Here is a 107,350-nt window from a genome sequence, read left to right on the forward strand (position 1 = left end):
TGAGCGCAGGTGTCTGCATCGTCGTCCGCAAAGGCCCGGGCCGACACCTCGGCGTTGGCGCTGGCATGAGCCTGGGCAAACGCGGCGGCAGCAGCCTCGGTATTGAGTTGTGCGTAATACTCGGCGAACGCCTCGGCATCGCCGAAGTGCTCGGAAATCGTGGCGCTGTTCGCCGGTGCGAGGCCGTAGGCCATCGCACTGGCGTGGGCCTTGGCGTACGCCGCGTCGTAGGGGTAGGCCTTGCGGTACAGCGCCAGCAACACCGGTTTGAGCGTGGCCCGCCACTCGCCCTGACGCCCGATCACGCCGAGCGCCGCCCGCTGATGCAGGCTTTGCAACGCGAGCAGCGCCTGCTGATGTTCCGGCAAGGCTTCGCAGAGCATCGGCATGACCACGTCGGCCTGCCAGAGATGAAACAGCTGAAACGGCACCTGACCGCGCAATTGCCTCAAGCGAAAGGCCGCGTTCGAATCGGCTTCGCACAACACCTTGGTCAAGGCCAGCCACCATCGCGGCATCGAGATCGGATCATTCATGGCGCAGGCTCATCCGTACCGATCACCTCGGCCAGCAACCGCGCCCAGCGGCCCGCCACGATGCCGTAGTGATCGGTGTCGAGGGTTTGCCAGCTGCGCAACTGCGGCAGCAAGGCCTGCCAATTGCGTTGCAGGTCGTCCGGGTTCCAGGCATTGCCCAGCCCGTAAGGATTGGCGTGCCCGGCGATGAACAGCCGCACCGCTGTGGTCGCCAGCGCCGGCGGCTGGAAGTCGAGCATGCTGCTCATGTTGTTGCGACAGCACACCGTCAGCCGTTGCAGATACGCCTGACGTTCCTCGGCCATGCCCTGCCCTTCAACCTCCGGCCAGCGCTGGGCGAACTCGCGTTGGAACACCTGCTCGATCGTCTGTTCGTCGATGCCGGCCAGTTCCGCACCGGCATCCGGCGCGGGCGGGTCGATCAGGTATAACAACGGTTGCCTGAATCCGTCAGCCCGGGCCTGATGACACAGAGCCTGCGCCACCCATGCACCAAATGACCAGCCAGCCAGGCGCCAGGTGCTGCCGTGCGGAAGGTGGGCCTTGATCGCCGCCTGATACCGGCGTGCACGTTCGTCCACGCTGATGTTCGGCAACTGCGGGAGACGCAGCGCCGGGTCGGCGATCACGCACACACCCAACTCCGCCGGCAATGCCGAGACCAGTTCCCGATAGGCCTGAACATCGCCACCCACCGGGTGGATCAGGTACAGCCAATCGTGGCCGGCACCGGCATGCCATTGATCAATCCGCACCGCGTCGTGCCAGTCGTGCGGTGCAGCCAGGGGCGCCTCTGCAACCGTGGCGGTCGACACCAGCCCAAGCACTTCGCTCAGGCTGACCTTGTGGCTGAATTGCGACAGCTGGAATACCTCACCAGTGGCCGCTTGCAGTTCGTCGATCAGGTCGAGCAGCGTCAGCGAATCCGCGCCCAGGTCGTACAGTGAATCGTCGTCCTCCAGCTCGGCCACACCGAGCCACTTGCACAAACACTCACGCAGGCGCGTCGACAGATCCACGCCCTTCGGTGCCTCGAGCACTGCGGCCACGGCACCATGGCGAACCGGATAGAACCGCCGCGCCGTGTCGATGCCGGTGGTGGAGATCAGTAGCTGCGGCAACTGCGTCGCCATCGCCAGATCGAACACCCGACAGCCCTCTTCGGCGGACAGGCCAACCTTCAGATGCTCCAGGTGCGCGGTGTCTGCGCTGTTGCTGGTGGTGGCCATGCCGATGTCGCGCCAGATGTCCCAGTTGATCTCCAGGCGCAGGCAAGCGTCGGTCGCGTTCGGGCGATAGTGGGTGAAGCCGTCGAGCACCCCGCTGGCCGCTGCGTAGTCCAGATGCCCCGCGCCGCCAAACAGTGCTGACATCGACGAGCAGTACAGGACAAAATCCGGCGTCAGGTGCTCGATCAAGGCCTCGACCGCCAGCATGCCGCGGGTCTTGGCGGCCATGGCCTGGGCCATTTGCCGAGCATCGCGATGACGAATCAGGCTGCCTGCACCGACGCCCGCCGCATGAATCACCCCGCTCACACGACCGTAACGAACGGCCAGTTGATCGAGTACCTGCGGCCAGCGCGGCAGGTCGGCGATGTCCGCTTTGATGCAGTCGATCCGCAAAGCGTAAGCCGCCAGAGACGCCGGCAATTGCCCCTGACGCGAGAGCAGCACCACCCGGCGTGCAGGTGCCTGCAGCAGGTGTTCGCACAAGGTCCGGCCGATGCCGCCGCTGCCGCCCAGTACCAGGAACGTACCGTCTTCCGGCAGAAGCCCTGATGTCGTTGCCGGGCCGGTCAATGGCTGAGGCATTAAACGTGGCTGCCAGAGATAACCATCGCGCACCGCCATTCGCCGAGGCAATGAGACCGGATCGACCAACAACGCTGCCAACTCGCCCGCGTACGTTCCGAGGCGTGACGACGGCCAGTCCAGCCAGTGGCAACGCACCGGGTATTCCTGCGGCACCACTTCAGTGACGCCGGCCAGCGCTGCCAGTTCGGGCCGCTGAACCTCGCCGTCCACCGGGCATGCCTGCCACGACATCAACCACAACCGCAGCCGGGTCGTGCGCGGGGTTTGCCCCCAGGCCTGCATCAGCGCACTGATCGTGTCCAGACAGGCCCACTGCGCCAGATCCAGCGATTGCTCGTTGACTGCACCAGACACCGCCAGTGGCAAGGCATGCAGCCAGTCGAGCTCGCCGAGTGCAGGTTCTGCGACCTCAGCGAGCAAACGGCTCAGGGCCTCAGCGTCCAGCGGATCAAGCTCGAAACGGTCCGTGCTCAGGCGTTTGAAACCGTTGCCGGTGCGCACTTGAATCACGCGTCGATACACGGCGTTCAGGCTCGCCAGCAATGTCGATTCGGGCGCGTCATGGCTGCACAGAATTAGCACCTCGCGGGATCCGGCCGTCGCTGCCGCGCTCAGGCGCCGGGTGCGCACCCACTGTCGCTGGTGGAACCAGTCCGCCAGCGGTTGTCGCTCAAGGGGTGGCGCATCAGGTTGAACAGCTACAGGTGGCTGGAAACGATACGGCTGAAGATCGAACGATGACGGCGGCAAATCCCAGGGCGGCGGTGCCGAGCACTGCGACCATTGGATATTCGCGCCTTCGTACCAGGCGTCCAGCAGCTCCTGCGGCGATTGATCAACGACTTTAAGTTGCGCGCCCGAAGCGGTGATTTCCTTGATCGCTGTCGGCTGCAATGGAATGTCGTCACCCGGCCGGCAGACCATCGCGAAGCGCCAGCGCAGTTGCCGACGACCTGACTGCAAGTGCCGCAACAACGCGGTCTGCTGCTCAGGATTCGTTTGCAGGTATTCGCGAATCGCCGCGATATCGCGCAGCAACTCCGCCCGGCTATGCGCTGAAATCATCAGCAGCGGCAACGTTTCCTCAACAGTTTGCTGCGCCGTAGGTGCAGCACCAACGATGACATGCGCGTTGGTCCCGCCGATCCCGAAACTGCTGACACCGGCCAGTCGCCGCCGCCCTTGCGGCCATGGCCGGGCCGTGGTCGGCACATAGAACGGCGAATGCTCCAGGTCGATCTGCGGGTTGATCCGGCCAAAACCCAGGTTAGGCGGCAGTACGCCATGGAACACCGCGAGGCTGGCGCGAATCAACCCGACCACGCCCGCCGCCGCACCCAGATGACCGATCTGGCTTTTCACCGAGGCCAGCGCGCATCGGCCGGCCGGCGCATCGCCGAACGCCTTGGTCAACGCCGCGACCTCGATCGGATCGCCGAGCAAGGTGCCGGTGCCGTGGGCCTCTACGTAGCCGATGTCAGCGCCGGTTAACCCGGCACGGCTCAAGGCATCGCGGATGACCGCGCTCTGCCCCGCCACCGACGGCGCGGTGTAACTCATCTTGGCCCGGCCATCGTTGTTCAACGCCGATCCCTCGACCAGCGCGTAAATCCGGTCGCCATCGGCCCGCGCCTTGGCCAGCGGTTTGAGCACCACTACGCCGTAGCCGCTGGCGCCAAGGGTGCCGCTGGCGTCGTCGCTGAACGGACGACACAAACCGTCGGCGGAGAAAATGTGCTGCGAGCGGTGCCGGTAGCCCTCGGTCAGCGTCGGGTCGATCAGCACCCCGCCCGCGAGCATCACGTCGCTGTCGCCCTGACGCAGCATCGAACTGGCCAGGTGCACGGCGATCAGCGAGCTGCCGCAAGCAGCCTGCACGCTCAGGGCCGGGCCGTTCAGGTCCAGGTGATACGCGGCTTTGGTTGCCAGAAAATCCTTGTCGTGATGCAGCGCCAGCTGGAAGCCGTCGGGCAAATCGTCGTCTGCGGTTTCACGCAGCATTTGCTGGAAGTAAGTGGTTTCGCCGCAACTGGCGATCAGGCCGATGCGCGGGCCATTCACCGACGGGACGATGGCCGCGTGTTGCAGGGCCTGAACGCACGCCATCAGCAGATGCCGCTGTTGCGGGTCCATCAGGCGCGCTTCCTGGCGGCTGATGCCGAAGTACTCAGCATCGAAATCGAGCATGCCCGCCAGTTGACTGCGGGCGCCGACCAGCCCCTCGTCAGCGGCAAAGTGCTCAATGCCCAGCCGATTGCCTTGCACCATTGCCCAGAACTCGGACAGGTTCTGCGCCCCGGCGACATTGACCGACATGCCGATGATCGCCATCGGCTGATGGCCTGCATCGGTCTGCCTTCCACGCTCGGCCACGTCCACCGGCGCGGTCGACAGATGCGCCGCCAGTTGTCGCACCGTGACGTATTCAAACAGGTCGGCCATTGTCACCTTGTGCGGCAGCTCTTCGGCGTAACGGCCATGCAAACGCATCAAGCCGAGGCTGGTGGCGCCGGCCTCGAAGAAGGTCTGCTGCGGTTCGATGTCCCGTCCGATCACGGCCTGGAACAACTCGCTGAGTTGCCGTTCCAGCGCGGTCAATTGAACAACCGGTGTTGGCGTACTGCGCCGCTCCAGGGCCTCGCCAACATTCGGCAAGGCGTTGCGGTCGATCTTGCCGCTGGGCGTGCGTGGCCAGAGGTCGATCCGCCGGTATTCATCGATTCGCACATGGGCCGGCAGCAGTTGCGCGACCTGACGATCCAGCTCACCGGATGTCGCAGGTTCGCCCTCGAGCTGCAGCCAGGCGATCAGCCGTGGCGGATCGGCCTGCACCGCCACCACCGCGTTGACCACTTCCGGCACCTGCATCAGCGCCGACTCGATCTGACCCAGTTCCAAACGATGGCCGCTGAGTTTGATCTGCTGATCGTCACGTCCCAGATAATGCAGGCAGCCCTGGGCATCGGCCCACGCCAGATCGCCGGTGCGGTAGTACAAACGGCCGTCTGCCAGCTCGACAAACCGCGCAGCGTTCAACTTTGGATCAGCCAGGTAGCACCGGGCAACCATTGGCCCGGCCACCAGCAGGTAGCCACGGCAGCCGTTGGGCACCGGGCGGTCATGCTCATCGACCAGCAACAGCCGCGCATTGCCAACCGCATGGCCGATCGGCGCGCGCAACGACCAGTTCCGCGCCACGGACGGCAGGCGCAAGGCGCTGACCACGTGGGTTTCGGTCGGGCCGTAATGGTTGAACAGCGAGGCGTGCGGCATGCCGCCGAACCAGTTGCGCAGCGCATCGGTGCAAAGCAGTTGCTCGCCGGCCGTGATCACCTCGCGCAACGCCGAAGGGTAAATGCCCCGGGCCACGGCGGTTTGCGCCAGGTGCTGCAAGGCCACGTACGGTAGAAACAGGCGCTCGATCCGCGCCTCGACCATGTACTCCAGCAACGCCTCGGCGTCCTGACGCCAGCGCGGCGTGATCAGGTGATAGCACCCGCCGCCGCACAGGGTGCTGAAAATCTCCTGAAACGACACATCGAACGACAGCATCGAGAACTGCAGGGTTACCGCTTTGGCCGGCAACTGCCCTTCGGTGCGCTGCCATTGCAGCAGGTTGCACAGGGTGCGCTCCGACACTTGCACACCTTTGGGCGTGCCGGTCGATCCGGAGGTGAACAGCGTGTACAGCGGCCGTTCGCCGGCGTGGCGTCGACGTTCGAACGTTGTGGCATTGGCGCTCAGATCGACCCGATGGGTGGCGAATCGTCCGGCGTTCAGGTCATCCAGCGCTGACTTCGTCATATCGCTGAACAGCACGCAATGCGGTTGCGCCTGTTCCAGCACCTGGCGCTGGATCGCAACCGGATAGGCAGGATCCAGCGGCACGGCCGTCAGATTGAGTTTGGCCAGGGCCAGCAAGGCGACGATGTGTTCCACCGAGGCATCGAGGAACAGCACGACATGCAATGGCGCGTTCCCGACGGGCAACGGATGGCACTCGATCAGGTTTGCCGTCAGAGCATCGGCCAGCGCATTCAGTTCGCTGTAGGTAAGGCGCCGCTGGCCTTGAACCAGCGCAACCGCATCCGGCGTGCAATGCACTTGATGCTCGAACCCGTCCGCCAGTGTGTTGAACGGCAGCGCAGTCCGAGGGCCCTCACTGGCCGGGGGCAAACCACGTCGATACGGACCGAGCAAATCGTTGAGGTTGGCCGCCGGGGTTTCCAGCAACAGGTCCAGGCCTCGGCGAAACAGCGCATTCACTGCGCGCATCTGTTCGCCATCGAAGTAGCTGCACTGATATTCCCACCAGCATTCCAGTTGCGACCCGCTGCCCACCATCAACAGCGTCAGCGGGCACTTGGCGTGCAAGTGCTCGTTGAATTGCAGCGTCGCGTGCAGGTTCGAATCGGCCAGCGCTGCGTAATCGGTGTTCTCCAGCACGAACATGAAATCGAACAGTAACGGGCTCGACGACAGCCGCAGGTCTTCCACCAGATCCGCCAGCGCCACGTCCTGCAACGCCAGTACCTCGCGCACCGTGGCGGTCTGCTTGCGCAACTGTTCGTCCAGGGTCGATGCCTGCTCGACGGCGGTCGGGATCAGCACGGTGTTGGCAAACATGCCGACCGTGTCTTCGAACTCCGCCAGTGGCCGGTTGGACACCGGACTGGCGATCCGTGGCCGTTCGCACCCGGTCAGGGCGTACAGGCTCCAGGCGAAGACGCTGAACAGCACTTCGAAACGGGTCAGCCGTTGTTGGGTGCAAAAGCGTTCGAGGGCCGCGCTGCGCAGGGTGCCCAAAGGTTCCCGGTGCAACCGGGCGTCCGGGCTGATTTCGCGCATTGGCATCAATGCAGGCGACGGTTCTTCCTGACGGCGATGCAACTCGGCGAGGGCGCGGCGCTGGTCACGATAATGCGGATCGACGCTCCACTGGCGCTGCCACTGGCCAAACTCCAGCGTCGTCAAGCGGGCCGCGGGTTGCAGGCTGTCGCGGCCTTGCAGGACATCGCTGTAAAGCTGCGCCAGGTCGTCGAACAGCAGATTCACAGACCAACCATCGACGATGATGTGATGCAGGTTCAGCAACAGCCGGCAGCCGCCATCGGCGAACGGCAACAGCCAAGCCTGAAACAGCTTCGGGGTGGTCAGGTCGAACGGCGCGGCGAACACTAGGTCGGCGAAGGCCTGCCAGTTGTCCTCGGTGAAATGCCCGACCGCAAAGATGCGACAGGTCGAGCCCTGCTCGGCGATTACCTGATCCAGTCCATCGGCACCCGCCACGAATGCCGTGCGCAATCCCGGATGACGCTGCACCAGACGCCCCAACGCCTCGGCCAGTGCCGCGACTTCGACCCCTGCCGCCAGATTCAGAATCAGCGGCACGCTGTAGGCGGTCGAGGTCGGCGAGCGTTGTTGCAACAGCCACAGGCGGCGCTGTTCGGCGGTGGCCGTTAGGCGTTTTGCGCGACTGATCGCAGGCGCGGGTGGGTAGATCGACGCGCCGTTCGTTTCACCGCTCAGTTGTACGGCCAATGACGAGAAAGGCTCGTTGAGCAACGTATCGATCGCGATCTCGCGCTGCCAGCGGACACGGATCGCCGAACGCAGGCGCATCGCCTTGAGCGAGTCGCCGCCACAGCCCAGCCAATCGTCCTGCGCACTCAGATAGGGTTGGCTGAGCAGCGAACGGGCCTGACTCAGCAACCAGTCCAGCGCCGGTGATGCGTTTTCGTTATCCGTAGCCGGCAAGACTGGGTGCCACGGACTCAAACCTTGGGCCAGCAAGCTATCACGATCGATCTTGCCATTCGCCGTCAGCGGCAGGCGCTCCAGCAGGAACAGCTGATTAGGCCGCATGTAAGGCGGCAGTTGTGCCCGCAGATGGTTTTCGAAAGCGTGATAGTCCAGAGCCCGGCGAGGCACGATGAACGCCAGCAACTGATGATCTTCCGCCGCCTGCCGCCGGGTGCAGACATACACCTGCGCCACACCCGGATGCTCCAGGATCCGTTGTTCCACCTCCCCCGGCTCGATCCGGAAACCCCGGATCTTCACCTGCCGGTCGACCCGCCCCAGGTACTCGATCAAGCCTTCGGCATTGCACCGCACCAGATCGCCGGTGCGGTAATGCACCTGCGCGCCACCGTCGAGGTCGGGCAAACGGACGAACTGGCGGGCGGGTTCTTCGGGCCGGTTGCGGGAGCCACGGGCGACACCACTGCCACTCAAATACAGCTCGCCGACCTCGCCTGCCGACACCGGACGTTGCTGCTCATCCAACACCTGCACACCGGTATCCGGCAACGGCCGGCCAATGGGCGCCGAGTCGCCGGCAAAATCGCGGCTGATCGGCCAGCACAGGGCAAACGTGGTGCATTCGGTGGGGCCGTAGACGTTGAAGATCCGGCAGCGGCTCTCAGGATTGGCCCGATACCACCCGCGAACGGCGGCAGCGCTGATCTGCTCACCGCCGATCAGCACCTGACGCATGCTGGAAAAGCACGACGGCCACTCGGCAATCATCGTGTTGAACAGCGACACCGTCATGAACAGGTTGTCGACCTGCGTGCGCTCCAGCACCTCGGCCAGTCGACGCGCATCCAGCACGTCCTCGTCAGCGATCAGGACGCAGCAACCGCCGTTGAGCAGCGGCGCCCACAGTTCGAAACTGCACGCATCGAATGCCGGGTTGGACAGGCAGGCAAACCGGTCCGTCGGGCGAATCTCGATATAGCCGTCGGTGGACGCCAGCCGCAGCAAGCCGCGCTCGCCAACCTCAACCGCTTTCGGCGTGCCGGTGGTGCCCGAGGTGTAGAACAGGAACATCACCTCGGCGAAGTCTTCGGCCAGTGCTTGCGGCGGGGCGTCCGACTGATCGAGCAAGGCCTCGACGTTGGTTTGCCACAGTGAAGGCGACCACAACGATTCGTCATTCAGGGTAATCAGGCCGACACACGCCGCATCCGCCAGCATCAGTTCCCGACGTTGGCGCGGGCTGGCCCGGTCCAGCGGCACCACTACCGCGCCAACTTTCAACGCGCCGATAATCGCCGCCAACCACTGCCAGCATCGCGGCATGCACAGCGCCAGCGACTGGCCGGGCTCGACGCCGCGCGCCAGCAACCCTCGGGCGATGCGTTCGCTGGCGCTGGCCAGTTGGGCGTAAGTCAGCCTGACCGACTGATCGATCACCGCCGGGGCTTGCGGATTGCGCGCCACTTGCTCGGCAAAACGCGCGAGCAACGGCCTGTCATTGGACGCACTCATTATTTCGCCTCCTGCGCGTCGAAGCGTTGCAGCTCCCGACGGATGATTTGCGAGACCCGGTGGATTTCCGCGCTTTCGAGCATGTCCCAGTGCCCGCCGCTGACCAGTTTCGCCAGATAGCCGCTGCCCGCGCGGCGACGCCAGAAGCCGCGCAGTTCATGCAACTGATGGCGGCTGAAATCTTCCCGCGCCTGGATCAGCACCACACGACCGGCGCGCGGCGAGCACTCATAAGCGGCCATGGCCAGCCGATTGTGGTTGTAGATGTTGAAATAGCGCTCGACCTGGGCGTCTTCGATGCCGGGGTACATGCCGTTGAAGCGCACCAGTTTGTCGCGAAACTCGGCCATGTCCACGGTGCCGATCTGCTCGCGGAAACCGGGGTCGTCGCTACCCTGGGTGTCAAGCAGCACCACCGTCACCTGACGATGCCCCGCCGCCGTCAACCGTCGCGCCATTTCATAGGCTACGAGGCCGCCGAACGACAACCCCGTGAGGATCAGCGGTTGCTGTGTCAGCGGCTCAATCTGGTGCAAGTAGGCCTCGGCCATCGCTTCGACCGTCGGCTCGGTGCTTTCCCCCGGATTCAGCCCCGGCGATTGCACGCCGTAGACGCCGGTTGTATCCGGCAGCACCTTGGCCAGCGATAGGTAGCAGAACGCCGTGCCGCCCGCCGGGTGAATGCACACCACGTTGTGCTGGCCGCTGCCGCGTCGGAATTCGATCAGGTTGCTCTGGGCCAGCGCCGGGTTGGCCCCGACCCGCAGCCAGCCGCCCAGCGCTTCGATGGTCGGGTAGCTGAGCACTACGCGCACCGGCACTTCGACCGCGAACTGCTGGCTGATTTCATGAGCCATTTTGATTGCGGCGATGGAGGTGCCGCCGACATTGAAAAAGTTGTCGCGAATGCCGATCTGCGGCGCCAGCAACAGGCTTTTCCAGATCTGGTACAACGCCAGTTCGATGTGATCGCGCGGGCTGCTCAGGTTGACCTGGCGGTTGGTCATCTCTTCATCCGCCAGCGCTGTCAGCGCGGTTCGGTCGACCTTGCCGTTGGCGGTCAGTGGCAGCGCGTCGAGCCACAGGTAGCTGCCGGGGATCACCGCTCTGGGCAGTGTCGTCGCCAGATGGGCGTGCACCGCTGCTTCGTCCACAGTCTCGGCCACCACGCAACAGGCCACCAGCCGCTGATCCTGCGCTGCTTCGCCGACCATCAGCACCACGGCGCTGCGAATGCCGGGAAACGCTTCGAGCCGGGCCTCGATCTCGCCCAGTTCCAGACGCACGCCGCGCAACTTGACCTGAAAGTCGTTGCGACCGAGAAATTCCAGTTGACCGTCCGGGCGATAACGCGCCAGATCGCCGCTGCGATAGAGCCGGTCGCCTGTCACAAACGGATTGTCGATAAAGCGCTCGGCACTGAGCTGCTCCAGTCCCAGATAGCCACGGGCCACGCCCACGCCGCCGATGTGCAGATGTCCGGTCACGCCCACCGGCACCGGCTGGTCGCGGTCATCAAGCACGTAAAAACGGTTATTGGAAATCGGCCGGCCGATCGGCAGTTGCCGGGCCGGCACCTCGGCGCCAGGCTCCAGGGTCCAGATGCTGTTGATCACCGTGGTTTCGGTCGGGCCGTAGACGTTGTGCAGCCGCGCATGGGGCAGGCGCTCCTGAAAGCGCCGGGCCAGAGCCGGTGGCAGTTCACCGCCGCCGCTGAACACGTCAGTCAGCGACGCACACTGGCTGACCTCGTCGACCTCCAGAAACAGCTGTAGCATCGCCGGCACGAACACCAGCGCCGTGACCTTCCGTTCGTGCACCTCGCGCGCCAGATACGCTGGTTCGTAATGCCCGCCGGGCCGCGCGATCACCAGCCGCCCGCCAGTTGCCAGCGGCCAGAACGTCTCCCACGCCGAGGCATCGAAACCGAACGGAATCTTGTGCAGCATCGCCCCCGCTTCGCCGCAGACCTGCAAACACCACAGCAGCAGGTTGCTCAGGCCACGGTGGGCGACCATCGCCCCCTTGGGCAAACCGGTGGTGCCCGAGGTGTAGATCACGTAGGCGAGGTGGTCAGGGGTGACGCCGACATGGCGCGGATCAAGATTGTCCGCCGGCAATGACGCCCAGCTCGCGGCATCTTTTTCGAGGTCGAGAATCGGCGCTTCCCAGGTCGAGCCTTGCACGGCTTGCCGCAGGATAGCGTGCGCCGAGCCGAGGGTCAGCAGCACCGCCGGCGTGCTGTCACCGAGCATATGGCTCAGGCGCCCCAGCGGATAATCCGGATCCAGCGGCACGTAGGCGCCGCCGGCCTTGAGCACTGCCAGCAACGCGACCGGCAACTCCAGCGAGCGCTCGATGCACACCGCCACGCGCACATCCGGGCCGACGCCCAAGTTGCGCAAGTGCCGCGCCAGGCGGTTGGCCTGGGCATTGAGTTCGGCGTAGTCAAGCGACTCACCCTCGAACACAACTGCGCAGGCCTGAGGGTTGCTCGCCGCCTGCGATTCGACCAGTTGATGCACGCAGGGCGCCGCTTGCGTCAGTGGCGCGGCGCGGTTGAACTCCACCAGCATCTGCTGACGCTCCGCCTCGTTCATCAACGGCAAGGCATTGATCGGTTGCTTGGCGTCGGCGGCGATCTGCTCGAGCAGGTGGCGGTAGTGCCCGCTCAGGCGTTCGATGGTCGCAAGGTCGTAGAGGTCGGTGTTGTATTCCACCAGCAAGTCCAGTCGCCCTGCCCGCTCGACCCATTCGAATGCCAGATCGAACTTGGCCGTGGCACTGCTGGTGCCGTACGGCGCCAGTTCCAGAGCGGGCATCTGCACCGCGTTGCCCGGGGTGTTCTGCAGCACCAGCATCACCTGGAACAACGGTGAGTGACCGGGATCGCGCGGCGGGTTGACGGCCTCGACCACGCGATCGAACGGCACGTCCTGATGGGCGTGGACGTCGAACATCTGCCCCCGCACCTCACGCAGCAGTTCAGCGAAGGTCTGCTGCGGATTCAGGCGCTGACGCAGCACCAGCGTATTGACGAAATGACCGATCAGCGGCTCGATTTCCGGACGATTGCGATTGGCGAACGGCGTGCCGATGCACAGATCCTGCTGACCGCTGTGGCGCCACAGCAGCACCGCCAATGCGCCCAGCAACACGTTGAACAGCGTGCCCTGGGTCTGCCGGGCCAGCGCGGTGAGTTCACGCAAGGTGCCGCCATCGACGGACGAACTGAACGTGGCCCCGACAAAGCGCTGCACCAGCGGTCGCGGCCGGTCGGCGGGCAAGGTCGATAACAGCGGCGCGTCGTCCAGGGTGCGGCGCCAGTAATCGAGTTGCGCGTCCAGCGCCGCACCACCCACCCGCTGTTGCTGCCAGCACGCGTAGTCGGCGTATTGCACCGACAACGGCGCAAGAGTCGAGGTTTCGCCACGCAGATAATCGCCGTACAGCGTGGCGATTTCATGCAGGATCACACCCATCGACCAGCCGTCGGCGATGATGTGATGCACGCTGTACAGCCACAGGTATTCATCGTCGGCCACGTGCAGTAACGACGCCCGCAGCAGTGGACCGGCGGCCAGATCGAACGGCGCCCGGGCATCCTGTTCGACGGCGATTCGCACTTGCTGCTCACGCTCGTCGGCAGGCAATTGGCGCAGATCCGTCACCGACAACGACAGCGGCATCGACGAATGCACCACCTGACGCGGTTCACCGTCCACGCTGCAAAACGTCGTGCGCAGGACTTCGTGGCGGGCCACCAGTTGGTTGAGCGCCCGCTCCAGCTGCGCGACGTCCAACTGCCCTTTCAGCGTTACCGCCGTCGGCACATTGTAGAACGGGTTGCCGGGTTCCAGTTGATCAAGAAACCACAGTTGCCGTTGTGAAAACGACAATGGCCAAGCCGCGTGCGCACCTGCACGACGGGGAATTACCGCGTCATCTTGCCCGCCGAGCAAGGCGATCAGTTCCTGTTTGTGACGCTTGAGCGCCTGGGTCAGTTCTTCGCTGAGAAACCCGCGCGGCGCCTTGCAGCGCAGCCTGTCACCGTCAACCTCGAGCACCACGCCATGGCGAGCGAACAACGCCAGCAATTGATCGGCAGTCATACTTCGAATTCCTCCATGTCTTCATCGTCCAGGCTGGCGGTCACAGGCTCGATGGCAAACGCCTCGACTGGCGCGCGGTGTCGTTCATCGGCCGTGCGCAGGCCGCCGATCATCGAGTAGATCAATTCATGGCTCGGCCCCAGGTCAAACAGCGTGGTCAGTTGCTGTTCTTCGACCGAGCCGATACCGCACAGGCCCAGGCCCTGCTCGACGGCGGTCATGCTCAGCAACTGGGCCCTGGCGCCGCTTTCGATGTGGCAGAAGGCGCGGCTGCGCCCGCCGTACAACGGACGAATCGCCGCCATGTCGGCGATGAAGAACAGCGAGAACGCGGCGTTCTCGTACACCGGACGGTTGACGAAATAGTCATAGGTGTCCGGGTCGAGCGCTCCGCTCTGGAGCGCCAGCAGACGATGCTGGCGGGGATCGTAGTAATACGCGCCGCCGGGCACGCCGAGCACGCGATCCGGCTTGACGTAGAGGTACGCCTGAACCGGGTACAGCCCGCCCGCCGACGGGAACTGGTATTTCACCTCGCCATCGAGTTGCCCTTGGGCCAACGCCGCCAGTACGTGCGCGAAGGCCCGGGTGGCGATCGGTTGCCGATCGTATTGACGCACCGAGCGGTAATTGCTCAAACGTCGGGCGAAGGCCGGGTCTTGCGGCAGGTCCAGCGCCAGCGCCGGCAGGGTCTGAGCGAAGTCGCGGCGTCCGCGCTGTTCGGCCTTGAACTGCGCCCGCTGCTGGGGATCTTCGATGATGTCCTGTACGGGATCCGAGGCCTGCTGCACGTTGCCGAGCACATCCTGCCGCGCCCGGTTCTGGCGGTACATGCCAAGCAGATGCAGCAACGTCGGTTGGGCCAGCAGTTGCGCCACATGCGGGCGGAACTGCAAGGCGCCGGACAAGGCGTTGCTGATCCTGACGATATCGATCGACGTTGCGCCGAGGTTCAGCAGATTGGCGTTGGCGGCAATGGAATCGCGCTTGAGCACGTCCTGCACGATTGCCACCAGCCGTTGCTCCTGCGGGCCATCGACTTCGATCGCCAGCCCTTGTTCCTCGATCTGCTCCGGTTCCGGCAGGCGTTTCTTGTCGACTTTGCCGTTGGACGACAACGGCCACGCTTCAACAAAGGTGAATGACGGCGGAATCATGTAGGCCGGCAGTTTGTCGCTCAGGTACGCGCTGAAATCGTTGGCCTGCAACGCCGGATCGGCCTTGAGCACATAACCCGCCAGACGCTTCTCGCCCAGCGCGCTGCCCAAAATCCGCACCACCGCGCTCTGCACGCCGGGATGGCGATTGAGCGCGGCTTCGATTTCGCCCAGCTCGATGCGATAACCCTGAACCTTGACCTGATTGTCTTCGCGGCCGAGGAATTCGATGTTGCCGTCCGGCAGCAAGCGCCCCAGGTCGCCGGTGCGATACAGGCGCTCACCGGTCAGTGGATGATCAAAGAAACTGCCGGCGCTGAGCTTGTCATCGCGCCAGTAACCTTTCGCCAGACCGATACCGCCGATGTACAACTGCCCCGCGACCCAGGTCGGGCGCACCTGCAGCGTTTCATCCAGCACGTAGAAGCGCTGATGATCGAGTGCCTTGCCGTAGGGAATGCTGCGCCACGCCGGGTCGACATGCTGCACCGGGTAGCAGATCGACCAGATCGACGCTTCGGTGGCACCGCCCAGGCTGATCAACTGCAAATCCCGCTGCAAAGCCCAGGCCCGCTCGGGCAGAGTCAATGGAATCCAGTCACCGGACAGCATCGCCACCCGCAGGCTGGCGGGCAACGCGCCGCCCTCGCCCTCTACGTACTCGACCAGCATGCCGAGCAGCGCCGGGACCGAGTTCCACACGCTGACCTGGTGACGTTCGATCAACGCCAGCCAGTGCGCCGGATCAAGTGACAGTTGCGGTTCGAGGATGACCACCGCCGCGCCCACGGCGAGGGTGCCGAAGAAGTCATAGACCGACAGGTCGAAGCTCAGCGACGAGATCGCCAATACGCGGTCGTTCGGGCCGACGGCAAAGCGTCGGTTGATGTCGAGCAAGGTATTGACCGCACCGCGATGATCGATCACCACGCCTTTGGGCTGGCCGGTGGAACCCGAGGTATAGATCACGTAAGCCAGGTCGCTTTCGTTCACCTGCACCGGTTGCAGTGGCAGTACATCGTTTGAGACTTCATCGCTCACCGCGATGGCCGTGACTTGCGTCGGCCATTCGATTTTGTCGAGCAGCGCTGGTTGGGTCAGGGCCAGACTCGCCTCGGCCCGCTCCAGAATATGCCGCAGCCGTTCCGCCGGCTGAGTCGGCTCGATGGGCAGATAAGCGCCGCCGGCATACAGAATCGCCAGGGTCGCGACCACTTGCTCCGAACCGCGCTCCATCACCACCGCGACCAAGCGGTTCGGCAGCACGCCTTGCGCTTGCAGACGGGCGCCGAGTTGCCGCGCCTCGTTGCGTAGCTGAGCGTACGTCAGCTGTCGCGCACCGATTACCGCCAGTGCATCCGGTGTCGCGAGGGCCTGACGTTCGAACAAGTCGTGCATCAACGGCAGCGTGTGCTGGTTGTCGACCGGTGCCGGCAAGCGTGCTTGCGGCAACAATTGCGGCGTATTTGCGCCCCAGGCTGCCGGCTCGCACAGGCTGTCGAGCAGCGTGTTATAGGCGACGAACATCTGCTCGATCATCCCTTGCGGGAACAGTTCGTCGATGCTGTCCCAGTTAAACAGCAGGCGTCCTTCCAGCTCCAGCAACGTGTGGTCGAGCCACACCTGCGGGGTCTGGGTGATGCTGTGCATGTGCCTGGCATTCAATGCGTCGGCGAGATTGAACTCGGCCAGTTCCGGCGCCGCTTCCGACAGTGTGCTGTTGAACACGATCGGCATCGCCGTCTGCTGCACGCCCCGGGCCTGGGACAATTCGCGCAGTACTCGCACACCGCTGACCACCGAATGGTCGATATCGCGCCACAGTTGCGCCTGCACCGCGCGCGCCTTGTCGGTGAAACTCTGCGAACCGTCGATGCCGACTTCCAGCAGCACCAGCGAGGTGAAGTCGCCGATGATTTCGTCTACATCGGGATGCAGCGGCATGCGGTTGAACAGCGGCAGGCTCAGGGTGAAACGCGGCGTGCGGCTCCACAGTGCCAGCACTTCGCTGAACGCGGTCAGCAGCATGACCGACGGCGTCACGGCAAACTGTTTAGCCACGGCTTTGAGCTGCGTCCACTGCGCCGCCGACATGTCGCGGTCGCGGCGGGTGAAGTGCGGATTGGCGATGCCTTCCGGCTGGCGCACCAACGGCAGGTCCGGCGCCGGGGCCAGAGTGGTCACCCGCTCACGCCAGTAGCCCAGCGCCTGCTCGTAGCGGCGGCCATCGCGCAGCTGTTGTTCGGCCAGCACATAGTCGCGGAAAGTCAGCCCCGGTTCCGCCAGTTCCAGCGTCGGATCGACGTAGAACGCCATCAGTTCGCGGGCGAGAATCTGCGTGCTCGCCGCGTCGACGATCAGCGCGTCGAGGCTGATGTGCAAATGGGTGATGCCGTCGTCGAGCAACGACAGGCTGAACTCGAACAGCGGCCAGCGACTGGCGTCCAGCACCTGGTGGGACTGGCGTTCGCGGGTCGCCTCAAGGGTGCGTTGCGCTACATCAGCGGGCAACCCGCGCAGGTCGCTGCGCGGCATATGGTAGGTCGGCACCTGCCCCAGTACCTGTTGCGTGCCGTTGCTGAGGAACACCACGCGCAGCATGTCGTGGCGCTGGATCATGCGGTTCAGCGCACGCTCGAAACGCTCGGCGTCGAATTCGCGAATGCGCAGTTCTTCGTAGCCGTGGGCACTGACGCCGCCCAGACTGACCGTGGCCTCGCGACCGAACCAGTAGGCTTGCTGAATATCGGTAAGAGGGAACGGTTCATGTCGATTGCCGCGATCCGGCTCGAGCTGGATGAATGCCGGTTCAACGCTTTGCTCTTCACGCGACACCTGCGCCGCCAGATCCAGCAACACCGGGGTCTGGAACAGGCTGCTCAGGGACAGTTGCGCGCCCATGCGCTGGTTGATCGCGTAGATCATCCGCGTCGCCAGCAGCGAGTGGCCGCCGAGGTCGAAGAAGTTGTCGTGGATGCCGACCCTTTCGCACTTGAGCACTTCGGCCCAGATTCCGGCCATCTGACGCTCAAAGTCATTGCGCGGCGCCTCGTAAGTCGCCCCGGCACTGCGTTCCGGCGCTGGCAGCGCCTGGCGGTCAAGCTTGCCGTTGCGGGTCAGCGGCAATTGCGACAGGCGAACCCAGGCACTCGGGATCATGTGTTCGGGCAACTGGCGTTGCAGTTCGGCGCGCAGGCATTCAGGGGGCGCGGTGCCGACCACATAGGCCACCAGACGTTTGTCCCCGGCCACGTCCTCACGCAGCAATACGGCGGCTTCCTGTACGCCGGGTTGTTGATGCAACAGGCTGTCGATCTCGCCGAGCTCGATGCGGAAACCGCGCAATTTCACCTGTTGGTCGATGCGTCCCAGGTATTGCACGTTGCCGTCGGCCTGGAACTTCGCGAGGTCGCCGCTGCGGTACATCCGCCCGCCCGGCTCGGCACTGAACGGGTCCGGCAGGAAGCGTTCGGCGGTCAGGTCCGGGCGGTTCAGATAGCCACGGGCCAGGCAAGCGCCGGCGATGTACAACTCGCCTGCCACGCCGATCGGCACGGGATTCAGATATTCGTCCAGCACGTACAGCCGCGCATTGGCGATGGGGCGGCCAATGGGCGGCGCGTCCGGCCAGGATTCGGCCGCGTTGCAATCGAGGCTGAATTGGCTGACCACATGGGTTTCGGTCGGCCCGTACTGGTTGTGCAACTGCGCGCCGCCAAGCCCGCGGACAAAGCCACGCAGCTCGTCATTGATTTGCAGGGCTTCACCGGCGGTGATGATCTCGCAGCCGCCGGCCGGCATCGGTGCATCGGCCTCGGTCAGGCCGGCGAGTTGCTGCAACACGGCGAACGGCAGGAACGCCCGCTGTACACCTTCGGCCACCAGGGTCGGGCGCAGCGCGGCGAGGTCCTTGCGACTGTCTTCGGTCATCAGCAACAGGCTGCCGCCCTGGCACAGCGTGCTGCAGATTTCCTGGAACGAGACGTCGAAATTCAGCGAGGCGAATTGCAGCACCCGCTGCGGTGCCCTGGCCTGATCGAGTTGCCAGGTGATCAGGTTGTCCAGCGCACGACGGCTGTGGGCCACGCCTTTGGGTCGTCCGGTGGAGCCGGAGGTGTAAAGCACGTAGCCGAGGTGTTCCGGGGTCACCGTGACCTGCGGGTCATCCGTCGGGTGTTGCGCCCATTGCGATGCGTCAGTGTCCAGGCAGCAGATTTTCGCCTCGTTAGCCGGTAGCCTGGCCATCAGGCTCGATTGCGTCAGCAGCAAGGTAGGCGCCGCATCACTGAACATGAACGCCAGGCGTTCGCTCGGGTAAGCCGGATCGAATGGCACATACGCCGCACCGGCCTTGAGGATCGCCAGCAGGCCGATGACCATTTGCGGCGAACGCTCCAGGCACAGGCCGACGCGATGCTCGGGGCCTACGCCTTGTTCGATCAGGTAACGCGCGAGGCGGTTGGCGGCGCGATTCAGTTCGCCGTAGCTCAGTTGCTCACGGTCGGCGAGCAACGCCACGGCGTCGGGTGTTTGCCGGGCGAGGCTTTCGAAACGCGCCACGCAACCGGGTAGCGACGCAGTTTCCCGGGCGGTGCGGTTCCAGTCATGAACGATGTGCTGGTGTTGCTCGGCGCTCAGCAGCTTGATCCCCGCCAGCGACTGCTCGCTATTCTCGAACATCTGCGTCAGTACCCGACGCAGGTACTCGCCGAACTGCTCGACGGTGCCGCGCTCGAACAGGCCCGAAGCGTATTCCAGACCGCCGACGATCCGCCCGTCACGCTCACTGAGGGCCAGTTGCAGGTCGAACTTGGCCACGTGATGGCTGCTCTCGACCGGGGTCACCTCAAGCCCGGTCAGCAGCAGATCGGAATCCTGATCCTGTTCCCAGGCAAACAGCACCTGGAACAGCGGACTGTGGGCCAGACTGCGCGGCGGGTTGAGCAATTCCACCACTTGCTCGAACGGCAGGTCCTGATGCTCCTGAGCCTCCAGCGCCACTCGCCGCGCCTGTTGCAGCCATTGCGCCACCGACGGCGTACCCGATTGAGTCATCCGCAGAGCCAACGTATTGACGAAGAAACCGATCAGCCCTTCCAGTTCCTGTTGCGGGCGGTTGGCCGACGGCACGCCGATCACCACGTCGCTTTGCCCCGACAGGCGCGACAACAACAGCGAAAAACCGGCCAGCAGAGTCATGAACAGCGTCGTGCCTTGCTGCATGCCCAGGGCTTTCAATCGCGCGGTCAAAGCTTCGTCGAAGACCAATGGAACAAAGCCGCCGAGGTAATCCTGCACGGGCGGGCGCTTGTGATCGGTCGGCAGCTCCAGCAGCACCGGTGCGCCGCTGAGGGTTTCACGCCAGTAACGGCTTTGCTGCTCCAGAACGTCACCGGACAGCCACTGTTTTTGCCACACGGCGTAATCCACGTACTGCACCGGCAATGGCGGCAGCGGATCGTCGCGATCCTGCAACGCCGCTGCGTACAGTTGGCCGAGCTCGCGGGTGAGCACGCCCATCGACCAGCCGTCTGAGATGATGTGGTGCTGGGTCAGCAACAGCACATGGTCATCCGCCGCCAGCCGCACCAGGCTGACCCTCATCAGCGGGCCGCGGCTCAGATCGAACGGTTCGGCGCCCTCCTCGTCGATCAAGCGGCTCAGGCGTTTTTGCGCATCGTTCCCCTGTACGTCAATCACCGTCAGCCGGATACCGTGCGCAGGCGGCGAAACCAATTGCCGCCCTTCCCCTTCAACGGCAATGAACGTCGTGCGTAGCGCCGCATGGCGCGCCACCAGTAGATTGAAGCTGCGTTCCAGTGCTGCCACGTCCAGCGAACCGCGCAAACGCAGGTTCAACGGCATGTGATAGGCGGCGTTGCCACCCTCCATTTGCGCCAAAAACCACAGGCGCTGCTGAGCAGACGACAACGTTTGCGCGCCCGAGCGTTCAAGGGTTGTGATGGCTGGACGAGCTGCCGCCTGACTGGCATGCAGCCGTTCGGCGAACTCAGCCAGGACCGGCGCGGCAAACAGCGTCGAGGGTGCCACTTCCAGCCCCAGCGCATGGCGAACCTGCGCCAGCACGCGCATCACCAGCAGCGAGTGACCGCCGAGGGCGAAGAACTGATCCTGACGCCCGACCTGCTCGACGCCGAGCACGTCGGCCCAGATTGCGGCGAGCGCTGTTTCCAGCGGGCCTTGTGGTGCCTGATACTCCTGCTGCTCGAACGCCTCGATGTTCGGCGCCGGCAGGTTTGGTCGATCGACCTTGCCGTTGGCGGTCAGCGGCAACGCATCGAGACGCACGAAGGCGGTTGGCACCATGTAGTCCGGCAGACTGGTTTGCAGCTGTTCACGCAGCGCGCGCGGGCTCAGTGTTGAGTCTGGTTTTTCGCAGAAGTAGGCCACCAGACGCGGTTCACCGGGACTGTCCTGACGCAGCAACACCACGCTTTCCCGCACGCCCGGAATGTCCGCGAGCCGGGTTTCGATTCCCCCCCGCCCCAGACGCAGCCCGCGCAATTTGGCCTGGGAATCGTTGCGGCCGAGGAATTCCAATTGGCCGTCGGCCCGGTACCGCGCCAGATCACCGGTGCGATACAGCCGCTCGCCCGCCACGAACGGGCTGTCGATGAAACGCTCAGCGGTCAGTTGCGGCAGGTTCAGATAACCGCGCGCCGCGCCGACGCCACCGATGTACAGTTCACCGGCTCCTCCCTCGGCAACCGCTTTACCGTCAGCGTCGAGCAGGTAAATCCGGGTATTGGGCAGTGCCCGGCCGACGGGCAACACCGCGTCGATCTGGCTGCCTTCGGTGAATTCAAAACAGGTGCTGTCGATGCTCGCCTCGGTGACGCCATAGGCCTGGACGATCTGCACCTGCTCACCGCACAGCCTGCGTAATTGCCGGGCGCTGTGGGCGGTCCAGATGTCGGAGCCGCAGACCACGGTGCGCAGGAACGACAGGTCGTGGCCGGTCTCTTCGACCCACGCCAACAGTGGATTGAGCAGCGCCGGCACGAAGTCGGCAAAGCCGATGCGCGCGTCACGTATCAAGCGATACAGGGCCGGCGGGTCCATCAGGGTGTCCCGTGGACACAGCACCAGCGTGCCGCCAAAACCCAGCGCACGGATCAGGTCCGCGCTGAACACGTCGAAGGAAAAGCCGGCCATTTGCAGGTGGTTGATCGGCTCGCCCAACTCATAGAGTTGCGCCCAGTCAGCACTCACCGCAACCAGCCCGCGATGCTCGACCATCACGCCTTTCGGGGTGCCGGTGGAGCCGGAGGTGTAGATCACGTAAGCCAGGTGACGGGGTGTCAGGCCGATCGCGTGAGGATCAAGGTTGTCAGCCGCAAGCGCAGCCCAATCGCGGGCGTCGGCCAGATCCAGCAGAGTGGGGGTGGTCGCCGACTGTTCGAGCGCCGCCCGCAAAACAACGCGCGCCTGTCCATGGGTCAGCACCACCGGCGGTGCGCTGTCGGCCAGCATGTGCGCCAGCCGCGCCTGCGGATAAGACGGGTCCAGCGGCACATAGGCGCCGCCGGCCTTGAGCACCGCGAGTACGCCGACCAGCATTTCCAACGAACGCTCCAGGCACAGTCCGACTCGCACGTCCGGCCCGACCCCGAGCTTGCGAAGGTGATGGGCCAACCGGTTGGCGCGGGTGTTCAGTTCACGATAACTGAGCGCCTCCTGCTGCCAGCGTGCGGCGATGGCATCAGGGTTGCGCAGCACCTGCGCCTCAAACAGACCGTGCACGCACAGGTCTGCATCGAACGGTTTCAAGGAGCAAACGTCGGGCTGCGTTGGATTCGTCCCACGCAAGGAAGTGTTATCGAGCATCGGAGACTACCGTCCATGACTACTTTATTGTTGTGATCAGGCCGGGACAGAACATGCCCCGCCAGTCAGGCCCCGGCATCGGATGCCGGCAAGGTCATTCGAATTCAGGAGGATGGCACGGCACGCGCGTGCAGACTCGCGTTGAACGCGGGCACACGCAGAAATTCGGGGGGAGACAGGCTGGAGAAGAACGCCGCCGCGCGGTCGGCGCAGGCAACTGGAAGGTGGGTCGAATCATTGGCGACAGACGTCGCCCCATTCACTACATCGACGATTGCAAACCGCGTGACCAATTGAAACCTCGCCTTCCATTTTGAGGGTCAACGACGAGGAACAACCTGCGCGGGGATGACAGCGCCAGGGTGGTCCCGATCGGCTGCGACTGCCGGGTCTGTGGACACACGGCAATCTTCTGGCGCCGGGTTTGTGACCCGAAGCGCCGGCAGATAATAACCACGTTTTTTGCTGGTGAGGCAAACAAAATGTAGGAATTCTGCGAAATAAATATCAGCCGTTTCCCACATGATCGTGACGATGGCAAAGAGACAGGGATGTCAAAAATGTTCGTACATCGTACTGCCGTTTCCTGCAGGCCACGGGCATCGAAAACCGCTGCAGAGTCTTGAGTGGTCAGCGAAAAAGTCACCACGCGACATACTTCGGTAGCCGGGCGCTAACAAGCACTACCAACGCATAACTGACAGTCACTCGGCTGTGAAGGCAGGCTTGGATCTCATCGCTGAACGCCAGGCCACCTGCAAATCTTTTCGGTCGCCGCGCTCAGTCGAACGATGGTTTTGCGAGGATTTTCCCACGCTGAACTAACCCCGGAACAGAGCGCGGATTGGTCCACGAGCACTGAGCGATCGTGAAGATCAAAAACATTGCCGCTTGTGAATCGTCACGATAGCGACAGAAAAAAGACCACCACTCGCAATCCTAACGAGCGCCATTATCATGGATCGGCTCTACATCAATTTCACTCGACTCACCCAGCGCACGATACCGATCACGCAATCTTCTCAGCTCGCGCGCCTCCATCTTCTCCAGGCCCAGCGTGGCGTTCTGCGCTTCATTGGTAGCTCGTATCAGCTCATCAATCTTCAAATGCAAAATGTCATTGTCGCGGTTCTGGGTGTTTTGAATGAGGAACACCATCAGGAACGTAATGATCGTGGTCGACGTGTTGATGATGAGTTGCCAGGTGTCGTTGTAGTGGAAATATGGCCCTGTTCCCGCCCAGGCGACAATCAGGAGGATCGCTGTCAAAAAGGTCTTCGGGCTACCCGCCCAGTTGGAAAGTGCCTGGCAAAAACGTGCAAATCTCATCTTGAAACCTCTGAATAAACCTGACTACTTGACCTCGCTGAGCGGTGAAATACTTTGTAATATTTGCACCGCTCGTCGGCGGCGCAGATTCGCGCGCGTGCTCAGGCATCAGACCAAGGAAATATTCCGGCGGCTCATCACCTGATTGATCTCCACGACCACCCGCCTCGTCGCCTCCTCGATCGTTCCCTCATTCCGGCACAAAAACCAACCCTGATCGGCAGCGGCTTGTTCGAACGCCTGAGTGCAAGCGGCATGCTCCTCAAGCCCCCGAAGCACAGTGCTGCTCAGGCCGCGCCGTCGTGCACCTGCCCTCGCCCACGAAATCTCCGGCGCTGTGACCACCCCGACATGCAGGTCGGGCACTTGGACATTGCGATCAATATTGAGCTGCAGGATTTCTGCAAACGGGACTGTCCGGCGAAAGGCGGCCTCGGACGGGTACCAGCGATCGATCAGGATGATGCTGTCGGTGGGTTGTCTGGGCAGCACGTGCCGGGAGATCCAGCGGCGGCTATCAGCCAGGCGTTGGCAGACTTCGAGTTCCAGATCCCGGTCAGGATGTCGGGCGAGCCGGTTCACCAGATGCATTGTCTCGCCCCTGAACGGGTCGCTTTTTTTCTCGCACAGTCGGATGACTTTCTGGTTGCCTGCCCTCAGGGCTTCAGTGATCGCCTCCAACAGCGAGGTTTTGCCGACGCCTTTGGGGCCATCCAGAGAAACAAACAGCGGACGAGTCATTGTTCACAGACTTCAACAGGGAGTAGCGAACACTCTAACGGATTTTCCGGTTGAACCTCTGCTGCCCACACGGACTCCCAAACTCAAATCCAGGAGAAACCTATGACCCAGACAGCTTTAGTCGTGGGCGCCAGCGGCATTGTCGGCAGCGCCATCACTCAGTTGCTCATTGACAACAAGTGGCAGGTCGCCGCGTTGTCGAGGCACCCTACGCAAGCGCAAGGCGTGATCCCTATCGCCGCGGACCTTCAGGACCCGGCGTCGCTGGAACAGGCGCTGAGGGATTTGAAACCCACTCACGTGTTCATTACCACATGGTCACGGCAAGCCACAGAAGCCGAGAACATTCGGGTTAACGCCGCCATGGTACGCAACGTGCTCGCCGCGGTTCGCCCAGCCAAGAGCGTCGAGCACGTAGCACTGGTCACTGGCCTGAAGCACTACCTCGGCCCGTTCGAAGCCTATGGTAAAGGCAGCCTTCCGCAGACACCGTTTCGCGAGGAACAAGGTCGTCTGGATGTCGAGAATTTCTATTACGCCCAGGAAGACGAACTCTTCGCCGCTGCTGAACAGGACGGCTTCACCTGGAGCGTCCATCGCCCGCACACCGTTACCGGGGTCGCCGTGGGCAATGCGATGAACATGGCAACCACCCTCGCCGTCTATGCCTCGGTGTGCAAACACACCAATCGCCCCTTTGTGTTTCCCGGATCGAGGGTGCAGTGGGACAGCCTCACCGATATGACGGACGCGCGGCAGTTGGCGAAACAACAATTGTGGGCGGCCACCACCCCGGCTGCGGCCAACCAGGCGTTCAATATCACCAATGGCGACGTATTTCGCTGGAAATGGATGTGGGGCCGAATTGCCGAATACTTCGACTTGCCTGCTGCTGAATATCCTGCATCACCCTCTCCTCTGGAGAAGCAGATGGCTGACGATCAAGCCGTATGGACGAAGATAGTTGCCGAACACGATTTGCAAGAATCCGATATCAGTCGCCTGATTTCCCCATGGCATACCGATGCAGATCTTGGTCGCCCCATCGAAGTGGTCACGGACATGTCGAAAAGCCGCATGATGGGTTTCACTGCCTACCAGGCGAGCGATCAGGCGTTTTTTGACGTGTTCGACAAACTGCGGGAGATGCGTTTGATCCCCTAGGCTGTTTCAGAACAGATAGGAAACGGTATGGCGCGTGATTTCAGGCGCAACCCCGCTACAGCTTTGAAGCGTCTTCGACTGCTTCAACCTGCGTAAGCGGGATGGTCTCAATCGCCCAGGCACGCGCCTGCCGACGTCCGGGGCTCGGCACCGTGCACGCCTTTCGCCCCGTAAATTCTCGTCCAAGTCGGTCTTCATCGATACGCCAGCCGTTCTGCTCCAACTCCTTCACACGACGCCTGAAGAAAATCTGCAGTGCATCCGACTTCAACGACACTTCCTGCTGCCAGGAATCCGGTACACGTTCTGGCCGGACGTTCTTCAGCACTTCATGATCCTGCTCGAAAATCCGAATATTGCTGGCAACAAAACGTCGGTCAAACAGTCGGGATCGGAGGAATGTCCGGCCCATCATCCACCAGGTTCGCGTGCGGTTGGCATCAATGGGGACATGCGCCGAGACAATGTGGATTCGCCACCCATTCGGCAATTCAAGTTCCAGCGTCGTGCACGGACCAGACAGATGAAAGCCTGGAATCGTCTCCACGCTCACCCGCTCAGTCGCAGATTTACGTCGAAATAACCCGCTGCGTTTTGGGCGCCGCATGATCATCTTCGCGCGCCCACTCCATGCATCGCCATCCACTTCAAATGCATCGATCTCAGGATGATCAGGGTCGCCGAACGTGCTGCCGTGAACGAATGGCGCGTGCGCAAAGTCGAGCCCGTTCTCAATGACACGATCCCAACTTGCCTCCCAGTCGAAATACCCGGAAACCACACGAATGTTCGCGTCATCTATCCAGTCGAGCACAGGCAGCGGCGGCCTTTCATGCTCGGGCAGATCGCCGAGAAATGCCCAGACCCAGCCGTAGCGTTCAAGTGTGGGATAGGCATCGACTCGAGCCTTGGCGGGGATGCGCACATGCGGCTGTGCCGGGATATGGGTGCAGATGCCGTCCGCTCCGAACCGCCACCCGTGGTAGGGACACTGCACGCTCTCCCCGACTTTGGCGCCGGCCGAAAGCGAGCCACCACGATGGACACAGACATCGGATAGAAGATGCGCCGTCCCTTTGTCATCACGAAAGGCAACGAATGGCTGACCAAGCAAGCGTACTGCCGCAAGTTCGTCGGTCAATTGCGTGGATGGCAGGACGACATACCAAAGGTTTGTGAGCATCAGGAAGTTGAACTCATTGGCTGGGAACGAGAGTGGCTTAGCCTTCTTCGACGCATTTGGAACAACGGTGTTCAGTTGGACGTGACATCTCGAATGAATCAAACCTTGCCACAACCATTGTCGGGTATTGGTCTGTATCCAAGTGTGTATAGAGGCGGACGCGTTACACAACATTGAGCTTCCAGCAGCGCAAGACACAAGCGAGATACACCAACCCGATGAACTACGGTCACGGCCAGCGCAGTGGGTACCGTGCCTGGCACCTCTCATTGGGAGCACCTGAAATGCTTCCACTTTCTTGACGACAAGTCGGAGGTTTAAATCAATGCAAACAAACACGTCATCGGTCTTGAATCGGCTGCACCTTAACCTCGATCGCGTCGGAGACTGGATCGCGCCTTTAAGCCTGCGCGTTTTTCTGGCGTGGGAGTTTTTTGAGGCCGGGTGGGAAAAGTGGAACGGTGAGAACTGGTTCCCAAGCATTCAAGGTGCCTTTCCTTTTCCCTTCAATCAGCTGCCCGCTACGTTCAATTGGCAGTTATCAATGTGGGCAGAACTGCTCTGTTCCATTGCTTTGCTTGTAGGTCTGGGAACACGTCTTTCAGCACTGATCCTCATCGTGGTCACCGTTGTGGCAACTGCCGCAGTTCATTGGCCAGCAGACTGGTCGACGTTGAGCGAACTCGCAAGAGGCTACTCCATCAGCAATCAGGGCTACGGCAATTACAAGCTGCCCTTGATCTACCTCGTAGCACTTGTGCCGCTGCTGTTCACAGGCGCCGGCAAGCTGAGCCTGGATGCATTCATCCATCGGTGTATCCAGCGTTTGAATGCACGCTGAATCGTCATTGCTTTCGTCAGTTACATCGACTCGGAGAATCAAGCGAATGCAAACGAACATTTCATCATCAATATCTTTAGCTCCACAGCCCCCTCGTGAGGCGACCGTTGGCCTCGGATTGCGCCGCGCACTACTCAAAACACTTCGTGACGCCCCCGTTGGGGGTTTCGATTTTCTAGAGGTTGCTCCAGAGAACTGGATCGGCATCGGCGGCGCGCATGGGGATGCTCTGCAGTCGCTAGCTGAACGTTACCCGCTGTCATGCCATGGCCTGTCACTGTCGCTAGGTGGCAGTGCGCCTCTGGACGAGTCTTTTCTTGAGCAAGTACGAGGATTTCTCGATCGCTACCACGTGCCGTTTTATAGCGAACACCTGAGTTACTGCAGTGACGATGGCCATCTATACGACCTGCTGCCGTTGCCATTTACTGAGGAGGCGGTTCATCACGTTGCTGCGCGCATCCGTCGTGCACAGGACATCCTCGGCCGCCGTCTTGCCGTAGAGAACGTCTCTTATTACGCCGCTGCTCATCAGGATATGGACGAGCTTACTTTCACCAATGCAGTACTTCGCGAGGCCGATTGCGACCTGTTGCTCGACGTTAATAATGTGTACGTCAACTCAGTGAACCATCGGTTTGATCCAACGGTTTTCCTGGCCGGAGTGGAACCAGAACGCGTAGTCGCCATGCACGTGGCTGGGCATTACGACGAAGCCGATGACCTGATAATCGACACCCATGGTGCCTCGGTCAAACCGGTAGTCTGGTCATTGCTGGAACAGGCTTATGGCCTCTTTGGCGTGAAGCCAACGCTGCTGGAGCGCGATTTCAACTTTCCGTCTTACGACGAACTTGTGGCTGAGCTGAATACCATCAGGCGGTTGCAGCGCGACGCGGACGCTTTGGCGCGGGTGACCGTCGATGGCTGACTCCACTGCAAGTTTGCACAGTCAGCAGCTCGCGCTGACCCGTTACCTGCGTGACCCGGACAGTTACGCGCCGCCTACGCAGATGAATCCCGCAAGAGCACAGGTCTATCTGAACCTTGTGTTCAATAATCTCCTGAGTTTACTGGGCGGAACGTTCCCGGTACTGGTTGCCGTGTTGGGCGATGCTGGCTGGCGTGCGCTGGTCCGACGTTTTTTGCGTGACCACCGCGCGCAAACGCCACGTTTCGGAGAAATTGCACGCGAGTTTGTAGACTTCGTAGCGAGCCTGGAGGACGCGCCTGGTTTTGAGCATCCTTGGTACCCGTTCTTACCTGAATTGGCCCATTACGAGTGGGTGGAGATGGCGCTGCAACAGTTGGACGCTGCGCCGCTGGAGACCAGTGATGCGGCGCAGTTACTCGACCGACCCCTTCGGCTATCCCCGCTCGTCTGGCCGTTGGTTTACACCTGGGCCGTACATCGTCTCGGGCCAGGCCACCTGCCTTCTGAACCGCCAGAACTACCGACGTTGCTGCTGATCAGCCGGGTGCCGAGTGGTCAAGTGCAGTTCTCCCACGTCAGCCCGCTGGCATTCCGATTGTTGCAGCGGATCGAGCAGTTCCCTGACATGGATGGTCGAGCGCAGTTGCATGCTTTGGCTGCAGAGGCTGGTGCATCAGATGTGACCAGCTTCGTTGCCGACGCGCTGGTTCTGCTGCGCAAGCTGCATGAGCAAGCTGTTGTCGGGGTAGCTGCGACACCCGTTTTAAAGCTGTTGTCCTGATTGACGCGCAAAGGCCGAGGTCAGCTTTTGTATCTCTATGTACCTGCACGCGAAGTCTTGGGATTGGCTTACAAATGCATCTCTCGCTTGATACATCGTGGATACATGACTCCGGCTAAATAAGCCTTACCCGAATAAGGTCGCCCTCGAAGTGGAAGACGCTTGCGCGCATTAGCCTTGTAACTCAAGGCTTTTCCCACTTCGCCTAGAGCTTCTTTGCGGGTTTATTCGCCCTGTGGCGTGAACCGCGGCCTGGCCGCGCAAAGTATCTGGAGAATCACCATGTACCGTAAATCTTTCTCGAACAAAAAAAGTCTTGGCCTGGCCGCTATCGCTTTAGCCGGTGGCATGAGCCTGGCATCGTCTGCAGCTTTTGCTGTTGAGCCGTTGTCCCAAGGCTATCAGCTGGCATCGGCGGATAAGGTCGGCGAAGGCAAGTGTGGCGAAGGCAAATGCGGTGCCAGCCAAGCCAGCGACAAGTCCGTGACTGCCGAAGGCAAGTGCGGTGAAGGCAAGTGTGGTGACGACTCTTTCGCTCGCACAGATACCGACCATGATGGTCGCGTCTCTCTCAAAGAACTCCTGGCTGTGGCACCTCAGGGCGGTGAAGAATTTCAAGCGATGGACACCAACCACGATGGTTTTCTTTCTGAAGGCGAGGTCTACAAGTTCAGAAGCAACCAATACCTTTCCAACGGCAAGAAAGTACCCACCGAGCTTTTCACCCGCATGAGCAAAGCGCAGAACTGATTCCTCCTGCCGTAGCATTCGCCCTCCCCTGCGGCCGCCGCCAGGGAGGGTGATTTACCTTCTGCAGATGTATTGATTACACAGCGTCACAAGTGATGTTCTCCGCCCCTGATTTATCCACTGAAAGCGACACTTTAAAGTCCATCCCACTGCTCACCTCATCATGTCGATGGGGCGCCAACAGGAGACTTCCCCATGCCTTTCATCAGCGTTCGTATCACCCGCGATGGCGTCACCAAGGAACAGAAATCCCAAGTCATCGCCGAAATAACCAGAACCATGCAAACAGTGCTCAACAAGGATCCGCACCTCACGCATATCGTCATTGAAGAGGTCGATACCGATAACTGGGGCTATGCCGGAATCACCACCACTGAGTACCGCGAACAGCTGACGGAGTCGAAAAAATGACTTTTCCTGTCAGGATCGACTTTGTGTCGGATGTGGTGTGCCCCTGGTGCGCACTCGGCGCGACAGCGCTGGAACAAGCCATCGCGAACGTTGCCGGGGAAGTTGCCGTGGAGCTGACCTTCAAGCCCTTCGAACTGAACCCGGACATGCCGGCCGAGGGCGAGCACGCCATCCAGCACATGATGCGCAAATACGGGCGCAGCGCCGAAGAAGTTGCCTCGCGCAATGAAATGATCATCGCGCGTGGGAAAGCCATCGGTTTTCAGTTCGACCTGGAAAAGCGCAGCCATTTCTACAACACCTTCGACGCCCATCGCCTTCTGCTCTGGGCCGTGCAGGAAGGCCGCCAGGTTGCGCTGAAGAAAATCCTGCTCGAGGCTTATTTCACCAACGGCCAGAACCCCAGCGATCACGAAACATTGGTGCGCCTGGCCGGTGAAGCAGGACTTTCAACCACCCGCGCCCGCGAGATTTTGACTAGCGAGGCGTTCGCTAGCGAGGTCCGTGAACTTGAAGGTTTCTACCTTGAACGCGGAATTAACTCGGTCCCGGCCATGGTGCTGAACGGTCGTGAGTTGGTGTCCGGATCGCATTCAGTCAAGGAATACGAACACATCCTCAGGCAGGTGGCACGAGAGTCCGCTACAGCCTGACAAAGCGACTACCAACACGATGCCCCGGGCAAGCCCACGGCACCGGTCACTCAACCTGTGTGGAGTACATCGTCATGTCGAACGTCCTCTATCCGCTGAACCGCACCGCTTATCTGCTGGTCGATCCGTACAACGACTTCCTCTCGGAGAACGGCAAGGTCTTCCCCTTGATCAAGCCGATTGCCGACCAGGTCGGGCTACTCGACAACCTGCGGGCTCTCGACCGCGCCGTACGAGCGCAGAACATTCCGGTGGTTATTGTGCCGCACCACCGCTGGGAACACGGCGACTACGAAGGCTGGGACCATCCAACGCCGACCCAATGCAAAATCATGCACATGCACCACTTCGCGCGCGGTGAATGGGGCGGTGAATGGCATCCCGATTTCGCGCCGAAGGACGGCGACATCGTCGTACAGGAACATTGGGGCGCCAGCGGCTTTGCCAATACCGACCTCGATTTTCGCCTGAAGCAGAAAGGCATCACCCACGTCATCATCGTCGGCCTGCTCGCCAATACCTGCATCGAAGCGACCGCCCGCTACGCCTCGGAATTGGGCTACCACGTCACCTTGGTGCGTGACGCGACCGCCGCTTTCCGTGCGGAAATGATGCACGCCGCCCACGACCTGAACGGGCCGACTTTCGCTCACTCAATCGTGACCACCCACGAATTGATTGCTGCGCTGGCACCGCAGGAGTAATGGCCCGTGAATCTCACAGTTTTGCTCTACTCCCGGGTATGTGGTGGCGTACGCGCTAACGGGCGCAAGAGTGACGACCGTCGGAGCGAGAGCAGATGTAAGGGTTTTCATGACGCTTCCATTTTTATTGATGAGTGATGGGAAGCCTCAATTGCCGCAGACTCATAGACGACAGAGGGTCAAGGCGCGACGTGGGTGTGAAAGATCTTACTGACGACCGCCCACTTGCCATCGACTTTCAACAGGTGGAAAAAGTCGGTGAAGGAAATGCCGGACATGTCGTTGGCGTCGATGCGTGCGCTAGCGGCCGTACCAACGATTTCAATGCGGACGATAGCTGCCGGTGCATCAGGGGACGGGCGAAAACCTTCATCAATACCCTTGAAAAGGATTTGAATTGCACCACCGGCCAAGTGACCGTCTACATCGACGCTGAACATGGTTGCTCGCTCATCGAAAGCTGGCTTCATGATGCTGCTTTTCGCTTGCTTGCAGCCCTCAATGTACTTATTCAGCACCTCGGTGATGGCTTGGTATTCGTGAACGTAAGTAGGTTTGCTCATGGTGTATTCCTGGTTCATCGAGTCGAATTGGATTAAGGTCTGGCACGCTTATGACGAGGGCAAATTCACGCTTTGGTATCTAGCCATACAGAGCCGTAACGAGTGTAGGCTTCAGGAATCTCAATGGCTTCTTTCAAGTCATCTGCTGCAGTACGCACCCAAAATGGATCGCGCAGCATTTGCCGTCCGACAAACACCAAGTCAGCTCGGCCGTTCTGCAGGATTTCCTCGGCTTGACGACCACTCTGAATCACACCCACTGCACCCGTCGCAATATGCAGCTCCTTACGTAGCAACTCAGCGGCCGGTACTTGGTAACCTGGATAAGTCTGAACCTTGATCATTTTGATCCCACCGGAGCTGCAGTCGATCAGATCGACGCCCTGCTCTTTCATCCAGCGACCGTATTCAAGAAATGACTCGGGTGTGTTTCCGCCTTCGGCGTAATCAGAGCTGGAGATACGAACAAACAGAGGACGATCGCCCCAATGGGTTTTGACTTCCTCCAGCACTTCGCGCAGGAAGCGATAGCGACGCTTGGCATCACCGCCATATTCGTCATCGCGGGTATTGGCGAGTGGGGATAGGAACTCACTCAGCAAATAACCGTGAGCGGCATGGATCTCGAGCACATCAAAGCCCGCTTCACTGGCGCGTCGTGCGGCATCGCCATAAAGCTTCACCAAACCCGGAATTTCGTCAGCCGCGAGTGCCCGAGGCACAGGGCTGGAATCCGTAAACGGAATCGCCGACGGGGCGATATGAATAAGGTTGGGCAGATCGGCATTGCGTCCCGCATGGCCGATCTGAGCGCCGGCTTTCGCACCAAAGCTGTGAAGCAGTTCGGTTAGCCCTTTCAAGCCGACAACGTGTTCATCGCTCCAGATCCCAAGGTCACCAGCCCCGATACGACCGTCAGCCTGGATAGCCAGCGTCTCGGGAAAAATCAGCGCCGCCTGACCCAGTGCGCGAGCTCCATAATGAACGCGGTGCCAATCAGTGACAAAGCCATCATCCGCTGCCATGTGCATGCACATGGGGGACATGACGACCCGGTTTTTCAGTTTAAGGCCTTTAATTTCATGGGGGGATAACAACAAACTCATCTGGCGGATTCCATACTGGTCAATATGGAATCATGCTAACTTACACACCACTTGCGTGTAAGTACGCACAATTTTGTGCTGTAGGCACACTTTTTATACCATGGTGATTTCAGTGAAAAAATGTAACCCTCAGGATGAAATTGAGGCCTTCGCTTGTCCCGTCGCGTTTACTGTCGATGTCATAGGTGGAAAATGGAAATCGCTCATACTGTTTCACTTGATGTCTGGAACGAAGCGCTTCAACGAGCTCCGACGCCTCATTCCAGATATCACTCAGAGGATGCTGACACTCCAGTTGAGAGAGCTGGAGACTGATGGGGTTATACATCGCGAAATCTATCGCGAGGTGCCGCCAAAGGTTGAGTATTCGCTGACAGAATTAGGCAACTCTCTCGCGCCTTTGGTGAGTGCCATGCGGGAATGGGGAGCTGTTCATGAGCGAAAGATTTTGGAGCTCAGGCGCTCTGCGGTGCCGGCGAGTTCGGTCGCTTCCTGTTCCACCATCTGATCACGCGAGGGCTTTGTGCTTCAGCACTGCTTTGAGCCGACAATCATCAGCTTCCAGGGCCTTTGGTATCCACGCTTAGAATACTTGCCTGGCCAAGCCTGTACGCGTCAATTCTTTGAAATGTTCAATGCCTGTTTAGAAACAGCTGAAGGCTATTGTGACCATCCACGATCAGTCCACGTATGAGTTCCTGATAGTCGTCTGCTGTATTCAAATCTTGCAGGTCAAAGCTTGCAGACCAATTGATGAACGTCTTGGGCTGTCCAGTGAGAGAGGCCAATTTCACCGTGGCAACATAGTTGTCCAGCGGTAATGGCGCCTCCTCGAAGCGGTAGGATAGCGTTGTATTGTGATCATCGACCGATAACAAACGCTCCCTGACAACTGCGCCATCGGCCAGCGTGAGTCTGCGAATACAGCCGACCAATCCATCAGGTTGGTTGTCCTCAATGCTGCTTTCGACAATCGATGGATGCCATTTATGAATCTCTCCAAATTTTTTCAACACGCTCCAGGCATGTCCAACATTGCTGTCCAAGACAGCGGAAAACTCAACCATCGGCATCGTGTATCTCCCTTCAGATATGTGCTGTAAGAGCACGGCGAGTCGGCGCAACCACCAGGCTGATCCGTGGATCGTCGAGCGCCTGTTTCAGAACCTCGCGTCCATCCAGCCCCGTAGCGCCAATCAAAACTAATTTCATTGCAAGCAACGCTCATGACCAAGCCTGCGAACAGCGTCGGAGACTGGCATGTCACCTTGAGTAAGCTCGATAATGACTCGACTCACCCTGGGCTGTTCGATCAACTCGGCAAGTGTCGCTGCTACGTCATCTCTCGAAACTTCACCGTAAGGAATAGCAACGTCAGCACGGATTCTGCCAGTGCCTGGGTCATCCAGAAGCGTTCCTGGACGCACAATTACCCAATCCAGACCCGTCCCAACCAAGTGAGCATCAGCTCGTTTTTTCACGGCAATGTAATTTTCGAAACCTTCGGATGACGGACTACCACGCAGCGCATCGGGGAAGGCCGAGACCAGAATGAAACGCCGGACACCTGCCTGAATTGTCGCGGCCACTGCCAACTCCAATCCCCGACCATCAATCGCATTAGTCAGATCCATACCTGCGCCGCCTGCCCCTGCGGTGAAGACCACGGCATCAATGCCCGACATAAGTCGCGCCATTTGCCCGGGATCCAGCTCAAGCAAATTGCCTATAACGGGCGTCGCGCCCAGGGCCGCAAGCTGACTTTCCTGCTCCGGGTTCCGATGCAGTGCGATCGTTTCGTGACCTCGCCCGACGAGCTGCTTAACCAATCGCCGCCCCACTTTGCCAGCGGCGCCGATGATGAAAACCTTACTCATGATCGCTTCTCCATTTGACGATGAACGAGCTCCGATCCCGGGATTGATTCAACCGGGATCGGTGAACGCTCAACCTTCGAACTGGTGATAAACCTTGGCGATGACCTTCCAGGTGCCGTCGATTTTGATCAGGGTCAGGTAGTCGTTGTAGTCGGCACCGATCGCATCCTTTTCCATATCGACACGCACAACGGCTGTCGTGGGTGTGATTGCCAAGATATCGAGGCGAGTCGTAATTTCTGGGGCGCTGCCATTCTTCTGAACGAAATCAAACAGATTCTTGATCGGGCCGCCAAGCAATTCACCATTTGTGAAACCGTACATCACAGCGTCTTTATGGAAAGCTTGAGCAACGCCTTCTGCACTGCCCACACGCAGACCTTCAACGTACTGATTGGCGGTAGCGATGACAGCGTTGTACTCGGAGGTTGGTACTGCCTTGATGTTCTTTGACATGGTTCTCTCCTTTTATTAGGGCGACGTAAAACACACGCCGCCAGACGCGCTCAAATGCTCAAGCGGTCGGATGGGTGTGGTAAATCTTGCTGACGATCGTCCACTTGCCTTCTACCTTCAGCAGGTTGAAGAAGTCGGTGAATCGATACCCCGAAACATTGTCAGTATCAACGCGCGCACTGGCGGCAGTGCCCACGATGTCGATGCGAACGATCGCGGCTTTGGCTTCGGGAGATGGGCGGAAAGAGTTGTCGATGACGTCGTACAGATTCTGGATCGCGCCGCCGACGAGCTTGTCGCCGTCGACGCCAAACATGGTTGCTTGCTCGTTGAACGCGGGCTTCATCAAAGTGCTGTCAGCCTTGGCACCACCTTCGTTGTACTGACTCAGAACAGCAACGATCGCGTCGTATTCCTGGACGTAGGTTGGATTACTCATGATGTACTCCTGGTTGCATGTTGCCGGTGACTTTTGGTCAATCGGACACGGGAAACTCAAACGACAATCACCAATCCTGGCGAGTCGGCGAGATGATGAGATCGTTGACGGTGACGTTTTCCGGTTGGTTGAGCGCGTAGATCACTGCGCGGGCAACATCGCCGGGCGCAATGGCAATCCGGTTCAGCTCTTGGGCAGCCTTACGCCCTTCAGGATCGCTGACCTTGTCCGCCCAGCCGGTATTGATCACGCCCGGGCTGACAGTGTTGACGCGGATGCCATGCTGCACGCCCAACTCCTTTCGCATGGATTCGGTCATGGCCTGGACGAAGAACTTGGTAGCGCTGTAAACACCCGCCGCGGGGCCGACCTGGTGGCCTGCAACGGAGTCCATGTTGAGAATCTGCCCGGATTTCTGTCCAAGCATGAATGGCAACACAGCAGCAGTAGTGTTGAGGTAGCCCTTGATGTTCACATCGATCATCTTTTCCCAATCCTGCACGGCCAGATCGACCCAGTTGGAAAAGAGCATCAGACCGGCGTTGTTGACCAGGATGTCCACTGCGCCATAGGTATCTTGTGCAAACTTCGCGAGCGCTTTGGTTTGATCCAGATGGGTAACGTCTGTAGTGAACGCGACCACGTCGCTCCCGGCCTCACGCAACTCGGCAACAAACGCTTCCAACCCGTGCTGATCGAGTGCTGCTGCCACGACGCGAGCGCCCTGTGCGGCCAATGCGCGGGTGGTGGCAGCACCAATGCCGGAAGATGCGCCAGTGACGATGGCAACCTTGTTTTGCAAATAATTCATATTTGAGTACCTCTTGTGCGGCGAAATGTTTTCGCGACGAAGCCTCCCCGCGCCGAACTGACGCAAAGGGAATCTCTAATCAGTTGGAGTTGGCCGTTGGCCAATCGATGTAGCCCTTGGCGCCTCCGCCGTAGTAACTCTCGCGCGGAGCTATGGTCAGCTCGACACCGCGACGCAGGCGCTCTACCAGGTCGGGGTTGGCAATGAACAACCGACCAAACGCCACGGCATCAATCCGCCCTTGCGCCCTGCGCTCCAGCGCCATTTCCAGGTCATAGTTGTTGTTGCCAATGTACGAACCTTCGAACTGCGCACTCAGCGCGTCCAGATCCACCCCTTCAGGAACGGTACGAGAGGTGGCTGTCGCGCCTTCGACGAAATGCAGATAGGCCAAATTGAATCTGTTCAACTGTTGAATGAGGTGACCGTAGGTCGCCATGACGTTGCTGTCTGGAGGCGTGTTACCTGCATCAGGAGTTACGGGTGAAAGGCGGATGCCGACCCGATCACTACCCCAAATTGCTACCACGGCTTCGGTGACTTCAAGTGTCAGTCGTGTCCGATTTTCGATGGAGCCACCGTACCGGTCAGTCCGCTGGTTGGTGGAATCACGCAGGAACTGATCGAGCAGATAGCTGTTGGCAGAATGGACTTCCACACCGTCGAAACCGGCTCGCTTGGCATTTTCTGCCGCATGCCTGTACTGCTCGATGATCCCCGGGATCTCTGAGGTCTCAAGCGCCCGAGGCATGGACACTTCGACCATGCCATTGTTGGTATAGGTGGTCCCTTCGGCCTTGATTGCCGAGGGCGCGACCGGCGCTTCGCCGTTTGGCTGCAACTCAACGCTGGAGAAGCGACCTACGTGCCACAACTGGCTGACGATTTTTCCGCCGGCCGCGTGCACTGCGTCAGTGACTTTTTTCCAGCCTGCTACCTGCTCCTCTGTCCAGATTCCGGGCGTCATGGCATAGCCACGCCCCTGAGCCGAAATGTTTGTGGCCTCGGCAATGATCAGGCCCGCGCTGGCACGCTGGGCGTAATAAGTAGCGTGCATTTCATTCGGCACGCCGTCGTCGGCCATTCGGCTGCGAGTCACGGGGGCCATGACAATTCGGTTAGCCAGTTGTATCGCCCCCATGGTCATAGGGGAAAACAGGTCGGTGTCTGCGGCAATATCAATCATAAAAACTCCAAATGAATAGACCGGTCGTCTAGTTAAAAGCTTAAAAAAAATGCCCCTATGCCAGCAGGCGCTTACTCGTGATCAGTGCCGTATCAAAGGCAGCCGTCGTATTGCGGACTTTTACCAGAAGCGATGCCCCCAACCACAATTGATACAGCGATTCAGCCAGTGATTCTGCGTCTTGAGCCGAAGTAATTGAGCCATCAGCCATTCCTTGCTGAACACATCGCGTGATTCTCTCGATGATCAGCGCTGTGCCCTCCTCCAGTACGCCGCGCATGTCTTCCGACAGGTCGCACACTTCGGCGCCGAGTTTCACCACCAGGCATTTCTCCTCGGGATGATCGAACGCCTGCGTCTTCGCCCAATAGCGCAAATAGCCAAGGAGCCGCTCGGCACCCGTCCCTTGCGCCGCCATAACGACGTCCACCCGCCCGATGTACTCCTGAAAGTATTCCTCCAATAGTGCCTGGCCGAATTCCTCTTTGGAGGAGAAGTAGTGATAAAACGACCCTTTAGGTACACCCGCCGCCTTCAGCACTTCCATAAGACCGACAGCGGTGTAGCCTTTGTGGGTCATCAATGCCTTCGCTACATCGATGATGTGTTGTCGCATGTCTTGATTAGGTTTTTTCATAGTGAGCACAGCCTAATCAGAACTAGACCGGTCGTCTAGTAACTATTTCCAGTATCTGACGAACGCGAATAAACGCTTGCTGCCGTGTGCGGCTGAGAAGGTTTCAGTGCAACCTTCTCCCACTTGGCGATAACCAACGGTGCAATGGCATTGCCCAATACGTTCAGCGTGGTGGTGCCACTGTCGATAATCCTGAAGATGCCTGCGATCAACGCCACGCCCTCCAACGGTAATCCGGCGGACGCCAATGTCGCTGACAGGATGATGATGGCAAAACCGGGTACCCCTGCTGCTCCCTTTGAGGTCAGCACCATCGTCACCACCAGCAGGATCTGCTGCGACAGAGAAAGGTCGATGCCATAGAGCTGCGCCACGAAGATCGTTGCCACACCGAGAAAAATCGATGCGCCATCCAGGTTGAACGCATAACCCACTGGCACCACAAAACCGACGATCCGACGCGGGACACCGTAGTTCTCCAATCGCGTCATCAACTGCGGCATGACGGCGGCGGACGCGGCACTCGAAAACGCCAGAATAAGCTCATTGCGAAAGTACCTGATCAACTTGAAAATGTTTTCGCCGATCAAATAGCAAATGCCGCCAAGTATCACCAACGCGAAAACTATCAGCGCCAGATAAACCACCCCGATTAGCTTGAGCAACGGCAACAATGAGGCGAAACCAAACGTCGCCACGGTCGCGCCGATCATTCCAAACACGCCGATCGGTGCATAAGCCATGACGATTGAGACGACCTTGAACATTGCATCGGAAAGGCTCTGAACGACCGCGATGAAGGGTGCGCTTTTGTCCTTCGGCAGAGCGTTCAATGCCATGCCTAACAGCACCGCGAAAAACAACACGGACAGCAACTTCGCTTCTGACATAGCAACCAGCACATTGTCAGGGACGATGTTCTGCAAGATGACCAATGCGCCTTTGGCCGGCTCCAGAGTGATCGCTGCGGTGCCGTGCGAAATACCGGAAATGTCGGTGCCCGTCCCCGGCTCGAAAACATTGGCGAAACACAAGCCGATGACAATGGCCAAGGCCGTAATTGCAAAAAAGTAGCCCAGCGATTTTATCCCCATGCGGCCAAACGATTTGTTATCGCCACCGCCTGCGATGCCCAGAATCATGCAACAGAACACAATCGGTACAACCACCATCTTCATCATCTTGATGAAGATATCTCCGAGCGGTTTTAGGATCTCCGAACTCACCCATGCCTGATACTGCGGATGCGTATTGAAGTACCAACCGACAAGCACGCCAAGCAATAGCCCGGCAACGATTTGCCACACCAGGGGAATACGTTTCATGTCTAGCCTTCTTGTTGGAGTGAAAGGTCTGCGTCTATTCGCAGTTGCTAGAGTCATGAGCTTCCAGCTCATTTGAAATCAAATGGCACAACGCCGTTGTGCCATGGCTGTTGTTACTTGGCGAAGAGCTGGCTCATATCCTTGAACGCCTTGAACTCAAGAGCGTTGCCGCACGGGTCAAACAAAAACATGGTGGCTTGCTCGCCCACTTGGCCTTTGAAACGAATGTACGGTTCGATCACAAATTCGGTACCAAACGACTTCAAACGTTCGGCCAGTGCCTCCCACTGTTCCCAACCTAAAATGATGCCGAAGTGCGGAACTGGAACATCGTGTCCGTCAACCGGGTTGCTATGCACGCTTTCCTGCGAAGCGGTTTTTGGATGTTCATGAATCACCAGTTGGTGACCATAAAAATCGAAATCTACCCACTGCGTGCTGGAGCGCCCTTCTTCAAGACCAAAAACCTCACCGTAAAAGGTGCGAGCTGCAGCCAGGTCGTAAACAGGGATAGCAAGGTGGAATGGCGAGAGGCTCATGAGAACTCCAAATATTTTTTGTTGGTTGGCGAACATTTCCACCGCCATTGGCTCTCTGGATTAAGCCGTTGCCGTGGATGGGAAACATCGTAGGACGGGAAGCCAAACATAAAAATCAATATATATTTCTTAGAAACACAACTAATATTTGTGAATGATCAAAGAACTGAAGACACTCATTGCTGTGGCGCGTGAAGGCACGTTCGCCGCTGCCGGCAACAAGATCGGCCTGACTCAGGCCGCCGTGAGCGCGCAAATCCAGCGCCTGGAAGCCGAGCTCGGGTTCGAAATTTTCGACAGGAAAGGACGCTCGGCCCATCTCAACAAAATGGGCCACCAGATACTTCTGCAGGCGCAAGAGCTGCTGAGACTTTATGACAATCTGGGCTCTACAACGCTGGGCGAGCCTCCCAGCGTGCTGGTCAACATCGGTGCGATCGCGTCCGTGCAGCGCTCCTATTTGCCCGATGCGCTCGCAAAGTTTCACAAACAGTGTCCGCAGTGCCGCACACGTGTTATCCCGGGCCTTTCAATGGAGATGGTGAACCTCGTCGACGCCGGCGAGATCGACATGGCCGTGATCATTCGCCCGCCTTTCTCCCTTCAAAGTGACCTGCGCTGGACGACACTGGCGCTAGAGCCCTATCGACTGATCGTGCCACGTGACCTAGAGGGAGAAGACTGGTCGGAACTGCTGTCCAGCCAGCCATTCATTCGCTATGACCGATCATCCTTCGGCGGCAGGCAGGTCGACCGTTTCCTGCGGCAGATGCATTTCACCTTGCAGGAAGTTTGCGAGCTGGATGAACTGGAGGCCATCATCAAGCTGGTTGAAAAGGGTGTAGGCGTAGCTCTGGTGCCGCAGACAAAACCCCATCAGGAATGGCCCACAGGTGTACGGGCGATCGATTTGGGACAACACACCTTTCACCGGGATATCGGGTTGGTACATCGGTCTCGACAGAGTTTTACGGAGCCTGTGCGAATTTTGGCCCAGCTTATTAGTGATCAGGTAACAGCGATCTCCAAATAAGAGTTTCAAAAAAGGCCCTATCGGGCCTTTTTACTCAATCAACACATCACTTGGTCAGCCAAGACTCTACGGTCGCGGCGCCGTGCTTTGTTTTCCACTCCTTGAGCGTCTTGTGATTGCCGCCCTTCGTCTCTACCACTTCGCCGGAGTGCGGGTTTTTATAGACCTTCAACTGGCGAGGCTTGCGGCTACCCGCTTTGGACTCGACAGCTGGAGCGCGGCGACCTGCCTGTGGATCGAGCACATTGATCACGTCCTTCAAGCTGTAGCCGTACTTTGCGAGCAAATCACGCAGCTTGGTTTCGAACTCGATTTCTTTCTTGAGGCCTGCGTCACCCTTGAGGGCTTCGAGAGCCTGAAGCTGTTCGGCGAGGTGTTTTTCGAGCTGGCGGAATTCTGCGAGTTTGGACATGAAATCTCTCTTCTGCTATTGATCGGGGCTTCCCGCTAAACAATATCCTAAATTTACAAAGTCGGAACTACCGCGCCGGTACTCCCTCGATCAAGTAGACGTCCGTCTTGGCTGAACGCTGGCGGACTTTCCTCAGTTCCGTGTACTGCGTAGAGTTGTACCAAGCCTGGGCTTTTTCGACGCTCGCGAACTCGATGACCACACGGCGACGCTTTGGTGCTTCACCTTCAAGCGAAATGGTTTTTCCGCCTCGCACGATGAAATGTCCGCCATAGGGTTTGAAAGTTGATTCGACCTGCGCACTGTAAGGCTTCATCCCCTCGGGATCGGTAACTTCAAACTCGGCGACATAGTAGGCCGGTGGTGCGGCAGACTCTGCGTCCGATGCCATCACCCGACAACTGCCCGCCGCAAAATACGCCAGTCCCGCCAGGGCAATCGCCATCACCTTGAAATTTTTCATTCACTTTGCTCCATTGAGAAATCAACTTGACCAGCGCGCAGCCGGTTATCGGCCAGACCGTGAACCAAGCTCGATCGGGGTGGTTTCAATCAGGCGCTTCGACAGAATCATCGACTTCGTAGTAACAGCGTACTTTTTGAAGTGCGGCGATTCGATATGGCTTCGATATGCCGAGTCGCTGGCGTAGATTTCGAAAAAATGAAACCAGTTTGGACGGTCGACTTCGGCCACGGCGTAGATGGATATGACGCCGGGCTCTACTCGAGTCGACTCAGAGATCTCTTCTTTGACTGCGGCTTGATAGGCAGCAACCTGTGCAGGGTCGATTTCAAGTTGCGCGATGCGTACCACCAGGCCATTGTCTTCGGCGGCCAGCGCTTGTCCTGCCAGTAATCCTGTCAATGCGATCACTCTTGATAAACGTTTACCCATCAGTTTTCCCCTTCCTTCACTGCGGCAGCGCATATGCCACCACGTAATCACCCTTCTGCGTCGTCGCCGAATTACCGCCAGCGCTGACGACCAGATATTGTCGGCCACTCTTTGGAGAAACATACGTCATCGGGTTTGCCTCGGCACCGACAGGCAACCGCCCTTTCCACAGCTCTTCGCCGCTATGCTCGGCGGTTTTCCTCCTCATTGCCCGATGTTGCTGCAGCTGAGCCAGCCACGTCGATTTTTCCACCGCTGGTTTATCAATCGTCGACATCCGAGGCCAAGGAGAGCGGCTGAATGAGCTGCGGGCCTTGGTTACGCACGTTGCCCACATCCTTGCCAACCTTGTACCAATGGAAATCCGTTGCCGGCCTGCAGTGCTCCATGGCTAATTCGCGAGCGCGTTCAGCGGAGGTGTTGGGATCGACCCATTCACGCGCATGCCCAGGCGCCAAGACCAAGGGCTTGCGGTCGTGGATATCGACCATGCCCTCATCGCTCGCGGCGGTGATGATGACGAAGCCATCCCGCTCGTCCGGTTGCAGAGCTTCGTGCACCTCGGCCAATCCCGCGAAGAACATCGGAATCTGCTCTTTCAGGGTGATGAAATACGGCTGCTTTTTCTTCGGATCTTCTTCGTCCTTGACCCACTCGAACCAGCCGTTCGCCGGCGCGAGTACGCGTCCGTTTGGCCAGAGCTGATTGAAAAATTTGCCGGTGATGACGGTCTCGACTCTTGCGTTGATCGGGTCAGGACGCTTTCCCTTCGCCCAGAATGGCGCCCAACCCCATCTTACCTTGTCAATGCTCAAGCCCTCCCGAACCGGCCGGATGATTTCCACCCGCGTCGACGGTGCGACGTTGTATCGCTCAACGGGCCAGAGGTCATAGCCATTGATCACCAACTGCCTTGGCGCAAGCTCCTTGAGGTAGTGATCCATCGATTCGTAAATCGAGTAGCGTCCGCACATGCTGTCACCCGTCGAATTGTGGTGCCTATGAGATTGACCGCAAGCGAACCAAATCGTTAACTGTATGTACGTACAGTTAACCTCCTAAGGCTTGCATCATGAGCATCATCCTTCTCGGCCCACTCGCTACTGGCGGTAAGAAGCTGCCCCTTTATTCCGCCAGGGTACCGGCGGGCTTTCCCTCCCCTGCGGCGGACCACATCGAAAAGCACATTTCCCTGGATGAGCTGTTCGATATCCGGGCACCGCACGTGTATCTGGTGAGGATCGATGGCGACAGCATGCAAGGCGCGGGCATCTATTCCGGGGATATGGTGATCGTCGATCGGAGCATCGAGGCGGTCAGTGGCGATATCGTCATCGCTGCGTTGAACTCGGAGCCATTCTGCAAGCGCCTGCTTTTGCGCGAGAACGCGGTGATGCTTTTGTCGGAGAATCCGAAATACCCGGCGAGACATGTCATGGAAGGCGATGAGCTGGTGATCTGGGGTGTCGTGAAATACAGCGTCCGTGATCATGACCATGCGTGAACCGGTTTTTGCACTCATCGACTGCAACTCGTTTTACGCGAGCTGCGAGCGCGTCTTCAGGCCCGACCTGGCAAAGACCCCTATCGTGGTGCTGTCCAACAACGACGGCTGTGTGATCGCGCGTAGTTACGATGCCAAGCCTTTCGTGAAAATGGGTCAGCCGTACTTCCAGATCAAAGACCATCTACGCCGGCATGGAATCGTGGCTTTCAGCAGTAATTACGCGCTGTACGGCGACATGAGCGAGCGCGTCATGACCATCATCGAATCGATGGTGCCGGCACTTGAGGTCTATAGCATCGATGAGGCATTTGCCGATTTGACTGGCATGCCCGGAGATCTGTCCGCGCTTGGCAGGCACATGCGCTCAACACTTCTCAAACGCGCCGGCATTCCAGTCGGAGTGGGTATTGCACGGACGAAGACGCTGGCCAAGCTCGCCAACCACACAGCCAAACGGCTGCTGGACATCACTGGCGGCGTGGTGGATCTGTGCGATCCGTTCAAACGGGACTGGACGTTGCGCAACACCGATGTCGGCGAGGTCTGGGGCGTCGGCCGGCGCATGAAGGCACACCTGGAAACAATGGGCATCAAGACGGCGATGGACCTGGCGAAAGCCGATCCGTGGATGCTTCGCCAGAAATTCAGCGTGGTGATTGAGAAAACGGCTCGGGAGCTCGCCGGCACCTCATGCCTGGAACTGGGTGAAGCTGATCCACCCAAGCAGGAGATCTGCTGCAGCAGGATGTTCGGCAACCGGCTCACGCAGATCGAGCCGATCAAAGAGGCCGTCGCCACTTACACCCAGCGCGCAGCGGAAAAGCTCCGAGCGCAAAACTCGCTGTGCAAGAAGATCCGCGTGAGCATTCGCACCGGCATGTTCAACCCTGACGAAGCGAAATATGCCAATGGCGCCTTGGTGGAGTTACCGTACCCGACCAACGACGTGCGGCTGATGACGAAGGCTGCGACCGAAGCGGTCAATCGTCTCTTCCGTCCCGGCTACAAGTACAGCAAGGCGGAAGTGCTGCTGATGGATCTGCGCCAGCCTGGCGAATTCACCGATGACCTGTTCGCGCAATCCCAGCCGGCGATGGCAGACAAGGTGATGGGTGTGCTGGATGAGATCAATGGTCGCTGGGGAAAGGGAGTGCTGCGTGTAGCCAGCGTGCCTACAGCACCTGGATGGGCGATGCGTCGGGAGCTTATGAGCCAGAGTTATACGACGAAGCTGGATCAGTTGTGGACGGTGAGCGCCAGGTAGCGGCGACGGGATGGGCCACTGCCGCCTGAAAAACGAGCGGCCTTGAACGACTGCTTATGGCCAGAAGCGGACAACGGTCAGGAATGAAAATCGCCGTCTGGCGTGTCGCCATTTGCCCTGAGAATTCGCCACCGTCTGTTAAATTCTCAGTTCACTGAAGGAACAGGAGTGCGATTCGTGAGCAAGTACAGTGCAAGCGGCGACAGTGTTACCAAGGGCATATTGCTGATAAGCGCTGCTGTCTTTCTCCTTTCGCTGGCCGATGCAGCAGTCAAATATTTCAGCGCCAGACTTCCACTCTGGCAGTTGTTCCTCATCGTCTCCTGCCTGTCGGTGCCCACCCTTGTAGCCTGGCTCGCAAGGGACGTCAGATCGGGTCGATACTCAACCGCCTCGATGTTTTGGGTGACAATCAGGAGCATTCTGCTGTTGTTAATGTGGGTAACGTACTACTCGGCGTTACCGTTGATCCCGTTATCAGTGGCTGCCGTGGCGATCTACACAACTCCCCTTTTCATAGCGCTTTTCTCCACCCTTTACGGAGGTGAGCCGTTATCACTGCGAGGTTGGGTTGCGATAGGAATAGGTTTCGCGGGTGTCGCCACAGTGTTACGCCCGGGATCAGATGTTTTCGTCCTTGCAACTCTGCTACCTGTGATTGCGGCGGTTTTCTACGCGGTCGCGATGGTTGTGACACGTCGACATTGTCGCAATGAACATCCACTGGTATTGGCGCTGGGCTTGAATATCGCTTTTCTTTTCGCCGCCGTAATCGGAGGCGGCGCATCGCTGATGGTCAGTGAGTCCACAGTTGCTGGTGCTGCATTTCTACTCTCTCCCTGGCAGACGCCCGGTTGGCAGGAGATGCTTTTTATCTTCTGTTACGCCTGCGCCCTGATTTTCATAAATACGGCTACCGCCAAGGCCTACCAGGTTGCGCCTCCAGCACTTATCGGGACTTTCGATTATGCGTACCTGGTTTTCGCCTGCCTTTGGGGTTATGTACTGTTCCAGGAAACGCCGGACACCTTTACATGGGCTGGAATAGTTTTGATTGTCATTGCCGGCTTCCTGATTCTGCGCGCCCAAAAATGTAATCAATAGGCGCTTCTTGGCCCCAGAGATATCGCCCGTGAGCGGCAGTTGTCGGCCAGAAGCGGACGCTGGACAGGACAACTACCCAACCTCGACCAGATTCTAATTCGATCTGCTAAATCGCCTAATGCCGAGGTTTCGTTATCAGTCGCTGGCGGATGCAGATGTTTTGACGGAAAATTCGGTGCTTTAGATATTAGTCGCCAAGGAACGGACATGGCATTGACCAGCAAGATCACTCCCTACAATCCCACTTGGCCCGCCCGCTTTCTGGCAGACAAACCACTCATCGCTTCGGCCTTTGGCGATGAACTGATTGCAATACACCACGTTGGAAGCACCTCTGTTCCAGAGATCGCGGCGAAGCCCGAAATCGATGTGCTCATCGAGGTTCACGATCATCGCAATGCGTCGGCGCGGGACGAGGTGTTGATGGGTTTGGGATATGTACGAGGAAGTGATCTATCGGAAGGGCATCATTTCTATCGGCGTAATGTGGATGGGATTCGCACGCACAAGCTTCACGCTTGTACCCGTGGCCACCTTACGATCACCCAGATGCTTGGGTTCAGAGATTTGCTTACGCGCGATGCCTCGATCCGCCAGCAGTATGAAGCGCTGAAGTTTCAGTTGGAGTCGAGCAATACTGGTGGGATGGCTGAGTATCTGGAGAAAAAGTCTCCGTTTATTATCGCGGCGCTACTTCATGCCGGTATATCCATTCCTGAATGACCGATGGGTCGCTGAGCGACCCCGGAATCAAGTGTCCGCTTTTGGCCGATAGCTGCCATTCCCCCCCCCCGTGAGCTATCGATCCAAAACAGCCATCTGCCAGCCCGTATCAAGCCACTGACTGAACCTCGCCTTAAGTTTGTCCTGCCTGAAATTTCGAGCCTGCACAAAAAAACCGCCGATTCGTTGTCAGTTGATCTTTTTCAGCCTATCTTCAATAAAACCTATACAGACGCTTTGTATACGTACAACCTTTTTCACCCGACATTAGCCCACACGCAGCACTCCCCACGAGTAACCCGAATGAGCCCAGAGTTAGCCAGCCATTACCGTGAGATCCTCGTTGGCGTCGGCGAGAACCCTGAGCGCGAAGGTCTGCGGGACACGCCCGAGCGGGCCGCCAAGGCCATGCGATACCTGTGCGACGGCTACGGGTTGAGCCTGGAAGACGTGACCAACGGTGCTCTGTTCGAATCGCAAAGTGATGAGATGGTGATCGTCAACGACATCGAGCTTTATTCGCTGTGCGAGCATCACATGCTTCCATTTATCGGCAAGGCGCATGTGGCGTACATCCCCACTGGCCGGGTGCTGGGGCTATCGAAGGTGGCGCGGGTGGTCGACATGTTCGCGCGGCGGCTGCAGATTCAGGAAAACCTTACTCAGCAGATTGCTCAAGCCATCCAGCAGATCACCGATGCCGCCGGTGTCGCGGTGGTCATTGAAGCCAGGCACATGTGCATGATGATGCGCGGTGTCGCGAAGCAGAATTCGGTCATGACGTCCTCCGTCATGCTCGGTGCCTTCCGTGATAGTTCGACGACGCGGCAGGAATTTCTCCAGCTCATCGGACGGCGCTAGGCCTATACGCCGCTCGTTAACTGTACAAGCTCAAGGAGTAGGAAGATGACCCGATTTCTGCTGCTATTAGTAGTGTCGCTCAGCATTGCAAGCTGCGGCAGTGTCGATGTTGCTCGGTACGCAGACCAGCAGCCTGCATTGAGTCTGGAGCATTTTTTCAGCCAGCCCGTCAAAGCCTGGGGGATGTTTCAGAAGCGCAACGGCGAAGTGACCAAGCGTTTCGAGGTCGACCTCGTCAGTCGTCGCGAAGGCAACAACCTGATTCTCGACGAGCGCTTTGTGTATAGCGACGGTACCCATCAACGCCGAATCTGGACCCTCACTCCCGAGGAGAATGGCCGCTGGAGCGGTCGCGCGGGCGACGTGGTCGGTGTCGCAAAGGGACAGATTGCAGGAAATGCTTTCCACTGGCGGTATCGCCTGAACCTGCCCGTCGACGATTCGACCTACGAGGTGAGCATGGACGACTGGATGTACCTGATCGACGAAGACACGTTGATCAACCGCACCAGTATGTCCAAGTGGGGTGTTGAGGTCGGCCAGGTGACAGTGTTCTTCCGTCGCGAGAGTGCTGGGGCGAATCCTTGATCCGTTGAATGGCGGGCCGATAAGGGCCACGTCACTCAAGGGTGACCTGACCCACAACCTTAATCGAACCCCTGCCCCGTCCACGGGTCTGCTTCACATCGATTCCCTGGAAGCAAACTCATGTCCACTCAACACACCCTTGTCCTGCTCGCCCGAGGCGGATACGCCGCGCGCGGTGTTCTGTACCTGATCATCGGCATTTTCGCCCTGCTCGCCGCCCATGACTCCACCAAACCAAAAGACAGCCATAAAAGCCTCGAAGCATTGCTCAGCCAGCCATTCGGCTATGTGCTGATCGGCGTTGTGGTCGCCGGTCTGCTGGCCTTCGCCGCTTGGCGGGCGCTGCAAGCGATTCGTGACATCGACCACCATGGCAGCGAGTTCAAGGGGCTGGTCATTCGTGCAGGCTTGCTTGCTGGCGGTATGGTCAACGCGGCGCTGGCCTTCTTTGCCTTGGGCCTTTTGGTGAGTGGCCTCAGGAGTTCGGGCGGCTCTGGCGATGGCAAGACCAAGGATCTGCTCGCGCATCTGCTGTCGTTCGAACACTCGAATCTGTTGATCTACCTCGTCGCGCTGATCCCGCTCGGTGTCGGTATCGCCCACATCATCAAAGGCTGGAAAGCCTCGTTCGAGAAGTACTTCGAAGCGGATGACGAAGTGATGCGCTACGTGCGCCCGGTGTCACGATTTGGTTTGATTGCGCGAGGCGTGGTGTTTATCGAGATTGCAGTGTTGATGGCGGTCAGCGGCTCGGTTTACCAAGCGACGAATCCACCCGGCATGAAGGAAGCGCTGGACGCTTTGCAGAATCTGCCGGCTGGCGGCGTGCTGTTGATGCTGATGGCGTTGGGGCTGATCGCATTCTCGGTGTACAGCTTTTCCGAGGCCGCCTGGCGCAGGATCGAGATGGATGTGCCGTTGTAAGCGGCGATTCGAGGGGGCGCATGCCCCCTCGATTTCGGGTCATCAAGTGAACAGATCAACGCCCAGTTGAAAAGCCACCCACAGCGCCAGCCCAGTGGCAAACAACAGCGCGATGTTTTCGAACAGGTTGTTGCGGTACTGCTTGTCCAGCAGCGATTTCTGGTTGGACATGATCAGCAAGCCCAGGGAAATCACCGGCAAACCAATGATGTTCAAGGCGCTGACACCAATGGTCAGCGTGACGAAATCCGGCATGCCCGGCATCGACCAGATCAGCGGCGTGACCAGGATGAACAGCATGAACCACTTGTGCATCGGGTCGTGATGGAACTCTTTGCCGTACTTCTCGCGCCGCTCAGGGCGAACGTGCTGGAAGGCATCGGTGATCAGCATCGGAAACGCCGTGGTCTTGCCGGAAATGCTGGCAAACAACGTCGCGAATACGCCGATGAAGAACACATACCAGCCAATCGGGCCGAAGTAGATTTCCAGCGCCTTGCCCAGATCGCCTAAGGTTTTCACCTCGATACCGTTCGGTCGCAGGATTTCCGCACCGACGATCCAGATCGCCAGGTTGATGATGATCCCGACGAACACCGCAAACAGCAGATCGTTGCGCTGAATGCGCTTGTGCTGCGGCCCGATCCAGCCTTTCTGGCGCATGACGTAGGGGTGCACGAAGTTGGCGATCGAACCGGCGACCGCCCCGATCACCGATACCGCTACCAGCAAGGCGCCGTGCACGCCTTCGTCAGGCGGAATGCTGAAACCGATGGTGCCTTTGATGATGCCTGTCACATCCGGGCCGGACATCACCGCCAGAGCGATGAAGGCCAGCGTCATGATCGCCAGCAGCAGTTTCATTACGCCTTCGATCATCGTGTAGATGTTGCGCCCGACGAGCATCCAGACCGCCAGCACCACCGCCACCGAACACAGCAATGGCTGATCGATCTTGAACAGCATCGCCAGCGACTCGCCTGCCCCCTTGATCATGTAGGCGTTCATCAAGTGCCCCATCAACAAGGCGTAAACCAGCATGAACCAGGCAAACACCGGATTGAGCTGGGCATAGCCCTGAAAGATGGTCATGCCCTGGTTATTGCATAGCTGAAAGCGGGCAATGATGTTGACGATCAAGTACCGGAGCAACAACGAGACCGCCAGCACCCACATCATGGCGTAGCCGTAATTCGCGCCGGCCACCGAGGACGTGATCAGGTCGCCCGCGCCAAGCCACGACAGCACGGCGATGATGCCGGGACCGAGCAGTTTCAGCGTTCGCAGGAACAGGTTTTGCGGTTTCGCAGCGGCCTGATGATCGAGTGGAGCCATGCTCGTCATAGGGGTATCTCCGTTATTGTTTTTGTGAGAACGAATGCAGTCCGGCACATTAGTAGGATGTCGTACAACAACGCTAATGGGAGAGTATGTAGAAATGTTTCATGTCTGCCGAGGCATTGCCATCCCCGATCATTTTCACCGATCCATGCCAGCTGAATCGGCGCTGTGACAGAGGTGCGATCAGAGCACATATCGGCCAAATAGACATTGATGCCCCTGGCAATCACTCATAGGATGACTGATCACAAAAACAATAAGGCTGGAAATGATGAAAAGAACCCTCTTGATCGCTGCGCTTGCCTCAACCCTTAGCGTGACTGCCAATGCCGCGACCTACGCTTACATCTCAAGTCCCGGTGACGGTCTGATCTCGCAATACCGCCTCGAGCCGGACAACGGCGCGCTCACCCTGATCGAACAGATCCAGGCCGGTGACCAAGTCAATCCAATGGCCCTCACCCCGGATGGCAAGGTGCTGTTCGCAGCCTTGCGGGTCAAACCTTTTCAGGTTCTGGGCTACCGGATCGATCCCCAAAGCGGTCATTTGACAAAGTTTACCCAGGCGCCTCTGGCAGAGAGCATGGCCTACCTGTCGACCGACCGAAAAGGTCGCTACCTGCTCGCGGCGTCTTACGGCGCCGACACCCTCAGCGTTCAGAAGATCGGCGAGGATCAACAACCTTCCGCCAGCATCCTGCGCTACCCGACCGGCCTGCATGCGCATTCGATTCGCACCGAGCCGAGCAATCGCTTTGCCTACGCCGGCAACCTGGGCACCGATAAGGTTCTGCAATATCGCCTGAATGCCCAGACCGGTGAGCTCAGCCCGATTGGCAGTGGTTCGGTCAGCGTCCCGGAGAAAACCGGCCCTCGCCACCTGGCATTCTCGCCGGACGGCAAATTCCTTTACGTCGTGGGCGAAATGAGTGGCACCGTGACCGCGTTTTCAATCGACCAAAGCAGCGGCGCGCTGACCCGAATCGCTGCAGCCAATGGCATTCCCGAGCGTTTGAAACTGGCCCACGGCGAAATCCGTGATGCGCGCAACAACGATCTGAAAGACGACCCGACCCCGCGCATCTGGGCCGCTGACCTGCGCATGTCGCCGGACGGAAAGCTGCTGCTGATGAGTGAACGTACCAGTAGCAGCGTCTCGGCGTTTTCCGTGGATCCGGCAACAGGCCGACTGGCCTTCCTCGACAACTACCCGGTGCAGGAACAGCAACCGCGCAACATCGCCTTCTCGCCCGATGGCCGCTGGCTGCTGGTCACGGGCGAGAAAAGCGCCAAGGTCGGTACTTACGCGGTGAGCAAGGATGGCGCCCTGAAGCGTGTCGGCGAAGCGGCATCGGGCAAAGGTGCATTGTGGATCGAGGTACTGCAAACCCCTGATCAGTGAGCCTCTGCGGAGCAGCAACTGCTCCGCTGTCCTGCAACTAATCTCCTGCCGCTTCGGTCATTAGCTTTGCCGAGGTTGATACATTTACGCAGACCTCACTTTCAAGAGACTGCCGTCGTGATCAGCCATCTCGATCGCCGCAACAACCGCTCGCTGGACAGTCTGAATTTCTTCCTCGCGGATGTTCGCGACGGCCTCGGGCCGTACCTCGCCATTTACTTGCTCGCCGTGCACCACTGGGACCCGGCCAGCATCGGTGTGGTCATGACCCTCGCCGGTATCGCTGCACTGATCACGCAAACACCCGCCGGAGCACTGGTTGACAGCAGCCGCGCGAAACGTGCGTTGATCATCATCGCCGCGCTGCTGGTGACCGCGAGTTGTCTGGTCCTGCCGTTCATTTCTTCATTCACTCTGGTGGCGTTGACCCAAGCCTTGAGTGCAGCGGCTGCGTCGATTTTCGCCCCGGCGATTTCCGCGATCACGCTGGGCATTACCGGCCCCCGGGCATTTACCCGGCGCACTGGCCGCAACGAGACGTTCAACCACGCCGGCAACGCGTGCGCGGCGTTATTGGCCGGTTTGTTTGCGTATCTGTTCGGTCCGGTGGCGGTGTTTTATTTGATGGCGGTCATGGCGCTGGCCAGCGTGGTTGCCGTGCTGTTCGTCTCGGCCGAGGCGATCGATCATGATGTGGCGCGGGGGCTGCAGCCTGGCGATCAAAGCCATCAGCCGTCCGGGTTCAAGGTGCTGCTGAGCAATCGACCGCTGCTGATGTTTGCCCTGTGCTGCGCGCTGTTCCACCTGGCCAATGCGGCGATGCTGCCGCTGGTGAGCCAGAAACTCGCGCAAGCCAACCTGCACATGGCCACGCCGCTGACGTCGGCATGCATCGTCGCCGCGCAACTGGTCATGGTGCCGATGGCGCTACTGGCCGGTGCGAAAGCCGACGTCTGGGGGCGCAAACCGTTGTTGCTGGCGGGTTTTCTGATCCTGCCGCTGCGCGGGTTGCTCTACACCTTCTCGAATGATCCCTACTGGCTGGTCGCCGTGCAGTTGCTCGACGGTATTGGCGCCGGGCTTTTCGGGGCGCTGTTCCCGGTGATGGTCAAGGATCTCACCCTCGGCTCCGGACATTTCAATGTCAGCCTCGGCGCACTGACCACCGCGTTTGGTCTGGGGGCAGCGTTGAGCAATGGACTGGCCGGGTTCGTCGTCGAGGCTGCCGGTTACAGCGCGGCATTCCTCACCCTCGCCGGGGTTGCAGCGGCGGCGTTCCTGCTGCTGTTGATCGGTGTTCCGGAAACGCTGCAGCGGACTGCCAAAATCGAGTCCGCTACAGTGCTGGGGCAAACCTGAGCTAATCGCCACCGCAGCCATTGCCCAGCACGGTGTACGTGGCGACATGCCGCTGACCGTGACTGTCTTCATAGACGACCTCCACCGGGACGATTCCGCAGGCGGCGCTGGTGTCGGTGATGCTGATGGTTTTGGCGATATCCAGTGGCACGCCGGTTTGTGCAGGTTCGGTGGCGGCGAACACGTTGCCGGCGACGATGGCCAGGGTCAAAGCGAAAAGCGTTTTCATGGAGTTGTCTCTCTATAAAGGATGGGGGAATTCAGGCCTGACGTTCAGTCAGCAATTGGCGTGCGGAATCGGCCATTACCGGCAGCGCTCCGGCGAGCATCAGGACGTCTTTGAGCACCAGGCGCCCGGCGCCGGACAGATAGGGAAAGCCATGCTCACCATCGCCCAGCGCAGCGACCCAGGCTTCAGGTGTGGTGACCAGAAAGCTCAGGGTCACCAGCGGCGTAGCGAATGCCAGAGCGCCGCCGAGCAGGCCGGTACGTCGGGAAAGCGGATTGGACAGGACCAGCAGACCGATGAGGATTTCCACCACGCCGAGCCCGGTGGAAAAACCGTAGGTGTTGTTCGCGGTCTGCCAGGCGCGCTTGTCGGCGTTCAGCTCGCCCTCGTGGCTCAGGTGCGCCTTGTAGTCCTGAGGGTGTTCGTAGAAGAACGACATCACCGGGCTGTTGGCGACGAAGGGCGTGATGCTGTCGGCTTCGTACGGCACGAATTTCAATGCACCGATCCACAGGAACACGATGGCGATGGCCACGCGCATCAGCGGAATGCCGAGGCGATCGAGTTTGCCGAGCTGTTGTAGTCCGGCGTTGATTGAGGTGAACATGCGACTTCTCCAGATCATTGAAAGTGGAGTCAGTCTGCGGTGCTATCGAATCGCGCTTTTGTCGGTCATGCTCAACGTCTTGCTCAATCGTCTCAACTTTGCGGATTCCATCGTGATGCGTGCCAATGAACTCGCTCGATAAACTCATCAGCCTGGCCAACGTGCGCGGCGGCCTGGATCTGCGTTGCCAGTTTCAGGGCGACTGGGCACGTGATCACCAACAGGAAGCCTTGGGCAAGGCGCCCTATCACATCGTCCTCGAAGGTGAATGCCGGGTTGAGCTGGCGAGCGGACAACGCCTGGCGATGCGCGCCGGCGATATTCTTTTGCTGCCACGGGGCACGCCACATGTGCTGCACAGCACCGGTAAAAACGTAGCGCCGATGGCGCCAACGCTGATTCCCGGCGGGGTGTTGCCAATCTATCGGCTGGGTGGCGCGAGCGCCGATCTGGACATGCTCTGCGGTGGCTTTCATTACAACCGCGCGTCGATGCTGTTCGCTGCCCTCCCCGACTACCTGTTGATTGCCAACGATGGCTTGCCGGTGGATGCGCCGCTGACAGCCCTGGTCGCGCTGTTGCGCAGCGAAGCCGACAGCGAGCAACCGGGCGCACGATTTCTTCTCGACTCGCTGTCCCAGGCCTTGTTCACCTTTATCCTGCGTGCGCATCTGGCCCGGGCCGATCACGACAAAAGTACCCTGGCGCTGCTTGGCGACCAGCGCCTTGGTCGGACCTGTCAGGCGATATTGGCCGACCCGGCGCACGAATGGACCATCGAGGCCATGGCCGACACCGCTAACATGTCCCGCGCAACCTTCATGCGTACATTTGCCCGGGTCGCTGGCGTGTCGCCGTGGGTGATGCTGACCCAGTTGCGCATGGAACTCGCATTCAGTCTGCTCAGCCATTCGCACCTGGGCCTGAACGACATTGCCGTGCAGGTCGGCTATCAGTCGCAAGCGGCGTTCAGCAAGAAATTCAAGGAAATCTACGGCGAGGCCCCGGGCAAGATCCGCCGCGCGATCTGAAGGATCGACCGGTTTGTATCAGCATGTAGCTTTCGCCAACCCGGATACACACGCATGCGAAGTTCGGCCATGCGCACACAGAACTGATACATTTAGCGCGCTAAATACCCCTGTCGCTTCCATTCCTACCCTAACCAAACGACAGGACATCACCATGAACAAAGTCTTCGCAACCCTCGCCCTCACCGCCGCCATGTTCGGCGCCACAGCCGCATTCGCCGCGCCGGTCAAACCTACCGTGGTGCTGGTGCACGGTGCCTTCGCCGATTCGAGCAGCTGGAACGGCGTGGTCAAGATTCTCGAGAAGGATGGCTACCCGGTGATCGCCGCCGCCAACCCGCTGCGTTCGGTCAAGGGTGATGCGCAATCGGTGGCTGATGTGCTGGCCAGCGTGAAAACTCCGGTGGTGCTGGTCGGCCACTCCTACGGTGGCCCGGTTATCAGCGAAGCCGCTTATGGCAATGCCAATGTCAAAGCGCTGGTGTACGTCGCTGCGTTCGCGCCGGAAAAGGGTGAAACCGCTGCCGAGTTGTCCGGGCGTTTCCCCGGCAGCACCCTTGGCCCGACCCTGTCGGCCCCGGTTGCCCTGGCCGATGGCGGCAAGGATTTGTACATCCAGCAAGACAAATTCCACGATCAGTTCGCAGCCGATGTGTCCCAGGCCGATGCGAAGTTGATGGCCGCCACACAGCGCCCGGTCACCGTCGCCGCGCTCAACGAAGCCGCCACCGAGCCTGCATGGAAAACCGTGCCGTCGTACTTTGTCTACGGTGACCAGGACAAGAACATCCCGGCGCAGGCCCTGGCGTTCATGGCCGAGCGGGCACACGCCAAGCAGACCGTCGTGGTCAAAGGCGCCTCGCACGTGGTGATGGTGTCCAACCCGAAAGCCGTCGCCAGCCTGATCGAAACCGCCGCTAAGGCGAAGTGATCGAACCTTGCAGCGTCAGCCGTGAACCCTGTTCACGGCTTTCAGCGCCGGGTGATGCTGAAGGCGTTCGCTGAGAAAATCGACAAACGTGCGTACCTTCGCCGGTACGCGCGGATGTTTCAGATAGACCAGTTGCACAGGTAACGCCGGCGGCTCAAAGCCCTCCAGCACCAACTCCAGTTCACCGGCCGCGACCTGGCTGGCGACTTGATAAGACAGCACCCGGGTAATGCCCCAGCCGGAACTGGCAATGTTGATCGCCGCCTGATTTGCGGTGACCACCAGACGCGGTTCGAAGCGAAAACTCAATGGGCCATCGGCATGGGTGAATTGCCAATCGCTGAGCAAATGACTGGCAGACGACATGACGATATTGGCGCGGCTCAACTCGTTCGGATGTTGCGGCCGACCATAACGGGCGAAGTAATCGGGCGTGCCGCAGATGACCTGGCGGACCTCGCCGACCTTGATCGCATGCTGATTGTTTTCGTGCAGATGACCGATGCGCACAGCGACATCGATGCCCTCCTCGGCCATGTTCACCACCCGATCAACCAGCAAGGCCTTCAGATGTACGGAAGGAAACGCATCGACGTATTGCGCCAGCAACGGCGCGATGAACAACTCGCCAAACAACACCGACGCAGTCACGCTCAAATGCCCGCACGGCACCCGATAACTGCCTGCGGCCGCCTCTTCGGCTTCGTCGATATCGCAAAGAATCCGTCGGCAATCATCCAGATAACGATGCCCGGCTTCGGTCAGGTGCAGGCTGCGCGTGGTGCGCGACAACAGGCGCGTGCCGATGCGTTGCTCCAGCGCAGCAATCGCACGGGTGACGCTGGGTGGCGAGGTATTCAAACGCCGGGCCGCAGCCGCGAAGCCACCCTCCTCGGCCACGGCCAGGAACATGCGCATTTCCTGAAAACGATCCATAGGCGGGAACCTGTAGAAAACCTCGAAAACACAGTGAAATCATGTGGGAGCGAGCCTGCTCGCGAAAGCGGTGTGTCATTCAACTCTGATGTTGACTGACAGAAAGCCTTCGCGAGCAGGCTCGCTCCCACAGGGGTTTGGCGTGTGCTGATATCAAGCGCTTTGCAGGCCTACCGCAGTGCGCTGCATGCCGACGAATTTCGGCAGCGCCTCAACCCGTTCCAGCCAGGCCCGCACATTCGGGTAATCCTCGAGCGAGACATTGCCTTCCGGTGCGTGGGCGACATAAGTGTAGGCAGCCACATCGGCAACGGTTGCCTTGTCACCGGCGAGGAATGCGCTGTTGGCCAGTTCGTCTTCCATCACTTGCAACAAAGCATGGGAACGTTTGATCGCATCAGCCGCGTCGTAACCGGCACCGAACACAGTGATCAAGCGCGCCGTGGCCGGGCCGGAGCTGATCTGGCCGGCAGCCACCGATAACCAGCGCTGCACTTTGGCTTGCTCGACCGGGTCGCTCGGCAGCCATTGCCCGTTGCCATATTTGCCGGCGAGGTAGACGAGAATGCCGTTGGAATCAGCGAGCACCGTGCCGTTGTCGTCAATCACCGGCACCTGGCCGAAACGGTTGAGGGCAAGAAATTCAGGCGTTTTGTGCGCGCCCTTCATCAGGTCGACGAACACCAGTTCGGTCGGAACGTCCAGCAGGGACAGCATCAACTCGACGCGATGCGAATGGCCGGACAACGGATGGCGGTACAGTTTGACGGCTGACTGAGACATGACGTGCTCCTGAATTATTCGAGGTCGACCCGCTGATCGTGTCGATGGGCTCATCCTGCTCCCCTGCCGTAAATCGCGGAATCCTCACTCAATACAATCGAGCATTTCAGCCAGTGAAATAATCCCCCTCGTCCTTGGACGCACGTAGGGATCATTTCACCGACTGAAACAGTGGATTGCAGTTTCTGGCCATTCCCTCGCAACCGGCCGAGAGCGAACATGAGCCCACTTGAGCTTCAGCCCCTGGCGGCTCACCGGCCCGTCTGCACTGAGGAGAATCGAAATGGACACAGCGTCGAAACCGCAGCCCTCGCCCTGGCATGAAGGTGAGCTGACCCTGCAACGTGCCGTCGGCGCGCTGGAGATGATGGTCGGTGTCGGCCAGCGACAACTGGCCCGCGACTGGATGCCGGACCAGCACCGCGAGTTCTATGCGCAACTGCCCTTCGTCGTGCTCGGCGCCGTCGACAGCCAGGGCGATCCGTGGGCAACGCTGCGCACCGGTCAACCGGGGTTCATGGATTCGCCTTCGCCGCAGGTGTTGAAGATCAGACTCGACGCCCAGCCCAACGACCCGGCCAATCAAGGCCTGCAGCCCGGCGATGCGATCGGCATGCTCGGCATCGAGTTGCACACTCGCCGGCGCAATCGCATGAACGGCAACATCAGCCGCCGCGATGACAACAGCCTCGAGATCGGCGTGACCCAGGCTTACGGCAATTGCCCGCGCTACATCAACCTGCGCCATTACGCCTTCGTCGACGAAACCACCGACACCGCGCTCGACCTGCCTGTCAGCGAACCGCTGGTGCGCGACATGATCACCGCCGCCGATTCGTTCTACGTAGCTACTTATGTGGTGCGCGATGGTGAGCGTCAGGTCGATGTGTCCCATCGCGGCGGCAAATCCGGTTTCGTGCGTATGGACGAGGACGGCACGCTGACCATCCCGGATTTCTCCGGCAATCTGTTCTTCAACACCTTGGGCAACATTCTGCTCAATCCGCGAGCCGGACTGACCTTCATCGATTTCGAAAGCGGCGATCTATTGCAGATGACCGGCAGCGCCGAAGTGCTGCTCGACGATCCGCAGATCGCTGCGTTCCAGGGTGCCGAGCGTCTGTGGCGTTTCAAGCCGCAGCGCATCGTTTACCGTCAGGCCGCGTTGCCGCTGCGTTGGGCCGAACAACCGGAAGGCGATTCGCCCAATTCGCAGATGACCGGCAGCTGGGAACAGACCCGCGAGCGTTTGCAGGCTGAGGCGCTGCGCAATCAGTGGCGTGCGCTGCACGTCACGCGGGTGGTCGATGAGAGTCCGCAGATCCGCTCCTTTTACCTGCAAGCCAACGACGGCTTCGGCCTGCCGCGCTTCGAACCAGGCCAGCACTTGCCGATCAAGGTCTTGCTCGACGGCCAGGACGCCGCGTCGATCCGCACCTACAGCGTGTCCAGCGCACCGTCGGACGAGTTCTTGCGCATCAGCGTCAAACGCGATGGCTCGGTTTCTTCACACTTGCACGACCGGGTTCAAGCACTGGATTTGATCGAAGCCCGCGCCCCGCAAGGCGACTTCACCGTCGACGCCACGGAACGGCGCCCGCTGGTGCTGCTCGCCGCCGGGGTCGGGGGGACGCCATTGCTGTCGATGCTGCGCGAAGTGGTCTATCAGGGCAAACGCATCAGCCGCATGCGCCCGACCTGGGTGGTGCAAAGCAGTCGCACCGTCGAGGATCTGGCCTTTCGCGAAGAAATCGATGCTTTGGCTGCGCGTGCCGGCGACAAGGTCAAAGTGCTGCGGGTGGTCAGCCAGCCGCCGCTGCAGGCTACAGCGCAGGGCTACGACCATGCCGGGCGCATCGACATCGCCTTGCTGAAAAGCCTGCTGCCGCTGGATGACTACGATTTCTATCTGTGTGGCCCGGGCAGCTTCACCCAGGCGCTGTACGACGGCCTGCGCAAGATGCGCATTCCCGATGATCGCATCCACGCCGAAACGTTCGGCCCGTCGACGCTGATCCGCGATGTCGAAATCAGCACCCCGGCGCCGCCGCAAGTGCCGGTCGCTGAAGAGCCGGTCAAGGTGTTGTTCGCCACGTCCGGCAAGGAAGCGCGCTGGGAACCGGGCAGCGGCAGCTTGCTGGAACTGGCCGAGGCACGTGGCCTGAATCCGGAATTCAGCTGCCGCGGCGGTTCGTGCGGCACTTGCAAAACCCGCCTGAGCAGCGGCCAGGTGCATTACCTCAGCCCGCCGGCCATGCGCCTGGCGGACGACGAAGTGCTGATCTGCTGCGCCGCCCCGGCGCAGGGCAGCGACACCCTGGTGCTGGACGTTTGAATTTTGAGTAGGTGTGCCATGAACCCGTTTGCCGAAACCACCGTTGTTTGGCCGCAGGAGAAAACCGGACTGTCAGCCAGCGAGTGCGAGCGCAGCTTCTTGCTGCCGCAATTGATGGGCTCGCTCGCTGGTGAAGCCTGCGCGATAACTGGCTCATTCAATCAACGCGAGCATCTGCCCTCGAGCCCGAACGGCTGGTTTTTCCGTGGGCTCAAGGCGCTGTTTGCCTAGGCTTTGCTCGCAGCCGCCACCCTGCCTGCCGGCCGATGCTGGCGGCTGGTGGCCAATCCGATGAACGAGATCAGCAGCGCCAGGCCAATCGTCGAGCTCACTTCCATGCGATGTTCAGGGGTGATCATCATCACTGCCAAAGCCGCGCAGATGAAAGCGATGACCAGCCAGGTGAGCCACGGAAACAGCCACATGCGCAAGGTCATTTCGATCTTTTCCCGTTCCAGTCGGCGGCGCATGCGCAACTGCGAAATGGCGATCACCAGATACACCAGCAAGGCAATCGCGCCGGAGCTGGCAAGCAGGAACTGGAACAACCCGGCCGGCATGAAGTAGCTGAGCAACGTCACGCCCGCGCCGATCACGGTGCTGGCGATGACCGCCGCGCGTGGCACACCGGCGGCCGAGGTCACTTTCAATGCCGGCGGTGCATCGCCGCGTCGGCCCAGCGAATAGAGCATGCGCGAAGAGATGTAGATCGACGAGTTCATGCAACTGGCGACCGCGATCAGCACGACCACGTCGACGAGGAATTTGGCGTTGGGAATGTTCATCAGCTCCAGTGCGCGCTGATAGGACCCGACCGAGGCGAGTTGCGGGTCGTTCCACGGCACCACGGAAATCACCACGAAGATCGACAGCAGATAGAAGATGCCGATGCGCCAGATTACCGAACGGGTCGCCTTGGCGATGTTCTGCGCCGGGTTGTTCGACTCCGCAGCGGCAATGGTCACCGCTTCGGTGCCAATGAAACTGAACATGATAGTGATGAAAGCGCCGACCACCGCTGACATGCCGTTCGGCGCGAAGCCGCCGTGCTCGGCCATCAGCGTGCTCAAGCCGCTGGCTTCGCGCGCGGGAATCCAGCCCATCAGCACCGCAAAGCCCAGGCCGATGAAACCGATGATCGCGATGACCTTGGCCATGGCGAACCAGAATTCGAACTCGCCGTATTTCGACACGCTGAACAGGTTGGTGATCACCAGCAGCACGATCGACAGCAAGGCGAACAACCACGCGTCGACCTGGGGAAACCATTGATTGAGTACGTGCCCCGCGGCCAGCGCTTCGATGGGAATCACCAGCACCCAGAACCACCAGTAGAGCCAGCCGATGGTGAACCCGGCCCAGCGGCCGATGGCCTGATCGGCGTAGGTGGAAAACGAGCCGGTGTCGGGATGCGCCACGGCCATTTCGCCGAGCATGCGCATCACCAGCACGACCAATAGACCGGAGAACAGATAAGCGAGCAGCACCGCTGGACCGGCGGCGGCGATGGCGTGGCCTGAGCCAACGAAAAGTCCTGCGCCGATGATGCCGGCAATCGAAAGCATGGTGACGTGGCGCGGTTTGAAACCTTGCGCCAACTGACCGTTGGAGTCCTTGGGGTTCAGGCTGTTCATGGGTTCTTATTGTTCTCATGATCGACGTTTGGGCCACTGACTGAGCGTCAGGCGATCATCATTTCCTTGAGCCGACTCAGGCGAAAGCAGCGACGCAGACGCTTTGCCGACGAAATGATGCTTCACCTTACGTGGCCAGACCGCCGCCCAACTAGCCTGAGTGCGGCATGCCGATGCCTGATCTCGACATGCCACTCTCAGGCCACCATGGGTCGGAGGCCACCGCTGCGGCGGATTACAGCGTGTAGGAAATCCCCACCTGCACGGTTCTCGGCGCGCCCGGATAGGCGTAGACGTTGCCGAAGGCGCCTTCTTCGTAGTCGCGATCAAAGATGTTTTTCACATCGAGATTGAGCCGCACCTTGTCGTTGACTTTGTAGAAGCTCAGCAGGTCGACCACGGTGTAACTGCCCATGGAGAACGCAGTGTTGGCGGTCTGCCCGGCACGCTCGTCGACGTATTTCAGGCCGGTGCCCAAGCCAAGGCCTTTGAGCGTGCCGTCCTGGAACTCGTACATGTTGAGCAGGCTGAAGCTGTTCTTCGGGATGTTCAGCAGGCGCGTGCCGGAGCGCAGCGTGTTGTCCTTGGTCACCTCGGCGTCGACGTAAGCGTAACCGCCGACCACTCGCCACTCGGGGGTGAGATTGCCGGTGACGTTGACGTCGAAACCACGGCTGCGCACTTCACCGGCGGCAACGCTGAAGGTGGAATCCACCGGGTCGGTGGTCAGCACGTTGCGTTTTTCGATCTGGTAGATCGCTGCGTCGACGCTCAACTGCTGATCCAGCGCTTCCCATTTCACGCCCACCTCATAGGACTTGCCTTTCTCCGGGGCGAAGCCGCCACCCTCACGACTGGCACCCGTGTTGGGCTTGAACGAGCGCGCGGTGTTGGCGTACACCGCCAGGGTTTCGCTCAGGTCGTAGGTCACGCCGATGCGCGGAGTGACGGCGTTGTCGCTGGCCTGCCAGCTCTTGCCGCCCGGCACGTAGGTTTCGTAGTCGTGCTCGAAACGCTCGAAACGCGCGCCGGCCAGCACTTTCAGTTTGTCGGTCAGCGCCACCTGATCCTGCACGAACGCGGCGTAGGTCTTGAGGTTTTCTTTGTCGTGGGTCGGCGTGCGGGTCAGCGCCGGGCGCGGCTGGCCGTAAACCGGATTGAAGATGTCGATCGGGTAGGCACTGACGGCGCCGCTGGAGCGCTGGATGATCGACTTGTAGTCGTAATCTTCATACTCGATGCCAGTGAGCAAGGTGTGCTGCAGACCGCCGGTGTCGAAGTGGCCGGTGAGGTTCAGCTGGGTGTCCTTGTCGGTCCATTCCAGCTTGCGGTAGTTGAAATTGCGTCCCAGCGTACGGCCGTCAGCGGCAATGCCGTTGGCTTCGATCGCGTCGCCCTTGAGCGAGCCGTCGAGCCACTGGAAACCACCGCCCAGGGTCCAGTCGTCGTTGAGCATGTGCTCGAAACGCAGCTGCGCCATGTTGTTGTCGTTGTGCAGTTTGCCGACGTCTTTCTCGCCGAAGAACGTGTCGCGCGAGGCGGTACCGATCTGCGCCGGATAGCGCGTCACGCCACGATCGAGTGGCGCGTTGTTGCGCATGAAGTCGCCTTCGAAGATCAGCTTGGTCGCGTCGGTCGCCTGCCAGCTCAGCACTGGCGTGATGCCGTAGCGCTCGGTCTCGACATGATCGCGGAAGGTGTCGCCGCCCTCGCCCACCACATTCAAGCGATAGGCCAGGCGACCTTCTTCATCGAGCGGCCCGGAAGCATCGAGGGTGCCGCGCTTCATGCCCTGGTCATTCAACTGGCTGCCCAAGGTGACCGTGCGTTCGGGCAACGGCTGTTTCGATACCACGTTGAAGGTACCGCCCGGATCGCCACGGCCATACAGCATGGTCGCCGGGCCGCGCAGCACTTCCAGCCGCTCGATGGTGTTGGCGTCGGGCATGTTCGGGTAGCCACGGTTGATCGGGAAACCGTTGCGGTAGAACTCACCGGTAGTAAAGCCGCGCACGGTAAACGTGGTCAGGCCCTGGCCGCCAAAATTATTCGCCCGCCCGACCCCGCCGGCGTAATCCAGCGCGTCCTGCAAACGGGTGGCGCCGAGGTCTTCTACGGCGTCTTTGGTCACTACGCTGATCGACTGCGGGGTTTCATGAATCGAGGTGTCGGTGCGCGTGGCGCTGGCCGAACGGGTGGCGCGATAGCCGTGTACCGGGCCGTCTGCCCTTTCGTAATCCGCTGTGCCGACCACGTCGGTGGCTTCCAGCTCGAGCGTGGAAGAAGTCGGTTCGGCTGGCTCAGCCCACGAGGAAGAAGACAACGCCTGCAGCACACAAATGGAAAGCAGAGTTCGACGCATGAGGTGAAAACCTTTACGAATAGGCCAGAACGAAGGGCAAAACCGCCAATGAAAACGCCGCGCATGGTATACCGTCGTATTGGTAATTGAAACTTATTCCTATTTGTCATGTTGGTCAGGATTGGTGAGCAGGATTCATTACTTCATCCTGAAACCACTCATTATCAGTTGCGCGTCGATGGCCTAGGCTCGTTGAGATCCGACGTCAACCGATGGCTGCGCGGCGCTGTGAATTTGCCGCCGGCCCGACTGAAAGGAATTCGCCTATGAAATTCGACACCCCGGCCGGTACCAATCCCATCGACCAGTTGAAGGTGATCGGCCAACCTGCCGACCGCATCGACGGCAAGCTGAAAACCACCGGCACCGCCACTTACGCCTACGAACAGCACGCAGCGGTGCCGGACGCCGCTTACGGCTATATCGTCGGCGCCGGTATCGGCAAGGGGCGCATCGCCTCGATTGATTCAGCCCGAGCGAGCGAGGCGTCCGGGGTGATCGCCATCGTCACTTATGAGAACGCCGGACCGTTGGCCAAAGGCGAGTTTTACGTAGCTCGGGCCTTGGCCGGGCCGCAGGTCGATCACTATCACCAGGCCGTGGCAATTGTCGTCGCGAACACCTTTGAGGAGGCGCGCGCTGCGGCTGGGTTGCTCGATATTCGCTATGTGGCCGAACCGGGTTCGTTTGATCTGGCGGCGGCGAAAGACTCAGCGCCCCCAGCGCCCCCGGCCGGTTTTGGCCCGCCGCCGCAGACCAGCGTCGGTGACTTCGAAGGCGCCTTCAACGCCGCGCCCCTGCAGGTTGACCAGCACTACAGCACACCCGATCAGGCCCACGCGATGATGGAACCGCACGCGACCATCGCCCGCTGGAACGGCAAGCAGTTGACCTTGTGGACATCGATTCAGCAGATCAACTGGGGCGTGCGCGATCTGGCGAAAACCCTCGGGATTGCCAAGGAAGATGTACGCCTGGTCTCGCCGTATATCGGCGGCGGTTTCGGCGGTAAGGGCACGATTCTCTGCGACGCGGTACTGGCGTCGCTGGCGGCCCGACATGCCGGGCGTGCGGTGAAGGTCGCATTGCCGCGTCCGCTGATGTTCAACAACCTGACTCACCGCCCGGCGACGATTCAGCGCATACGCATCGGTGCCAACCGTGACGGCATGATCACGGCGATCGGCCACGAGAGCTGGTCGGGCAACCTGCGCGGCGGACGCACCGAAGCGGCTACCGCGTCAACGCGATTGCTTTATGCCGGGGCCAATCGCATGACTCGTTTGAACCTGGCCGTGCTCGATCTCGCCGAGGGTTCGGCGATGCGCGCGCCGGGTGAGGCGCCGGGGATGATGGCGCTGGAAATCGCCATGGATGAACTGGCAGAAAAGCTGCAGATGGATCCGCTGGAGCTGCGCGTCCTCAACGACACGCAGGTCGATCCGGAGCAGCCGTCGCGGTCGTTTTCCAAACGGCAACTCGTGGAGTGTCTGAACACTGGCGCCGAGCGCTTTAGCTGGCAGCAGCGCAACCCTCAACCCGGTCAGCGACGCGAGGGCGGCTGGCTGATCGGCATCGGCCTGGCCTCGGCAATTCGCGGCGCACCGACCACCGCATCGGCGGCGCGCGTGCGCCTTGATCGCCAAGGCATCATCACCGTCGAAACCGACATGACCGACATCGGCACCGGCAGTTACACCATCATTGCCCAGACCGCCGCGGAAATGATGGGCGTACCGCTGGAACGTGTCGTGGTGCATTTGGGCGATTCGCGGTTTCCGGAATCGTCAGGCTCCGGCGGCCAGTGGGGCGCGGCCTCCTCCACTGCCGGCGTGTATGCCGCGTGCCTGAAATTGCGCGAGGCCGCTGCTCGCGCCGTCGGGATCGATCCTCAGCAAGCGGAGTTTGTGGAGGGGCAGATTCGCGCAGGCTCGCAGCACGTTGCCCTGTCGCAAGCTGCCGCCAAGGGCGAGCTGACTGGCGAGGACCGCATGGAATACGGCGACCTCGCCCAGCGCTTCGCCCAGCAGACCTTCGGCGCGCATTTCGCCGAGGTCGCGGTCAATGCGGCGACCGGCGAAATTCGCCTGCGTCGGCAACTGGCCGTGTGCGCCGCCGGGCGCATCCTCAACCCGAAAACCGCGCGCAGCCAGATCATCGGCGGCATGACCATGGGTGCAGGCGCGGCATTGATGGAAGAGCTGGCGGTGGATCATCGCATGGGCTTTTTCGTCAATCACGATCTGGCCGGCTATGAGGTGCCGGTGCACGCCGACATTCCCCACCAGGAGGTGATCTTTCTCGACGAAGTCGATCCGTATGCCACCCCATTGAAAGCCAAAGGCGTTGGCGAGCTGGGTATCAGCGGCGCGGCTGCGGCCATCGCCAACGCGATCTATAACGCTTGCGGAGTACGGGTGCGCGATTATCCGATTACGCTGGATAAACTCATCGGCGAGTTGTCTTACCCGGTCTGAAAACGGATCACCCGAGGCCATCGCCTATGCACCCCACCACCCCCGACGGTCGCTATTTTGTGGTCAAGCAGCAACTGTGGCGCTGCAGCAATCCAGCACTGGCACCTGCCGAACGCGAGACGCTGGTCGCAGATCTCATGGCGGCGCGGCGTGCGGTCAAAGAAGCGAAGCGTGCGGACGATGCACAGGCGTTGAAGTCAGCCAGAGCGCGCGTGAACCAGGCGAAAGTCGCCCTGGGTGAGCGCGGTCCAGTGTGGTGGGATGACGGCAGCCCGGATTACAACCGTTTCAAGGTGACCAATACACCGTATGCGCCGTGGTTTGAACAATTGCCTGACAAGGACAGCAGACCTGAGTGAGTGTTGAATGGCCTGCAGATCCCCAACTCAACAAGCAACGCAGGTCCCCTGTGGGAGCGAGCCTGCTCGCGAATGCATTCGGTCAGGCGATGAAGATGTTGAATGTGCCGCCCTCTTCGCGAGCAGGCTCGCTCCCACAGGGACTGGGGATTGAATGAAGATCGATGGTTCAGCACAAAACAATGTAGGAGCGAGCCTGCTCGCGATTGCGGTGGGTCAGTTGAATAAATCGCTGACTGATACGACGCTATCGCGAGCAGGCTCACTCCCACAGGGATTGGGGATTGAATGAAGATCGATGGTTCGGCACAAAACAGTGTAGGAGCGAGCCTGCTCGCGATTGCGGTGGGTCAGTTGAATAAATCGCTGACTGATACGACGCTATCGCGAGCAGGCTCGCTCCTACATTGGGTTTTGTGTGTTGCCGGGTTTTGCATTCGCCGCGAAAACCTGTGGGAGCGAGCCTGCTCGCGAATGCATTCGGTCAGGCGATGAAGATGTTGAATGTGCCGCCGTCTTCGCGAGCAGGCTCACTCCCACAGGGATTGGGGGTTGGATGAAGATCGATGGTTCGGCACAAAACAATGTAGGAGTGAGCCTGCGGTGAGGCTCAGACTCGCAGCAACTGCCGGGTCATCGCCATTGAGGTCTCCAGCGACTGGCCGGTGCGCTGCAGTTTGTTCAGCAAACTGGCGCCGAGCCAGAGCTGATACAGGGTCTCCGCCAACTTCCTCGCATCGCCTTCGGGCAGGCTTTGGTCGGTCTGGCCCTGTTCGATGCATTCGGTGATGCGCGCGACGATGCGTTCGGCGCCGTCGCGCAAGGTCAGGCGCATCGATTCGGACAGGTCGGCGACTTCGGCGCTGAGTTTGACCACCAGGCATTCATCACCGTGGCCTTCGACGGTGCAGCGGTTTTGCCAGCCCTGCCAGTAATCCATCAAGCGCTCGAAGGCAGTCAGCCCCGGCAGTGTCAGGCGGCGTTCCATGTCAGCAAGGTAGTCGACGAAATAATCCTCAAGCAGCGCCTGGCCGTACAACTCCTTGGATTTGAAGTAGTGATAGAACGAGCCCTTGGGCACGCCGGCGGTCTGCAGGATCTCGTTGAGGCCGACGCTGGTGAAGCCCTTCTCGGCCATCATCCGGTGGCCGGTGTCGAGCAAGTGTTGGCGGGTGTCGTCAAAGGTCGGCTTCATGGTGCGCAAGTTTCCAGACAATAGACCAGTCGTATAGATTTCAGGACCGGGAGTTTGCCATATCCAACAGGCAAAAACATTTTCTGAAAAAATTACTAGACGACTGGTCTAATTGGAAACTATGCTGCGCCCCGACACACCAATTCATGCGGTGCCGACGCTGAGCGAATTCCTCGCCTTGTGCCGATGCCTGACCAAACCAAGGGTGCTCTATGAAAATCTTGATGGTTCTGACTTCCCACGATCAACTCGGCAACACCGGCAAGAAAACCGGCTTCTGGCTGGAAGAATTTGCCGCACCGTATTACGCCTTCAAGGACGCCGGCGCCGATGTCACGCTGGTTTCCCCGGCCGGCGGCCAGCCGCCGCTCGATCCGAAAAGCGACGAGCCCGGCGCGCAGACTGCCGAGACCGATCGCTTCCGCGCCGATCCGGCCGCGCAAAAAGCATTGGCCAGCACTGGCCGTTTGGCTGATGTCCGCGCCGAAGATTTCGATGCAGTGTTCTACCCAGGCGGCCACGGCCCACTGTGGGATCTGGCCGAAGACAAGGCTTCGATCGCGCTGATCGAAGCCTTCGACCGCGCCAACAAGCCTCATGGTTTCGTCTGCCACGCACCGGGCGTGTTGCTGCATGTCGTGCGCGCTGATGGCCAGCCGTTCCTCAAGGATCGCGACGTCACCGGTTTTACCAATGCCGAAGAAGCGGCAGTCGGTTTGACTGACGTGGTGCCATTCCTCATCGAAGACGAATTCCAACGCCTCGGTGGCCGCTACTCGAAAGTCGCCGACTGGCAGGTGCATGTGGTAACTGACGGGCAACTGGTCACCGGCCAGAATCCGGCCAGTTCTGCCGCGGTTGCCGAAAAGCTGTTGAAGCTGCTCGGCTGACCTTCTCGCTCCAACCCGATCAACGCCGCGCGCGTACAGCCCGGCGTTGTTTTTTTGCCCAGTTACTAGTCGACTGGTCTAATCAGATTCAAAGGCTGACTCCATGAACAACGCTTTTTTCACGCCTGCTAAATTGGGCGCACATACCCTGAAAAACCGCATCGTCCTGCCACCCCTCACCCGCCAGCGCAGCACGCAGCCGGGCAATGTCGCCAACGAACTGATGGCTGAGTACTACCAACAGCGCGCCGGTGCCGGTTTGCTGGTCACCGAAGGCACGCAGATCGAACCGCGCGGGCAAGGCTATGCGTGGACGCCGGGCATTCACACGCCGGAGCAGATCGCCGGTTGGCGCACAGTCACCGAGGCGGTGCACGCGGTGGATGGCGTGATCTTCGCCCAGCTCTGGCATGTTGGCCGGGTCTCGCACACCGCATTGCAGCCCAATGGCGACGCGCCCGTGTCGGCATCTGCTGTCGCCACCGACCGCGTCAGCGTATTCATCGAGACCGCGCCCGGTGCCGGTGAACTGGTGCCGCCGTCGGCTCCGCGCGCGCTGAGCACGGATGAGGTGCAGGAGTTGATTCAGCTGTACATCCAGGCCGCGCGCAACGCGATGGAAGCCGGTTTCGATGGCATCGAACTGCACTGCGCCAATGGCTATCTGGTCAATCAGTTCATCTCGGCGCACAGCAATCTGCGCACCGATCAGTACGGTGGCTCGCTGGACAATCGCTTGCGCTTTTTGCGCGAAGTGGTGGCTGGCGTCGCGGAATGCATCGGCAAGGACAAGGTCGGTGTGCGCTTTGCGCCGCTGTTCAGCACCACCGATGAAGCGCGGACTTATCTGGGTCTGGTCGAGGAAGATCCGCACACCACCTACATCGCCGCAATCAAGATTCTCGAAGACGTGGGCATCGCCTACCTGTCGATCGCCGAAGCCGACTGGGACAACGCGCCAGCGATGCCGCAGACCTTTCGCCAAGCCGTGCGCGACACGTTCAGCGGCGCGATCATTTACGCCGGGCGCTACACCGCCGAAACCGGCGCGCAATTGCTTGAGTCAGGGCTTGCTGATCTCGTCGCATTTGGCCGGCCATTCATGGCCAACCCGGACCTGCCGGCGCGGATTGCCCAGGGCTGGCCGTTGAATCAATTGAATCCTGCCACGGTGTATGGCGGTGGTGCCGAGGGGTATACCGATTACCCGACCTACTCCGCCTAAGCACCCAACACACCTCCCCTGTAGGAGCGAGCCTGCTCGCGAAGACGTCGGGCCAGTCGATGAATGTGCAAGCTGACCCACCGCTATCGCGAGCAGGCTCACTCCTACAGGTTTTCGGGCGTGTCAGGCCAGACCGTTGCGCCCCGCCGCTTTTGCGCGATACAGCGCCTGATCGGCGGCCTCGATCAACTCCTGCAGCGAATCCAGCTGCGCGCCCGCGCCCACCGCCATACCGATACTCACCGTGACCCGACCGAACGGGCTGCCCGGATGGGCAATGTTCGCCTGCTGCAAGCGCTCGAGCACCAGTTGCGCCACCACCGTGGCGCCGGCGCTGTCGGTGGCCGGCATGATCACCGCCATTTCCTCGCCACCGTAGCGCGCGACCAGATCCGAGGGGCGTCGCACGCAGCTCTCGAGCACCTTGCTGACCGCTTGCAAACAGGCATCGCCGGCGACGTGGCCCAAGGCATCGTTGAACAATTTGAAGGGGTCGATATCGATCATCAGCAAGGCCAGCGAGGTTCCATCCCGCTGCGCCCGCCGCGCTCCCACGGCCAGTGTTTCATCGAAACAGCGGCGGTTGGCCAGGCCGGTCAGCGCATCCTTCAGCGCCAGCAATTCGAGCTGTCGATTGGACGCGAGCAACTGCTGCTGGGCGTCGAGCAACGCCTCTTCGGCTTCGGTACGTCGGCGAATGTCGAGGATCAGGAACCAGCCGATCAGCCCGGTCAGCCCGAGCAGTCCGGTCACCACCACCGCCGACAACGCCGCTTCGATACGCCACGCTGCCAGCGCTTCGTCCTTGCCCAGGGCCACGGTGGTGATCAGTGGCAGGCTTTCGCTTTTGCGGAACGCGTACAGCCGCTCGACACCGTCGAGGCTGGAGGTGTACGACGCCGTGCCGACCGAGCGGTCGACGAGGTATTTGGCGTAGATGGGCGATGACGAGAAATTGCGGCCCATGTCCTGCTCGCGGAACGGGTAGCGCACCAACAGCGTGCCGTCGGTGTACGACAGGCCGATCGCGCCGTCCTGGCCAACGTCGAGCTTGCCGAACACGCGAAGAAAGTTTTCCACCCCTAGCGCCACCGCCACTACACCGGCGAACTGTCCATCGTCGTCATTGAAGCGGCGGCTGATGGTCACCACCCATTCGTGATTGGAACGGCTCTGGATCGGCGGGCCAATGAACGGCTCGCGGCTCGGACTGTCACGGTGATGAATGAAATAGGCGCGATCGCTGCTGTTGGCACCCTCGGGAATCGGCCGGTTGGAGGACATCAACCAGTACCCGTGGCGGTCATAGACGGTAATGCCGCTGAGCTGTGGCATCAGCGGCTGCTGGTGGTCAATCAGGGTCTTGATGCGCTGGATCTGCGTCGGCCCGCTGCCCTCGGTTTCGAGGCGTTCGACCAGCCCGAGCAAGAGCAGCGAGCTTTGCCGGACGATGCCTTCGGTGTAGGTATTGAGCGCCTGGGTCAGGTTCAGGCCATGCACGTCAACCTCGGCCAGCGCGCGTTCACGCGAGGACCATACTTTCCAGATCGTCAGCGAAGTCAGGGAACAGCCAATCACCAGCAGCAGGAGCATTACAAGGCGAGTATCACGCTTCACGTCTGTACCTTAAGGAAGTCCGGGATCCATTCCAGCCATCATTCGAACGTCGGCACTCACGGCGGCCAAGTGTTCCGGGGCGCAAGCATACAAGCAGTGTGCAGCGGCTGCAGCAACAGAGTGTGCAGCGCTAGGGGGCGGGTGCAGCGGGTTTGAGAATTTCCACGAGAAAATCGATGAACACGTTGATCCGGCTCGAGCCTCGGGGAGTGGGCAAGTACAGCGCGTTGATGCAACTGCTGGCGCTGCCGGGATTGACCTCGTAGTGCTCAAGCAAGCGCGTCAGGCGCCCGGCGGCGACGTCGTCGCGCACCAGCCAGTCGGCCAGCAGCGTCACCCCGCCACCACCGATTGCGGCTTCGCGCAGAATGTCGGCGTTGTTGCTTTGCAGGCGTCCCTGAACGTTCAGTTGAATCGGCTCTTCGTCACCCTCGAAGGTCCAGTGGTGATGGCTGCCGCCGTAATCGAAACGCAGGCATTGGGGCTCGAGCAGATCCCGTGGATGCTCGAGCACCGCGCTGCGCGCCAGGTAATCCGGGCTGGCGACGACCCAGCGCTGGAACTGCCCGACGCGTTTGCTGACGATGTCTTCGCTGACCACCGTCGAGCCGAGCCGCACTGAAACGTCGATCTGCTCGCTGAGCAAATCGCTGACCTGATCACTCAGCGAGAGGCTGATCTCCAGCCCCGGATGGCGTTCGAGCAAGCGGCTCAGGTGCGGCGCGATCAATCGGCGGCCAAACTCCACCGGCACGCTGATGCGCAAGCGGCCTTGCGCTTCGCTGCCACGATCGGCGACCACCGCATCGGCTTCGTCGATGGCATCGAGAATCGCCACGGCTTTTTCGAAATAGGTCTGGCCGGCAACGGTGACGCTGGTGTTGCGCGTGGTGCGATTGAGCAGGCTTGCGCCCAACTCGTTCTCCAGCCCCGCCACTTGCCGTGTCACCGAAGACGTCGAGATCCCGAGCTTGCGCGCCGCCGAGGAATAGCCCCCGCAGCGCACGGTTTCAACAAACATCTTCAATGCCAGCAACTTGTCCATAAGCGGGGTCCGGTGGTGAGGAAACGCCGCTGATTGTGCATCAGCGCTCGCCGGACGTCTTGTACCGTCGTGCTTGAGGGTGCTCTCTGCAGAAGGCATGTTCATCGGTTCCTGAAAAAATCCGGAAATCACCGCCCCCTGTAGGAGCGAGCCTGCTCGCGATAGCGGCCTCTCAGTGCCATGTGTATTGGCTGACACTCCGCCATCGCGAGCAGGCTCACTCCTACAATGGTTTTGGGGTGGGTCAGGGATCACGCGGTGTACCGAAAACCCTGTGGGAGCGAGCCTGCTCGCGATAGCGGCCTCTCAGTGCCATGTGTATTGGCTGACACTCCGCCATCGCGAGCAGGCTCACTCCTACATGGGTTTTGTGTTGTTTTGAAATTCAGCTGCGGTCAGCTTTCTGACCCAGGAACAACGCCAGCGCCAGTGCCGGCAGCACCGCCACGGCCATGGCCGAGAGGTTCCAGCCGAAGTGTTCGTACAGCGGGCTGGCGACCAGTGACCCGAGAGCGCCGCCGACGAAGATGCTGGTCATGTACACCGCATTGAGACGGGCGCGGCTGTGCGGGTCGAGGGCGTAGACCTCGCGCTGGCCGAGCACCATGTTCAGTTGTACGGCAAAGTCCAGCAGCACCGCACACACCACCAGCCACACATAACCACTGCCCGGCAGCGCGGCGATCAACAGAGACAACGGTGCCAGCAGCAACGCCACCAGGGTACCGCGACGACCGTGCCCGGCATCGGCCAGACGTCCGGCAATCGGCGCGGCAATCGCACCCACCGCTCCGACCAGCGCAAAGATCGCCACTTGTGCCTGGCTGAAACCGTGATGACGCATCAGCTCGATCGGCGCGAGGGTCCAGAACAGGCTGAAACTGGCGAACAGCAAGCCTTGATACAGCGAACGCTGACGCAACACCGGAAAGCGCCGAGCCAGGGCAAACACCGAACCAATCAACGCGACGTAAGTGGCTTTGTGCGTCGGCACCCGACGCGGCAATGCCACAGCGGTAATCAACGCGATCACCGCCATCAGTGCCGCCGCGCTGTAAAACACCCCGCGCCAGCCGAACACTTCGACCAACAGACTCGAGAGCGGACGCGACAGCAAAATCCCCAGCAGCAAGCCGCTCATGATATTGCCGACCACGCGCCCACGACTGGCTTCCGGGGCCAGATGCGCGGCCAGCGGCACAAGAATCTGCACGGCGACTGAGGTCAGGCCGATCAGCAAGGACAAGATCAGAAACAGCGACGGCGAATGGGTCAGGCCAGCGCACAGCAGCGTCACGCTGGCAGCGAGGGTGAAACCGACTACCAGACGGCGGTTCTCCATCAGGTCGGCTAGCGGCACCAGCAGCAACAAACCCAGCGCATAACCGAACTGGGTCAGCGAGACGATCAGACTGGCATTGGCGCTGGACAGGCCGATCTGCGGCGCGATCAGTTCGACGATGGGCTGCGCGTAATACAGGTTGGCGACGACCGCGCCGCAGCAGAAGGCCAGAAACGCGACCATCAGGCCGGAGAGTGAAGCAGGCTGTTCGGCCGGGGCCGCAACGGCAGGGTTGCCCGTAAGCATGGTGACACCTCGTTGAGTTCGGGAAAGTGGTGCCAAGGCTACGGTCACCCGGCGGCGGCGAGAATCCGTACCAGGGGCAACGCACTGATGCGTCGAGCGCAACGTTGCTTCTGGCGCAACGCGCTGTTGCGCGGGCCGGTGATTCTCTGCCGCAAGCGTCTTCTCTACGCTTTGGCCCTGGCGCAGACGTCCGCATCGGCGCCCTTCCCCGGCTGCTACAAGGAGCGTTTCCATGACCCGCACTTCACTCGTCCTGCCACTGCCCGCCGCATTTTTCTGCCAACCATGAACAGCCAACTACTCAAATCCAGAACCCTGTGGATCAGCGTGGCTGTGCTCGCGGTGATCGGCCTGAGCGTCGCCGTCGCACTGATGTGGCGCCCGGCGATCGCCCCGATCAAACGGCCTACGTCATTCGATAGCGCGCAGTTGCAGCGCGGCGCACGGGTGGTCGAGGCCGGTGACTGTGCGGTGTGTCACACCCGCCCCGGCGGCGAATACCTGGCCGGCGGGCTGCCGCTGGTAACGCCGTTCGGCACGCTGTACAGCACCAACATCACCCCGGATGCGCAGACCGGCATCGGCCAGTGGTCTTTGCCGGCATTTGAACGGGCGATGCGCGAAGGCATTGCCCGCGACGGCCACTTTCTCTATCCGGCCTTTCCCTATGTGCACTACCGGCGCATGAGCGCAGCGGACATCGCCGATGCCTACGCCTACCTGATGAGCGGCCCCGCCGTACACGCCCCCGCCAGGCAGAACCAGATGAACTTCCCGATGAACATCCGCCCGCTGGTGTCGTTCTGGAACCTGCTGTTTCTGCATGGCGAGCCTTTGACGCCACTGGCCGAACACAGCGCGGCATGGAATCGCGGACGCTACCTGGTCGACGGCCCGGGCCACTGCGCCGGCTGCCATTCGCCGCTGAACCTGATCGGCGCGGAGAAATCCTCGGAATATCTGCAGGGCGGCAGCGTCGATGGCTGGGAGGCCCCGGCGCTGGTCGGCCTCGGCCAACGCGCCAATCCATGGAATCGCGAGCAATTGGTCGGCTATCTGCGCGCCGACGTCGTCGAGGGCCACGGCACACCCGCCGGGCCGATGCGTCCGGTCAGCCTGAGTCTGGCGCGCTTGCCGGCCAGTGAAGCCGAGGCGACCGCCGACTACCTGTTGAGCCTGCAGAGCCCCCACGCAGTGACCGAAACCACGCCGAAAAAACCAAGCAGCCCACCGGATCACAGCAGCGCCCCCCTGCTCTTCAGCAGCCCCTGCGCCGGATGCCACGCACCCGCCGCGCCGATGCGTGAAATCGACGGACGCCCCGGTCTGCAAAACACCTCGGCCCTGCAAGCGGCCAGTTCGCGCAACTTTCTCAAGACCGTGCTTGAGGGCGTGCCCGCCATTCCCGGCGCACCCGGCCCGGTGATGCCGCCGTTCGCCGCCAGCCTCGACAACGCCCAGCTCGGCGCACTCGCCGCGTACCTGCGCGAACAAGCCAGACCCGACCAACCGTGGGCCGACCTCTCTTCCACTATTGAAGCGTTACGTCAGGAGACGAAATGAGCCAGATCACTCTCACCGTCAATGGAGCCGCCCAAGCGCTGGAGCTGGAACCGGACATGCCGCTGCTGTACGCGCTGCGCAATCACTTGAACCTCAACGGCGCCAAGTACGGCTGCGGCCTGGGCCAGTGCGGCGCGTGCACGGTGATCGTCGACGATAAGCCGGTGTTCGCCTGCCTGACGCCATGCGCCGGCCTTGAAGGGAAAAAGATCCGCACCGTGGAAAGCCTCGGCAGTGCCGAGGAACCCGGCCCGCTGCAAACCGCGTTCATCGACAAGCAGGCGGCGCAATGCGGTTACTGCATCGCCGGCATGCTGATGCGCGCCCAGTCGTTGCTTGAACGCGATCCGCACCCGGACGAGCAAACCATTCGTGAGCACATGGCCGGCAATCTGTGCCGCTGCGGCACGCACTTGCGCATCATCGAGGCGATCAAACAGGTGGCCGGACACGACGGGAGCCTGACATGAGCGAAGCAAATGGCTTGAACCCCAGCCGCCGGGCGTTCCTGCGCGGCGGCGCGCTGCTGATGGCCTTCACCCTGATGCCGGTAGCGCGGCGGGCCTTGGCCGACACCGAAGTCGACACCCTCGGCACCGTGGTGCTGGCCCCCGATCTACCCGGCAGTCTGCGCACCAACCCTTACCTCGACGCGTGGATTCGCATCGGCGCCGACGGCATCACCGTGTACACCGGCAAAGTCGAACTGGGCACCGGGGTGAAAACCGCATTGCTGCAAATCGCCGCCGAGCGTTTGCAGGTACCGGCCAGCGCCGTCAATTTGCTCACCGCCGACACCGCACTGACGCCCAACGAAGGCTACACCGCCGGCAGCCACAGCATTTTCGACAGCGGCACCGCGCTGTACAACGCCGCTGCGCAGGTGCGCGAAATGCTCGTCGATGCCGCCGCGCGCAGTTGGCAAGTCGACGCTGCGCAACTGAGCACTCGCGACGGCATTATCGAAGGCCCGAGCGGGCAACGCATGGCGTACGCCGACGCGGTCAGGCATGTCGATGTGCACCAATACGCCAAGGCGCAATCACCGGCGATGGCGGCGGCCGACTTCAAGCTGATCGGGCACAACCTGCCGCGTCTGGACATTCCGGCCAAGGTCAGCGGCGGCGCGGCGTTCGTGCAGGACATGCGCCTGCCGGGCATGCTGCATGCGCGAGTGATCCGTCCACCGCGCCCCGGCTGCACGCTGCAGGCATTCGATACGGCATCGATTGAAGCGCTCAGCGGCGTGGTCAAAGTGATCCGCGACGGCAACTATCTGGCCGTGGTCGCCCGTGATGAATGGCAAGCGATCAAGGCCATGCGCAGCGGCATGGAGGGCGCCAAGTGGAGCGGGGGCGAGGCGATTCCCGAAGCCGCCGGGATTCACGATTTGCTCAAGCAATTGCCCTCCAAGCGCTACCCGATCAGCAACAACGGCAATCCCGGCGGCGCAAGCGAGACACGCTTCAAGGCGCGGGTGACCAAGCAGTATCTGATGCATGGCTCGATCGGCCCGTCCTGCGCGGTGGCCTGGTTCAACGATGGCCTGCTCACGGTCTGGACTCACACCCAGGGCGTCTATCCGCTGCGCGCCGGCATCGCCGAAATGCTTCGTCTGCCGCCGGAGCGTGTGCGCTGCATTCATACCGAGGGCTCGGGCTGCTATGGCCATAACGGCGCCGATGATGCCGCCGCCGATGCGGCATTGATCGCCATGCGTTTGCCGGGCACGCCGGTGCGTGTGCAATGGATGCGCGAGCAGGAAAATCTCTGGGAGCCGTACAGTTCGGCGATGGTCACCGAGCTCGATGCTGGCCTCAGTCAGGGCCGTTTGCAGGACTGGAACTACGAGCTGTGGACCACGCCGCACAACGAACGCATCGTCAATGCCGGGCGCCTGCTGCCGGCGCGTCTGTTGGCCAAACCCTTCACCTCGGCGCCCTCGGTGCCGATCGCCCAGCCCGAAGGTGACGGCGATCGCAACGCGGTGCCGCTGTATGAACTGGGCGCGACGCGGATCAACATGAACTTCGTCACGACGATGCCCTTCCGCACCTCGGCCATGCGTTCGCTCGGCGCGCACATCAATATCTTCGCCATCGAGGCGGGTATCGATGAGTTGGCGATCCAGAGCGGGCTCGACCCGGTGGCGTTGCGCCTGACGCATCTGAGCGACCCGCGCGCCCGTGCCGTCATAGAGCGCGTGCGTGACGAAATCGGTTGGCCACACAAGGGCAGCGAACCCGGCGCGGGGATCGGTTTTGCCTTCGCCCGCTACAAGAACATCATGGGTTACTGCGCCCTCGCGGTGAAACTGCGGGTGCATCCGCAGACCGGCGAGATCCGCGTCGATCATGTGGTGACGGCGGTCGACGTCGGCCAGATTGTCAGCCCTGATGGCCTGCGCAATCAGGTCGAGGGCGGCATCGTCCAGTCGGCGAGCTGGACGCTCTACGAAAAAGTCGCCTACGACGCCGGCGGTATTCGCAGCTACGACTGTAGCGGTTATCCGATCCTGCGTTTTACGCAATTGCCGAAAAAAGTCGATGTGCACCTGCTCGATCAACCGGGCGAACCCTTCCTCGGCGCCGCCGAAATCGTTCAAGGGCCAATGGCTGCCGCCCTCGGCAACGCGGTCAGCAATGCCACGGGCCGGCGCTGGCTGAACCTGCCGCTGACCCGCTCGACCCCACCCGCCTGAATCACGCCCGCGCTCGTCATGGATGAGCGCGGGTGCCGTTGCGCTGCGCGCAAAACTGCGTAGCGCCGGCCACGGATTATCAGCTCCGCCACCCCCGGTTAAGTTAGCTGCACAGCGCGCGGCACCTGGCTGCCGCGCTTGAACCCTACTCATCGAAATCCGGAGCTACCCATGACCCGTCGCCTGTTCCAACCGATCGCCCTCGGCCCTTACACCCTTGCCCACCGCGTAGCGATGGCGCCCCTGACGCGCTCACGCGCCGGTCAACCGGGCGCTGTTCCGACCGCGATGAACGCCGAGTACTACCGCCAACGTGCCAGTGCCGCGCTGATCATCACCGAGGCCACGCAGATTTCCCAACAGGGCCAGGGCTATGCGTGGACGCCGGGGATCTACACCGACGCACAAGTGCAGGCGTGGCGTGAAGTCAGCACGGCGGTGCACGCGGCCCATGGCCTGATCTTCATGCAGCTGTGGCATGTGGGCCGGGTCTCGCATCCGAGCTTCCAGCCTGACGCCGGTTTGCCGGTGGCACCGAGCGCACTGCCTGTGCCGGGCAAGACCTTTATCGTCGATGAACAAGGCAATGGCGTGTGGGGTGATGTGCCGGTACCGCGCGCCCTCGAAACAGCGGAAATCGCCGCCATCGTCGAAGACTATCGCCGCGCCGCGCGCAACGCCTTGAACGCTGGCATGGACGGCGTGGAAATCCATGCCGGCAACGGTTACCTCCTCGATCAATTCCTCAACAGCAACAGCAATCAGCGCAACGACGCCTATGGCGGCAGCGTGGAAAACCGTGCGCGCTTTCTGCTGGAAGTAGTCGCCGCCGTCGCTGACGAAGTCGGTGCCGAACGCGTCGGCGTGCGCCTGACGCCAATGGGCCGCTTCATGGGCATGGGCGATGACACGCCTGAAGCGACCTTCGGTTATCTGGTCGAAGCGCTCAATCAGTGGAATCTGGCCTACCTGCACTTGGTCGAGCCGGCCATGGTCGGCACGGTCAAGGACGAGAACTTCGACCCGCGCTGGGACGCGATCATCGCCCAGTTGCGCCAGACCTGGAACGGCGTCCTGATCCTCGCCGGCGGTTACGACGCCGAGTCCGCCGAACAGGCCTTGAGCGCTGATCGCGCCGACATCATTGCCTTCGGCCGGCCATTTCTGGCGAACCCGGACCTGCCACGTCGGTTGCACGATGGCCTTGAGCTGAACACACCGGATCCGAGCAGTTTCTTCGGCGGCGATCAGCGCGGCTACGTCGATTACCCGTTCCACGCCTGAGGTCTGCGCTTCATAACTTTTAAGGTTTGTTTAAGGACTTTAAATGTCGCTGGCGGCGAGACTTTGCCCATCGATCAGGAGAGCCGCCATGAACCCGCAATCGGTGAAGTCAGACCACCCCTGCCACCCCGCGCGCCCCTTGGGCGCGCTGTCCGGCTGGCAGGAACGCCGCGCCAAGGCCTACATGCTGCGCGACCTGAGCCGCAGCCTGCGGGTCAGCGAAATTGCCGAGCACTGCAACCTGTCGCGCAGTCATTTTTCCCGGGCGTTCAAGATCGTGACTGGCTGCTCGCCGCAGGAATGGATGCTGAAGATGAAGATCGACAAGGCCAAGGGCTTGCTGCTGACCTCGATGGCGATTACCGACATTGTTTACGAATGCGGTTTTTCCGATCACTCGCACTTCACGCGCACGTTTGGACGCATGGTGGGAATGCCACCGAAGGTCTGGCGACAGGCGATGTGCCGGGCGCGGGTGGCGGTGGTTGAGGCGGATGTCTGGCGGCTTAGCGATGGGCTGCTGAACTCGACGATAGGCGCGCGGTTGACGGAACTGCGGCCTTGAGTCGGATTCCAAAGAGTTTTGTTCACTCCTCCCTTTTGGCCGCGATTTTCGCGGCTTTTTTTTGTGATAGAGCGCTGGCGGTCGACGTAGGTCCCGCGGTGAATCCACCCCTCACCCCAGCCCTCTCCCCAGGGAGAGGGAGCCGATTTGTGGGCTTTCCAACACCGGGGTTCGGCTAGATATCCCAGGTCGGCATACCTCGACCAAACACCACGGTCATCCCCTCTCCCTCCGGGAGAGGGCTAGGGTGAGGGGCTTTTATTTTTGCCGAACCTGAATTCAACTCGGTATTGCACCTCGGCGTACCTCGACCAAACACCTCAGTCAGTCCCCTCTCCCTCCGGGAGAGGGCTAGGGTGAGGGGCTTTTGTTTTTGCCGACCCTGAATTCAACTCGGTATTGCAAGTCGGCGTACCTCGACCAAACACCTCAGTCAGTCCCCTCTCCCTCCGGGAGAGGGCTAGGGTGAGGGGCTTTTGATCCTGGCGTCCGGCGCCAGCGGCAGTCTGAAACAGATTCGCGCGCCCTCTTCGCTGTCCTCCACGCGCAACGTCCCGCCATGGGCGCCGATCACCGTTCGGCAAATCGCCAGGCCCATGCCCATGCCACTGCCTTTGGTGGTGAAAAATGCGTCGAAAATCTCCTCACGCTGATGCTCGGCAATCCCCGGCCCATTGTCCTGCACAGACACACAGACCTGCCCATCGGCCACCGTCGACTCGATAACCACCCGCCCATCCACAACACCCTGCCCGGCCATCGCCTCCAGTGCGTTGGTGATCAGGTTGTAGATTACCTGCTGGATCTGCACGCGATCCGCCAACACCGGGCCAGCAGCATTGAGCCGGGTGTGCAAGCTCACCCTGCGACTGTGCACATCACTGGCCGTCAGTTGCACTACCTCGCCAATCAACACGTCAATCGAAAGCGGCAGCCGTTGCAGCGGCGCCTGTTTGGCCAAGGCGCGCAAGGCCTGGACAATCTCGGTGGCCCGGGCGCTGTCGGCGCGGATGTCCTCCAGGCCCTGAATCGCTTCGTCGAGATCCGGTGTGTCGCGCTTGAGCCAGCGCAGACTGGCCGAGGCGTTCGATGAGATTCCCAGCAATGGCTGGCTGATTTCGTGGGCGATCGAGGCCGACAGCTCGCCCATCATTTTCAGGTGCGCGTTACGCGCCAGTTCCGCCCGCGAGCTGCGCAAGTCAGCCTCCATCTGCGCCCGCAGTCGGTTGTCTTCGACCAGTTGCGCGTACAACCGCGCGGTCTGCAACGACACCGCCGCCTGCGAGGCAAGGATTTCCAGCATCGTCAGGCGTTCGGCGCTGAACAGCTTCGGAACCAGGCTGTTTTCCAGATAAACCAGACCAATCACCGCGCCTTGTTTGAGCAACGGCAGGCACATCATCGAGCGCGCCTGCCGTTGCTGCAGATCAGCGCTGTAGGCTTGCGGGCAGTCGGCGCGGGCATCGTCGAGCACCATCGGCGTGCGCGTACGCATGGTCGAATTGAGCACTGAAACCGGGGCGATCTGCTCAAACGGGCGCTGGTTGTCCTGGCTGACCCGCACGTTACCCGCCTCGACGTGCGCGGCAGCGGCCAGTTGCAACTCACCGTCAGCGACCAACAACAGCGCACCCCGATCGGCTCCGGCCTGAATCATCAAGTGATTCATCAAGGTTTCCACCAGCCGATCGAGCAGCACTTCTTGCGAGACCGCGCGCGCCGCTTCGATGCCGACTTCCAGATCAAGGCGCACCCGCGTCACCGGCGCTACGGTTTCCAGCGAATACTCGCGAGCCAGAAACGGATGCGCGGCTTCGAGCTGACGCGCCTTGGCCTGCGCGCCCCACTGGACATAACAATCGCGGGCGACGCGCAGGTGATGATGCGTTCCCGAGACCAGACCGTTTGCCAGGCAAACTTCAGCCAATTGCTCATGGGCCAGCGCTTGTTCATGGATGAACCCGGCCGCGGCCGCGGCGATTTGCGCCTGGTCGAAGCAGCGAATGGCGACCAGCCCTTCCCCGCGCACACGGGCCATTGCGCCTTCGACCAGCAGCAGTTTGTTGCTGAAGGTCGAAGGATTGAGCTCCACCCAAGACAGGAAACGCTGACGTTGCTGCTGCAGTTTCTGCAATTTTTCCGCGGCAGAGCCCGGCGCATCGGGACTGGCCAGCGCCAGGCTGTAGAACAGGTAGTAATGGGCCAGATCGATGTGCGCCGGCAGCGACCAGGTCAACGCCTCGGCGTCTTCGAAACGGCGCAGCGCGTAGCGCACTTCACCGAAATAGAACGCCGACATGCCCGAGTACAACCCTTTCCAGAACAGTGTCGGCTGCGAAACGCGACCGCGATCCAGCGGGCCGAAGCGGTCATGCTCCAACGCATCAAGCTCTGCGATCGAACGAGGCTCAGGCCCATTGCGCAGGTCACTGGCAAACGCCTGTTGCGCCAGCAGAATGCGTTCGATGTCGATGTAGTGAAACTGCCGCACCCAGCTCAGGCCGACGTCCAGTTCGTTCAACACGTTTTGCAGCGGTTCGCCCATGAACAGCAAATCCGAGCCGATATGGTTGCAGGCGTAACACGACATGCCGAGATCGCCGCCCGCCTGACCGCATTCGAACGCGGCGAAAGCCTTCTGCCGGGCGTGGGCCATCGGTTTGGTCCACGGGCTGACCTGATCCAGCGCCACCAAGGTGCCGGTGCGTCCCGCTTCGTAGCCATGCAGATCAGTGAGTTCAAGCGCCAGTTCGGCGAAAGCGGCACCGTCCAGATATTCGCCATAGCGGTCGGCGATCATCACGCCGTACCAGGCAAAACCGTAGCCGCTGCTCGGCGTCGTACCATGCAGCAACGTCAGCTCGACCATCTTCGCCAAGTGCAGAAAGGCAATATCGTCCTGCACGAAGAATGAGGCGATCAGCGTGCTCAGCAGCTCCATCGCCACTTCGATTCGCGGCTCGTTGGCCTTGGGCAATGCGGTCAGATCAGCGATCCGTCGCGCGCCGACCAATTGCCGAACCCGCTCGAACGCTTCGCCCAGTTGCGCTTTCGAGGGTTGTCGCTGCAGGTCGATATCGAGCAACGCAAGACCGCTCAACGCTTCGCTGATCGCCCCGTGATAATCGGAGTGCAAAGTGCGCAGACTGGCGCGCAGGCGATAGGTTTTCGCTCGGTCCAGTGTGGTCTCGGCGTGGTTGAGGCATTCATCGAGGCGCTGTTGCGCGCTGGGGAGATCCGCCAGCAACATCGCGCAATCGGCCGCCAGCCAGCGCGCCGCGAAGGCTTGCGGGTAGAGCTGCGTCCAGCCGCTGTCGCCGAGCAAAAATTCGGCGCTGCGCAGATATTCCACGGCCTGCTCAACCGCGGCGCTAGCGCGGGCGCGCTCGGCGGCTTCGATCAACAGCTGGATGAAATCGGCGCGCCGAGGTGGTTGCAGCGCGTTGACGTCGCTGCGCTGAATCTGACTGGCAATGTCGAAGACCCGCGCCTGCCGCTGCTCGCCGCAGTGATCGAGCATGGCGGCGGCTATGCGCGCATGTTCGACGGCGCGCCCGGCTGGCGCCGTCAAGGCAGCGGCCGCCTCGAGTACGCGGTCGTGGGGAAACACCAGTTGGCCCGGTTCGCGCAGGAGAAACCCGGCGCTGACCAGGTAATTCACATCACGCAGCAATTGCGCTGGATCATCCGGCAGCAGTCGCTGCAACAGCGCTTCTTCACAGCGCCCACCGACGTAACCCGCCGTACGCAGCACTTCGCGTGCACTGACCGGCAGACGCTGCAAGCGGTGCACCATCAATTCGGCCACATTGTCGGCGTAGCGATAGCCGTTCACCTCGGCCTGATCCCACACCCAGCGCCGCGTCGTTGCATCGAAACGCAGCAGACGCTCATCCACCAGAGCCCGTGCCACCTGGCTGACGAACAACGGATTGCCGGCGGTCTTGAAATGCACGACGCGCGCCAGCGCCTCGAGGTTATCGACGTCGGCATCGAGTTCGATCGCCATCAATTGCGCGACGGCCTGCGCCGACAGCGGCCGTAATGCAAGATCGCTGACTGGCAATGTCGGGGCGGCGCGCAGGTCATCGCGCCAACTGCCCGGACCTTGCGGTAGCTTGCCCTCGCGATAGGCCAGAATCAGCAACAAATGCCGCGTCGGCCGGGCGATGAAAGCTTTGAGAAACGCTTGGGTCGAGTCGTCCGCCCACTGCACGTCATCGATGAACAACAGCAGCGGATGCCCCGGTTGCGCAAAGACCTCGAGGACATCGAGCAGCGCCCGATTGACTCGGTCGAGGGCATGGCGGGCCGGCATGTCCGGTAATTCGGCGGTGGTACCGATCAGCAATTCGGCGTCCGGCGCCATGTCCACCAGCAAGCGGCCACGGCCTTTGAGGGTATCGCTCAGCTGCGCCCCGAGGGCCTGCAAGGCCAGCGTGGGCTTGGTCAACACTTGGCTGATCAGCGATTGAAAAATCTGCGCCAGTGGCGCGAAGGGTCGGTCGTTTTGCAGCAGTTCAACCTTGCCGCTGGCCCAGTAACCGGGTGCTTGTGTGCGCAGCACTTGCTGAATCAGCGTCGACTTGCCCGCCCCCGGCGCGCCGGCGACCAGCAGCACGCGGGCGATGCCATCGCTGCGCACGCGCTGGATCTGTTCGAGCAGTTGCTTGCGCTCGTCATCACGGCCGAACAGCACATCGCCGCGCGTAGCCGTCGCCCGTGCATCGAAGGCACCGAGGCGGAACGCTTCGATCTGGCCTTTTTTCTGCCATTGGCGCAGGCACCAGGTCAGATCGGCGGCCAGCGATTCGATGCTCTGGTAACGCGCCTCCGGCTCCTTGGCCAGGCCTTTGAGCAGCACATGACAAATGCCTTGCGGCAGGTCGGGGATGTATTGCGCCGGCGACAATGGCTCGACGGCGGCATGCACATGCAACCATTGCGAGGCGTCGCGGGCGGTCAGCGGCGGGCGCCCGGCCAGGGCCTCGTAGATGATTGCCGACAGCGCATACACCTCGCTGCGTTCATCGAACCCGGCGCCATCGCGCTGCAGCTGCTCCGGCGCCAGATAGGGCCAGTGTTCGAGGCTCGGTAGTTCGCTGTCCGGGGTTTCCTGGGCCTGGGTGTGAAAGCCCATCAGCCTGACACTGTCGTCAGCGCCGACCAGCAGATGCCAAGGCAATAAAGCACTCTGTGGGAGCGAGCCTGCTCGCGAAAGCGGTGGGTCAGTCAAGGGCGATGTCGGCTGAATTGACGCTTTCGCGAGCAGGCTCGCTCCCACAGGGTTTTGCGCTGTCTCGGGTTGCCGAGAGTGGGCCAACGCATTCGCGGCGGCGACGGCGATGTTCAGCACGCGCCCGAGCGGCAGGCCGGCGGCGTCGAGCAATCCCGCCAGCGGCGCGCCCCACTGTGGGTAGACCAGCACCGGGCCGTCCGCCGAACGAATCAGCGCGAGCGGGTTGATCGCCCATTGCGATGGCAGCTGCACATGGAAGTCGCGCTCCAGCCGCTGGCACAGCGCCGGACGCTGGATCGGCGCGCGTACGGCAAACCATGTCTGGCCCGAGCGGCTGTCTTCGAGGGTGAACCACGTCAGTTCATGGTCGCGACGCAGCAGGCTGAACCGGCAGATGTCCAGCCATGGTTCATCGAGCATCGGCGCATCGGTCGCGCGGGAAATTGCAGATGAGGATGGCTGGCCGGGCATACACATTCACCGCTGGAAATGGGATTCAGGCTGGTGGCGAAGTATACGCAGCGTTTTTTTGCCAGAGGGCCAGCCGCTGCGCTGATGTCCGTCTGCGGCCTCAAGATGGCCGTCCAGAGCCTCGCACCGTGGTTTTTGAGGCTATAAAAGCGCGCGACTTATCCCTCGGGATAATTGCTTTATGCCAGGCCGTCACCTAGCGTACGCCTGATAACCCGGCGCCCGCGCCCTGTCCTTCTCACCTGCAACGCAGAGGCCTGCATGATCCGACTCGGCCAAGCCACGATTTCTCTGGAACGGCGCGAAGCCTTTCTCGATGGCCGGCCCTTGCGCGTGGGCGGGCGGGCGTTCGAAATACTCTCGGTGCTGATGCAGGCCGACGGGCGCATCGTCAGCAAGGACGAACTGATCAATCAGGTGTGGCCGGACATCGTCGTCGAAGAGAACAATCTGCAAGTGCAGATTTCCTCGCTGCGCAAACTGCTCGGGGAAAAAGAAATCATCCAGACGGTTCCCCGTCGAGGTTACCGATTATTGAAAGACCGCGAACCCAATCTGCCGCTGTTCAACCCACTGGCCTCGGCGCCGATCGTGGCGCAGCCGCCGCCGGTCGATGCGCAATCGGTGCCGGTGTTCATTGTCGACGATGAGGCCTGCGTGCGTACCGCGTTGAGCCGCTTGTTGCGCGCCGAAGGCATCGAACACCGGATTTTCCAGTCCGCCGAGGAATTGCTCGACGCCGACATCGCCAATGGCCCGGCGTGCCTGCTGCTCGACGTCAGCCTGCCGGAAGCCACGGGTTTGCAGTTGCAGGCGGCACTGAACCAGCGCGGCTTGCCGTGGCCGGTGATCTTCATGACCGGCCACGGCACCATTCCGATGTCGGTGCAGGCCATGAAGGCCGGCGCGGTGGAGTTTCTGACCAAGCCCTTCAATGACGATGAACTGCTCGGCATTCTGCGCAACACTCGTCAGCACGCGGCGACGGCGTACGATCAATGGCAACGGGTTCAGCACGTGCGGCAATTGGCAGCGCAACTGACGCCGCGTGAGCGCGAGGTGCTGCCGCTTATAGTTGGCGGTCTGTCGAACAAGCAGATCGCCAACCAGTTGGGCACCAGTGAGGTGACCGCCAAGGTTCACCGTAAACACATCATGGCGAAGATGCAGACCCGCTCGCTGGTCAACCTCGTCGAACTCTACGGACTGATCAGCGCTGCGCCTTCGCCTGGCCCATCGAGCCTGTCGTGAGCGGCCTGGCGGGTTGCCCGACGGCAGCCGACGGCACCCGACCTACCATCGTCTGCATCGTTGATGACGACGCATCCGTGCGCAAAAGCCTGTCGAATCTTCTGCGTTCCGTCGGTTATCGCGCGCAGGTGTATGCCAGCGGCGAAGCGTTTCTCGCCGACGCCGACTTCGCCGAGATCGCCTGTCTGCTGCTGGACCTGCGCATGCCCGGCCTGTCCGGCATCGACGTCATGCGCGCGCTGCCGCGACAGATTCCGGTGATCTGCATGTCTGCTCACTGGGACGAGGCGGCGCTGGCCGAAACCGGGCATTACCAGGCGTTCGAGTGCCTGTGCAAACCCTTCGAGGAAGAGGTGTTACTGGCGGCACTCGACAAGGCCCTGCACCGCTAAAGCTGCTCACTTCAACTGTCCTGCATGGTTTCTTCCTGAGTCTCGATCACGGGCATCGACTCAGTCATCGAAGCGTGACACACCGCCAGGATTTCATCGGCCAGCGCCGAGTCGTCCGGGCAGGCCCGCGACAGCATGATCGCGCCGACCGCATGGGCCAGCAGGTCGATCATTTTGCTTCTGCCCTCACCTTGCGGCGCACCCGGGTATTTCTCGCCCAGGATCTGCAATAAGCGCTCGATGCCCTCGGCGAAAGCTGTCTTCACATCCCCCGACTGCCGCGCCGCATCGCCGCACAGCGCCGCCATGGTGCAACCGGTGGAACGACCATCGCGATGGTCGCGTGAAACGTACACATCGATGAAGTCCTGCACGCTCATCGCCTCGGCGCTGGCCAGTGACTGCGCCAGGCTGTTGGCCGAGGCTTCGGCCATCAGGTCGGCCTTGGAGCCGAAGTGTTTGTAAAAACCGCCGTGGGTGAAGCCGGCCGCCGCCATCAGGTCAGCCACACCAACCCCGTCATAACCGCGTTCGCGGAACATCACTGAAGCCGTTTCGACAATGTGCTCGCGATTGGCCTGAGCCTGAGCTTTGGATACGCGCATGTTGGATACCTCCAGCGCTGAAAAGTCATGGCTCGATGATACATAGATGTTGGCCATAATCAAAACCGTTGACAGTTTAGATTTCGATCATCATCCTAAAAGCCCGCAATCACTCTTCTACTGAAAAAGAGCCGACACCATGACTACTCGCCCTACTGTTCTGATCACTGGCGCCTCCACCGGCATCGGCGCGGTCTACGCCGCACGTTTCGCCCAACGCGGGCACGATCTGGTGCTGGTCGCCCGTGACCAGTCGCGTCTGGACGCCCTCGCCACCAATCTGCGTGCCGAATACAACGTCGATGTCGAAGTACTGCAAGCCGATCTGACCCGGCTCAGCGATCTGCAGACTGTCGAAGCGCGCCTGCGCGACGACGCGCGCATCGGCATCCTCGTCAACAATGCCGGCGCCGCGCAGTCCGGCACGTTCATCGAACAAAGCACTGACAGCGTGGCGCAACTGGTCGCCCTCAACACCACTGCGCTGGTGCGGCTGGCCAGCGCCATCGCCCCGCGTCTGGCCAAGGCTGGGAACGGCGCGATCATCAACATCGGTTCGGTGGTGGGCCTGGCGCCGGAGTTCGGCATGTCGGTGTATGGCGCGACCAAAGCGTTCGTGCTGTTTCTCTCCCAGGGCCTGAGCCTGGAGCTGTCGCCGAAAGGCGTGTACGTGCAAGCCGTACTACCCGCCGCCACCCGTACGGAAATCTGGGACCGCGCCGGTATCGACATCAACACGCTGACCGACATCATGGAAGTCGGCGACATGGTTGACGCTGCGCTGGTCGGTTTTGATCGTCGCGAAGTCGTCACCATCCCGCCGCTGCATGAAAGCGAACGCTGGGATGCCCTGCAAACCGCGCGGCAGGGCCTGCTGGGGCAGATTCGCCAGTCGGCCGTGGCGCCACGTTATCTGCCTCAAGCCTGACTGCAACCGGACCCGCCGCCAGTGCGGCGGGTTCCTACCGACAAGAGCATCCGTAATGAAAGCATTTTTCATCGAGCGCTACGGCAAGCAGAACGGCCGGATTGGCGACGTCCCCGAACCGCTGATCGGGGAAAACGACGTGCTGATCGAAGTGCACGGCAGCAGCATCAACCCGCTGGATCTGAAGATTCGCAGCGGCGAATTCAAGATGATCCTGCCCTATCAGATGCCTTTGATATTGGGCAACGATGTCGCCGGTGTGGTGCTCGGCACTGGTGCGGCGGTCAAGCGGTTCAAGCCGGGCGATGAGGTTTATGCCCGTGCGCCTGAAAACAGGATCGGCACGTTTGCCCACCGCATCGCCGTCGACGAAACAGCGGTCGCCCTCAAACCCGCCCGTCTCGACATGACCGAGGCGGCGTGCATGCCGCTGGTGGCGTTGACCGCGTGGCAGGCATTGGTTGAAGTCGCCAGGTTGCAAAAGGGTCAGAAAGTGTTGATCCACGCCGGCTCCGGTGGCGTCGGCACAGTCGCCATTCAGCTGGCCAGACACCTCGGCGCTTTCGTCGCGACGACTACCAGCACGGCGAATGTCGAGTGGGTCAAAGCGCTGGGCGCTGACGTGGTGATTGATTACACGCAACAGGATTTCGCCAGCGAACTGCGCGATTACGATGTAGTGCTCAACAGCCTCGGTGGCGATGTGCTGGAGAAATCGCTAAAGGTGCTGAAACCGGGTGGGCAGCTGATTTCCCTGTCCGGACCGCCGACTGTGCAGTTCGCCCGGGAGCGGGGGTTGTCCTGGCTGCTCGGGCTGGTGATGCGTGTGCTTAGCAGCCGCATTCGCCGTAAAGCCCGCAAACACGGCGTGCGTTATGCGTTTCTGTTTATGCGCGCCGATGGCATTCAGCTGCAGAAGATCAGCGCATTGATCGAGGCTGGGGTTATCAAACCGGTGATCGACCGGATCTTTGGCTTCGATCAGATAGCTGACGCCTTGCACTACGTCGAACAAGGCCGGGCCAAGGGCAAGGTCGCCATCGTGATCGATCCTGAAAGCCCCTCACCCTAGCCCTCTCCCAAGGGAGAGGGAACTGACCGAGTTGAATGTGCGAGTTACACCGACCTGAGATATCGAGGCGATCACAAGCTCGGAATGCCCACGATGATCAGCTCCCTCTCCTCGGGGAGAGGGCTGGGGTGAGGGGTGAATTCACTGCGGTGTTTTGGGCATGCCCACCATCATCCGATTTCAAGCCGAACTCAGTCCCGAAAGATCAAAAGCCCCTCACCCTAACCCTCTCCCGGAGGGAGAAGGAACTGACCGAGTTGAATGTGCGAGTTACACCGACCTGAAATACCGAGGCGAACACAGGTCTCAAAGAGCCCACAAATCAGCTCCCTCTCCTCGGGGAGAGGGCTGGGGTGAGGGGTGAATTCACTGCGGTGTTTGGGCATGCGCGTTGCAGCTCCAAGCCCGACTCGCCCCTCCTGCTGAAACTTCGAGAAACCCCTCTCGACTTGCGTTTTCCCCAACCTGCACCACGCTTGATTCACAGAAGTGCCGGGTTTCATGGCAAAACTGCGGTTAACTGAATGGTTAGTTACCGCTATAATCCCGCGCTTCATTCAAACGGGACTTTCAATGTGAACCACAGTCAACGCGTCTCAGGCGTTTCAACGTTCATTCTCGTCGGCCTTGGCGTGATCATCGCCCTGCTCGGTCTGGCGCTCGCGGCCGGCGGTGTGAAGCTGGTCAGCCTGGGCGGTTCCTGGTACTTCCTGGTCGGCGGTCTGGCGATGACCGTTTCCGGTGTGCTGATCGCACTGAAGAAAACTGCAGGCGCTTGGCTGTTCGCCGCGTTTCTCGTGGCGACTGCGATCTGGGCGGTGGCTGACGCCGGGCTGGTGTTCTGGCCGGTGTTCTCGCGGCTGTTCATGTTCAGCGCGATCGGTATGGTCGTCGCGCTGGTCTACCCGCTGCTGGCGCGTGCCAATGGCCGCGTTGCCGGTCGCGGCGCGTATGCCGTGGCCGCTGTGCTCGCCGTGGGTGTGGCGGTTGCTGCGGGCAACATGTTCGTCGCGCATCCAACGGTTGCGGCCACTGGCACCGGTCCGGGACTGACCCCGGTCGAGCCGGCCAAGGCGCAGAAAGACTGGGCGCACTACGGCAACACCGAAGGTGGCAGCCGCTTCGCCGCGCTCGATCAGATCAACCGCAACAACGTCGACCAATTGAAAGTCGCGTGGACCTACCACACCGGTGACGTCGCCGAGAGCGATGGCAACGGCGCCGAAGACCAGCTCACCCCGCTGCAGGTCGGCAACAAGGTGTTCATCTGCACTCCGCACAACAACCTGATCGCCCTCGACGCCGACACCGGTAAAGAGCTGTGGAAGAACGCGATCAACGCGCAATCGAAAGTCTGGCAGCGCTGCCGTGGCATGGCTTATTTCGACGCCACCGCCACCCTCGCTCAGCCGAGCAATTCTTCGATCATCGAAGCCAAACCGGCGCCGGCCGCCAACTGCCAGCGCCGTCTGCTGACCAACACCATCGATGCCCGCCTGATAGCGGTCGACGCTGACACCGGCGAGTTCTGCCAGGGTTTCGGCAACAACGGTCAGGTCGATCTGAAGGCCGGTCTGGGGGATGTTCCGGACAGCTACTATCAGTTGTCGTCCGCGCCATTGATGGCCGGCACCACCGTGGTGGTAGGCGGTCGCGTCGCCGACAACGTGCAGAGCGACATGCCCGGTGGCGTGATTCGCGGGTTTGACGTGATCACCGGCGCCATGCGCTGGGCGTTCGACCCGGGCAACCCGCAGGATCGCAATGCACCGGCCGACGGCAAAACCTACGTGCGCAGCACGCCGAACAGCTGGGCACCGATGTCCTATGACGCGGCGACCAACACGGTGTTCCTGCCCATGGGCAGCTCGTCCACCGACATCTATGGTGTCGAGCGCAGCGAACTGGACCACAAGTACGGCGCCTCGATCCTCGCGCTGGATGCCAGCACGGGTGAAGAACGCTGGGTGTTCCAGACCGTGCACAACGATCTGTGGGACTTCGACCTGCCGATGCAGCCGAGCCTGATCGACTTCGACAAGGACGGCCAAAGCGTTCCGGCGCTGGTCATCGGCACCAAGGCCGGGCAGATCTATGTGCTCGATCGCGCCACCGGCAAGCCGCTGACTGAAGTCAAGGAAGTACCGGTGAAAGCCGCGAACATCCCCAACGAGCCGTACTCGCCGACCCAGCCGAAATCCGTGGGCATGCCGCAGATCGGCGCGCAGCACCTGACCGAGTCGGACATGTGGGGCGCCACGCCGTATGACCAGTTGCTCTGCCGCATCGACTTCAAGAGCATGCGCTACGAGGGTCTGTACACCGCCCCGGGTACTGACAGATCGCTGAGCTTCCCGGGTTCGCTGGGCGGCATGAACTGGGGCAGCATCTCCACTGACCCGGTGCACGGTTTCATCTTCGTCAACGACATGCGCCTGGGTCTGTGGATTCAGATGATCCCGTCGCAGAACAAGGGCCAGGCCGCAGGCGGTGGCGAAGCACTGAACACCGGCATGGGCGCTGTGCCGCTCAAAGGCACGCCGTACGCAGTGAACAAGAACCGCTTCCTCTCGGTGGCCGGCATTCCGTGCCAGGCGCCGCCGTTCGGCACGTTGACCGCGATCGACATGAAGACCCAGAAAGTCGCGTGGCAGGTTCCGGTCGGCACCGTTGAAGACACCGGTCCTCTGGGCATTCGCATGCACTTGCCGATCAAGATCGGTCTGCCAACCCTCGGCGGCACCCTGTCGACCCAGGGTGGCCTGATCTTCATTGCCGGCACCCAGGACTTCTACCTGCGCGCCTTCAACAGCGGCAACGGCGAAGAAGTCTGGAAAGCGCGTCTGCCAGTCGGCAGCCAGGGCGGCCCGATGACCTACGTTTCGCCGAAGACCGGCAAGCAGTACATCGTCGTCACCGCTGGCGGCGCACGTCAGTCGACTGATCGCGGCGATTACGTGATGGCCTACGCCCTGCCGTAATCCGCTGCTGCACATCCACCCACTCCCCAGCGCGCGGTGCCTCACAGCACCGCGTCGCCGTTTTATTGCGTTGAAGATTTCAGCAGGAAGGATTCACATGTCATCGGCTGTTCGCTTTTCCCGTTCCAGACTTTGCACCAGCCTGTTGCTGGGCCTGAGCTGCACCACTGCCCTGCCCGCGCTGGCCGCCAGCGATTCCGGTCTGCTGACCCGCAGCACCCTCACCGGTGACTGGGGCGGCTTGCGTCATCAACTGGATGAAGACGGCGTCAAGTTCAGCGGCGATTACAGCGGCGAAACCGCTTACAACGCCGACGGCGGCCTGCACCGTTCGGCGCGTTATTCGCAGAACATCAAGCTCGGCGTGCAGTTTGATCTGGGCAAGCTGTATGGCGTCGACAATGCCGGCAAGGTGCAACTGACCATCAACGACCGTCGCGGCAACAGCGCTTCGGAAGATCTGGTCGGCAACCGCTTGCCGATTCAGGAAAACTACGGCGGCCTGTACACGCGCCTGACCGAGCTCAGTTACGAGCGCAGCCTGTTCACTCCGGCGCTGAACGTGAAGCTCGGCTACATGGCCATGGGCAACGACCTCGGCGGCCTCGACAGCGGCATTCTGTGCAACTTCATGAACGCTGGTTTCTGCGGCCATCCGCTGAACATGTCCGGCGGCAGCGGCTGGACCAACTACCCCAACGCGCGTTTGGGCGTGCGGGTCAAATACGACCTGTCGCCGTCCTGGCAACTGCGTGTGGCGGCGTTCAACGTCGACCCCGAGAGCAATGGCAATTCCAGCCGCGCCTGGCATTTGGGGCCGAAACACACCACCGGCACCGTCGTACCGATCGAGCTGGTGTACAAGCACGCCGGCGAGCTGCCGGGTGAATACAAGCTCGGCTATTACTACGACAGTTCCGACGTCAAACGCATTGGCAGCGACGACGAGGTGTCCGGTCGTGGCGGTCATTACCTGCTGATCGATCAGGCGATATGGCGTTCGCCGACCTCCGAGGGGCGCAGCCTGCATGCGTTTGGTCAGTATTCGGCGGCCAGTGAAGCGGCCTCACCGTTCAGCAAGTGGTACGGCACCGGCGTAGTCCTGTACAAACCGTTCGAAGGCCGCCCGCGTGACACTCTGGCGCTGGGCTATGGCCGCGCCGTGCCGAACCCGCGCAGCCGTGATGTTCAGCAGGATGCCGCCATGGCCAATGGCGCTGCGTTCCCGCATCTCGACAGCGCTGAGCAACTGATCGAATTGGGCTACGGCTACCAGGCCACCCCATGGCTGACCCTGCGCCCGAACCTGCAATACATCATCGAACCGGGCGCGTTCTCCGGGCAGGACATCGACAATGCGCTGGTGGTGGGGTTGCAGGTGAAGGCTGCGCTTTAAGCCTTGTGGTGGATGCACCACCGCTATCGCGAGCAGGCTCACTGCTACAGGGTTTGTCGTCGGGCGCAAAATCCCGGCAATGCACAAAACCCCTGTAGGAGTGAGCCTGCTCGCGATGGCATTGGTTCAGGCAATCACAATTTTTGAATGCTCAACCAGTTCCTTCAGAGCACCGACCAGTCACCCACCTGTCGAAATTAATTCCAGCCATCGGTGAATTATTTCGTGTCCGCATGTATCTGAGGCAGAAGAGCCGGCGCCATCATGGAGATGGCATCGCAGCGGTAATCTGGATCAGCGAGCGGGAACATCGCAATGAAATCACGCAAGAACACCGTCAAACCGATCGGTTTGAAAGACATCACCATTGTCGACGACGCCAAGATGCGCAAGGCAATCACCGCCGCCGCACTGGGCAACGCCATGGAATGGTTCGACTTTGGCGTCTACGGCTTTGTCGCCTATGTGCTCGGCAAGGTCTTCTTCCCCGGCGCCGATCCCGGCGTGCAAATGATCGCCGCGCTGGCGACCTTCTCCGTGCCTTTCCTGATTCGTCCGCTGGGCGGGCTGTTCTTTGGTGCGCTCGGCGACAAATACGGCCGGCAGAAAGTCCTCGCCGCGACCATCGTCATCATGTCCCTGAGCACCTTTGCCATCGGCCTGATTCCGTCCTATGCCTCGATCGGCATCTGGGCGCCGATCCTGCTGTTGCTGGCGAAGATGGCCCAGGGTTTCTCCGTGGGTGGCGAGTACACCGGCGCCTCGATCTTCGTCGCTGAATACGCACCGGACCGCAAACGCGGCTTCCTCGGCAGCTGGCTGGATTTCGGCTCGATCGCCGGTTTCGTCTTTGGCGCCGGCGTGGTGGTGCTGATTTCGACGATCCTCGGTGAACAGCGCTTCGAAGAATGGGGCTGGAGAATTCCGTTTTTCCTTGCCCTGCCGCTGGGCATGATCGGCCTGTATCTGCGCCACGCCCTGGAAGAAACCCCGGCGTTCCAGCAGCACGTGGAAAAGCTCGAACAAGGTGACCGCGAAGGCCTCGCCGGTGGCCCGAAAGTGTCGTTCAAGGAAGTCGCGACCAAGCACTGGCGCAGCCTGATGACCTGCATCGGCGTAGTAGCGGCGACCAACGTCACCTACTACATGCTGCTCACCTACATGCCGAGTTACCTGACCCACAACCTGCATTACAGCGAAAACCACGGCGTGCTGATCATCATCGCGATCATGGTCGGCATGCTCTTCGTGCAGCCGCTGATCGGCTTCGTCAGCGACAAGATCGGCCGCAAACCCTTTATTGTCGTCGGCAGCATCGGCCTGTTCATCTTCGCCATTCCGGCGTTCATGCTGATCAACAGCGGGAGCATCGGCCTGATCTTCTCCGGCTTGCTGATTCTGGCGGTGTTGCTCAACTTCTTCATTGGCGTCATGGCCTCGACCCTGCCGGCGATGTTCCCCACCCATATCCGCTACAGCGCTTTGGCCAGTGCCTTCAACGTCTCGGTGCTGATCGCCGGTCTGACCCCGACTGCCGTGGCCTGGCTGGTGGAAAGCACCAACGATCTGTACATGCCCGCGTATTACCTGATGGTGATCGCCGTGGTCGGCCTGATCACCGGCGTGACCATGAAGGAAACCGCCAACAAACCCCTGCGCGGCGCGGCCCCGGCGGCCTCCGACCTCGAAGAGGCCAAGGAACTGCTGCAGGAACACCACGACAACATCGAACAGAAAATCGAAGACATCGATGCCGAGATCGCCGAGCTGGAGGCCAAGCGCAAGGTGCTGGTTCAGCAGCACCCGCGCATCAACGAGTGATCCGCCAGACCCAGAAAAAATCGGCGGGGCCGTCACCCCGTCGATTACTCGGAGCGCGGCTTGGTGTTAAATAGGCGCCAGTCTTGACCTTGTCGCTTAAAGCCGTGCAACGAGAACCGCTATGAATACCCCTGCCCAGAACATCTTCGCTCAACAGGTGACCCGATGATCGAAGTCACCGAAGTCTCCATCGCCGAACTGCGCGCCGCCCTCGAATCCGGCCAGACCACTGCCGTGGAGCTGGTACAAGCCTATCTGGCGCGCATTGATGCCTACGACGGCGCCGACACCCCGACGGCACTCAACGCCGTAGTCGTGCGCAATCCTGAAGCGCTGAACGAAGCCCGCGCCTCCGATGCCCGCCGCGCCAAAGGCGCAACCTTGGGGCCGCTCGATGGCATCCCCTACACCGCCAAGGACAGCTACTTGGTCAAAGGCCTGACCGCCGCCTCCGGCAGCCCGGCTTTCGCCGAGCTGGTTGCCCATCGCGATGCTTTCACCATCGAGCGCCTGCGCGCTGCCGGGGCGATCTGCATGGGCAAGACCAACATGCCGCCGATGGCCAATGGCGGCATGCAGCGTGGCGTTTATGGCCGCGCTGAAAGTCCCTACAACGCCGCTTACCTCACCGCGCCTTTCGCCTCCGGCTCGTCCAATGGCGCCGGTACCGCTACCGCAGCGAGTTTTGCTGCATTCGGTCTGGCGGAGGAAACCTGGTCGAGCGGTCGCGGCCCGGCGTCGAACAATGGACTGTGCGCCTATACCCCGTCGCGCGGGGTGATTTCGGTGCGCGGCAATTGGCCGTTGACCCCGACCATGGACGTCGTCGTGCCGTTCGCGCGGACCATGGCCGACCTGCTCGAAGTGCTCGACGTGGTCGTCGCCGAAGACCCCGACACCCGTGGCGACTTGTGGCGCCTGCAACCGTGGGTGCCAATCCCCCGCGTCAGCGAAGTGCGCCCGGCGGCGTACAGTGAACTGGCCGCCGACGCCAAAGCCCTGGCCGGCAAACGCTTCGCCATCCCGCGCATGTACATCAACACCGACGATGACGCCGGCACCAGCGAAGCCCCTGGCATCGGCGGCCCGACCGGTCAGCGCATCAACACCCGCGCTTCGGTGATCGACTTGTGGCAGCAGGCGCGTCAGGCCCTGGAAGCCGCCGGTGCTGAAGTCATCGAAACCGATTTCCCGCTGGTCTCCAACTGCGAAGGCGACCGCCCCGGCGCGCCAACCGTGTTCACCCGTGGCCTGGTCTCGAAGGAATTCCTCCACCACGAACTGTGGGATCTGACTGCCTGGGCGTTTGACGACTTCCTGCAGGCCAACGGCGACCCGAAACTCAATCGTCTGGTCGACGTCGACGGGCCGAGAATCTTCCCGCACGACCCCGGTACCCTGCCCAACCGCGAAGGCGATCTGGCCGCCGGCATGGACGAATACGTGCGCATGGCCGAACGCGGTATCACGCCGTGGAATGAAATCACTACCGTGCCTGATGGCTTGCGCGGTCTGGAGCAAACCCGGCGCATCGACCTCGAAGACTGGATGGATAAGCTCGGCCTCGATGCGGTGCTGTTTCCGACCGTCGCTGACGTGGGCCCCGCGGACGCCGATGTCAATCCTGCCTCGGCCGACATCGCCTGGAGCAACGGCGTCTGGGTAGCCAACGGCAACCTTGCGATCCGCCACCTCGGCGTGCCGACCGTGACCGTGCCGATGGGCGTGATGGCCGACATCGGCATGCCCGTCGGCCTGACCTTCGCCGGCCGCGCCTACGACGATTCGAACCTGTTGCGCTTCGCCGCTGCGTTTGAATCGACCGGCAGCAAACGCCAGATCCCACCGCGGACACCGCCGCTGGTGTAACCCTTACTGACACACCGCTATCAACTGTAGGAGTGAGCCTGCTCGCGATAGCGGTGTGTCAGGCAAGATTTGTTCAACTGACACACCGCTATCGCGAGCAGGCTCACTCCTACAAGGGTTGTGTGTAGGCTGCCAACTCAGCACACCGGCCCAATCCTTTTCAACCCAATCCCCCGATCATCAGCGCCATCCAAATCGCCACCGGCCCTGACCATGATCAACCGCGCCCCTTTCCGTTTCACCCTGCTTGCCATGCTCTGCGGTCTGACCGGCACCGCCCACGCCAGCGGCTTTTTCAACGATGCCAAAAGCGACGTGCTGCTGCGCAACTTCTATCTCAGCAACGACTACCGCTCGCCTGCACCCTCCGGAAAAAACTACAAACAGGAATGGGCTCAGGGCTTTATCGGTAACTTCTCATCCGGTTTCACCGAGGGCACAGTCGGGTTCGGCATCGATGCCCACGCCTTCGCCGGGCTGAAACTCGACGGTGGCAAAGGGCATTCGGGCACGGGTCTGCTTCCGGTCGACAGCGATGGTCGCAGCGAACACGACTACTCCAGCGCCGGCGGTGCGCTCAAATTGAAAGTCTCCCGTACCACCCTCGCCTTCGGTGAAATGACCGTAGAGAACCCGGTCTTCGACACCTCCGACAAACGCCTGCAACCGGAGTACGCCACCGGTTTTCTGCTCAACAGCGCCGAGTTCGACGACGTCAATCTGGTCGCCGGACATTTCACCGCGTTCAAGAACCAGGACAGCTCATCGGGCAAAGGTGATTTCTACGGCTATGGCGCCAACACCGAGGCCGGCGGGATCAGTTTTATCGGCGCCGACCTGTTCGGCGCAAGCCCCATCGGCGGCGCACTTTACGCCTCCGAGCTAAGCGACACCTGGCACCAGTACTACGGCAACCTGCACTTCAAACAGTCCGGCGTGCTGCTCGACGCCAACCTCTACCACACCCGCGACACCGGCCGCGCATTGGCCGGCGAGATCGATAACACCGCGTTCAGCCTCTCCGGCAAATACAGCTTCGGCTCCCACGCGGTGATGCTCGGCTGGCAGCGCATCAACGGCGACACGCCGTTCGATTTCGTTGGCGGCGACTCGATCTACCTCGCCAACTCGATCAAATACGCCGACTTCAACGGCGCCAACGAACGTTCCTGGCAAGCCCGCTACGACCTCGACTTCGGCGCCTTCGGCATCCCCGGCCTGAACTTCATGACCCGCTACGTTCGCGGCAGCCACATCGACGGCACCCACGCCCCCAAGGGCGGCGCGTACAGCCCGTTCGACGCCGACAGCGGCGACTATCAACCGCAACAGGGTGATGGCGGCAAGCACTGGGAACGCGACATCGACCTGAAATACATCGTCCAGTCCGGTGCCGCGAAGGATTTGTCGGTACAGCTTTCCCACGTCACCCACCGCGCCAACGAAGCGCAGGCTGGCGATGACATTGACCGGATTTACGTGGTCGTCCAGTACCCACTTGGTTTCTGAAAGAAACACTCACGTCCCTTTGCAATACGGCCCCATGTAGGAGTGAGCCTGCTCGCGATAGCGGTGTGTCAGTCAACACCAATTTCTCGGGAGGACGCCATCGCGAGCAGGCTCACTCCTACATCGGATGCGTTTCCCATCCAAACAGTAGCCGAATCTATCCTTGCAGCACGGCGATCACCGCTAGCCAAATGCCATCACCTCCCTTATCCTGCGCACCCGCAAAAAAAGCCAAGCCAGGAAGGCATTGATTGACCTTCCTGTTTGTAGTCAATCAACACACCCGGATTCAGGGATGAACATGTTCCAGTTATTCAAACTCGGCATGGCCGTTGTGCTCGCCGCGACGCTCAGCGGCTGCATTACCGAAAGCGCCTCATGGGTCAGCGAACCCTTGCAACCCAAGGCCAGCGAGCCAGTCAGTTACCTCGTGGGATCAATCGGGCCGCAATCTCTCAAGCAGTCCGCTGCTGATAACCAGCGAATCTTCTTCCGCAAACGCGGTTCGGAGTACGGGGCCGCCGGTGTCTGGAAAATGGCCGGCGCTTACTCAACGCCGCAGGATATTCAGGACGGAGTCGGCGCAGCGAGCGTATTCGTGCTGCCGCTCAAGCCGGGCGATTACGAGTTCTATGATTTCCAGTTCTTTTCCGCACGCTACCAACCAGGGCTCGGCACCGTTTTCACCTCAGCCGAGGCCCGCGAGAAATTCAACCTGCCGATGCGCCTTGAAGCCGGCAAGGCCTATTACATCGGTGAGTTCCGTTCGTTTTGCATGACCGCAGGATTCTGCGCGTTCCGCTGGAATGATCAAAACGCCCGCGATGCCGCCGTCGCTCAGCGCATGACCCCAGGGCTGCCAACCCTGCAACCGCTGAAGCTCGACCTGAAAAACGCTGAGCCCTACATCTTTACCGGCCCTACTCCAGGTGCGGCCGTGGACGCCAAACCATGAAAACAGTCATCGCCCTCACCGCCGCCGCTCTGTTGACCGGTTGCGCGGCCACCAACACCTTGCCAGAGCGCACGCTCGCGGACGGTCAAGATTATCTGCAGCCGATTCACGTTATCGTCGATGACCCGGAAAACGGCTCCAGCCTGCGCAACCACCTGCGTCAGACCGGCGTGTTCCGCACCATCGAAACCGGCAGCGGCAAAGCTGACGAGTACAGCGTGCAGGTCAAACTCAATGTGGAGCGTCACCTGCCGGCGTTTCCGGTCATCCTGCTGAGCAGCGCGACGTTGTTCCTGCTGCCGCTGTCGAACGAATTCGACACGCAAAGCGAATTCACCGTGTTCCAGGGTGACAAGCGCCTGAAGCAATACACCTATCGCAACACCACTGAAAAATACATCTGGCTGCTGGATCAGGGCGGTGAGATGCGCGAACAGAACCTCAGCCGCATCGCTCGCGCCTTCGCGCAGGATGTGCAGCAAGACCGGCTGATCCCGGCAGTCGCGCAATGAATCTCGCCATGATGAGAGTCGCTGGCCTGCTCTGCGCCTCACTGATGCTGGGCGGCTGCGCCAACACCTTGCAACCGCTCGACTACCATGCCGACCAAGCCTATGTGCCGGTCACGCTCGGCATGGGGCCGGCGTATACGCGCATCGACGAGCAGCATCAGCGCGAAACCATCAGCGTCCTGAAAAAAACCGGCGCGTTCTCGATGCTCGATGGCGGTTACACCCGCAACGGCTACAGCCTGTTGATCACCGAACCCGGTGACGGCAAGGTCAACTGGCTGGCGCTGGTCAACGTCTTCACACTGTTCACCTTCCCGATGCCCTACCACTACCAGGACAACCTGCGCGGCTCGGTCTTCAAGGATGGTCAACTGCTCAAAACCTACAACTACTCGCGCGAGGGCTGGAGCGTAATGGCGTGGTACGTGCCGATTCCAGCGTTTGAAAACAAACGGCAGATGCTCGATCAGTTATTGCGCGAGATGGATCGGGACCGGCTGATTCCTTACAGCCACTAGCATTTTTTCAAGGCCAGGAGGCCGTTCTACCCCATGAAGATAAAGCACATCTGGCTGTCGGCCATACGCACGCTCAACACGCCAAGCCAAACGGTTAACGCCAATAACCTCATGTCGCACTGGCAAGCACTGCAGCAGAGCGGCGCGATCACCCTTGGCGATATCAATGTTTTCATTGGCGAGAATGGCTCGGGTAAATCAACCGTCATCGACATGGTCAGGGCGTTGAAACACCCGGAAATACTGGCCTCGCTCCCACGGGAAAATCCGCCGCGACAGATTCTGCCCGGCTACAGCATCAGCTTTGATAATGACGACAATTGGTCGTACTTCTTTTCCGGAAATACGTTCGACCCGGATCTGGACTGCATTGAAAACGTCGCGTGCAGTCAGCTCCTGCTCATACCCAGCCAACGAAAACACTATGTGCGTTCCAGCGACCTGCACAAGCACGCCCTGTTTTCACCCGTACCGCGTTTTTACGAATACGCCAATATTCATTACCGCAACGGCATGACGCTCGAAGATCAATTCAGCGAAGACGCTGTCGCGGAACTGAACAAAAGCAAGCCGTTTCTGTGCAGCCTGGCGACTGATCGGCAAGGGAGTTTCGGTGCCACGCTGATTGACGACGGCACTTTCCAGCTCGGCGAGGACGGTCGTTTGTCGGTGTGGATCAAGGACGACCCCAAAATGCCCAACCAACTACCCGTGAGCTGGCTTCCCACAGGCTGGAAGTCTTATGCGCTGATGGCCGCCTGGCTGCGAAATTGCCCGAAGCATGCCATCTGCCTGCTGGAGGAACCGGAAAGTCACCTGCATCCGAAAATGCTCAGGTTTGTGATGGATTCCCTGATCGAAATTGCCACCGAACGCCATCAACAACTGCTGATCAGCACGCATTCTGCGACCGTCATCAATATCGCGGCGAAAGACAAACTAACGTTGTTCGAGATGTGCGGAAGCCATATCAAGAGCCAGCCCGATCGGCGCGACATTCTTGATCGTTTGGGCTATCTGGCGTCGGATATCCTGCAGGCCAACTGCATCGTCTGGGTTGAAGGGCCCTCAGACCGTACGTATCTCAACTACTGGCTGGCAGGCCGTGCCCCCGAGCTAGTTGAAGGTATTCACTATTCGGTCATGTATTACGGCGGCAGGCTGCTGAGCCACCTCGGCGTAGCGGAAGAAAACGAAGACGACAGTGAAGATAACAGTGCCGACTTCATCAATCTGCAGTCGTTGAACAGAAACTCGGCGATTCTGATCGACAGCGATAAATCCAGCGCCAAGGGAAAACTGCGCAAGACCAAAGAGCGCGTGATTAAAGAGATCCAGGCTAACGGCGGCGTCGCTTGGGTCACCAAGGGTCGGGAAATCGAGAACTACATCGCCCCCCAATATATGGAAGTGGCGATCAAGCAAGTTCACCGTACTGCCAAACGCATCGTTTCCCAGTCGATCTGGGCCAATGCCCTGGAATACAAGAAGCTTCACGCACGCAAGAAAACCGTGGCCAACAAGGTCAAGGTCGCGGCGAAGATCAGCAGTGAGTACAAGCCAGATTATTCGGTTCTGGACCTCGGCGAGCGCATTGATGAGCTATGCACATTCATTCGCAAATGCAACTGAACTGCCTGGGCACTGAAGCTCCGGCAACGAGCGCCTGATCAGGCAGGCTCGCTCGCGCAGCGCCATGGATTTCTCATGCGACAAGGACCCGTCCTGCCTTGACGAGATCGCACCCTCGATCATTACCTCTGCCCACCCGGCTCCACGCAACCACCGTTAAGCGACGCCGTCACCGCCGTAAGGCGCTTGCAACCGACGAAGCTTTCTCGGGCGCAGCGTCCGGAAAGGCGACCGCTCGTCGGATATCACCGCACACCTGTCAAGTCTGACAGGTGTGCATTCACGCCAAGTCGCTTTAACTCGTTCCGTCACTTCCCGTCGGAGCCGTCTCCATGTCCAGCCCCCAAAAACCCCTGCTACTCGCAGAACTTGGCATTCCTGGTCGCAGCAAGGACCCGGTGTCTAAGGATCCCGATGTCTGGGGTATCAACATCGCCGCCGCGCTGGACAACTTTCCGTATCACGGCCTGCGGTGCGAGGCGGGGCCGTGGGGAAATATGGCGAGTGGCGACAGGCTGACGATATTTTGGGGCACCGGGTACAACGTGGTGAGCAGGACCGTCCTCAAGGACGAGGTCGATACGCAACTGCGCATGTTCGTGCCTTCGCGGCACATGGTCGACGGCGAGTTTGCGGTGTCCTATTCCGTCAAGCCGCTGGGCGGCACAGATCAACCGTCCGAAGTCATGCAGGTGCTGGTCAAGCTGACGCGCCCGGGTGGCCACGATAACAACGGTGACAACGGCCATTCCAAGCTGATCATGATCATTGCGCAGGAGATTCTTGACGGCGGCATCCACGAGGGCAACGTGGCCGCTGGCGTGGACATCAGCATTGGCAAGGCCGACGGCACCCCCCCCTATCCCAACGCCGCAGCAGGCGATATTTGCCGCGTGAGTTGGGGTGGATTCTTCGTGCCCAGTGCTCCACTGACACAGGAGCAGGCCGAAGGCAAGGCGCCGATCATCATCACCATCACCGAAAAAATCATCAGAGACGCCGGTGATGCGCCCGGCGTGGCCGTGGTGTTTGAGGTGTACGACTGCGTCTTCAACCGCTCCGAGGACTGGAGCCCCGAGCAGCGCGTAAAAGTGGCGGTGGATGCGACCCGGCTGGGGGCACCGTTGCTCAGGGAAACGCTGAACAACGTGCTGGATGTCGACGAGCTGGGCGACGCCGATGGCACCGTGCAAGTTATTGCCACGGATACGAGCAAGTTCGAAGTCGGAGACGAGGTATTCATCAGGATCAAGGGCACCCCCGTCGAAGGACCGCCGATTAATTGGGAACCGTCAGCAGGCGTGGAGTTGAAAAGTGTGCCGAGCATTATGGAAACCACGGCTCCCAACGCCGTGCTGCGCCAGTTGGCCAAGTCGCAGATCACCTTGTCTTACCGACTGGAAAAAGCCGACGGCTCCGACGATCTGGAATCCAAAAGCCAATTCATCCGCGCCATCGGCGAAGTCCAGCGCCTGGCCGAACCGATCATGCTGGACGAGGATTCCGGTGCCCTGAACCCACCGCTGGACGTGGTACTCATGGACATTCCATTCGATACCTCCTTCGTCGAAGGTTATGTCCTGCAGCCGATCATGCTCGGCACCACCTCCGGCCTGAAGCCGTACCTGCCTGCTCTGCCAACGCGCCCCATCACCCACAACGACATCGTCGCAGCCAAACCGCTGTCGTACAGCATTGACGGCAACCACCTGACCCCGGTCAACGGCGGCACGGCGGAGTTCTACTACCAACTCCTGATCCCGAGCGCGGCGTTCGCCAAGCTGGACGCGTACCAGGCCTCCCACGCCATTCGCGAGTCGATCCACACCGACATCCTGCGAGTCGGCAAACCACGCCGGGAACTGCCCGAACCGGTGGTGGCCGGCGGGGTGGACGGCGTCCTGCCCGCCGACACCCCCGGCACCACCGCGACGATCATCTACACGGAAACGGTCAAAGGCGATGAAGCGTTCATGTTCTGGGTCGGCTCGATCACCGGTGAGTATCCCGACTCGATCAAGCTGAACGAATTTACCGCCGGTAAGGAAATACCGTTCACCATCCCGGCCGCGATGATCAAGGACAACGAAGGCGGGACGGTGGTGGCCAGGTACGAAATCAAGCGTGCGGATGGGAGGACCAGTTATGCCGAGCCGTTGAAGTTCGATGTCGGCGTGGCGCTGGATCTGAAAGAGCCGAAAATCAAGCAAGCCCCGAGCGACACCAGCCTCGACCCGCGGGAGGCCGAGAACGC

At 60.7% G+C, this 107,350-nt stretch carries 80 protein-coding genes and 2 pseudogenes (1 of these 82 only partly in view); 46 read left to right on the plus strand and 36 right to left on the minus strand.

Annotated elements, in window-relative coordinates; genetic code table 11:
• From AEQ63_RS06775 to AEQ63_RS06800, 6 genes are all read right to left on the minus strand, one after another.
• On the minus strand, window positions 1–536 hold the 5' portion of the coding sequence (locus AEQ63_RS06775) for a hypothetical protein (protein WP_064362335.1). 148 nt of this gene lie to the left of the window's left edge; the window shows 536 of its 684 coding nt (coding positions 1–536); the start codon lies at window positions 534–536; the stop codon falls past the left edge of the window.
• Complete coding sequence (locus tag AEQ63_RS06780; protein WP_064362337.1) at window positions 533–9,628, minus strand: non-ribosomal peptide synthetase; 9,096 nt, start codon at window positions 9,626–9,628, stop codon at window positions 533–535. The genes AEQ63_RS06775 and AEQ63_RS06780 overlap by 4 nt, the downstream gene beginning before the upstream one ends.
• Window positions 9,628–13,740: a non-ribosomal peptide synthetase gene (locus AEQ63_RS06785; RefSeq protein WP_064362338.1), complete on the minus strand. Its 4,113-nt coding sequence runs from the start codon at window positions 13,738–13,740 to the stop codon at window positions 9,628–9,630. The genes AEQ63_RS06780 and AEQ63_RS06785 overlap by 1 nt, the downstream gene beginning before the upstream one ends.
• Entirely contained in the window at window positions 13,737–22,745 is a 9,009-nt protein-coding gene (locus AEQ63_RS06790) for a non-ribosomal peptide synthetase (protein ID WP_064362340.1), read from the minus strand. The genes AEQ63_RS06785 and AEQ63_RS06790 overlap by 4 nt, the downstream gene beginning before the upstream one ends.
• 939 nt (window positions 22,746–23,684) lie before the next feature.
• Window positions 23,685–24,074 carry a low affinity iron permease family protein gene (locus AEQ63_RS06795; protein WP_064362343.1) on the minus strand — a complete coding sequence of 130 codons (390 nt, stop codon included), beginning with the start codon at window positions 24,072–24,074 and terminating at the stop codon, window positions 23,685–23,687.
• Window positions 24,075–24,182: 108 nt separating this feature from the next.
• The gene (locus AEQ63_RS06800) at window positions 24,183–24,815 is read right to left on the minus strand and encodes a dTMP kinase (RefSeq protein WP_064362345.1); all 633 of its coding nucleotides are present in this window, start codon (window positions 24,813–24,815) and stop codon (window positions 24,183–24,185) included.
• 102 nt (window positions 24,816–24,917) lie between these two features.
• On the opposite strand from AEQ63_RS06800, the gene AEQ63_RS06805 reads away from it, so the two are divergent.
• Window positions 24,918–25,979 (plus strand): SDR family oxidoreductase, encoded by a 1,062-nt coding sequence (locus AEQ63_RS06805; protein WP_064362347.1) that lies wholly within the window; start codon window positions 24,918–24,920, stop codon window positions 25,977–25,979.
• Window positions 25,980–26,034: 55 nt separating this feature from the next.
• On the opposite strand, the gene AEQ63_RS06810 is transcribed toward AEQ63_RS06805, so the two are convergent.
• On the minus strand, window positions 26,035–27,276 hold the full coding sequence (locus tag AEQ63_RS06810) for an aromatic ring-hydroxylating dioxygenase subunit alpha (RefSeq protein WP_236705241.1): 1,242 nt from the start codon (window positions 27,274–27,276) through the stop codon (window positions 26,035–26,037).
• Between the two features lie 211 nt (window positions 27,277–27,487).
• Here AEQ63_RS06810 and AEQ63_RS06815 point away from each other — a divergent pair, with 211 nt between their 5' ends.
• From AEQ63_RS06815 to AEQ63_RS06845, 7 genes are all read left to right on the plus strand, one after another.
• On the plus strand, window positions 27,488–28,003 hold the full coding sequence (locus tag AEQ63_RS06815) for an HvfX family Cu-binding RiPP maturation protein (RefSeq protein ID WP_042609971.1): 516 nt from the start codon (window positions 27,488–27,490) through the stop codon (window positions 28,001–28,003).
• A gap of 46 nt (window positions 28,004–28,049) precedes the next feature.
• The gene (locus AEQ63_RS06820; protein WP_064362349.1) at window positions 28,050–28,934 is read left to right on the plus strand and encodes an HvfB family MNIO-type RiPP peptide maturase; all 885 of its coding nucleotides are present in this window, start codon (window positions 28,050–28,052) and stop codon (window positions 28,932–28,934) included.
• Window positions 28,927–29,718 carry an HvfC family RiPP maturation protein gene (locus AEQ63_RS06825; protein ID WP_064362351.1) on the plus strand — a complete coding sequence of 264 codons (792 nt, stop codon included), beginning with the start codon at window positions 28,927–28,929 and terminating at the stop codon, window positions 29,716–29,718. The genes AEQ63_RS06820 and AEQ63_RS06825 overlap by 8 nt, the downstream gene beginning before the upstream one ends.
• 282 nt (window positions 29,719–30,000) lie before the next feature.
• Entirely contained in the window at window positions 30,001–30,468 is a 468-nt protein-coding gene (locus AEQ63_RS06830) for an HvfA family oxazolone/thioamide-modified RiPP metallophore (RefSeq protein ID WP_064362353.1), read from the plus strand.
• 195 nt (window positions 30,469–30,663) lie between these two features.
• On the plus strand, window positions 30,664–30,879 hold the full coding sequence (locus AEQ63_RS06835; protein WP_064362355.1) for a tautomerase family protein: 216 nt from the start codon (window positions 30,664–30,666) through the stop codon (window positions 30,877–30,879).
• Window positions 30,876–31,532, plus strand: a complete 657-nt coding sequence (locus tag AEQ63_RS06840) for a DsbA family oxidoreductase (RefSeq protein WP_064362358.1) — start codon at window positions 30,876–30,878, stop codon at window positions 31,530–31,532. The genes AEQ63_RS06835 and AEQ63_RS06840 overlap by 4 nt, the downstream gene beginning before the upstream one ends.
• Before the next feature lie 74 nt (window positions 31,533–31,606).
• Entirely contained in the window at window positions 31,607–32,236 is a 630-nt protein-coding gene (locus AEQ63_RS06845; protein WP_064362360.1) for an isochorismatase family cysteine hydrolase, read from the plus strand.
• 179 nt (window positions 32,237–32,415) lie between these two features.
• Here AEQ63_RS06845 and AEQ63_RS06850 read toward each other — a convergent pair whose 3' ends face one another.
• Entirely contained in the window at window positions 32,416–32,799 is a 384-nt protein-coding gene (locus AEQ63_RS06850; RefSeq protein WP_064362362.1) for a nuclear transport factor 2 family protein, read from the minus strand.
• A 65-nt stretch (window positions 32,800–32,864) separates the two neighbouring features.
• The gene (namA, locus tag AEQ63_RS06855; RefSeq protein ID WP_064362363.1) at window positions 32,865–33,905 is read right to left on the minus strand and encodes an NADPH dehydrogenase NamA; all 1,041 of its coding nucleotides are present in this window, start codon (window positions 33,903–33,905) and stop codon (window positions 32,865–32,867) included.
• Between the two features lie 112 nt (window positions 33,906–34,017).
• Here namA and AEQ63_RS06860 point away from each other — a divergent pair, with 112 nt between their 5' ends.
• Window positions 34,018–34,413 carry a winged helix-turn-helix transcriptional regulator gene (locus AEQ63_RS06860; protein ID WP_064362365.1) on the plus strand — a complete coding sequence of 132 codons (396 nt, stop codon included), beginning with the start codon at window positions 34,018–34,020 and terminating at the stop codon, window positions 34,411–34,413.
• A gap of 124 nt (window positions 34,414–34,537) precedes the next feature.
• Here the strand turns inward: AEQ63_RS06860 and AEQ63_RS06865 are convergent, their stop codons facing one another.
• The 9 genes from AEQ63_RS06865 to AEQ63_RS06905 all read right to left on the minus strand — a co-directional run bounded on the left by AEQ63_RS06865 (window position 34,538) and on the right by AEQ63_RS06905 (window position 41,175).
• The gene (locus AEQ63_RS06865; RefSeq protein WP_064362367.1) at window positions 34,538–34,978 is read right to left on the minus strand and encodes an SRPBCC family protein; all 441 of its coding nucleotides are present in this window, start codon (window positions 34,976–34,978) and stop codon (window positions 34,538–34,540) included.
• Between the two features lie 135 nt (window positions 34,979–35,113).
• Window positions 35,114–35,782, minus strand: coding sequence for an NAD(P)-binding oxidoreductase (locus AEQ63_RS06870; RefSeq protein ID WP_064362369.1), 669 nt, complete (start codon window positions 35,780–35,782; stop codon window positions 35,114–35,116).
• A 69-nt stretch (window positions 35,783–35,851) separates the two neighbouring features.
• The gene (locus tag AEQ63_RS06875) at window positions 35,852–36,238 is read right to left on the minus strand and encodes a nuclear transport factor 2 family protein (RefSeq protein ID WP_048728942.1); all 387 of its coding nucleotides are present in this window, start codon (window positions 36,236–36,238) and stop codon (window positions 35,852–35,854) included.
• 58 nt (window positions 36,239–36,296) lie between these two features.
• Window positions 36,297–36,677 (minus strand): nuclear transport factor 2 family protein, encoded by a 381-nt coding sequence (locus tag AEQ63_RS06880; RefSeq protein ID WP_064362371.1) that lies wholly within the window; start codon window positions 36,675–36,677, stop codon window positions 36,297–36,299.
• A 67-nt stretch (window positions 36,678–36,744) separates the two neighbouring features.
• Entirely contained in the window at window positions 36,745–37,488 is a 744-nt protein-coding gene (locus tag AEQ63_RS06885) for an SDR family oxidoreductase (protein WP_064362375.1), read from the minus strand.
• Between the two features lie 79 nt (window positions 37,489–37,567).
• Entirely contained in the window at window positions 37,568–38,674 is a 1,107-nt protein-coding gene (locus AEQ63_RS06890; RefSeq protein WP_064362377.1) for an alkene reductase, read from the minus strand.
• A gap of 55 nt (window positions 38,675–38,729) precedes the next feature.
• Window positions 38,730–39,311 (minus strand): TetR/AcrR family transcriptional regulator, encoded by a 582-nt coding sequence (locus AEQ63_RS06895; RefSeq protein ID WP_064362378.1) that lies wholly within the window; start codon window positions 39,309–39,311, stop codon window positions 38,730–38,732.
• A 35-nt stretch (window positions 39,312–39,346) separates the two neighbouring features.
• Window positions 39,347–40,636, minus strand: a complete 1,290-nt coding sequence (locus AEQ63_RS06900; protein ID WP_064362380.1) for a cation:dicarboxylate symporter family transporter — start codon at window positions 40,634–40,636, stop codon at window positions 39,347–39,349.
• A gap of 113 nt (window positions 40,637–40,749) precedes the next feature.
• On the minus strand, window positions 40,750–41,175 hold the full coding sequence (locus tag AEQ63_RS06905) for a VOC family protein (protein WP_039762906.1): 426 nt from the start codon (window positions 41,173–41,175) through the stop codon (window positions 40,750–40,752).
• Window positions 41,176–41,329: 154 nt separating this feature from the next.
• Between AEQ63_RS06905 and AEQ63_RS06910 the strand changes: the two genes are divergently transcribed.
• Entirely contained in the window at window positions 41,330–42,208 is an 879-nt protein-coding gene (locus tag AEQ63_RS06910) for a LysR substrate-binding domain-containing protein (protein ID WP_064362382.1), read from the plus strand.
• 46 nt (window positions 42,209–42,254) lie between these two features.
• On the opposite strand, the gene AEQ63_RS06915 is transcribed toward AEQ63_RS06910, so the two are convergent.
• The 5 genes and pseudogenes from AEQ63_RS06915 to AEQ63_RS06935 all read right to left on the minus strand — a co-directional run bounded on the left by AEQ63_RS06915 (window position 42,255) and on the right by AEQ63_RS06935 (window position 44,489).
• On the minus strand, window positions 42,255–42,620 hold the full coding sequence (locus AEQ63_RS06915) for a histone-like nucleoid-structuring protein, MvaT/MvaU family (protein WP_042609978.1): 366 nt from the start codon (window positions 42,618–42,620) through the stop codon (window positions 42,255–42,257).
• 67 nt (window positions 42,621–42,687) lie between these two features.
• Window positions 42,688–43,083 (minus strand): DUF1330 domain-containing protein, encoded by a 396-nt coding sequence (locus tag AEQ63_RS06920; RefSeq protein ID WP_064362384.1) that lies wholly within the window; start codon window positions 43,081–43,083, stop codon window positions 42,688–42,690.
• 45 nt (window positions 43,084–43,128) lie between these two features.
• A complete protein-coding gene (locus AEQ63_RS06925; protein WP_064362386.1) occupies window positions 43,129–43,515 on the minus strand; it encodes a putative quinol monooxygenase in 387 nt (128 codons plus the stop codon).
• A 16-nt stretch (window positions 43,516–43,531) separates the two neighbouring features.
• Window positions 43,532–43,729, minus strand: a pseudogene (locus tag AEQ63_RS28745) (hypothetical protein); the annotation flags it as partial.
• A gap of 49 nt (window positions 43,730–43,778) precedes the next feature.
• A complete protein-coding gene (locus AEQ63_RS06935) occupies window positions 43,779–44,489 on the minus strand; it encodes an SOS response-associated peptidase (RefSeq protein ID WP_064362390.1) in 711 nt (236 codons plus the stop codon).
• Between the two features lie 98 nt (window positions 44,490–44,587).
• Here AEQ63_RS06935 and AEQ63_RS06940 point away from each other — a divergent pair, with 98 nt between their 5' ends.
• From AEQ63_RS06940 to AEQ63_RS06970, 7 genes are all read left to right on the plus strand, one after another.
• Window positions 44,588–45,019 carry a LexA family protein gene (locus AEQ63_RS06940; RefSeq protein ID WP_064362391.1) on the plus strand — a complete coding sequence of 144 codons (432 nt, stop codon included), beginning with the start codon at window positions 44,588–44,590 and terminating at the stop codon, window positions 45,017–45,019.
• Window positions 45,006–46,286, plus strand: a complete 1,281-nt coding sequence (umuC, locus tag AEQ63_RS06945) for a translesion error-prone DNA polymerase V subunit UmuC (RefSeq protein ID WP_064362393.1) — start codon at window positions 45,006–45,008, stop codon at window positions 46,284–46,286. Before AEQ63_RS06940 ends, umuC begins: the two co-directional genes overlap by 14 nt.
• 177 nt (window positions 46,287–46,463) lie before the next feature.
• Window positions 46,464–47,390 carry a DMT family transporter gene (locus tag AEQ63_RS06950; RefSeq protein ID WP_065617486.1) on the plus strand — a complete coding sequence of 309 codons (927 nt, stop codon included), beginning with the start codon at window positions 46,464–46,466 and terminating at the stop codon, window positions 47,388–47,390.
• Between the two features lie 207 nt (window positions 47,391–47,597).
• Complete coding sequence (locus tag AEQ63_RS06955; RefSeq protein ID WP_064362396.1) at window positions 47,598–48,113, plus strand: GrpB family protein; 516 nt, start codon at window positions 47,598–47,600, stop codon at window positions 48,111–48,113.
• A 303-nt stretch (window positions 48,114–48,416) separates the two neighbouring features.
• Entirely contained in the window at window positions 48,417–48,974 is a 558-nt protein-coding gene (gene folE, locus AEQ63_RS06960) for a GTP cyclohydrolase I FolE (protein ID WP_064362399.1), read from the plus strand.
• Between the two features lie 45 nt (window positions 48,975–49,019).
• The gene (locus AEQ63_RS06965) at window positions 49,020–49,562 is read left to right on the plus strand and encodes a DUF3833 domain-containing protein (protein WP_064362401.1); all 543 of its coding nucleotides are present in this window, start codon (window positions 49,020–49,022) and stop codon (window positions 49,560–49,562) included.
• A 120-nt stretch (window positions 49,563–49,682) separates the two neighbouring features.
• Complete coding sequence (locus tag AEQ63_RS06970) at window positions 49,683–50,486, plus strand: DUF1206 domain-containing protein (RefSeq protein ID WP_064362403.1); 804 nt, start codon at window positions 49,683–49,685, stop codon at window positions 50,484–50,486.
• A gap of 42 nt (window positions 50,487–50,528) precedes the next feature.
• Here the strand turns inward: AEQ63_RS06970 and AEQ63_RS06975 are convergent, their stop codons facing one another.
• Window positions 50,529–51,821 (minus strand): Nramp family divalent metal transporter, encoded by a 1,293-nt coding sequence (locus AEQ63_RS06975; protein ID WP_442965700.1) that lies wholly within the window; start codon window positions 51,819–51,821, stop codon window positions 50,529–50,531.
• Window positions 51,822–52,095: 274 nt separating this feature from the next.
• Here AEQ63_RS06975 and AEQ63_RS06980 point away from each other — a divergent pair, with 274 nt between their 5' ends.
• Both AEQ63_RS06980 and AEQ63_RS06985 read left to right on the plus strand, forming a co-directional pair.
• Window positions 52,096–53,229 carry a lactonase family protein gene (locus AEQ63_RS06980; protein ID WP_064362409.1) on the plus strand — a complete coding sequence of 378 codons (1,134 nt, stop codon included), beginning with the start codon at window positions 52,096–52,098 and terminating at the stop codon, window positions 53,227–53,229.
• Window positions 53,230–53,346: 117 nt separating this feature from the next.
• On the plus strand, window positions 53,347–54,588 hold the full coding sequence (locus tag AEQ63_RS06985; protein ID WP_064362410.1) for an MFS transporter: 1,242 nt from the start codon (window positions 53,347–53,349) through the stop codon (window positions 54,586–54,588).
• Window position 54,589: 1 nt separating this feature from the next.
• Here the strand turns inward: AEQ63_RS06985 and AEQ63_RS06990 are convergent, their stop codons facing one another.
• Both AEQ63_RS06990 and rclC read right to left on the minus strand, forming a co-directional pair.
• On the minus strand, window positions 54,590–54,817 hold the full coding sequence (locus AEQ63_RS06990) for a DUF2790 domain-containing protein (RefSeq protein WP_042609992.1): 228 nt from the start codon (window positions 54,815–54,817) through the stop codon (window positions 54,590–54,592).
• A gap of 31 nt (window positions 54,818–54,848) precedes the next feature.
• Window positions 54,849–55,424 (minus strand): reactive chlorine resistance membrane protein RclC, encoded by a 576-nt coding sequence (rclC, locus tag AEQ63_RS06995; protein ID WP_064362412.1) that lies wholly within the window; start codon window positions 55,422–55,424, stop codon window positions 54,849–54,851.
• A gap of 125 nt (window positions 55,425–55,549) precedes the next feature.
• On the opposite strand from rclC, the gene AEQ63_RS07000 reads away from it, so the two are divergent.
• Window positions 55,550–56,455, plus strand: coding sequence for an AraC family transcriptional regulator (locus AEQ63_RS07000; protein WP_064362413.1), 906 nt, complete (start codon window positions 55,550–55,552; stop codon window positions 56,453–56,455).
• 154 nt (window positions 56,456–56,609) lie between these two features.
• Entirely contained in the window at window positions 56,610–57,386 is a 777-nt protein-coding gene (locus AEQ63_RS07005; protein ID WP_064362416.1) for an alpha/beta fold hydrolase, read from the plus strand.
• Between the two features lie 15 nt (window positions 57,387–57,401).
• Here the strand turns inward: AEQ63_RS07005 and AEQ63_RS07010 are convergent, their stop codons facing one another.
• The gene (locus tag AEQ63_RS07010) at window positions 57,402–58,322 is read right to left on the minus strand and encodes a LysR family transcriptional regulator (RefSeq protein WP_064362418.1); all 921 of its coding nucleotides are present in this window, start codon (window positions 58,320–58,322) and stop codon (window positions 57,402–57,404) included.
• Window positions 58,323–58,475: 153 nt separating this feature from the next.
• Window positions 58,476–59,105: a glutathione S-transferase family protein gene (locus AEQ63_RS07015; RefSeq protein WP_042609997.1), complete on the minus strand. Its 630-nt coding sequence runs from the start codon at window positions 59,103–59,105 to the stop codon at window positions 58,476–58,478.
• A 283-nt stretch (window positions 59,106–59,388) separates the two neighbouring features.
• On the opposite strand from AEQ63_RS07015, the gene AEQ63_RS07020 reads away from it, so the two are divergent.
• Entirely contained in the window at window positions 59,389–61,440 is a 2,052-nt protein-coding gene (locus tag AEQ63_RS07020; RefSeq protein WP_064362420.1) for a 2Fe-2S iron-sulfur cluster-binding protein, read from the plus strand.
• An 18-nt stretch (window positions 61,441–61,458) separates the two neighbouring features.
• Entirely contained in the window at window positions 61,459–61,671 is a 213-nt protein-coding gene (locus AEQ63_RS07025) for a hypothetical protein (RefSeq protein ID WP_064362422.1), read from the plus strand.
• Here the strand turns inward: AEQ63_RS07025 and gabP are convergent.
• Together gabP and AEQ63_RS07035 are read right to left on the minus strand one after the other, a co-directional pair.
• Window positions 61,668–63,074, minus strand: a complete 1,407-nt coding sequence (gabP, locus tag AEQ63_RS07030) for a GABA permease (RefSeq protein ID WP_064362423.1) — start codon at window positions 63,072–63,074, stop codon at window positions 61,668–61,670. The two genes, AEQ63_RS07025 and gabP, sit on opposite strands and share 4 nt — an antisense overlap.
• Before the next feature lie 235 nt (window positions 63,075–63,309).
• On the minus strand, window positions 63,310–65,436 hold the full coding sequence (locus AEQ63_RS07035; RefSeq protein ID WP_064362424.1) for a TonB-dependent siderophore receptor: 2,127 nt from the start codon (window positions 65,434–65,436) through the stop codon (window positions 63,310–63,312).
• 266 nt (window positions 65,437–65,702) lie between these two features.
• On the opposite strand from AEQ63_RS07035, the gene paoC reads away from it, so the two are divergent.
• On the plus strand, window positions 65,703–67,913 hold the full coding sequence (paoC, locus tag AEQ63_RS07040; protein ID WP_064362427.1) for an aldehyde oxidoreductase molybdenum-binding subunit PaoC: 2,211 nt from the start codon (window positions 65,703–65,705) through the stop codon (window positions 67,911–67,913).
• Window positions 67,914–67,939: 26 nt separating this feature from the next.
• Complete coding sequence (locus AEQ63_RS07045; RefSeq protein ID WP_064362429.1) at window positions 67,940–68,272, plus strand: hypothetical protein; 333 nt, start codon at window positions 67,940–67,942, stop codon at window positions 68,270–68,272.
• Window positions 68,273–68,882: 610 nt separating this feature from the next.
• Here the strand turns inward: AEQ63_RS07045 and AEQ63_RS07050 are convergent.
• Window positions 68,883–69,467, minus strand: a complete 585-nt coding sequence (locus AEQ63_RS07050; protein WP_042610004.1) for a TetR/AcrR family transcriptional regulator — start codon at window positions 69,465–69,467, stop codon at window positions 68,883–68,885.
• 212 nt (window positions 69,468–69,679) lie between these two features.
• On the opposite strand from AEQ63_RS07050, the gene AEQ63_RS07055 reads away from it, so the two are divergent.
• Together AEQ63_RS07055 and AEQ63_RS07060 are read left to right on the plus strand one after the other, a co-directional pair.
• On the plus strand, window positions 69,680–70,357 hold the full coding sequence (locus AEQ63_RS07055; RefSeq protein ID WP_064362430.1) for a type 1 glutamine amidotransferase domain-containing protein: 678 nt from the start codon (window positions 69,680–69,682) through the stop codon (window positions 70,355–70,357).
• 103 nt (window positions 70,358–70,460) lie between these two features.
• Window positions 70,461–71,582: an alkene reductase gene (locus AEQ63_RS07060; protein ID WP_064362432.1), complete on the plus strand. Its 1,122-nt coding sequence runs from the start codon at window positions 70,461–70,463 to the stop codon at window positions 71,580–71,582.
• Between the two features lie 123 nt (window positions 71,583–71,705).
• On the opposite strand, the gene AEQ63_RS07065 is transcribed toward AEQ63_RS07060, so the two are convergent.
• The 3 genes from AEQ63_RS07065 to AEQ63_RS07075 form a co-directional block, all read right to left on the minus strand.
• Window positions 71,706–73,199 carry a sensor domain-containing diguanylate cyclase gene (locus tag AEQ63_RS07065; RefSeq protein WP_064362434.1) on the minus strand — a complete coding sequence of 498 codons (1,494 nt, stop codon included), beginning with the start codon at window positions 73,197–73,199 and terminating at the stop codon, window positions 71,706–71,708.
• A gap of 130 nt (window positions 73,200–73,329) precedes the next feature.
• A complete protein-coding gene (locus AEQ63_RS07070) occupies window positions 73,330–74,244 on the minus strand; it encodes a LysR family transcriptional regulator (RefSeq protein WP_064362436.1) in 915 nt (304 codons plus the stop codon).
• Window positions 74,245–74,629: 385 nt separating this feature from the next.
• Window positions 74,630–75,832, minus strand: a complete 1,203-nt coding sequence (locus AEQ63_RS07075) for an MFS transporter (RefSeq protein WP_064362438.1) — start codon at window positions 75,830–75,832, stop codon at window positions 74,630–74,632.
• 285 nt (window positions 75,833–76,117) lie between these two features.
• Between AEQ63_RS07075 and AEQ63_RS07080 the strand changes: the two genes are divergently transcribed.
• The 5 genes from AEQ63_RS07080 (at window position 76,118) to AEQ63_RS07100 (ending at window position 81,945) form a co-directional block, all read left to right on the plus strand.
• Entirely contained in the window at window positions 76,118–77,395 is a 1,278-nt protein-coding gene (locus AEQ63_RS07080) for a c-type cytochrome (RefSeq protein WP_064362472.1), read from the plus strand.
• Entirely contained in the window at window positions 77,392–77,865 is a 474-nt protein-coding gene (locus AEQ63_RS07085; RefSeq protein WP_064362440.1) for a (2Fe-2S)-binding protein, read from the plus strand. Before AEQ63_RS07080 ends, AEQ63_RS07085 begins: the two co-directional genes overlap by 4 nt.
• Window positions 77,862–80,096, plus strand: a complete 2,235-nt coding sequence (locus AEQ63_RS07090; RefSeq protein ID WP_064362441.1) for a xanthine dehydrogenase family protein molybdopterin-binding subunit — start codon at window positions 77,862–77,864, stop codon at window positions 80,094–80,096. The genes AEQ63_RS07085 and AEQ63_RS07090 overlap by 4 nt, the downstream gene beginning before the upstream one ends.
• Window positions 80,097–80,267: 171 nt before the next feature.
• Window positions 80,268–81,380 carry an alkene reductase gene (locus AEQ63_RS07095; protein WP_064362442.1) on the plus strand — a complete coding sequence of 371 codons (1,113 nt, stop codon included), beginning with the start codon at window positions 80,268–80,270 and terminating at the stop codon, window positions 81,378–81,380.
• Between the two features lie 88 nt (window positions 81,381–81,468).
• A complete protein-coding gene (locus tag AEQ63_RS07100) occupies window positions 81,469–81,945 on the plus strand; it encodes a helix-turn-helix domain-containing protein (protein WP_064362445.1) in 477 nt (158 codons plus the stop codon).
• 460 nt (window positions 81,946–82,405) lie between these two features.
• Here AEQ63_RS07100 and AEQ63_RS07105 read toward each other — a convergent pair whose 3' ends face one another.
• Entirely contained in the window at window positions 82,406–87,565 is a 5,160-nt protein-coding gene (locus tag AEQ63_RS07105) for an AAA family ATPase (protein ID WP_064362475.1), read from the minus strand.
• 351 nt (window positions 87,566–87,916) lie between these two features.
• Here AEQ63_RS07105 and AEQ63_RS07110 point away from each other — a divergent pair, with 351 nt between their 5' ends.
• Window positions 87,917–88,906: a response regulator gene (locus AEQ63_RS07110; RefSeq protein WP_064362447.1), complete on the plus strand. Its 990-nt coding sequence runs from the start codon at window positions 87,917–87,919 to the stop codon at window positions 88,904–88,906.
• Complete coding sequence (locus AEQ63_RS07115) at window positions 88,903–89,298, plus strand: response regulator transcription factor (RefSeq protein WP_223259153.1); 396 nt, start codon at window positions 88,903–88,905, stop codon at window positions 89,296–89,298. Before AEQ63_RS07110 ends, AEQ63_RS07115 begins: the two co-directional genes overlap by 4 nt.
• An 11-nt stretch (window positions 89,299–89,309) precedes the next feature.
• Here AEQ63_RS07115 and AEQ63_RS07120 read toward each other — a convergent pair whose 3' ends face one another.
• On the minus strand, window positions 89,310–89,903 hold the full coding sequence (locus AEQ63_RS07120) for a TetR/AcrR family transcriptional regulator (protein WP_064362448.1): 594 nt from the start codon (window positions 89,901–89,903) through the stop codon (window positions 89,310–89,312).
• Window positions 89,904–90,042: 139 nt separating this feature from the next.
• Here AEQ63_RS07120 and AEQ63_RS07125 point away from each other — a divergent pair, with 139 nt between their 5' ends.
• The 12 genes and pseudogenes from AEQ63_RS07125 to AEQ63_RS07180 all read left to right on the plus strand — a co-directional run.
• Window positions 90,043–90,831, plus strand: coding sequence for an SDR family NAD(P)-dependent oxidoreductase (locus AEQ63_RS07125; RefSeq protein WP_064362449.1), 789 nt, complete (start codon window positions 90,043–90,045; stop codon window positions 90,829–90,831).
• Between the two features lie 55 nt (window positions 90,832–90,886).
• On the plus strand, window positions 90,887–91,903 hold the full coding sequence (locus AEQ63_RS07130) for an NADP-dependent oxidoreductase (RefSeq protein WP_064362451.1): 1,017 nt from the start codon (window positions 90,887–90,889) through the stop codon (window positions 91,901–91,903).
• Between the two features lie 575 nt (window positions 91,904–92,478).
• Entirely contained in the window at window positions 92,479–94,884 is a 2,406-nt protein-coding gene (locus AEQ63_RS07135; protein ID WP_152972334.1) for a glucose/quinate/shikimate family membrane-bound PQQ-dependent dehydrogenase, read from the plus strand.
• Between the two features lie 97 nt (window positions 94,885–94,981).
• Window positions 94,982–96,280: a carbohydrate porin gene (locus tag AEQ63_RS07140; RefSeq protein ID WP_042610019.1), complete on the plus strand. Its 1,299-nt coding sequence runs from the start codon at window positions 94,982–94,984 to the stop codon at window positions 96,278–96,280.
• A 315-nt stretch (window positions 96,281–96,595) separates the two neighbouring features.
• Window positions 96,596–98,101, plus strand: coding sequence for a glycine betaine/L-proline transporter ProP (proP, locus tag AEQ63_RS07145; RefSeq protein ID WP_042610020.1), 1,506 nt, complete (start codon window positions 96,596–96,598; stop codon window positions 98,099–98,101).
• A 165-nt stretch (window positions 98,102–98,266) separates the two neighbouring features.
• Window positions 98,267–99,970 carry an amidase gene (locus AEQ63_RS07150; protein WP_064362454.1) on the plus strand — a complete coding sequence of 568 codons (1,704 nt, stop codon included), beginning with the start codon at window positions 98,267–98,269 and terminating at the stop codon, window positions 99,968–99,970.
• 213 nt (window positions 99,971–100,183) lie between these two features.
• On the plus strand, window positions 100,184–101,479 hold the full coding sequence (locus AEQ63_RS07155; RefSeq protein ID WP_064362456.1) for an OprD family porin: 1,296 nt from the start codon (window positions 100,184–100,186) through the stop codon (window positions 101,477–101,479).
• 247 nt (window positions 101,480–101,726) lie between these two features.
• Window positions 101,727–102,434, plus strand: a complete 708-nt coding sequence (locus AEQ63_RS07160) for a hypothetical protein (RefSeq protein WP_236705243.1) — start codon at window positions 101,727–101,729, stop codon at window positions 102,432–102,434.
• Window positions 102,431–102,946 (plus strand): hypothetical protein, encoded by a 516-nt coding sequence (locus AEQ63_RS07165; protein ID WP_064362458.1) that lies wholly within the window; start codon window positions 102,431–102,433, stop codon window positions 102,944–102,946. Before AEQ63_RS07160 ends, AEQ63_RS07165 begins: the two co-directional genes overlap by 4 nt.
• A gap of 8 nt (window positions 102,947–102,954) precedes the next feature.
• Window positions 102,955–103,464 (plus strand): hypothetical protein, encoded by a 510-nt coding sequence (locus AEQ63_RS07170; protein WP_236705244.1) that lies wholly within the window; start codon window positions 102,955–102,957, stop codon window positions 103,462–103,464.
• A gap of 33 nt (window positions 103,465–103,497) precedes the next feature.
• Window positions 103,498–105,096 carry an ATP-dependent nuclease gene (locus AEQ63_RS07175; protein WP_064362461.1) on the plus strand — a complete coding sequence of 533 codons (1,599 nt, stop codon included), beginning with the start codon at window positions 103,498–103,500 and terminating at the stop codon, window positions 105,094–105,096.
• A gap of 332 nt (window positions 105,097–105,428) precedes the next feature.
• Window positions 105,429–107,350 (plus strand): annotated as a pseudogene (locus tag AEQ63_RS07180) (hypothetical protein); the annotation flags it as partial.

It is taken from the genome of Pseudomonas sp. RIT-PI-o (assembly GCF_001297215.1).
Lineage (GTDB): Bacteria > Pseudomonadota > Gammaproteobacteria > Pseudomonadales > Pseudomonadaceae > Aquipseudomonas > Aquipseudomonas moraviensis_A.

What these genes read in the sequence shown, in the direction of transcription:
- AEQ63_RS07055 (WP_064362430.1), top strand. Translation starts at nt 69,680, where the DNA reads ATGAAAATCTTGATGGTTCTGACTTCCCACGATCAACTCGGCAACACC.
- AEQ63_RS06815 (WP_042609971.1), top strand. Translation starts at nt 27,488, where the DNA reads ATGCAAACAAACACGTCATCGGTCTTGAATCGGCTGCACCTTAACCTC.
- AEQ63_RS07090 (WP_064362441.1), top strand. Translation starts at nt 77,862, where the DNA reads ATGAGCGAAGCAAATGGCTTGAACCCCAGCCGCCGGGCGTTCCTGCGC.
- paoC (WP_064362427.1), top strand. Translation starts at nt 65,703, where the DNA reads ATGAAATTCGACACCCCGGCCGGTACCAATCCCATCGACCAGTTGAAG.
- AEQ63_RS06940 (WP_064362391.1), top strand. Translation starts at nt 44,588, where the DNA reads ATGAGCATCATCCTTCTCGGCCCACTCGCTACTGGCGGTAAGAAGCTG.
- AEQ63_RS06800 (WP_064362345.1), bottom strand. Translation starts at nt 24,815, where the DNA reads ATGACTCGTCCGCTGTTTGTTTCTCTGGATGGCCCCAAAGGCGTCGGC.
- proP (WP_042610020.1), top strand. Translation starts at nt 96,596, where the DNA reads ATGAAATCACGCAAGAACACCGTCAAACCGATCGGTTTGAAAGACATC.
- folE (WP_064362399.1), top strand. Translation starts at nt 48,417, where the DNA reads ATGAGCCCAGAGTTAGCCAGCCATTACCGTGAGATCCTCGTTGGCGTC.
- AEQ63_RS07080 (WP_064362472.1), top strand. Translation starts at nt 76,118, where the DNA reads ATGAACAGCCAACTACTCAAATCCAGAACCCTGTGGATCAGCGTGGCT.
- AEQ63_RS07175 (WP_064362461.1), top strand. Translation starts at nt 103,498, where the DNA reads ATGAAGATAAAGCACATCTGGCTGTCGGCCATACGCACGCTCAACACG.
- AEQ63_RS06790 (WP_064362340.1), bottom strand. Translation starts at nt 22,745, where the DNA reads ATGCTCGATAACACTTCCTTGCGTGGGACGAATCCAACGCAGCCCGAC.
- AEQ63_RS06880 (WP_064362371.1), bottom strand. Translation starts at nt 36,677, where the DNA reads ATGAGTAATCCAACCTACGTCCAGGAATACGACGCGATCGTTGCTGTT.
- AEQ63_RS07000 (WP_064362413.1), top strand. Translation starts at nt 55,550, where the DNA reads ATGAACTCGCTCGATAAACTCATCAGCCTGGCCAACGTGCGCGGCGGC.
- AEQ63_RS07110 (WP_064362447.1), top strand. Translation starts at nt 87,917, where the DNA reads ATGATCCGACTCGGCCAAGCCACGATTTCTCTGGAACGGCGCGAAGCC.
- AEQ63_RS07060 (WP_064362432.1), top strand. Translation starts at nt 70,461, where the DNA reads ATGAACAACGCTTTTTTCACGCCTGCTAAATTGGGCGCACATACCCTG.
- AEQ63_RS07045 (WP_064362429.1), top strand. Translation starts at nt 67,940, where the DNA reads ATGCACCCCACCACCCCCGACGGTCGCTATTTTGTGGTCAAGCAGCAA.
- AEQ63_RS06935 (WP_064362390.1), bottom strand. Translation starts at nt 44,489, where the DNA reads ATGTGCGGACGCTACTCGATTTACGAATCGATGGATCACTACCTCAAG.
- AEQ63_RS06835 (WP_064362355.1), top strand. Translation starts at nt 30,664, where the DNA reads ATGCCTTTCATCAGCGTTCGTATCACCCGCGATGGCGTCACCAAGGAA.
- AEQ63_RS07075 (WP_064362438.1), bottom strand. Translation starts at nt 75,832, where the DNA reads ATGCTTACGGGCAACCCTGCCGTTGCGGCCCCGGCCGAACAGCCTGCT.
- AEQ63_RS07155 (WP_064362456.1), top strand. Translation starts at nt 100,184, where the DNA reads ATGATCAACCGCGCCCCTTTCCGTTTCACCCTGCTTGCCATGCTCTGC.
- AEQ63_RS06965 (WP_064362401.1), top strand. Translation starts at nt 49,020, where the DNA reads ATGACCCGATTTCTGCTGCTATTAGTAGTGTCGCTCAGCATTGCAAGC.
- AEQ63_RS06970 (WP_064362403.1), top strand. Translation starts at nt 49,683, where the DNA reads ATGTCCACTCAACACACCCTTGTCCTGCTCGCCCGAGGCGGATACGCC.
- AEQ63_RS06895 (WP_064362378.1), bottom strand. Translation starts at nt 39,311, where the DNA reads ATGAAAAAACCTAATCAAGACATGCGACAACACATCATCGATGTAGCG.
- AEQ63_RS06830 (WP_064362353.1), top strand. Translation starts at nt 30,001, where the DNA reads ATGTACCGTAAATCTTTCTCGAACAAAAAAAGTCTTGGCCTGGCCGCT.
- AEQ63_RS06780 (WP_064362337.1), bottom strand. Translation starts at nt 9,628, where the DNA reads ATGAGTGCGTCCAATGACAGGCCGTTGCTCGCGCGTTTTGCCGAGCAA.
- AEQ63_RS07050 (WP_042610004.1), bottom strand. Translation starts at nt 69,467, where the DNA reads ATGAAGCCGACCTTTGACGACACCCGCCAACACTTGCTCGACACCGGC.
- AEQ63_RS06865 (WP_064362367.1), bottom strand. Translation starts at nt 34,978, where the DNA reads ATGCCGATGGTTGAGTTTTCCGCTGTCTTGGACAGCAATGTTGGACAT.
- AEQ63_RS06915 (WP_042609978.1), bottom strand. Translation starts at nt 42,620, where the DNA reads ATGTCCAAACTCGCAGAATTCCGCCAGCTCGAAAAACACCTCGCCGAA.
- AEQ63_RS07095 (WP_064362442.1), top strand. Translation starts at nt 80,268, where the DNA reads ATGACCCGTCGCCTGTTCCAACCGATCGCCCTCGGCCCTTACACCCTT.
- AEQ63_RS06795 (WP_064362343.1), bottom strand. Translation starts at nt 24,074, where the DNA reads ATGAGATTTGCACGTTTTTGCCAGGCACTTTCCAACTGGGCGGGTAGC.
- AEQ63_RS07010 (WP_064362418.1), bottom strand. Translation starts at nt 58,322, where the DNA reads ATGGATCGTTTTCAGGAAATGCGCATGTTCCTGGCCGTGGCCGAGGAG.
- AEQ63_RS06955 (WP_064362396.1), top strand. Translation starts at nt 47,598, where the DNA reads ATGGCATTGACCAGCAAGATCACTCCCTACAATCCCACTTGGCCCGCC.
- AEQ63_RS07035 (WP_064362424.1), bottom strand. Translation starts at nt 65,436, where the DNA reads ATGCGTCGAACTCTGCTTTCCATTTGTGTGCTGCAGGCGTTGTCTTCT.
- AEQ63_RS06925 (WP_064362386.1), bottom strand. Translation starts at nt 43,515, where the DNA reads ATGGGTAAACGTTTATCAAGAGTGATCGCATTGACAGGATTACTGGCA.
- AEQ63_RS06850 (WP_064362362.1), bottom strand. Translation starts at nt 32,799, where the DNA reads ATGAGCAAACCTACTTACGTTCACGAATACCAAGCCATCACCGAGGTG.
- AEQ63_RS06840 (WP_064362358.1), top strand. Translation starts at nt 30,876, where the DNA reads ATGACTTTTCCTGTCAGGATCGACTTTGTGTCGGATGTGGTGTGCCCC.
- AEQ63_RS06980 (WP_064362409.1), top strand. Translation starts at nt 52,096, where the DNA reads ATGATGAAAAGAACCCTCTTGATCGCTGCGCTTGCCTCAACCCTTAGC.
- AEQ63_RS07150 (WP_064362454.1), top strand. Translation starts at nt 98,267, where the DNA reads ATGATCGAAGTCACCGAAGTCTCCATCGCCGAACTGCGCGCCGCCCTC.
- AEQ63_RS06885 (WP_064362375.1), bottom strand. Translation starts at nt 37,488, where the DNA reads ATGAATTATTTGCAAAACAAGGTTGCCATCGTCACTGGCGCATCTTCC.
- AEQ63_RS07100 (WP_064362445.1), top strand. Translation starts at nt 81,469, where the DNA reads ATGAACCCGCAATCGGTGAAGTCAGACCACCCCTGCCACCCCGCGCGC.
- AEQ63_RS06990 (WP_042609992.1), bottom strand. Translation starts at nt 54,817, where the DNA reads ATGAAAACGCTTTTCGCTTTGACCCTGGCCATCGTCGCCGGCAACGTG.
- AEQ63_RS06920 (WP_064362384.1), bottom strand. Translation starts at nt 43,083, where the DNA reads ATGAAAAATTTCAAGGTGATGGCGATTGCCCTGGCGGGACTGGCGTAT.
- namA (WP_064362363.1), bottom strand. Translation starts at nt 33,905, where the DNA reads ATGAGTTTGTTGTTATCCCCCCATGAAATTAAAGGCCTTAAACTGAAA.
- AEQ63_RS07015 (WP_042609997.1), bottom strand. Translation starts at nt 59,105, where the DNA reads ATGTCTCAGTCAGCCGTCAAACTGTACCGCCATCCGTTGTCCGGCCAT.
- AEQ63_RS06870 (WP_064362369.1), bottom strand. Translation starts at nt 35,782, where the DNA reads ATGAGTAAGGTTTTCATCATCGGCGCCGCTGGCAAAGTGGGGCGGCGA.
- AEQ63_RS06845 (WP_064362360.1), top strand. Translation starts at nt 31,607, where the DNA reads ATGTCGAACGTCCTCTATCCGCTGAACCGCACCGCTTATCTGCTGGTC.
- AEQ63_RS06900 (WP_064362380.1), bottom strand. Translation starts at nt 40,636, where the DNA reads ATGAAACGTATTCCCCTGGTGTGGCAAATCGTTGCCGGGCTATTGCTT.
- gabP (WP_064362423.1), bottom strand. Translation starts at nt 63,074, where the DNA reads ATGAACAGCCTGAACCCCAAGGACTCCAACGGTCAGTTGGCGCAAGGT.
- AEQ63_RS06820 (WP_064362349.1), top strand. Translation starts at nt 28,050, where the DNA reads ATGCAAACGAACATTTCATCATCAATATCTTTAGCTCCACAGCCCCCT.
- AEQ63_RS07165 (WP_064362458.1), top strand. Translation starts at nt 102,431, where the DNA reads ATGAAAACAGTCATCGCCCTCACCGCCGCCGCTCTGTTGACCGGTTGC.
- AEQ63_RS06890 (WP_064362377.1), bottom strand. Translation starts at nt 38,674, where the DNA reads ATGATTGATATTGCCGCAGACACCGACCTGTTTTCCCCTATGACCATG.
- AEQ63_RS06825 (WP_064362351.1), top strand. Translation starts at nt 28,927, where the DNA reads ATGGCTGACTCCACTGCAAGTTTGCACAGTCAGCAGCTCGCGCTGACC.
- AEQ63_RS07005 (WP_064362416.1), top strand. Translation starts at nt 56,610, where the DNA reads ATGAACAAAGTCTTCGCAACCCTCGCCCTCACCGCCGCCATGTTCGGC.
- AEQ63_RS06875 (WP_048728942.1), bottom strand. Translation starts at nt 36,238, where the DNA reads ATGTCAAAGAACATCAAGGCAGTACCAACCTCCGAGTACAACGCTGTC.
- AEQ63_RS07170 (WP_236705244.1), top strand. Translation starts at nt 102,955, where the DNA reads ATGATGAGAGTCGCTGGCCTGCTCTGCGCCTCACTGATGCTGGGCGGC.
- AEQ63_RS06805 (WP_064362347.1), top strand. Translation starts at nt 24,918, where the DNA reads ATGACCCAGACAGCTTTAGTCGTGGGCGCCAGCGGCATTGTCGGCAGC.
- AEQ63_RS07020 (WP_064362420.1), top strand. Translation starts at nt 59,389, where the DNA reads ATGGACACAGCGTCGAAACCGCAGCCCTCGCCCTGGCATGAAGGTGAG.
- AEQ63_RS07125 (WP_064362449.1), top strand. Translation starts at nt 90,043, where the DNA reads ATGACTACTCGCCCTACTGTTCTGATCACTGGCGCCTCCACCGGCATC.
- AEQ63_RS07140 (WP_042610019.1), top strand. Translation starts at nt 94,982, where the DNA reads ATGTCATCGGCTGTTCGCTTTTCCCGTTCCAGACTTTGCACCAGCCTG.
- AEQ63_RS06910 (WP_064362382.1), top strand. Translation starts at nt 41,330, where the DNA reads ATGATCAAAGAACTGAAGACACTCATTGCTGTGGCGCGTGAAGGCACG.
- AEQ63_RS07120 (WP_064362448.1), bottom strand. Translation starts at nt 89,903, where the DNA reads ATGCGCGTATCCAAAGCTCAGGCTCAGGCCAATCGCGAGCACATTGTC.
- AEQ63_RS07070 (WP_064362436.1), bottom strand. Translation starts at nt 74,244, where the DNA reads ATGGACAAGTTGCTGGCATTGAAGATGTTTGTTGAAACCGTGCGCTGC.
- AEQ63_RS07130 (WP_064362451.1), top strand. Translation starts at nt 90,887, where the DNA reads ATGAAAGCATTTTTCATCGAGCGCTACGGCAAGCAGAACGGCCGGATT.
- AEQ63_RS06785 (WP_064362338.1), bottom strand. Translation starts at nt 13,740, where the DNA reads ATGACTGCCGATCAATTGCTGGCGTTGTTCGCTCGCCATGGCGTGGTG.
- AEQ63_RS07025 (WP_064362422.1), top strand. Translation starts at nt 61,459, where the DNA reads ATGAACCCGTTTGCCGAAACCACCGTTGTTTGGCCGCAGGAGAAAACC.
- AEQ63_RS06975 (WP_442965700.1), bottom strand. Translation starts at nt 51,821, where the DNA reads ATGGCTCCACTCGATCATCAGGCCGCTGCGAAACCGCAAAACCTGTTC.
- AEQ63_RS06905 (WP_039762906.1), bottom strand. Translation starts at nt 41,175, where the DNA reads ATGAGCCTCTCGCCATTCCACCTTGCTATCCCTGTTTACGACCTGGCT.
- AEQ63_RS07085 (WP_064362440.1), top strand. Translation starts at nt 77,392, where the DNA reads ATGAGCCAGATCACTCTCACCGTCAATGGAGCCGCCCAAGCGCTGGAG.
- rclC (WP_064362412.1), bottom strand. Translation starts at nt 55,424, where the DNA reads ATGTTCACCTCAATCAACGCCGGACTACAACAGCTCGGCAAACTCGAT.
- umuC (WP_064362393.1), top strand. Translation starts at nt 45,006, where the DNA reads ATGACCATGCGTGAACCGGTTTTTGCACTCATCGACTGCAACTCGTTT.